This window comes from Arthrobacter sp. ISL-72, from assembly GCF_018613755.1.
Taxonomy (GTDB): domain Bacteria; phylum Actinomycetota; class Actinomycetes; order Actinomycetales; family Micrococcaceae; genus Arthrobacter.
In genome coordinates this window covers 1-113,552 of sequence record NZ_JAGGPP010000015.1, presented here as the reverse complement: position 1 = coordinate 113,552, position 113,552 = coordinate 1, and the positions used below count along the sequence as shown (strand labels likewise).

Below are 113,552 nucleotides of genomic sequence, written 5' to 3'. Positions count from 1 at the left end.
GCCTGCCGCGGCCGCTTGGCGAGGGCCGCATTGCCTACGTCGCCGACCACGACGGCGCGGAGGCGCTGTACATCAAGGAAATCGCGCCGAAGGTGGCCGGTTCACAACCGGTGCCGGCCCCGCGGCCCCGCCCCGCCGTCGAACCTGACGCCGGAACACCCCTGCCGAAGCCCGTGCCCGCGTCCGGGACGGGCGGCGCCGGACCGGCCTCCTCGCAAGCCTCCGGACAAGAGACTGCGCACGCCGCGGCCGGCGGCAGCGACATGGCGGGCGGCGGTGCGGTGGATACGGCTGTCCGGGCAGCCGGTGCCGGTACAGTACGCCAGCTGAAGATCGCCTTCCCCAAGCCGACGCGTGCAAGTGCCATGGAGGCCAGCCCGGACGGCAGCACCGTTGCAGTCGGGACCTCCTTTGGGGAGGTGTATCTGGCCGACACCCGGACCGGGTCGATCAAGCTCGTCACCAGCATCGGCGAGGGCACCATTGACGGCCTGTGCTGGTCCCCGGATTCGGCCTGGCTTGGCTGGTCTGAACCGGTCACTTCCTTTGGCTCACGCAGCAGGCTCCGCATTGTTAAGGTGGACGATCCGGACTTCCGCGTCGTCGAGGTTACGGACGGACGGTTCCGTGACGCCTCCCCGGCCTTTACTTCTGACGGAAAATTCATCGCGTTCCTGTCCAACCGGAGCTTCGACCCTGTCTACGACGGACACTCCTTCGACCTGTCCTTCCCCAGCCCCATCAAGCCGTACCTCGTGGCGCTGACTGCCGACACGCCGTCGCCGTTTGGCCCCGCAGCGGACCTCGTCGACGCACCCGACGGCGAAACCGGGAGCGCGTCCGAAACTCCGGGCACCACCGAAACCGCCGGCGTCCCCGCCACCGCTGCCGTCCGGGTCGACGCTGACGGACTGGCCCACCGGGTGATCGGAGTCCCGGTGCCGCAGGGCAACTACTCCGCCCTCGAGGCGATACCGGGGGCGTTGCTTTGGCTGGACAACGACCTTGCCGGCGTCACCGGCGACGGCCGGGCCAGCACCGACGACAAGGACGAGGCACCGAGACTGGTGCGGTTTGACATGGCCAAGCGCAAAACCGCCACGATCGTGGACGCCCTGGACAGCTATCGGGTGTCCGGTGACGGCAGGAAGGTGGTTTTCCTGCACGAGAAGCAGATCCGGGTTGCTCCCGCCGACGTCAAGGGCGACGAGGACTCCGGCCAGCTGGTGAAGGTGGATGTCAGCCGCATCCGGGTGCTCATGGATCCGGTGAGTGTGTGGGGCCAGGCGTTCGATGAAGCCTGGCGGCTCCAGCGTGATTTCTTCTGGACCGAGGACATGGCCGGGCAGGACTGGGACTCCGTACACCGCCGGTACCGTCCCCTCGTTGAGCGGCTGGGTTCGCATGATGACCTCGTGGACCTGCTGTGGGAGCTTCATGGCGAACTGGGGACATCCCACGCCTATGTTCGTCCGGCTCCGGTCACCGAAAACGGCAGCAACGGGCAGGGCCGGCTGGGCGCGGACCTGGCCTTCACCGGCACCGGCTGGGAAATCACCCGCATCCTGGCGGGGGAGTCATCGGACCCGCTCGCTACCTCACCGCTGACCAGGCCCGGAGCCGATGCCAAGGCCGGCGACATCCTCCTCGCCATCGACGGCGTGGAGCTGTCCGAAACCCTGACCCCGGCCATGCAGCTCGTCGGAGCGGCAGGAAAAGCAGTGGAGCTGACCCTGCGCAACGGCGCCGCGCACGGGGACGCCGCAGGCAGGCAGCGCCGCATCGCCGTCGTGCCGGTGAAAGACGAAGAGCGCCTCCGCTACCAGGAATGGGTGGCCGGCAACCGGCGCACCGTCCGTGAAGCCTCCGGCGGGACGTACGGCTACCTGCACATCCCGGACATGCTGGCGAACGGCTGGGCGCAGCTGCACCGCGACCTGGACACCGAAACCGCCCTGGACGGACTGATCGTGGACGTCCGGCGCAACAGGGGCGGGCACACGTCCCAGCTTGTTGCGGAGCTCATTGGCCGGAAGGTGACCGGGTGGAGCATGCCCCGCGGCGAAAAGCCGCGGACCTACCCCCACCATGCACCCCGCGGCCCTGTGGTGATCCTGACGGACGAGTTTGCCGGTTCCGACGGGGACATCATTACGCAGGTGTCCAAGCTGCGGGGGATCGGCCCCGTGATTGGGACCCGGACCTGGGGCGGCGTAGTGGGCATCGACAACCGCTTCTCCCTCGCGGACGGAACCGGAGTGACGCAACCGCGCTACGCCACCTGGTTCAGCGGCGGCGTGGGCTGGGACGTTGAGAACTACGGTGTAACCCCCGACATCGAAGTGACGTACCCGCCGCACGCGTATGCTGCCGGCAGGGACCCGCAGCTCGAGTACGGCATCGGTGCGCTCAAGGAAATGATCCAGGAACTGCCCACGGACCGGCCCCCGCTGCGGGAAGGCTACCGCCGGCTGCTGCCGGCTCCCTTGCCTGCCCGCACAAGCCCCGCCTCCACCGGCCCTGCCCTCACCGGCCCTGCGCTCACCGGCCCTGCCCCGACCAACCAGGGCTAAACCGGGCAAGTGCCCGGATATACAGAAGCCCCGGTCCTTCCCTGACACTCAGGGAAGGACCGGGGCTTTTGCGATGCTGGTGTGTAAACCGCTCAGGGCTAGGAAGCCGCGAGCGTGGCGTCCAGGGTGATGTCGATGCTGGCCAGGGCACCGGAAACAGGGCAGCCGACCTTGGCTTCCGCTGCGATCTTCTGGAATTCGTCCTCCGAGATGCCCGGGATGCGGGCGTTGACAGTCAAGTGGCTGCCGGTGATGCCGGTGCCGGGCTTGAAGGTGACATCGGCCTTGGTGTGCACCTCTTCGGGCGTGTGCCCGGCCTGGGCCAGCATGTTGCTGAAGGCCATGGAGAAGCAGGCCGAGTGCGCTGCGGCAATGAGCTCTTCGGGGCTGGTCTTGCCTTCCGAGGCCTCGGTGCGGGCCTTCCAGGTGACCTCGTACGTACCCAGTCCGGAGCTGTCCAGCGTGGTGTTGCCGGAGCCCTCCATCAGGTCGCCGTTCCATACCGTGTGCGCGGTGCGTGTTGCTGCCATATCCACTCCTCAGCTTGTGATTCGATCCGGTCCGGGCTTCCGCCCGGCCTTCCGGGATCAATCCTAGGGACTCAGGCGCCGTGGCGCACGGGCTGTCCGCTGTCAGAGGATTATGACCGTCCGCACCGGCGGCAGAAACTCAAAAGCCGCAGGAACCGAAAGACGCAGGAACCGTCAGCCGTCCAGGTTGTTTGTTCCTCCCGCGAGGGCGCCTTTTCGGTTGACGAACCACACCGCCAGGGCGAGTGCGACGATCATGGCTGCGCCGGACATGATGGCCGCCCACCGGCCAACCTGCCAGAACACTCCAGCGAGGGTGGAGCCGACTGCGCCGCCGATGAAATTGCCCACAACGAGCGCAGTGTTGAGGCGGCTGCGGGCGGCCGGGTCTATCGAGAGCATCTTCGTTTGAAGGAGTACCTGCGCGGACTGGATGCCGATGGAGAGCAGCGCGACGGCTGTTAGCACGGCGATGATCGAGGTTGCGCCCAGGCCCGAGACCGCGAGTGACACCATGCTGATGGCAAGTCCTACACCGATGGCGGGTACCGCCCAGCCGCGGTCATACACCCCGCCCGTGCGCTGGGCTGCAACGGCTCCGAAAACTCCCACCAGGCCCACCAAACCGATCTGCGAGGCGGTGAAGGAGAAAGGGGCCGCGGCCAGCAGGAACGTCAGGCCGGTCCAGAACGCCGTGAACACGCACATCAATGCCGCTCCAAGGACCAGGATGATCCGCACCGGGCGGTGCCGGGCCACTGCCGCCAGGACCGAATGCAGCAGCCGGCCGTAGGGAACGTGGTCCCGCGGGGCCAGATCCGGAAGCGCCCGGGCCAGGACGAGCGCGAGGAGAAGCATGACCGCTGACGCTGCAAAGTACACCATGCGCCAACCAAATAGCTCGGCCACGATCCCGCTCACCGTCCGGGATACCAGGATGCCCGTCAGGAGCCCGGACACCACCGTTCCGACGACGCGCCCCCGCTGCTCGTCCGAGGCCAGGTCACCCGCCAGTGGCGTCAGCAACTGCCCGGCAACGGTGGTGACACCCACCAGGGCCAGCGCGAGAAGCAGGACGGCGAAGGTCGGCGCAACAGCGCTGCCGGCCAGCGACACGGAGCACAGAACCATGATCGCGGGGATGATGCGTTTCCGGTTCAGTGTGTCGCCGAGCGGCACCACGAGGAACACCCCAAGCGCGTACCCGACCTGCGTGAGTGTCACAAGCAGCCCGGCCGTAGCGGGCGGGACTCCCAGCGCCGCGGCGATGTTTCCGAGGAGCGGCTGGGCCCAATACAGGTTTCCGACCGCAGCGCCGCCGGCAACGGCGAAGAGCAGGGTCAGTCCGGGGCTCATCCCGGCGGGCCGGTCGACCACGGATGGTGATTTAGTCATAATCCATGAAACAAGGTGATGGCCGAGCCGCGGGAGTTCCTGCTGTTGGTAGCACTGACAGTGCCTCCCTCAGGAGCCGACGGGCGCATAACGTTGATGCCATGGACAACCGGAATGACATTCGCGAGTTCCTGACGACCCGGCGCGCCAGGATCAGTCCCCAACAGGCCGGCCTGCCGGACTACGGTGGCCACCGCCGCGTTCCCGGGCTGCGCCGCGGCGAGGTCGCCATGCTCGCAGGTGTCAGCCCCGAGTACTACACGCGCCTGGAACAAGGAAAGCTCGCGGGCGTTTCCGAGAGCATCCTGCACTCCCTGGCGGAGGCCCTTCAACTCGACGACGCCGAGCAGTCGCATCTGTTCGACCTTGCCCGGACGGCAGGCTCCACGCCGCGGCCGCGCCGACGCCCGAAACAGCAGATTCCACCGAGCCTCCAGTACGCCCTCGACGCCATCACAGGAGTTCCGGCGTTCGTGCGCAACGGCCGCCTGGACATCCTCGCGACCAACGTGCTTGGGCAGGCCCTGTACTCGGCGATGTACACGGACGAAAGCCGCCCGGTTAACATCGCCCGTTTCGTTTTCCTGAACAGGCGCGCCGTTGACTTCTACCCGGACTGGATCCGGGCAGCCAGCGATACTGTTGCCGTCCTGCGCGCGGAATCGGGCCGGGATCCGTACAACAAAGAGCTCTCCGAGCTGGTCGGTGAACTGTCCACCAGGAGCGAGGAGTTCCGGACCCGGTGGGCGGCCCACAACGTACGCCGCCACACCACCGGCCACAAGCACTTCCACCACCCGGTCGTCGGGGACATCGAGCTCATGTTCAACGCGCTCGAGCACACGGCCGACCCCGGACTTACCCTGCTTCTCTATAGTGCCGAGCCCGGCTCCGCCGCGGAGGATGCGCTGCGTCTCCTCGGCAGCCTGGCCGCAACCCCGGACCAGGCCGGGCACCCGGAAACAGCGGACGCCACGGAATGAGCCACCCGCACGGCACCTCCGGGACGACGACGGCGACGCTCCCTGCCGGGATGCGTCGCCGTCGCTGGTCCTCCGGGTGCTACTGCCAGAGGGTTGCGATGGCAACATTCAGCAGTGCAAGGCCGCCCACGCTGTGCGCGAGACCCTTGCTGATGGGCTCGTCCTTCTTGTACTTGCGGCGGCCGATGAAGGCCAGCACCGCGACCACCAGGGCAATGGCGAACTTGATGCCCAGCTTGGCGTAGTTCGCGTCCATGTCCAGGGCCGGGATGAGACCCATCATGACGATCCCGGTGATGAGCTGCAGTGCGGCGCCGTCGAACTGGCGGGGGTGCACGGTGGGCTTTTTCATGTTGCCGATCCAGATGCCGACAATCATGGCGGCGCCGACGATGTGCAGGAAGACCATGACGTTGTAAACGATGTTCATGGGCCCAGTCTAGACGGACACTTCTACGCTTCGTAGCAAGCCCCGCGGGACGGGAAGGCGACGATTTGGTAACCAAAAAACGACGGCGGCACAGGACTTCCGGTGGTTGTCCACCGGTGCCTGCGCCGCCGTCGTCGTTTGAACTAAGGCTTACAGCCCCAGGTCCGCCTCGAAGGTACCTGCCTCAAGGCGGGCCTTGAGGGTCTGCAGGAAGCGTCCTGCGTCCGCGCCGTCCACCAGCCGGTGGTCGTACGTCAGGGAGAGGTACATCATGGAGCGCACGGCGATCGAGTCGTCGCCGTTTTCGTCGGTGACCACAACCGGGCGCTTGACGATCGCGCCGGTGCCCAGGATGCCCACCTGCGGCTGGTTGATGATCGGGGTGTCGAACAGGGCCCCGACGGAACCGATGTTGGTGATGCTGAACGTTCCGCCGGACAGCTCATCCGGGCCGATCTTGCCGTCGCGGGTGCGGCTTGCAACGTCGGCGATCTTGCCGGCCAGGCCGGCCAGGTTCAGGCTGCCGGCGTCGGAGATGACCGGAACCAGCAGGCCCTTGTCAGTGTCGACGGCGATCGCCAGGTGCTCGGCGTTGTGGTAGGTGATTTCCTGCTTGTCCTCGTCGTACGCAGCGTTGAGCTTCGGGTGCTGCTTGAGGGCCTCGGCCACAGCCTTGGCGATGAAGGGCAGGAAGGTGAGCTTGGTGCCGTTCTGGGCCTGGAACGAGTTCTTGGCCTTGAGGCGGAGTTTGGCCACCTTGGTCATGTCCACTTCGTGCACCTGCGTCAGCTGGGTGGACACATCCAGCGACTCACGCATGCGGCGGGCAATGACCTGGCGGATACGCGGTGCCTTCTGCACGGTGCCGCGCAGTGACGAAGCAGCTGCAGTCGGAGCAGCTGCCGGCGCTTCCTGCTTCGAAGCAGCCGGTGCGGCCGCAGCGGGGGCAGCCTTGGCCTCGGCGGCCGCGAGCACATCCTGCTTGCGGATGCGTCCGCCAACGCCCGTGCCGGTCAGCGCGGAGATGTCCACGCCCTGCTGGTTGGCGAGCTTGCGCACCAGAGGAGTGACGTAGCCGGACTCGGCCGGTGCAGCCGATTCCGCGCCAGGTGCTGCCGGTGCCGGAGCGGGCGCAGCCGGGGCTTCCTGCCGGGGAGCGGCCGGAGCTTCTGCGGCAGGTGCCGGTGCGGCGGCGGGAGCCTCCTGCTTCGGAGCTTCTGCGGCAGGCGCCTCCTGCCGGGGGGCCGCGGCTGCGGGTGCTGCGGCGGGAGCGGCGGCGCCCGAACCGATCACGGCGAGGACGGAACCAACTTGTGCCGTTTCGTCCTCGTTGACGCGGATCTCCTGGAGCGTGCCGGCAACCGGCGACGGAATCTCGGTATCCACCTTGTCGGTGGAGACCTCAAGGAGCGGCTCGTCAACCTCGACGGAGTCGCCGACGGCCTTGAGCCAGCGGGTGACGGTGCCTTCGGTGACGGATTCGCCAAGGGCAGGAAGGGTGACTTCGTGGCCTTCGCCGGAGGCCGCGGGGGCAGCTTCCGCTGCGGCGGCTTCATCGGGTGCGGGTGCTTCGGTGGAGGGGGCTTCTTCAGCCGCGGGAGCTTCTTCGGCGGGCGCCTGCTCTGCGGGAGCGGCCTCGGCAGCTGCTTCGCCGGCGCCGGCCGACGCCGAGCCGTCACCGATGCGGACGAGCGGCGCGCCCACTTCGGCGGTCTCATCTTCGGCGACCAGGATTTCCTCAATCACGCCAGCAATCGGAGAGGGGATTTCGGTGTCTACTTTGTCGGTGGAAACCTCGAGCAGCGGTTCGTCCACCTCTACCCGGTCACCTACCTGCTTAAGCCAGCGGGTGACGGTTCCTTCGGTGACACTCTCACCGAGGGCGGGCAAGTTAACGGATTCAGACATGTCGTCCCCGTTCTCCTTATTATCTTTAGTGCGGATGATTGCTGCCGTGTTCGAGCTTAGTGCACCCTGCGGATCATGCCGGGTGCACTAAGCACGGTGTTCTTGCGGTGGTGCGGGCGGGGATTTTAGCCGTGGAGGGCTTTGCCCGCGAGAGCCAGGTGGGCCTCGCCCAGGGCCTCGTTCTGGGTCGGGTGGGCGTGCAGCAGCTGCGCGACGTCCTCCGGGTAGGCCTCCCAGTTCACGATCAGCTGGGCTTCGCCGATCTGCTCGCCCATGCGTGAACCGATCATGTGGACGCCCACGACGGGGCCGTCCTTCTGGCGGACCAGCTTGACGATGCCGCCGGTGCCCAGGATGGAGCTCTTGCCGTTGCCGGCGAGGTTGTACTCCTGGGTTTCCACCTGGTCGTCGCCGAACTTTTCCTTGGCAGCCTTCTCGGTGTAGCCGACAGTGGCGATTTCAGGCTCGGAGTAGGTGACCTTGGGGATGTTGACGTCCTCAACGACGACCGGCTTCAGGCCTGCGATTTCCTCGGCCACGAAGATGCCCTGCTGGTAGCCGCGGTGCGCCAGCTGGACGCCCGGGACGATGTCGCCCAGGGCGTAGATGTTGCCGACGCCGGTGTGCAGGCGTTCGTTGGTGATGACGAAGCCGCGGTCGATGGTGATGCCGGCCTCTTCGTAGCCGAGGTTGGCGGTAACCGGTCCGCGGCCGACGGCCACGAGGAGCAGGTCAGCTTCGAACGTCTTGCCGTCCACCAGGGTGACCTTGACGCCGTCGCCGTTCTGCTCAACGCCCTGGAAGAAGACACCGGTGGAGAACTTGATGCCGCGCTTCTTGAACGCGCGCTCGAAGTTCTTCACGATCGCAGCGTCCTCGTTGGGGACCAGCGACGGCAGGCCTTCAACGATGGTGACGTCCACGCCGAAGGACTTCCAGACCGAGGCGAACTCGACGCCGATCACGCCGCCGCCCAGGATGATCACGCTCTTCGGGATGGAGTCCATGGTGAGTGCTTCGTCGGAGGTGATGACCTTGCCGCCGATTTCCAGGCCCGGCAGGGTGCGGGAGTAGGAACCCGTGGCGAGGACGATGTTCTTGCCCTTGTAGGCGGTGCCGTTCACAACGACAGTGTCGGTGCCCTGGAGTTTGCCTTCACCCTCGATGACGGTGATGCCCTTGGACTTGATCAGGCCCTGCAGGCCCTTGAACTTGCCGGCAACGATGCCGTCCTTGTAAGCGTTGACTGCGCTCATGTCGATGCTGTCCAGCGTGACATTGACGCCGTACTTGGCGGAATCGCGGGCGTGGTCGGCGAGCTCCGCCGAGTGCAGCAGCGCCTTGGTGGGGATGCAGCCGTTGTGCAGGCAGGTGCCGCCGAGTTTAGCCTTCTCCACGAGGCCCACAGTGAGGCCCAGCTGAACAGCGCGGAGGGCTGTGGCGTAACCGCCGCTGCCACCTCCGAGTACCAGGATGTCGAATTCTTGCGCAGTTGCCTGATCGGCCACTTAGACGCTCCCTCGCGTGAACGATGACACGAGAGTACGCATCATCTGGTCTTGGAACTTGCTCTGCCGTGATTATGCCAGCAGGCCTGTTCTCTTGCATTTGTGACTACCGCAGTTCACCTTAGCGAACCACTTATCCATGCTCCACCTTGTCAAGGCGTTTGTGGAGCGCTTGTGTCGAGTGTCACGCGGCTTTGTGGCGGACGGATCAGGGTCCGGTCACAAAGCCGCGTGCCTCACCGCCGTCGGGCAGATGCGGTTAGGTAAGGGCCTTTAAGCGGAAGCTGCCACTACGTCTTCCACATAGGCCACCAGGGTCCGGACCGTGCAGCCCGTTCCCTGCTTGGGGGTGTAGCCGTAGGGGCTGCCGTTGTTGAAGGACGGACCCGCGATGTCAATGTGCGCCCACGGAATCTGCTCGCCGTCCTTGCCCTTTCCGACGAATTCGCGCAGGAACACGGCAGCGGTCATCATGCCGCCGTGGCGCTCACCGATGTTGGCCAGGTCCGCTACCTCGGAGTCGAGGCTGGCTCGGAGCTCTTCCGGCAGGGGCATCGGCCACACCAGTTCGCCGGCCCGGTCCGCCGCGGCCTTCAGCGGTGCGGTCACGCTGTCCGAGCCCATGACGCCGGCGGTCCGGTTGCCGAGCGCGATCAGTTGCGCACCCGTGAGGGTGGCGACGTCGATGATGGCGTCCGGGTGCTCCTGGCTGGCCGCCACGATCCCGTCCGCCATTACCAGGCGGCCTTCGGCGTCCGTATTAAGGACTTCCACGGTCTTGCCGCCGAACATGGTCAGGACGTCAGCCGGTCGCTGAGCCGCGCCCGAGGGCATGTTCTCTGCAATGCACAGCCATGCGGTGGCCTTAACGGGAAGGCCAAGCCCGGCGATCGCCAGCACCGTGTTAAGTACGACGGCGGCGCCTGCCATATCGCTCTTCATGTCACCCATGCCGAGGGCGGGCTTGATGGAAATGCCGCCGGTGTCGAAGGTGATGCCCTTGCCGACGAGGGCGATCTTCGCGGCGGCCTTGGACGGTGCGTACTCCACCTTGACCAGGCGCGGCTGCCTGGCGGATCCCTTGCCAACGCCCAGGATTCCGCCGAAGCCCTCCTTTTCGAGGCGCTTTTCGTCCCACACGGTCACCTTGACCGGCAGGCCCTTGGAAAGTTCCTTGGCGGCGTCGGCAAAGGACTCGGGGAACAGGTGGCTGGGCGGCTGGTTCACCAGCGACCGGGTTGCGTTGACGGCCTTGCCGATCAGGGACGACCGGTTCAGGAGCGGCTGCAGATCCTTGTCCGCGGCAAACTCGGTGAAGATCACCACGTTCTTCACCGGATCCTTGCGACCATTTGCTTCGGACCGGTATTCGGTGAAGGAATACGACCCCATGGCTGCGCCTTCGGCGACGGCCGCGACGTCGGCGAGTGACGCCGTCGGAAGGGCGAGCGTCACGGTGCTGAGCCCGGCAAGCTGGCGGACAGCGGATCCTGCGGCGCGGCGCAAGGCTTCTTCCGTTAGTTTCCTGCCGGCAGCGGGCTTGCCGACTCCGGCCAGTACCAGCACGTCGGCTCCGGCTTCGGGAAGTCCTGGGAGCCTGTGGACCTGGTCAGCCGCGCCGGTGAGGCCAAGAACCTTCAGGGACTCCGCGATGGCTTCGGCTGATTTGGCCGTCAGCGGGTTGTCCAGCAGCACGGGACCGTCCGGGCCCTGCGCCACCCCAATGACCAGAGCGTCCGTCGGCGACTTCTTAACATCACGCGCGATGACGCTAAGTTTGATTTCAGTATTCTTGACCACGAGGATCAGTCCTCAATTCTCTGTGATTTTGGGCAGTAAGCGCATGTTGGGCGCCCTGCCAGGGAACGGGCCGTCGTCGGCTTAGGACGCAACCCGGTGTCTGCAAGGCCGCCCGCAGGGCCAGTTCCGATCGTAGTCTCTCCACGCTGGATCCCGTGAGACCTGCGGCACAGGGCGGGGTGGAATGCTTCGGGCAGCCGGGGCGTTGTACAAAATATCCGGCGGATCCGCGCGGATCCCCTTGGCAGGACTTCCTGGTGAACCTGCCCTGTGATCCCCGCGGACGGGTCTGCCCCAATGCGTTGCCGCACCCCGCCTCCGCCGCCACTTCGAAAGGAACACGCCGTGCTTGAACGGATTTCCGGCTCCCTGCTGGACCCCGATGCGCTCTATGTGAGCAACGCCGAGCTGTTCGACGACCCGTCGCTCCGCGGGCTCAACCTGGTGATGGGCTTCACGGGATTCGCCGACGCCGGTCACGTAGTCAAGCAGATTACTGCCGAACTGCTGGATACGCTCGATTCGGAAGTGGTCGCCGTCTTCGACGCCGACCAGCTGATGGACTACCGCTCGCGCCGTCCGCACGTCACGTTTGTGGAAGACCACCTCCAGGATTACCAGGCCCCCAACCTTGCCCTGTACCGGCTGGTCGACGGGCTCGGCAAACCGTTCCTTTTCCTGGCGGGCTTCGAGCCCGATCTGCAGTGGGAGCGGTTCGCCCGCGCCGTCGTCCGGATCGTGGAGCACCTGGACGTCAACCTGGTGACCTGGATCCACTCCATTCCCATGCCCGTGCCACATACACGGCCGGTGGGAGTCACCGTCCACGGCAACCGTCCTGAGCTCATTGAGGGCATCTCCGTCTGGAAGCCGACGGTGGAGGTGCCGGCAGCGGTTGGCCACATCCTTGAACTCCGCCTCACCGAAGCCGGCCGCAACATTGCCGGGTACGTCATGCACGTCCCTCACTACCTCGCTGAAGCCGAATACCCCAACGCCGCAGTGGCAGGGTTGGAGTACCTCGGGGCGGCCACCTCGCTGGTACTGCCGACGGACCGCCTTCGCGAGGCCAGCCGCGAGGTGGGGCGCCAGATTGCCGAACAGCTAGAGGCCTCGGAAGAAGTGCAGCAGGTGGTTTCCCGCCTGGAGACCCGCTATGACGAGAAGGCCGAGGGCACGGTGCGGCGCTCGCTCCTGGCCGATGAAAACGATGAGCTTCCCAACGCTGATGCGCTGGGTGCAGCGGTGGAGGCCTACCTGGCCAGTAAAGAGAGCGGCGATTAAATAGGACTTATGCCGGCGGCGGGCATAATGGAGAAGTGACTGCACCCCGCGCCTGGCTGATCTGGACCGTCGGGATTTTCGCGTACCTCGTCGCAGTCAGCCAGCGCACGTCGTTTGGCGTCGTGGGCCTTGAGGCGACCGAGCGCTTCCACGCTGCCGCGGCGGAAATCTCCTTCTTCACCGTGCTTCAGCTTTTGGTTTACGCGGGCCTGCAAATCCCGGTGGGAGTGCTCGTTGACCGCCTGGGGTCGCGGACCATGATCGCCGGGGGAGCGGTCCTGATGGGCCTCGGCCAGCTTCAGCTGGCCTTCGCGGACAACATTCCCGGCGGCGTGCTTGGCCGGGTACTGGTGGGCGCCGGAGACGCCATGACGTTCATTTCAGTGATCCGGCTGATACCGCTGTGGTTCGCGCCCGCGCGGGTGCCGCTCATCACGCAGCTGACCGGAATGTCGGGCCAGCTGGGGCAGCTCTTCAGCGTGGTGCCGTTTGCCCTGATCCTCCACTCGGCCGGCTGGACCCCCGCGTTCCTGACCCTGGCAGCGATGTCAGCGCTCGCCGCCGTGCTGGTGCTGGCCGTCCTGAAGGACCAGCCGCCCGGACATCCCCGCCCGGAACCGGGCCAGGGGCTTAGGGCCACCGGCATATCGCTGAGCGGCGCCTGGCGCCAGCCCGGCACGCGGCTGGGGCTGTGGAGTCACTTCACCATCCAGTTCAGCGGCACGGTGTTCGCCATGACCTGGGGGTACCCGTTCCTGATTTCCGCGCAGGGCCTCGACACCGGCACCGTGTCCGGGCTGATGGCCGTTTACGTTGCCGCGGCGATCGCCGCCGGTCCGCTGATCGGCAGGTTTGTTTCACGGCACCCGCTGCGCCGCTCCACGTTGGTGCTCCTGATCGCAGCCACCACGGCCGCCGCCTGGGCCGCGGTGCTGCTGATGCCGGGCCGCTCTCCGCTGTGGATGCTGGCAGGGCTCGTGGTGGTGCTGGCCATCGGCGGCCCCGGTTCGATGATCGGCTTCGATTTTGCCCGCACGTTCAACCCCGCCCACCGGATCGGCACCGCCACCGGAATCGTCAACGTCGGCGGATTTATCGCGGCACTGGTGGCCATCTACCTGATCGGCATTGTCCTCGACGTCCTCAACGCCACAGGCTACTCACGGGGTGAGCTGTACGGCCTCGATCCGTTCCGGATTGCCTTGAGCGTCCAGTTTGTACTCATCGGGATCGGTGCCGCGGCTATCCTCATCACCCGCCGCAAGGTCCGGCGCCAGATGGCTGCCCAGGGTGTTGTTGTTCCGCCGCTGCTCAAGGCGCTCGCCCGGCAGCGCAGGCGGAACCTGGAACGCCGCCGCGCGGACTAGGGTTTCCCGTTTTGTCCACATAAATGGGACGTGTCCACATAGGTAACAGCTGTCCACATAAAACAACTCCCGCCTGCCGCAGGGGCGGCTCCGGTTCCACTCTGGATGCATGACACCTCCAGAACGGCTCACCATCACCGGCCCCGAAGACATCCTCGGTTTCATTCCGCATTCCCTGGGCTACTGGCCGGCCAACAGCCTCGTGGCCATGACCATGCAGGGAAAACGGCTGGGTGCCACACTGCGGGTCGACCTGCCGGGCAGCGACACCGACTCCGGGCTGTTCCGGTTCGCCCGCACCGTCAGTGAATACCTTGAAGCAGACACGGAAGCGGACGGCTCCCTGCTCGTCGTCTTTTCGAACGCAGCCTGGACCCACGGTCCGGGCTGCGCGCCAGTAAGCGGAGGCAGGCCCACTGCGGCTAATGTCATGCGCAGACTGCTCACCGCGCTGGAGACGGAACTCGAACTGAGCGGCCGGCCGGTCCGCGACTCCTGGTACGTCGGTGATGCTTACTGGAGGAGCGCGCATTGCAGCGATCCGGCCTGCTGCCCGTTCCCCGGCCGTTCCGTCGACGAGATCAGGGACAGCCGGCTCAACGCCGAGATGGTGTTCCGGGGAAGCAGCGTGGGGGAGGACCCCGCTGCCGCAGGCAGGGCAGTGCCTGGCGAGTGCCGGTCCGACGCCGCGGTGACGGAAGCGGAACAGCGCTGGGCCGGGGAATTTGCCCCGCTTCGGGCCAGCCGCCAGCAGTTCGGGCAGCTGCTCGACACCTGGGCGCGTGTGCTGGCCGCTGAGCCGGGTGTCATTCTTTCAGCCGGGCTGGCCGGGTATCTTCGGGCTTCACTGCGCGTGCCCCACTGGCGGGATGCCGTGCTGGTGATGAGCGCGGCAGGCCGGAACGCTGCTGTGCAGGGAGCCGAGGACTTCGGGATCTTCGGGCCGGACGCAGGACAGCCTGCCGTATTGCCGCCGCCCGGGGAACTTCCGGCGGCAGCCCCGGAGGAAGATACGGACTGCCCGCCTCCCGGATACGGGGATGTCCTGCTGGGGTTGGCGCCCCTGGTTCCGTGCTGGGAGCGGATGCGGGCGCTGGAGCGCACATTTCAGCAGCTCGGCACCGCCGGCGGAGGCGAGGGAGGCGCTGCGTTGCTCACCGGACTGGGCTGGATTGAATGGTGCCGCGGCAGGGGTTCGTTTGCGCACGCCCTGCTGGAGCAAGCGGTGGTGGCGCATCCCGGATACCGCCTTGCGGAACTCCTGTCCGAACTGGTTAGCCGGGGGACGCTGTGCGGATGGGCCGGACGCCGTGACGCGGCCTGGCAGAAGTTCGAACCGGACGCGGCCTAGGGGCGGCCTGCATTCGGCGGAGGTCGGCCGCCTGGCGCCGGCCGACCGAAACATTCAACCCGGCGGACCGCACCGAGGCGCCGATTGCGAAAATCATGAGACAATGGATGCCGAGACCCGGTTGGGTCCGTGAATCAAGTGCATGTAGTGGCGCCCGGAAACGGGAACATTACGGCCGCTCCGGCAGTTCTACTTAATGGCTCTGCTGGCCGCGATCGCACCTGATGCGAATCACGGACTTGACAGGGTCATAGTGGTGTTGCCCGCATGGTGATTCCACAGACCGCCGCTAGAAAGGTTTTCTGTGACCCCGTCTTCCGCGAAGAAGGAACCCGCCGACCAGGCCGAACTGTCCCCTGAGGAGAAGAAGGCGGCGACGAGCGCAAAGCGTGCCGCCACGCGTGCAGCCAACAAGGCCGCTGTTACCGCCGACGGCGGCTCCCCGGCAAAACCCGAGCCCAAGAAGCGCGGACCGAAGCCCGGTGCCAAGGCCGCGGCCGAAGCTGCGGGCAAGTCCGGCGCGTCGGACGACGACGATGTCGAAGACCTTGAGCTGGATGAAGATCTCGACGACGTCACTCCCGACCCGTCCGAGCTGGCCGAGGAAGAAACCGCCAGTAAGCCCGGCGCCGCAGCAACCGGGTCCGGTTTCGTCTACTCCGACGCTGACGACGACGACGCCCCGGTCCAGCAGGTCATGTCGGCCGGCGCCACGGCCGACCCCGTCAAGGACTACCTGAAGCAGATCGGCAAGGTGGCCCTCCTCAACGCCGAACAGGAGGTTGACCTTGCGCTCCGCATCGAGGCCGGCCTGTTCGCCGAAGAAAAAATCGCCGCCGACGACGGCTCCATGGATCCGAAGTACAAGCGTGAGCTTGAATTCATCATCCATGACGGCAAGCGCGCCAAGAACCACCTGTTGGAGGCAAACCTCCGCCTGGTGGTCTCGCTGGCCAAGCGCTACACCGGCCGCGGCATGCTATTCCTTGACCTGATCCAGGAAGGTAACCTGGGCCTGATCCGTGCGGTCGAGAAATTCGACTACACCAAGGGCTTCAAGTTCTCCACGTACGCCACCTGGTGGATCCGTCAGGCCATCACCCGCGCCATGGCCGACCAGGCCCGCACCATCCGTATCCCGGTGCACATGGTGGAAGTCATCAACAAGCTGGCCCGTGTCCAGCGCCAGATGCTGCAGGACCTCGGCCGCGAACCTACGCCCGAAGAGCTGGCACTCGAACTGGACATGACCCCCGAAAAGGTTGTTGAAGTCCAGAAGTACGGCCGCGAGCCGATTTCGCTGCACACCCCCCTGGGTGAGGACGGCGACTCCGAGTTCGGCGACCTCATCGAGGACTCCGAGGCAGTGGTTCCCGCCGACGCAGTCAGCTTCACCCTGCTCCAGGAGCAGCTGCACTCGGTGCTGGACACCCTGTCGGAGCGCGAAGCCGGCGTCGTCGCCATGCGGTTCGGCCTCACCGACGGACAGCCGAAGACTTTAGACGAAATCGGCAAGGTCTACGGAGTGACGCGTGAGCGTATCCGCCAGATCGAATCGAAGACGATGTCCAAGCTGCGGCACCCGTCCCGGTCCCAGGTCCTGCGCGACTACCTGGACTAGGATTAACAGCAAAGGCCCCGCCACGGCGGGGCCTTTGTTGTGACTCGCACCTGGTGGCACGTAAGGGTAATCACGCAGGGCAAGCAAACAGGGCCCCTCCAAAGCGGAGGAGCCCTGTTTCAATCAGAGAGTTGCCTAGTCCACGGGAACCGGCGGCTTCTCGTGAAGCCGGTCCGTCTCATCGTGCCAGTCGGAGCTGAGCGGCTTGAGCGTCGCTTCAACTGCCCGCGCGTGGTGGCCGCAGAAGAGCAGCTCCCCGCCGGAGGACCCCAGAACAACCCGGACGTACGCCTGTGCACCGCAGCGGTCGCACCGGTCCAGTGCGTTGAGCGTGCGGTCCGCAACTGCTGTTGTCATATCGGCCTCCTTAGTAGATCAGTACATCTATATAACCAGCATTCGTAGCAAAACCATGGCAAGGATGGATCACTTTCGCTGTCCGCGTATCACTGTTCAGTAACGGGTGGGGGCGGGTGAAGCCTCTGCGGGGTGGTTGGCGGGCGTCCCGCTGCCGGCCGACTAACCTAGGAAGAGCGCAAAAAGCTTTTGCTGTCCCGTCACTGAAGGAGTTCACAACCCGTGGCACCAAGTTCTGAGTACACTGCCCGGCACCTGTCTGTACTGGAGGGCCTCGAGGCCGTCCGCAAGCGCCCGGGCATGTACATCGGTTCCACCGACTCCCGCGGCCTGATGCATTGCCTCTGGGAGATCATCGACAACTCCGTCGACGAGGCCCTGGCCGGTTTCGGCCACGACATCAGTATCATCCTGCACGCCGACAACTCCGTGGAAATACACGACGACGGCCGCGGCATCCCCGTGGACCTCGAACCCAAGACCGGACTGAGCGGCGTCGAGGTGGTCTTCACCAAGCTGCACGCCGGCGGAAAGTTCGGCGGCGGCTCCTACACGGCTTCCGGCGGCCTGCACGGCGTCGGCGCGTCCGTCGTCAACGCACTGTCCTCCAGGCTGGACGTGGAGGTGGACCGCGGCGGTAAGACGTACAAGATGTCGTTCCGCCGGGGCGAGCCCGGGCGATACAAGGACCCCGGGACCAGGTCCGATCCCGCGGCCCCGTTCGAACCGTTCGTCAACGACTCTGTCCTGGACGTCGTGGGCAAGGCCAAGCGCGGCGTCACCGGCACACGGATTCGCTACTGGGCCGACCGGCAGATCTTCACCCCGGACGCCAAATTCTCCTATGACGAACTGGCCGCACGAGCCCGGCAGACCTCCTTCCTGGTTCCAGGCCTGAAGCTCACCGTCCGCGATGAACGCAGGCTTCCCGGCACCCCGGGTGAACCCGGCGTCCATGAGGAAATCTTCCACCACGACGGCGGCATCTCCGAGTTCGTCGACTTCCTCGCCGCCGATCCCGCCGTCACCGACACATGGCGGCTTCACGGTTCGGGCAAGTTCAAGGAAACCGTTCCAGTGCTGGACGAACGGGGACACAGCCAGCTGGCCGAAGTGGAGCGCGACTGTGAAGTGGACGTGGCCCTCCGCTGGGGCATCGGCTACGACAGCACCGTACGCAGCTTCGTCAACATCATCTCCACCCCCAAGGGCGGCACCCACCAGTCCGGCTTTGAACAGGCCTTGGTCAAGACCTTCCGAAAGGCCGTCGAAGCCAATGCCCGCAAGCTCAAGGCCGGCAACGACAAGATTGAAAAGGACGACATCTTCGCCGGACTGACCGCGGTGCTCACGGTCCGCCTGGCCGAGCCGCAGTTCGAGGGCCAGACCAAGGAGATCCTGGGCACATCCGCCGTCCGGGCCATCGTGGCGCGGGTGGTGGAAAAAGAGATCAATGCCAAACTGAACTCCGCCAACCGCAACGACAAGGCGCAGTCCGCGCTGCTCCTGGAAAAAATCGTCAGCGAGATGAAGTCCCGCATTTCTGCGCGCGTCCACAAGGAAACGCAGCGGCGGAAGAACGCGCTTGAGACGTCCTCCATGCCCACCAAGCTGGCTGACTGCCGCACCGATGACGTGGTCCGCTCGGAACTGTTCATCGTGGAAGGTGATTCCGCGCTGGGAACGGCCAAGCTGGCGCGTTCTTCGGACTTCCAGGCGCTGCTGCCGATCCGCGGCAAGATCCTCAATGTCCAGAAGGCCTCCGTGGGGGACATGCTGTCCAATGCCGAGTGCGCCGCGCTCATCCAGGTGGTAGGCGCCGGGTCCGGGCGCAGCTTCGACATCGGTGCGGCACGGTACGGCAAGGTGATCCTGATGACGGACGCGGACGTGGACGGGGCCCACATCCGCACCCTGCTCCTGACGCTGTTTTTCCGCTACATGCGGCCCATGATCGACGAGGGCCGGGTTTTTGCCGCCGTGCCGCCGCTGCACCGCGTGGAGGTGATCAACGCCGGGCAGAAGGCCAACGAGATGATCTACACGTACTCAGAGGCCGAACTCCACGTTCTGCTGGCCCGGCTGGCAAAGGAAGGCAAGCGGTACAAGGAGCCCATCCAGCGTTACAAGGGCCTCGGTGAAATGGACGCCGAACAGCTTGCGGAGACTACTATGGATCCCCGCCACCGGACTCTGCGCAAGGTAGGAATCGACAACGCGAAGCATGCCGAGGAGACGTTTGACCTGCTGATGGGCTCCGACGTCGCGCCGCGCAAGGACTTCATCATCGCCGGTGCTGCGAGCCTGGACCGGGAGCGGATCGACGCCTGACCGGCGGACCCGGTAGACCCGGCGGCCCGGAAGGCCCGGAAGGCCCGGCAGGCCCGATAGACCCCGGCCGGCCCCGGAAGGTACCGTCAGCCCAGAAGGCCGGGAACCAGCAGCAGGGCAGTCGGCACGGCCAGCAACAGCAGGCAGCATGCCATCACGAGGACCCGCAGCGAGGCCGGCAACGGCTCCTGGGGGGACAGCAGCCTGCTGACCCGGGACATGGTGGTGCGGGCAGAACCGGCGCCGCCGGAGGCACCCTGGATGCCGGCGTCGACGATTCCGTCAGTGGCGCTGCCGCCTGCCGCATAAGGCAGGCGGGTCCCGTTGAACTCCTCCGGACTGCCGGGCGCGCCGGCCGGGCCGCTGGCAACGATGGCAATGGCCTTGATCAGCGTCGCTTTGCTTTCCGTCTTGAGGGCGACGTCGTCGGCCAGCATCTCGATCAGTGAGCTCACTGATTCCTGGGCGAGGCGGGTGGTGGGAAGCCATGGGAGGGCCTGCCGCCAGGCGGCGAAGGCCCAGAGCAGGAGATGGTGGCGCTGGCTCAGGTGGGCGTTTTCGTGGATGAGCACCGCCCGCAGTTCCGCCGGTTCCAGGGCGGCCATCAGGCCGTCGCTCAGGACTGTCACCGACCGCGCGCCGCCGGGCAGGCAGTACGCCACGGGGGAATCATGGTTGATGACCACCGTTCCCGGACCGCCGCTCGACGGCGATGCCAGCAGTGCCAGGAGTTCGCGGTGGCGCCGGCGCTGCCGCTCGATCCGGTAATAGGTCAGCAGGAGAGTAAAGACGAGGTGCGCCGTGAGCAAGGCCGCGGCCGACAGCGCGAAAAGATGCCAGAAGCCCAGCGCGGTGGTGGGAGCATTAAAAAGGACCATTCCGGCCAGCCCGCGCAGCCCGGCCAGGAGATTGTCGCCGATGGGTTCGAGTCCGTACACCAGCATGGCGCCAATCATTGACAGGCCGCCGGCGAGGGCGATTGCCTGCCACAGCAGCATGGCAGTGAAGGGTGACCGTGCCGGCCAGTGCGCGCGCGAGAGGAGGATAGGCACCGGCCACGCCAGGACTATCGCCAGGACCGCCAGAAAATATGAGGTCCAGAACATGCGCTGCTAGCTGTGGCCAAGCAGTTTGCGCAGCGTTTCGGCTTCACTTTCCGTAACTGAACCAATGAAGCGGGCGAGTACGGCTTCGCGGTCAGGCGCCGAGCCCAGAACCTCGTGCATGAGTTCGGCGGTGTGGTCCGCCCGGCTCGAAACAGCCTGGTAGCGGTGGGGGCGGGTGCCGCGTTCGCGTTCCACGAGCCCCTTCTTCTCCAGGCGTGAAAGCACCGTCAATACGGTGGTGACAGCAAGGTCCTTGCCCTCGTGGCCGGCGGTGCTGCCCTGTGCCTGGGTGCTCTGCGCCAGCAGGTCCCGCAGCGTGTTGGCGGTGGCCGCTTCCTGGCCTGCCCAGAGCAAGTCCATCACTGCACGTTCCAGTTCACCAAGACTTGCCATTCCATACATCCTTCTTAAGCTCCGATCCGCGGGGCCCGGGGGCCGTCGCGGAACGTAGTTCGAATACCTAGGCTCTCAATTTACCCCTTTTGGCGGTTTCATTCTACGTGAGGTAGAACGCACGGCGCGTCGCGCCCTTGCCTCAGACCCTGCCCGGTGGAACTGTTATTTACACTGCACGCCACAAGTGTTCTACACTTTGTAGAAGTTGAAGTTCTACGTTGCGTAGAAAACTGGGACTGTTGAGAGCCTAGCCAAAAGTAGGGACCGCCTTGGACGCTTTGGAAATCGCACGCTGGCAATTCGGTATCACCACTGTCTACCACTTCATGATGGTGCCCCTCACCATCGGGTTGGGCCTTGTAGTGGCAGTCATCCAGACGGTTTGGTACCGCACCGGCAAGCCGGAGTACCTCCGCATGACCAAGTTCTGGGGAAAGCTGTTCCTGATCAACTTCATCATGGGCGTGGCCACCGGCATCGTGCAGGAGTTCCAGTTCGGCATGGCCTGGAGCGAGTACAGCCGCTTCGTCGGCGATGTCTTCGGGGCGCCGCTTGCCCTTGAAGCACTCCTGGCCTTCTTCGTGGAGTCCACGTTCCTGGGCCTGTGGATCTTCGGCTGGAAGCAGCTCAAACAGGGCGTCCACCTCGCCTGCCTGTGGATTGCCGTGGTGGGCTCAGTGTTCTCGGCCTACTTCATCATCGTGGCCAACAGCTGGATGCAGCACCCCGTGGGCGTGGAAATGATCAACGGGCGGCCGGTCATGACCGACGCCTGGGCCGTCTTCACCAACAACACTGCCCTGGTTGCCGTCCCGCACACGCTCTTCGGCGCCCTGGCGGTGGCCGGAGGGTTCCTGCTGGGCATCGCCTGGTACCACCTGTGGCGCCGCCGCCATGACGGCATCGACACCATCGGCGCCGACGGCAAGGTGATCCCCGGCGAATCCCGCATTCCGGGCCGGGACAAGGCGGACTACCAAATCTGGATCCGCTCGCTCCGGATCGGCGCCGCCGTCGCCATGATTTCCTTCGCCGGTACCGCACTGACCGGTGACCTCCAGGGCAAGCTCATGTTTGACCAGCAGCCCATGAAAATGGCCGCCGCCGAGGCCGCTTGCCACGACGGCACCGGTTTCTCGGTCCTCAGCGTGGGCAACGTCGGTTCCAAGAACTGCGACGACGTCGTGGCAGTCATCGAGGTGCCGGGGATCCTGTCCTTCCTCGCCGAGGGGGACTTCACCACGGAAGTCCGGGGCGTCAACAGCCTGCAGGACCAGTACAAGGCCGACTACGGGACGCACCTGCCGGACAACCCCATCTACGGCGAGCGTGCCGGGCAGGAAATCGAATACGTTCCGGTGATGGAGGTGACCTACTGGGGCTTCCGGATGATGATCGGCTTCGGCGGACTGGCCGCCTTCGCCGCGCTGGTGGCCCTGTGGCTGACCCGCAAGGGCACCGTGCCGGCCTCCCGGGGCCTGATGCGGATCGCCGTCCTGGGGATCCTGGCTCCCTTCGGCGCCAACGCCACCGGCTGGATCTTCACCGAAATGGGCCGCCAGCCCTTCGTCGTGGCACCCAATCCCGACCCCAGCGGCATCGACCAGGTGTTCATGTTCACGGCCGCGGCGGTCTCACCCGGGGTCTCCGCGGGCGAACTCCTCACCTCCCTGGTGGTCCTGACGTCCGTGTATGCCGTGCTGCTGGTGGTGGAGGTGAAGCTGCTGGTGAAGTACATCCGCGGCGGCGTTGTTTCCGCCATGCCGGAACTGGCCCACGTCCCCGTGGACGAAAACGAAGACGCCACACCCGGCCCCGGTACCGGCAAACCCGGTGGTTCCGACGACGTCCTGGCATTCGCCTACTAAGAGCAGAGGAAATTCGGAATGGAACTGCTGCCCACCATCTGGTTCATCGCCATCGCGGTGTTGTGGACGGGATACCTCTTCCTCGAAGGCTTCGACCTCGGCGTCGGCATGCTGATGAAGCTCTTCGCCCGCAACAACACCGAACGCCGCGTCCTGCTGAACACCATCGGGCCTGTCTGGGACGGCAACGAAGTCTGGCTGCTGACCGCCGGCGGAGCCACCTTCGCTGCGTTCCCGCTGTGGTATGCCTCCCTGTTCTCCGCCCTGTACCTTCCCCTGCTGCTGGTCCTCGTGGCGCTCATCTTCCGGGCCGTGGCGTTCGAATACCGCGGCAAGGTGGACACGGACCGCTGGCGCGCGGTGTGGGACTGGGCCATCGCCGCGGGGTCCTTCGTGGCTGCCTTCGGCGTTGGCGCAGCTTTGGCCCTGACCACCACCGGGCTTCCCCTCAACGCCAACGGCGACCGCGAGGGCGGACCCTTCGCCTGGTTCAGCGGTTATGCCGTCCTGGGCGGACTGGCCGTTGTGTGCTTCTCGCTGGTGCATGCCCTGGCGTTCCTGGCACTGAAAACCGACGGCGATGTCCGGCACCGCGCGCGCCGCTGGTTTGTCCGGCTCCTGCCGGTGCTCCTGCTCCCGATCGCCGGGTGGGCCGTCAGCGTCCAGCTGCTGAGCGGCGAGGCGTGGACCATCGCCGCGGTCGCCGCCGCCGTCGTGGCTGCGGCGCTGGCCTGGCGCTTCGGCCGCAGCGGCCTGGAGGGGAAGGCGTTCCTGTCACTCGGGGCCTTCCTGCTCCTTGGCAGCGTCTCGATTTTCGGCGCAGCCTTCCCGGTGGTGCTGCCCTCCACGATCAGTCCGGACTTCAACCTGACCATTTCCAATGCGTCATCGTCCGACTACACCCTGGGCCTCATGAGCATCGTGGCCAGCGTGGGCCTGCCGCTGGTGCTGGCCTACCAGGCCTGGACATACTGGGTGTTCCGCCGCCGCGTCAGTGCCGCCCATATTCCGGAAGCCCACAGCTTCCTGCCTGCCATCGCCGCCAAGGCACTGGCACCCAAGGACTAGGACCACATGAGACCGCAGTTCCCGGCCGGCCCCGCGAACCGGCTCGCGCTTTATTGGCTGGGCTTCCTCGCGGCCCTCAAGGCCTTGTCGCTGGTGCTTATGGCACAGGCAGTGGCCTCTGTCCTGGCCGGACTGGTCGCACAGAGCCCGGCCTCGGCGGACCAGCTCGGCTGGGGACTCGCCGGCGTGGTGCTCCGTTCCTTGACCGTGTGGGCCCAGGGCGTGGCCTCGCGCCGGGCCGCGCTCGGGGTCAAGGAGGAACTGCGTGCGGCGCTGCTGGAACGCGCACTGCGGAACGGCACCCGTGCTGCAGGCCCCTCCGACGGCGGCCTGGCCATCTTGGCGACAAGGGGCCTGGACGCCTTGGACAGCTACTACACCCAGTTCCTGCCTGCCCTGGTGAACTGTGCGGCCGTCCCGCTCCTGCTCGGGGCCCGGATCCTGTTCGCGGACTGGGTCAGTGCGGTTGTGGTCGTGCTGACCGTGCCGCTGGTGCCGGTCTTTATGGTGCTGATCGGCCGCTACACCGAAGACCGGGTCCGGGCCGCGCAGTCGGCATTGGCCCGGCTGTCCGGCCACATGCTGGAACTGGCCAAGGGCTTGCCCGTTCTCGTGGGGCTGGGCCGGGCCACCGCACAGCGCAAGGCTCTTGAGGACATCTCGGAGCAGTACCGGTCCCGGACCATGGACACCCTCCGGACGGCGTTCCTCTCCGCCCTCGCCCTGGAACTCATCGCCACGATCTCAGTCGCCGTCGTCGCTGTCTTCATCGGCGTGCGCCTGGTGCACGGGGACATGGCACTGGAAGCCGGACTGCTTGCGCTGATCCTTGCACCGGACTGCTACCTGCCGCTGCGCGAACTTGGCACCGCCCACCATGCCAGCGACGACGGGCGTGCCGCACTCGCCGAGGTCACCGCGGTCATGGACGCGCCGGAGGCCGCTCCGTTGAAGCCGCATGGCCGCGTGCAGCCGGAGGACAGGGTGCAGCAGAAGGCGTCCGACGTCGGGGCGGTCCTTCCCGCGGTACATGTCCGCGGCCTGACGGTGGCGTACGGCGGGAGGCGGGAACCCGCCGTCGGGCCGCTCAGCTTTGACGCGCCCGCCGGGCGGATCACCGCGCTCGACGGCGCCAGCGGGTCAGGCAAGAGCACTGTCCTCGGCGTCCTGGCGGGAATCACGGGCACCGGCGGCAGCACCGTCGCCAGCGGCCGCATCGGCGGATTCGCGCCGTCGGACGTCGCGTGGGTGCCGCAGCATCCGGTGATGCTGGCGGACACCGCCCTGGCCGAAGTGCAGCTGTATCTGGGGGAGTCCTCTGCCGCGTCAGCCGCGCAGCGTTGCCTGGAAGCCGCCGGAGCCGGACACGTGGCCGGCAAACACCCGGCCGAGCTGAGCCCGGGGGAGCTGCGCAGGGTTGCCCTGGCGCGGGGCCTGGCCCGGATTGAGGCCGGGGCCACGCTGCTTCTGCTGGATGAACCGACTGCCCATCTGGACCGCGAATCCGCGAACGTGGTCAACGATTCCATCCGCGGGCTCCGGGGCCGGGCCACCGTGCTGCTGGTGGCCCACGACCGGCTGACCCGGGAACTCGCGGACCATGTGGTGGCGGTGGGTGCAGCCAAGGATGCCTCACCCGCAGCTGTGCGGCCGGACGCCGGCATGACCGCCGGCCCCGCCGGGGCTGCACACGCTGGCGCCGAGCGGTCCGTCGACGGTCCCGTTCCCGCGCGGACTGCAGCTGCCGCCCCGGCGGCGGACGGCGGCGTCGTACCACCGGCGGGAGGAAACACACCGGCCCGGATCTTCCGGCTCCTGCGGCCCCAGTCCCTCAAGTTCACCGCAGCCGGAGCGGTGGGAGTCCTCGCAGCCCTGTTTGCCGTGGCCCTGGCAGGACTGTCCGGCTGGCTGATCATCAGGGCCAGCGAGCAGCCCCCCATCCTCTACCTGCTCACGGCAATCGTCGGGGTGCGGTTCTTCGGCATCGGCCGCGCGGTGCTCAGATACACCGAACGGCTCCTGCTGCACGACGCCGTTTTCGCCTCCCTCACGCGACTGCGCGGCCGGCTGTGGGATTCGCTGAGCCGCCGCGCGCTGTCCGTGCGAAGGCTTCTCCAAGGCGGCAACGTTCTCGGCACAGTCATTGACGACGTGGACACGGTCAGGGACCTGCTTCCCCGGGTGGTGCTGCCCCCGGTCACCGCGGCGGCGGTGGGAATGTGCGCCGTGGCGGCCACCAGCCTGCTCCTGCCCCGGGCACTGCCCGCGGTCATCGCAGCGGCGCTGATGTCCCTGGTGGCCGCACCCGCGGCAGCCCTGCTTGCGGACCGGAGGTCGGCCCAGGCCGAGCAACGCTTACGTTCCGGGGTGTTGCGACAGGTTGCCGCGGCACTGGATGCACGCGCCGAACTGTACGCCAACGGTGTTGCGGCGCCGGTGCTGTCCACCATCGCCGACGCCGACAAGAAGGCGACGGCAGCCTCCCAGCGGTCTGCGTGGGCGGAAGGGCTGGGCCAGGCCCTGACGGTCCTCGGCTGCGGTGCCGCCGCGCTCGCCAGTGCGGTGCTGGCCGCACCGCAGGTGCTGGGCGGATCCGTCGAACCGGCCACGGCCGCCGTCGTGGTCCTCCTGCAGCTGGCGCTAGTGGAGCCTTACGCGGCCATGACGACGGCGGTCCGGCAGTACCCGGCGCTCCGGCAGGTCCTGGACCGGATCAGCGCGGCCGGGGTCCTGGATGCTTCCGACGCCCCGGACCTCGCTGAGGACGCCCCGGCGCAGGACTCCAGGCGGCCGACGGGCGGGAGCGGCGGCCTGGAGCCGGTGGCGCAGCGCCCCGGCGCCCGCCCCGGCATCGAGCTTGAGGCCTTGTCCGCCGCCTGGCCCGCCGGACCGGAAGTGTTCACGGGGGTTTCCGCCACCGCGGAACCCGGCGGCTGGCTTGCCGTGACAGGAGCCTCGGGGTCCGGCAAGTCCACCCTGCTGGCCGTGATGCTCGGATTCCTGCAGCCCCGCTCCGGACACATCGCGGTCAGCGGGCGCGCAGCGTGGTGTCCCCAGGAAGCACACTTGTTCGATTCCACCATCCGCGGCAACCTGATGCTCGGCCGGCCGGAGGGCAAAGCGGGCGACGTCGAGCAGGAAATCACTGCTGCCCTGGCCGCCGTCGGGCTGGAGCCCCTGCTGGGGAGGCTGGAAGAAGGCGCCGACACCCGGATCGGACCCGGGGGTGCCTTCCTGAGCGGCGGAGAGCGGCAGCGGCTTGCAGTCGCCAGGACGCTGATGACCGGTGCGGACGTGATCCTGCTGGACGAACCCACCGCGCACCTCGACGCTGAGGCAGGCAGGGCAATGCTGGCCGACCTGCGCAGGGGCCTCACCGGACGGACCGTGGTGCTGGTGACCCACAACCCGGACGACATTGACGCGGCCGACGCCAGGCTGGACCTCGACGCGGGATCGGCTGCCGGCGTTGGTCCCGGCTTCAGCGGCGTGCCGGCAGCCGGAGGCGGGCACGTTCTGGCGCGGGGCGGTGCCGGCAGCTAGCCTGTTGCCATGCTGAACGACGCCCCCTTGGTGCCCGGAGCCTGGCAAAAGTCCCTCGCTGACGCAGGCCTTGCCTGGCGCCCTGCAGCGGAGGCTGACCTTGAAGCGTGGGCTGCCCTGATTGCCCGGACGGCCGAGGTGGAGAAACCGGTGTGGTTTGAGCGCGCTGCCGACCTTGAACAGATCCTGCAGTCGAAGAAGAACCACCCGGCCGCCAACACCGTCCTGGTGCTGGACGGCCGCTCCGTTCTGCGCGCCTATGCCCGCATCACGAAAAACAAGGAGGGCGACAAGGCGTACGGCTTCGGCTGCGTCGACCCCGCCTGGCAGCGGCGGGGGATCGGGAGCGCGCTCCTGGAATGGCTCGGCGAGCGGACCATCCAGCGCTTCGCCGAGGACAGCGAACGCGAGGACAGCGGACGCGAGGACAGCGGACGCGAGGACAGCGGGCGCGAGGATGGCGGCCCCGCGGGGGAGTACACCGTGCCGCGGCTGCGGATCCAGATGGAGCAGCAGCACGAGCACCAGCAGCGGCTGCTCCAAAAGGCCGGCTTCCACGTGGTGCGCTATTTCAACGAGATGCACCGGCACCTGGCCGGCGGACCGCTCCCCGAAGTGCGGCTTGACGATGGGCTGGAGCTGGTGACCATGCGCCCGGAGCTCAGTGAAGACGTCCGCCTGGCCCACAACGCTGCCTTCCGGGACCACTGGGGAAGCGAGCCCCGTGACGAGGAGTCCTGGGGGTTCACCGTCAACGACCCTCAGGCCCGGCCGGACCTGAGCACGGTTGTCCTGGACCGCAGCTCCGGAGCCGTGGCGGGTTACCAGCTGGCCAGCCACGACCCGGACGGCGCGGTGTCACGGGGTTTCAGCGAAGGCTACACGGACCTGCTCGGAGTGCGCCGCGAGTATCGCGGCCGGGGCATCGCCCAGGCGCTCCTGGCTGACGCGATGCGGCGCTTCGCCGCAGCCGGGATGGACCGGGCCTCGCTGGATGTCGACTCCGAGAACCCCACGGGAGCGCTCGCACTCTACGAGAAGATGGGCTACGCCGCGGTCAACAGGAGCCTCGCGTGGGACAGGGAGGTTCCCCGGCTCGGCTGAACCAGCCCGCCGACCTTCGTCAGCGGCGCATCCTAGCCGTCGACGTCGTGCAGGTGGTGGACGACGTCGTGCAGGAAATACTGCGCGAGGGTCAGCACTGTGAACTCCGCACCGTTGCTCCGGAAGCCCTTGCGGCCCCACTCATCCTCGTGCACGGAGGCAAAGGACTCCGCGACCTGTTCGCCTTCGGCCGTCAGCTCCGCGCTGACCACCGCCGGGTCGGCGTTGGCGTAGTCCTTCTCCACCGCCGTCTTGTCCCCGTCCCAGTTCTCGAACCGGGCATTGTCCTCATTGAGCATCAGGTTCAGCCGCTGGTCGAAGATGCTGAAGACGTCCCGGACGTGCGATGCATACTCCAGCACCGACCAGGTGGAGTCGTCCGGGCGTTCCGCAACGTGCGGGCGCCGCAGCGCTGCGCGCCAGCGGGGGAGCATGTTGGAGACGCTTCCGGGAACTGTCGCCGGAGTGACCGTTGAGGCGTCGAAGCCGCATTCGGGACAGGGCCGGGTCAGCACCCAGGTCCAGTCCTTTTCGTCCGGGATGATAGGCATGCCAGTAGTCTAGGCCCACGTCATGCTCGGACCGATGACATCCACGGCCTGCGACAGCGGGATGCCGGAGCCGTCCCGGCGGCCATGCTCCTGCGGCAGCGACCGCGCCACGCCGCCGAGCGACGACGCCTTGGCCGGACCGTGCCCCGCCCACGCGACGAGGAGGGTATCTTCGCCCTTGAGGAACCTGTGGGCGCGCACTCCCGCGGTGGCCCGGCCCTTGGCGGGGTACTCGGCGAACGCCGTCACTTTTCCCGCACCCGGAGCCGTGCCCGGAAGGGCGCCTTCGGTGCCTGACACCGTCACCACGACGGCGGCATCGTCGCCGGGTGCCACGGTGCCGAAGAACAGCACCTGATCCCCGTCGGCCAACTTGATGCCGACCATGCCGCCCGCCGTCCTGCCCTGTGGCCGGACAGTCGCCGCGTTGAAGCGCAGCAGCTGTGCCTGCCGGGTCACAAACACGAGGTCGACGTCGTCGGCGCCCGCCGGTTCGACGCCCACCACGGTGTCCTTGTCCTTCAGGGCAATGACTTCCCAGTCCTCGCGGTTGAGCGGGTAGTCGGGCTGTACGCGCTTGACGACGCCCTGGGCAGTGCCGATGGCCAGCACCGTGTCCAGCGGCGCGAAGGCAACGAGTGATTCGCCCTTCAGCAGGGTGATGAAGTCCTTGGCCGGTACGCCGCCGGTGAGGTTGGGAAGCCCCGACATCGGCGGCAGCATGGGCATGTCCATGACCTGCAGGCGCAGCATCCGGCCCAGCGAGGTCACGGCAGCGATCTCTCCGCGGGCGGAGGTTTTCACCACGGACCGGAAGACGTCGTGCTTGGACCGCGGTCCCGACTCGGCCAGGGAATCCTGGTTGGCGGTCCGGGCGATCTGCCCGCTGGCGGTAAGGATGGCCCAGCAGGGGTCATCGGCGATCTCCAGTGCCAGCGGCGCCGCCTTGCCCTTGCCGTTGGGTGTTGCTGCCAGCGCAGCGACGGTGGGGGAGACCGCCTCGGATTCAAGAAGCACGGTGCGGCGGGGGGTGCCGTACTTTTCGGCGATCTCCGCCAGTTCGTCGGAGACCAGTTCGCGCAGGAGCTGGTCCGACCCCAGGATGGCTTCCAGCGCGGCAATCTCACGCTTCAGCTCCTCCTGCTCCTTTTCGAGCTCGATCCGCGAGTACTTGGTCAGCTGCCGGAGCCGGAGTTCCAGGATGTAGTTCGCCTGGATTTCGGTGAGGTCGTAGATGGACATCAGGCGTTCGCGGGCCGCCGCGACCTCGTCCGAGGACCGGATGATCTGGATGACCTCGTCGATGTCCACGATGGCGATCAGGAGGCCCTCCACCAGGTGGAGGCGGTCCTTCTTCTTCGCCAGGCGGAACGCCGTCCGCCGGCGCACCACGTTGATGCGGTGGTCAACATACACCGAAAGGAGCTGCACCAGGCCGAGCGTCTGCGGCTGCCCGTCCACCAGCGTGACGTTGTTGATGCCGAAGGAATCTTCCATGGGCGAGAAACGGTAGAGCTGCTGGAGCACGGCGTTCGGGTTGAAGCCGTTCTTCAGCTCGATCACCAGGCGCAGGCCGTGCTTGCGGTCGGTGAGGTCCACAATGTCGCTGATGCCGGTCAGTTTCTTGCCGTTGACGGCGTCCTTGATCTTTTCGATCACCTTTTCCGGGCCCACCATGTACGGCAGTTCGGTGACCACCAGGCCGGTGCGCCGGGCAGACAGCTGCTCCACCTCCACCTTGGCCCGGGTCTTGAACGAGCCGCGGCCGGTGGCGTACGCGTCCCGGATGCCGTCCAGGCCCACGATCCGGCCGCCGGTGGGCAGGTCCGGTCCGGGAACGAACCGCATGAGGTCCTCGAGGGTGGCCTCCGGGTTCGCGATCAGGTGCCGGGCGGCGGAAATGACCTCCACCAGGTTGTGCGGGGCCATGTTGGTGGCCATGCCGACGGCGATGCCGGTGGCACCGTTGACCAGCAGGTTGGGGAACGCGGCAGGGAGCACGTCCGGCTGGGTCAGCTGGTTGTCATAGTTGGGGACGAAATCCACCACGTTTTCGTCGAGGTGGTCCGTCAGCGTCAGGGCCGCCGCGGCGAGGCGGGCCTCGGTGTAGCGAGGGGCCGCCGGGCCGTCGTCGAGCGAGCCGAAGTTGCCGTGGCCGTCGATCAGCGGCAGCCGCAAGGAAAAGTCCTGTGCCATGCGGACCATGGCGTCGTAGATGGCGGTATCGCCGTGCGGGTGCAGCTTGCCCATGACCTCGCCCACCACACGGGCGCTTTTCACGTGGCCGCGGTCCGGGCGGAGGCCCATCTCACTCATCATGTAGAGGATGCGCCGCTGCACCGGCTTCAGGCCGTCGCGGGCGTCGGGGAGGGCCCGTGAATAGATGACCGAATAGGCGTACTCGAGGAACGAGCCTTCCATTTCCGACGTGACGTCGATATCAACAATGTTCTCGGTGTAGTCCTGGACGGCGTCCCCTGCCGGGGCGGTACTTTGGCGGCGGGCCATGAGGCTGGTGGATCCTTAACGGTTTACTGGGGGAGTTTTAGCTAGGCTAAGCCTATGGTGGATCAGCCCGGGGACGGCATATATCCGGAATATTGGGAAGCCGATGTCGTTCTGCGCGATGGCGGGACAGCTCATTTGCGTCCCATTCATCCCGCGGACGCCGATGCCGTGCAGGCCTTCCACTCCGGCCAGTCGCAGAACTCCATCTACATGCGGTTCTTCGCCTTCAAGGCGCGGCTCTCCAGCAAGGAGCTGAAGCGCTTCACGGAAGTGGACTACAAGGACCGGGTGGCGCTGGTGATCACCATTGGCGGTGAAATCCTGGGCATCGGCCGCTACGACCGGCTCGCCGATCCCGAAGAAGCCGAGGTTGCCTTCAATATAGCCGACGCCCACCAAGGCCGCGGCATCGGGTCCATCCTGCTGGAGCACCTGGCCGCCGCTGCCCGCGAAAACGGCATCCGCAAATTCAGCGCCGAAGTGCTGCCGGAGAACCGCAAGATGCTGATGGTTTTCTCCGACGCCGGCTACGACGTGAAGAGGCATTTTGACGACGGCGTGGTGAGCCTGGAGTTCAACATCGACCCCACCGAAAAATCCCGGGCCGTCATGGAGGCGCGTGAGCATCGGGCGGAGGCGCGCAGCATCCAGGAGCTGCTGGCGCCGTCGTCGGTTGCCGTGGTCGGTGCCAGCCGCAAATGGGGAACCATCGGCTACCAGCTGCTGGAACACATCATTGAAGGCGGCTTCACCGGGCCGGTCTACGCGATCAACCCCGAGGCCCTCGAACTCGCGGGCATGCTGTCCTTTGCCAGGCTCGCCGAAGTTCCGGACCCGGTCCGGCTGGCCATCATCGCGGTGCCCTACGAGGAAGTGTCCAAGGTCGTGGCGGAATGCGCGGCCGCCGGAGTGAAGGGCGTGGTGGTGGCCACAGCCGGCTACGCGGACGACGGCGAACGGGGCCTGGCGCGGCAGCGGGAGCTGGTCCGCCAGGCCAGGTCCAACGGCATGCGCGTGATCGGCCCGGCATCCCTGGGCATCGTCAATACCAACCCGTCGGTGTCCCTGAACGCATCCATGGCGCCGAGCCTGCCGCCCGGGGGCGGACTGGGTCTGTTCAGCCAGTCCGCTGCCATCGGAGTGGCCTTGTACGCCGCCTCCAGCCGGCGCCGCCTGGGGATCTCCACCTTCCTCTCCGCCGGCAACCGCGCGGATGTCTCCGGCAACGACATGATGCAGTTCTGGGAAGACGACGCCGACACCGCAGCGGTGGGGCTCTACCTCGAATCCATCGGCAACCCGCGCAAGTTTTCCCGCCTGGCGCGGCGCCTTGCCCGCACCAAACCCGTCATTGTCGCAAAGTCGGACAGCATGGGCCTCCAGCTTCCGCCGGGACATTCGGTCCGGACCACGCAGGCGCCCGCCGGGGCGCTGGACGCGATGATGCGCCAGTCCGGGGTGATCCGGGTCGAAACCATAGAACAGCTCATGGATGTGGCACAGATCGTCGCCGGCCAGCCGCTGCCGGCCGGGGCGGACATAGCAGTGTTCAGCAACTCCCGGGCGCTCGGCAAGGTGGTGGCCGACAGCGCAGCCGCGAATGGCCTCGGCGTTGACCGGATCGTCACCGATGTGGATCTCGACGCCGGCATGTCGCTGGCGCTTCCGGCCCTCCGCGAAAGCCTGGCCGGGACGCTCGCCTCGGACTCCGTGCACGCCGTCGTTGTGGCGCTGCTGCCGGCGCGGGGCCTCACCGTTGAGAAGATCGCCGGCGTGCTGGCGGAGTGCTCCGCGGCGGCCGGAAAGCCCGTGGTTGCCGCCTTCACCGGGATCCTGGATCCGTCCATCTATGTCGAGGGCATGGTGGGAGCAGAGCCCGCCCGCGGTTCAGTAGCCTGCTACTCCAACCCGGGCGCCGCCGTCGCAGCGCTCGCAGCCGTTGTGCGGTACGCCGAGTGGGTGGACCGTGACAAGGGCCTGTTCGTGGAGCCCGCCGGCTGCGACCCGGAGAGTGTCAGGGCCGAGCTGGAGGAACTGCTCCACGACGCACCCGGCGAGCAACTGGTGCAGCTCGCCCCGGCGAAGGCCGCAACCTTGCTGGCCCACTACGGCATCAACGTGGTGCCCTCCGAAGGCTTCGACACCCCTGAACAGGCCGTGGCGGCGGCCGAGCGGCTGGGCTGGCCGGTGGTGCTCAAGACCACCGACCCCGCCCTGCGCCACCGGCTGGACCTGGGCGGGGTGCGGCTGGATATTCCGGACGCCGATTCACTGCGCCGGAACATCATCCAGATGCACCGGGCCCTGGCGCCCTACGGATCGCCGTCCATGGAAGTACAGACCATGGCGCCGGTGGGACAGGCGTGCACGTTCCGGGCCATCGAAGATCCGCTGCTGGGTCCGGTGGTGTCCTTCGGGCTGGCCGGCGACGCCGTGAACCTGCTGGAGGACTGGTCACACCGGGTACCCCCGCTGTCCGACGCCGACGTCCACGATTTCATCCGCGCACCCCGGGCAGCCCGGAAGCTGTTCGGCTACCAGGGGCTGCCGGCGGTGGACGTGGCGGCGCTGGAGGACATCGCCGCGCGGCTGACCAGGCTCAAGGACAACCACCCTGAAATTGCGCTGATTGAGTTCAACCCCGTGCTGGCCGGTCCCCGGGGCGCATCGATCCTGGCCGCCGACGTCAGGATCGCGAACGCTGCCCGGCGGACCGACAGTGCCCGCCGCGCGATGCGGAGCTAGCGCCGCTTCATTCGGGGCGCCGCCGGGCACACAGTTAGCAAGTGCCCAGCCGATCTGTGAAAATGGGGTAATGACCCCCCAGCCTCCCGCGTCAAAGCCGCAAGCACCCCGTTCCGGCCACCAGGCCGCACAGAGCCACAGCGCCCATGACCACGGTGCCCAGGGCCAGAGCCTTGACGGGGCCCTCCAGCGCGCAGGCTTCTACCCGCGGCTGGTAGCCGATGTAGTGGATGACGCCCTGGACGGCCGCGACTGCATGGCACACCTTGTGCACCTTGAGACGCACTTTGACCGCGCCGAAGTCCGCCGGCACATCACCGTCCTGGTCCTGACGGACGACATGCTGGTCATCGCCCACGTTGACGACCAGCAGCTGGACGACGCCGGCGAGCAGATCGTCGCCCAGATTTCCACCGAATCCGTTCCCGTGGCGCAGATCCGTTCCGTGGTGCTGAGCTACATGTATGCCCAACCGCAGAACTACAAGCCGTCCGATCCCGTCCGCGAACTCACTCTTTCCATCGCCTGGTCCGGCGGCCAGCGGCTGGACATGGGCCCTGCCAGCTGCGGGGATCCGCAGTGCGAGGCGGACCACGGCTACAGCGGAACCATCGCCCAGGAAGACATTGTGCTGCGCATCAGCGCCGAAGCTGACGGCCTGCAGGCCGTCCAGGACGCCAAGCTGTTCGCCCGGGCCTTGCGCGCCGTCAACACGGGCTCGGCCGCGCCGGAGCCGCACGGCCCCGTGCCGGCGCCGCGTCCCCGCACCGGTGTTTTCGGCAACCGCCTGAGCCGCGGGCACCAGCGCTGAGATGACGCCCGAGAACAAATCCGAACCGTCTGTACTTGCCGTTTCCGAAGGCGCGCACCTCTCCGAAGGCACGCCCGTTCCTTCGCCGCTGCCCGCGGCACCTGCCTACGGCCAGCGCTCCATCGCGGAAGTCCTCACCAGCGCGGCAGCCAGCCTCGGGATTCCAGGCTTCGAGAACCGGCTGAACCTGCCTGCCGCCAAACGCGTGTGCGTAGTCCTGGCCGACGGCCTGGGCCGGAGCCTGCTGAAGCAAAAGTCGGCGCATACCCCTTTCCTTCGGTCGGTGATGCAGCAGGGCCAGGGAGCCGTCCCCGTGGCACTCGACTCCGCTTTTCCCTCCACCACGGCGTCCTCGCTTGCCAGCTTCGGGACCGGGCTCCCGGCCGGCCAGCACGGAATGGTGGGTTACGACGTCCTTGACCCGGACCAGGACAAAGTGGTCAACATGCTCGGCAACTGGGATGCCGGCGTGGACCCCGGCGAGTGGCAGCCGTTTCCCACGGTGTTTGAGCGCGCCTCCGCCCACACCGACGTCACAACCATCAGCCTTCCGCAGTTCGGCACCTCGCCCATGACGCAGGCTGCGCTGCGCGGCGGCCGGTTCATCGCCGCCGGAACTCCGCATGCCAGGACGGCTGCGGCGGCGGAGGCCATGCTGGGCGCCGAAAGCTCCCTGATGTACTTCTACGTCAACGACCTGGACAAGGCAGGGCACCGCTACGGCTGCCAGTCGGCGGAATGGGAACACCAGCTGGAGGAGCTCGACGCCACCGTACGCCGCCTCAACGAGACCCTCCCGCCGGGCACCACCGTCCTGCTGACGGCGGACCACGGCATGCTCGACGTTCCTGAATCGCAGCGCATCGACTACTCGGCAGAGCCGGCCCTTATCGCCGGTGTCCGCCACACCGCGGGGGAACCGCGCATGGTCCACCTTTATCTGGAGCCCGACGCCCGGGAGCAGCACAGTGCCCGGCTGATCGAATCCTGGCGGGCACGGTTCGGGGACAGGATCTGGGCGTTCACCAGGGAAGAGGCAGTGTCCGCCGGCCTGTTCGGCTCTGTGCGGGCTGAAGCGGGGCCGCGCATCGGGGACGTGATGATTGCCGCCCGGGACGCCCTGGCGTTCTATGACACCCGCCGGGTACGCCCCACAGCGCTGGAGGTGGTGGGCCAGCACGGTTCGCTGACCAAAGCTGAGCGTGAAGTTCCGCTCCTGTTTTTCCAGGCCCAGGGACGGAAGGGCGCGCGTGGCTGAGCTGGTCTTCTTCTCCGGCACCATGGACTGCGGAAAGTCCACGCTCGCCCTGCAGATGGACTACAACCACCGGGCCCGGGGCCGCGGCGGTGTCCGGTTCAGCCGCAACGACCGTGCCGGCGGAGCAAGGATATCCAGCCGCCTCGGCCTGGAGACGGATTGCGTCGAGGTCCTGGACACCACTGATTTCTGGGACGAGGTGATCGAACGCCGAACGCGCGGCCTGCGGGTGGACTACCTGATCTGTGACGAAGCCCAGTTCTACTCGCCATCCCAGGTGGAGCAGCTGGCCCGGATCGTGGACGAGATCGACGTCGACGTGTTTGCATTCGGCATCACCGCGGACTTCCGAACGCGGCTGTTCCCCGGGTCCCAGCGGCTGATCGAACTGGCGGACCGGGTCCAGGTGCTGCAGGTGGAAGCATTGTGCTGGTGCGGCCGCCGGGCCACCCACAACGCGCGCACCGTTGACGGCGTGATGGTCACCGAGGGTGCGCAGGTAGTCGTTGGCGACGTCGACATGGCCCTGGATCCGGCCTCCGCCGGCGCCGCGGACCACACCCCTGTGGTGGGTTACGAGACATTGTGCCGGCGGCATTTCATGCGCCGCGTGACGGCCCATGGAGCCAACGTCATGGCCCAGCAGGACCAGTTGCTGCCGTTCGAGGTGGACGCCTGCCTGTGGCATGGAGCCGGGGAGCCGCAGGACAAGCGCGGGACAAGTTAGGCCGGGACAGTTTGGCTTGGGCCGGGACAGTTCGGCCGGTCAGCTGGAGCATGAGAGCTGGCGGGACCTTTGTCAGTCGCCGCGGGCGCCGAAGACTATTTCATCCCAGCTGGGCACGCTGGAACGCTTGGGTTTCGAGGGCTGCCGTTCCGGCGGCTCTGCGTCGCTGTCGTTCCTCGGGCCGGCCGGGGCATCGTGACGGCTTCGCCCGGGGCCGCCGCCGCCAAGCAGTTCATCCAGGCCGGCGTTCGCTGTGGCATCACGGTTCCAGCCGGACTGCCCGACGGAGACAGCTTCCCTGGCGGGACCGGATTCCGTACTGGCCGCGGCATCGCCTTCGGCGGTGTCGGCTGCCAGCGCGTCGGCTGCCAGCGCGTCGCCCGTGGCGGTGTCGCCCGCCAGGCCCGGGGCCGCTGTCCCGTGTGCCGCTGTTCCTTGTGCTGCTCGGCCGTGTGCTGCTGTGCCGGCGTCGGGGCCGGCGTCCGCGTCCGCCGTCGCGCTGCCGGACCCGGTCCTGGACTCCTCGTTCGACGCTGGCACCATGCCCTCGGTAGCAGGCCGCCCGGTGACGGGGCTATTCGTGACGGGGCGCCGGGGCGAGGCCACGATGGTGATTTCCCGGGTCTCCGTGCTGACGCCGCCATGGAGTTTCAACCGGTCATCATGCTCAGTGTGCCGCGGAGCCAAACTCAGGCGGGAAAGCATGGAAGCCCGGCCTTCACGCTTGCGGGTGAAGGAATCTCCCTTGGCCGCAGGGGCCTTGGGTTCGTCGCTGGCCTCGGAACTGCCCTCTACGGCAGTCACGCTTTCGTCTTCCCCGGACTCCGCAACCACTTCGGCGGGCCTGGGGTGGGCCGCTGGAACACCGTTGGTGAGCAGCAGGGCCAGGGCGTCGTCGCCGTCCTCGTCCGTGCCCAGGCGCTGGCCGCGGCGGGACCGCAGCATGTCGAGCAGGCCGTCAGAATCCTTGCCGGGCTGGCCGGTAGCCGTCCGGGCAGCGGCCGCCTCGGCGTCGGTCTCAAAGTCGAAGGGGCGGTCGGAAACCGCTGTCAGCCGGCGGGCCGGCACGGGGCCGTCCAGCGGCTCCAGTTCGCTCAGCTGCTGCGCCCAGCGGTTGGCGTTCTGCAAGGATTTCCGGGCAGGGCTGAAGGTCCACATGGCCGGCGGCTCCTCGCCGATGCTGGCGTGCCCGCCGGGGTTGGTCTGGAAGCGGGCAACCACGGTCCACGTGCCGTCGGGGCGCCGCCAGGAGTCCCATTCGACCGAGGAGGATTCGATGCCGTGGGCGTTGAGCCGGTGGGCCACCATGTCACCGAGGGTGGCAGGGTTGTCGCCAAAGGCGGAGCGGTAGACGTCATGGCCGGGAGCGGGGGAAGCAACCTCGATTTTCCGGGCCTGCCGCGCCACGTAGTCGCGTTCCGCGAGCACGGGGCCTTCATAGCGCTGGACCTTCGCCAGGGGGATGCCGGACAGTTCCGACACCTCGGCGGCAGTGGCCCCGCTTCGGATGCGCGCCTGGATGTCCCTCGGGGACATGGCGACGGGCGAAGCAGCAGCGGCACCTTTCGCCGGAGAGCGGCTGGCCGCGAGCCGGAGGGCTTCGTCGATCGGCAGCCGGAACATCTCGCCGCCGGTGCCGTTCAACAGGAGATGCTCCCCGTCGTCGTGGACGCCTACAAGCCGTAGATCCTGCATACAAATCCTCCACCCTGGCATTACTGACATTCGAAACTCTGCCACCCGGCGGAGGCATTTCCGGGGAAGGCAGAGGGCGCGCCGCGATATTCCGGACATCATCCGGAAAAGAGTCTCGCTTTCGGGCCGTCCTTGGGGAAAAATGGGCGCCTAAGTCGGGCACAAAACACGCAAGCCAGCGTTGACATCGATGAACCGGACCGGGGGCCAGCCAAAGGCAGCATTCCCGAGGCCCAGTCACCGCGACCGGCGATCCAACTGAACAAACCGGAGTGTGAGCAGAAAACAATGGCGACAGATTATGATGCGCCGCGGAAATCAGAAGAGGAACTGAACGAAGATTCCATTGAGGAATTGAAAACCCGGCGTACTGAAAAGCCCACGACGGTGGTGGATGAGGACGAATCAGACCTCGCCGAAGGCTATGAGCTCCCGGGGGCGGACTTGTCCGGCGAGGAACTCCTGGTCCGTGTCCTGCCGGCCCAGCCTGATGAATTTACCTGCTCGTCATGCTTCCTTGTCCGTCACCGCTCCCAGATCGCCCGCGAAAAGGGCGGATTGCTCTTCTGCAAGGAATGCGAGGGCTGACAGACATCAGGCCTTCGTGAGTGCGGCCATCAGTTGCGCCGGCCGCCGCGTGGAGGTCAGCCAGTAGGGAGTGGGATCGGACGGATCAGTGATTTCGATCCTGACCACCGGGTCCACCCAGCCGCGGATGCAGAGGTAGGCCAGTCCGTTCAGGCGGGGCCCGCGTTCCGCCGTCGCCTCCTTGCCGCTGAACTGCGTTACCGCTCCGATGTAGTTCCGCTCGATGGTTGCCCGTCCCACCTGCAGGGTGTGACGGGTTACCGTGATTGAGGGCGTGGACAGGACCAGCAGCACAGTGATGATCGCGAACAGCACCAGGGCGGCGGTGATGCCCGCCGCGATGCTGATGGGGGCGAACACGAGGATGCCGGCGCCGGACAGTCCGGCCGCCACCAGCCAGATCCAGGGGCTGGGGTGGAGTTTCTCGCTGTACAGAACGGTGGCTCCGCGGGGTGTGCTGTTGGGGGCAGGCGCAGCTGCACTAGATTCCGGCATAGGCCCAGCTTTCCACTTTTCCCGGGGTATTTCACCTTGGCTCTGGCGCTGGCCGGGACCCGCAGCGGCTAGGCCCAGAGGCGGCACGGGCGTTAGAGTGAATGACTGTGACTGAAGAAACTGCAGCCGTGAGTACATTGCCGCCGAACTCCCCGGAAGGCACCGCCGCGGACTACGGATCGCCCACCCTGTCCGTCGAGCTGAAAATGCTCGACGCCGGCCTTGAGGCCCCGTCCTACGCCCACCCCGGGGATGCCGGAGCTGATCTCCGCGCCCGTGAGGATGTCGTCCTCGAACCGGGGGAGCGCCGGCTTGTGCCCACGGGCGTGTCGATTGCCCTGCCGAACGGCTACGTCGCCCTCATCCACCCGCGTTCCGGCCTGGCCACCAAGCACGGACTCACCGTTGTCAACGCTCCGGGAACGGTTGACGCCGGATACCGCGGCGAGATCGCCGTGACCCTGTTGAACACGGACCGTGAGAAGGCCATTGAGCTGAAGCGCGGCGATAGAATTGCACAGATGGTCATTCAACGCGTGGAGTACGCGCAGTTTGTGGCCGTTGCGGAACTGAGCGACTCCGTCCGCGGTGACGGCGGTTTCGGTTCCACCGGTGGATTCGGAGCGGCGGCCGGGGGGTTCGCACCGCCGCAGGCCTAGCCCGGCGCTGCCGGCCCGCGGGCCGCGCTGCATGACTTACCCCGCGGCCCGGACGGCACGCCGCGACAAGATCACAACTAAGGAGACAAACCCGATGGTTTTTGGGCGTGGCAAGAAGGCCAAGAAGGAGCAGGCGGCAGAGCCCGGGGAAACCCCGGAATCTGCAGACTCCGTTGCCGAGGAGAGCACCGGCCGAGAAGCCACGGGACCCTTTGACGTCTCGGAAATCGACAGCACCGACGGCTATGTGGACCTCGGCGCCCTCCTGATTTCACCCCGTGAAGGGCTCCAGCTTCGGCTGGAGATTGAGGAAGCCACGCAGCGGGTTGTGGCCGTCACCATGGACCTCGACGGTTCGAGCCTGCAGCTCCAGGCCTTCGCGGCTCCGCGCACGGAAGGCCTCTGGGACGAGATCCGCGAACAGATCGGACAGTCCGTCGGCAGTCAGGGCGGCCAGGTCGAGGAGGTCCCCGGAGCCTTCGGGACTGAGCTGGTGGCCAAGCTTCCGGCCGGAACAGCCGACGGTTCCGGCGGCTACCGCGTGGCCCGCTTCATCGGCGTCGACGGTCCCCGCTGGTTCCTCCGCGGCGTGCTGGGAGGCGAAGCGGCCATTAACCGCGAAGCGGCCGCAAACCTGGAATCCCTTTTCCGGCAGATCGTGGTGGTCCGGGGCGAGAGCCCCATGCCGCCCCGTGATCTCCTGCAGCTCCGGCTGCCGAAGGACTCCGCGCCGGCCCCCGCGCAGGGCGCACCCGAATTCGAGAAACCCGAGCGCGGACCGGAGATCACCCAGATTGGCTGACCCGGCCGCAGAGTTTCCGCAGCCCGAACTCTTCATCAGCGGATTGCCGGACCGTGGACGCGTGCTGTGCCGTGGCTTTATCGAATCCGTCACCTACGTGCCCGCCGCCCAGGTGGCCTCGTTCACCGCGATCGTAACCGATCACGACGTCCCCCGCAGCAAAGGCGGGCTTGCGCCGGTTGCCACGGTGCCGCCGTCGGCCAGGAGGCCCGGGGGACCGGACCGGCGGGACCGGCTGCGTGTGGTCTGGCTCGGCCGGCGGAGGGTGCCGGGTGTGGAGCCCGGCTGCGAACTTCGGCTCGAGGGCATGCTGACACTGCGCGACGGGCTTTCCACCATGTTCAATCCCCGCTACGAAATACTGTCCCGCCAGGAGAACGAATGACGCCGTCCGAGACCCCGGATCCCGCTGCTGGGCCTGCCGAGCCCCGGCCCACACCGGAATCCCCGTCCGTGGCCAACCTCGCGGAAGGCTACGCCGTCAAGGCCGGGCTGCACCGCTCCAAGGATGGCAGCATCGACGTGCTCAAGAGTGCGGGCGGCGTTCAGGGCATCGCCGAGAGCATCGTTCCAGGACTCGTGTTCCTCGTGGCGTTCACCGTCACCCGGGAGCTCACCTTGTCCCTGATCGGTGCGCTGGCAGCGGCCGCCGCGTTCACCGTGGCCCGGCTGGTCCAGCGGCGCCCGCTTACACAGGCACTCGCCGGGATCGCCGGCGTCGGAATCTCCGCGTGGCTGGCGAACACGACGGGCAAAGCCGAGGACTTCTATGTCCTCGGGTTCTTTACGAACGCTGCCTACATTACGGGGATGGTTATCTCCATAGCGCTGCGCTGGCCCATCGCCGGACTGCTGTTCGGCTTCATCCGGAACGAGGGTGTGGACTGGGCCCAGGACCCTGTCCGGGTCAAGGCCTACAGCCTTGGGACCTGGGTGATTGTTGCCGTCCTGGCGCTGCGGCTGGTGGTGCAGGTTCCGCTGTACCTCCTCGGCGAGCAAGGCCTGGCGGCGCTGGCCACTACCCGGCTCCTCATGGGTGCACCGCTGTACATCCTGGGTATCTGGGTTGCGTGGCTCATCACCCGGCCCGTTGCGCCGGCCGGGCCTGCACAGCCGGGCCCGGCTTCACAGTCCTAAACAGTCAGTATGGCCGGGGGGCTGGGACGCTCAGCCGTCGAAGCCGTCGTCCTCGGGTGCCTGCTGCTGCAGCTGCTGGGCGACTGCCAGCTCCTCTGGTCCGCGCAGCTCCGGTTCGTGCTCCTGCTGCTGTTCCGGGGACAGCAGCGCCCGCAGCCCGTCTTCGGCGGCAATCGTGGTGACGAAGAACAGTTCGTCGCCGCCGTCGAGCACGTCGTCGCGGCTGGGCGTGATGGGGGCCTGGTCCCGGAGGATGGCCACGAGCGTGGAGTCTTCGGGCCAGTCGATGTCTCCAACCGTGAGCCCGATGACGTGCGAGTCGTGGGGAACGGTGAACTCCACCAGGGAGGAAACCCCCGTCTGTAGGGTGAGCAGCCGGACAAGGTCACCGATTTCCACCGCTTCCTCGACGAGGGCGGTCATGAGTTGCGGGGTGTTGACTGCGACGTCGACTCCCCAGGAATCGTTGAACATCCAGTCGTTCTTGGGGTTGTTCACGCGCCCCACGGTGCGGCCCACGCCGAACTCCGTCTTCGCCAGCAGCGACACCACAAGGTTGACCTTGTCATCTCCGGTTGCTGACACCACCACTTCGGCGTCTTCGAGCTTGGCATCCTGCAGGGTGCTCAGTTCGCAGGCATCTCCGACCAGCCAATGCGCGCCCCGGAGCCCGCTGCGGCCAATCACTTCCGGCTTCAGGTCGATGAGCAGGATCTCGTGTTTGTGGGCGAGCAGCTCACGGGCGATCGAGGAACCGACGCTGCCTGCCCCGACAATGACGACTTTCACTTACTGCTCCTTGGGGGGTTCTTTGGCGAGAATGTGGCCCACCTCGGCGCTGCGGTCCACGCGCAGCATGGCGTGGACGGTGTCGCCTTCCTGGTAGGACGTTCCGGCCCCGGGCAGCATTCCTTCGCCGAACCTGGTGAGGTAGGCAACCCGGATTCCGGCCACCTTTTCGATTTCGGCAACAGTGCGCCCGATCCAGGCCGGATCGAGGTCGATCTCGGCGAGGACCAGGCGGCCGGACGGCTCACGGAAGTCCCCGGCCAGGTGCTGTTCGGGCAGGATCCGCCGCAGGACCTGGTCGGCGCTCCAACGCACTGCCGCGACCGTGGGGATGCCCAGGCGCTGGTAGATCTCGGCGCGGCCGGGGTCGTAGATCCGGGCCACCACGTGGGGGACATGAAACGTTTCGCGGGCAACCCGGGTGGCCAGGATGTTGGAGTTGTCACCGCTGGACACCGCGGCGAAGGCATAGGCCTCGGAGACGCCGGCCTGTTTCAGCGTCTCCCGGTCGAACCCGACGCCGGTCACCTTGCGGCCGGAAAAACCGGTGCGGAGCCGGCGGAAGGCGCGGTCGTCCTGGTCGATGATCGCCACCGAATGGCCTGCATCCTCGAGGGTGTGCGCGAGCGTCGCTCCCACGCGCCCACAACCCATGATCACGAAGTGCGCCACCCGTGCCTCCTCAACTTCTCGCCGACTGCTCCGTAAGACTCTACCGCCGGAATCCTGCCATGACATCGCGTGCGAATCAGACTAGCTTTGTGTGGTGCTGACAATTCTGAATGCCGTGAAGCGTGTGCTGGTGGGGAGGCCCTTCCGGAACGACCGGATGGCCCATACCCTCCTGCCGAAGAGGATCGCGCTGCCCATCTTCGCCTCGGACGCGCTGTCCTCCGTCGCCTACGCACCGGATGAGATCCTCCTCACGCTGGCTCTGGCCGGGGTGAGCGCGGTGGCAGTTTCCCCGCTCGTGGGCCTGGCAGTCATGGTGGTGCTGCTGACGGTCGTGGCGTCCTACCGGCAGAACGTGCACGCCTACCCGTCCGGCGGCGGCGACTACGAGATCGCCAACGTGAACCTGGGAAAGTACGCCGGGCTGACCGTGGCCTCCGCCCTGCTCGTTGACTACGTGCTGACGGTGGCCGTGTCGATGTCGTCAGCGGCGGCCTACCTCACGACGGCGGTTCCGTCGCTGCACGGACAGCAGGCCATGATCGCCACCATCGGCGTCGTGATCCTGGCGCTCGTCAACCTGCGGGGCATCAAGGAAGCGGGCAACGTTTTCGCGGTGCCGACGTATATCTTCATGGCATCCATCCTGGGTATGACCGCCGTCGGCATCTTCCAGGCGGCGACCGGCCAGCTCAGCCAGGCGCCGTCGGCCGCGTTCACCATTGTCCCCGAACCCGGCTTCGACGAGGGCCTGGTGGGGCTGGCCGGCGCCTTCCTTCTGCTGCGTGCCTTTTCGTCCGGCGCCGCCGCCCTCACCGGTGTGGAAGCCATCAGCAACGGCGTGCCGAACTTCCAGAAGCCGAAGAGCAAGAACGCTGCCACCACGCTGCTGCTGCTCGGGATCATCGCCTCGGCCATGCTGGCAGGGATCATCTACCTGGCCAACGCCACCAAGGTGCACATCGTGCTGGACCCGGCCAGGGAGTTTCTGCTCAACGGGGAGCCGCTGCCCGAGGGATACATCCAGAACCCGGCCATCAGCCAGATCGCGCAGACCATCTTCGGCCCCGGCTCCATTCCGTTCTATGTAGTGGTGGCCGCCACTGGCGTTATCCTCGTCTTCGCGTCCAACACCGCCTTCAACGGATTCCCCGTGCTGGGCTCCATCCTGGCCCAGGACGGCTACCTGCCCCGCCAGCTGCGGACACGCGGCGACAGGCTGGCCTTCAGCAACGGCGTGCTGGCCCTGGCCGCCGGAGCGCTGGTGCTCATCCTGTCGTTCAACGCGGACGTCACCAAGCTGATCCAGCTCTACATCGTCGGTGTCTTCATCTCCTTCACGGCCAGCCAGTTGGGCATGATCCGGCACTGGGGGCGCGAGCTGAAACTGGCCAAGGACAAAGCGCTGCGCCGCCGGATGATCAAGTCGCGCACCATCAACATGATCGGCTTCGGCATGACCGCCCTGGTGCTGGTGATCGTACTCATCACCAAGTTCGAGCAGGGCGCCTGGATCGCGCTGCTGTCGATGTTCGTGCTGTTCCTCATTATGTGGAGTATCCGCGCCCACTACGACAACGTGGCCAAGGAGCTGGCGGTGGATGAGGATTCCTCGCCCCGCGCCCTCCCCACCCGCGTCCACGCCGTGTTGCTGGTGTCCCATGTCCGCAAGCCCGTGCTCCGCGCCCTCGCCTACGCGCGGGCCTCCCGGCCGTCCCGGCTGGACGCCGTCACAGTGGACATCAACGCCGAGGAAACAGCCCACACCCTCGCCGACTGGGAGAAACTCGACATCCCGGTTCCGCTGACCATCCTCGCCAGCCCGTACCGCGAGACAGTGACCCCCATCATGGAGTACATCAAGAACATGCGGCGGGACTCTCCCCGGGACCTCATCGTGGTGTACATCCCCGAGTACGTGGTGGGTAAATGGTGGGAGCAGCTGGTCCACAACCAGACGGCCCTCCGCATCAAGACCCGGCTCCACTTTGAGCCGGGCGTCATGGTTGCCAGCGTGCCTTGGCAGCTCAAATCATCCGAAGAAGCGAAGAGACTGCAGGACATTCAATGAGCGCCGAGACCCAGACCCGCACGGATACCGAACTCGTGGTGGATGTGGGGCCCGTGGCCCACGGCGGACACTGCGTTGCCCGCCACGAAGGGCGCGTGGTGTTTGTCCGCCACGCCATCCCCGGGGAAAAGGTGAAAGTCCGGCTGACCGACGCAGGCGAAGGGTCTAAATTCTGGCGGGCTGACACGGTGGAAGTGCTCGAAGCCTCTCCTGAGCGGGTGCCGCATTTCTGGCAGGTGGCCGATTCCGGGCGGGCGTGGTCCCATGGCCACCCGCCGGTTGGCGGTGCAGAGCTGGGCCACGTCTCACTGGAACATCAGCGGCGCCTCAAGGCCCAAGTCCTGGCGGAACAGCTCAAGCGGCTCGCCGGCGTCGAACATCCCCCGGTTGCCGAGGGCACCGTGGAGGCCGTGGGCGGTGCCTTCGTGGGCGGTGAACAGAACCACGGTGAACAAAACGACGGCGAACAGAACGGGGCCGCGGGCCTCGGCTGGCGCACCCGGGCAAGCTTTGCCGTGACGCCCGGCGGGAAGCTGGGCATGCACGCGCACCGGTCCGACCAGGTCATTGCCATCCGCGAGATGCCGCTGGCGGTGCCCGGCATCAACGGGCTCAGGCTGTGGGACGTTGATCTGCAGGGTATTGAACGGGTGGAAGTGGCCGCCCCCGCCAACGGATCGCGGCCGCTTGTCCTGCTGGCTCCGGCCCCCGGCACCCGCGCGAAGCGCCTCAATGCCATCCTGGCCCAGCTGCCCGCCGACGTCTCCGTGGCGAGTTTCGATCCCGTCAAGGGGGAAGTGCTGCAGCTCCGCGGACGTACCTGGGTGCAGGAATCGGCGGCCGGGCACGAGTTCCGGGTCACCGGGGAAGGCTTCTGGCAGATTCACCGGGATGCGCCGGACACCCTCGTAGGTGCGGTCAAGGCATTCCTGCACGACGGCGGATACCTGGAGCCGGGTGCCGTGGTGACTGATCTGTATGCCGGGGCAGGACTGTTCACGGCCGCACTGGCCGACGCCGTGGGGGTCACCGGTTCCGTGCTGTCCGTTGAAGGTTCGCCGGGAACCAGCCGTGATGCCCGAAAGAACCTGCACGGGGCACCGCAGGTGGAGATTATCCAGGGCCGCGTCGAACGCGTACTGCGCCAGAAGCCCCGCAACTTTGACGCCCTGGTCCTGGATCCGCCCCGCGCCGGTGCAGGCAAGGCAGTGGTCAGCCAGCTGATGGCGGCGGGCCCCAGGGCCATCGCCTATGTCTCCTGTGATCCGGCGTCCTTCGCCCGGGACCTGGGCTATTTCCAGCAGGGCGGCTGGTCGCTCGCGGGGCTGCGCGCGTTCGACCTCTATCCCCATACCCACCACATGGAGACAGTGGCGTTGCTGACGCCCCGCCGCTGATGTGACTAGGATGGGCGTAGTAGTCCCACGTCGCGCCCCGGATTCCCGGCTGACCCCATGCTCTTTTGTATGACCTTGTACTAATTAGGATGACCTAACTAGCAAGCGGTCTACCGCGCGACAAAGATGAAACTGTTGCGAGAGGAGTCCTGCGATGAGCATTGTGGACAGCTTCGGTTCAAAAGGCAAACTTAATGTAGCCGGTACCGAATACGAAATTTTCCGGTTGAACTCCGTTGAAGGTGCAGAAAACCTTCCGTTCAGCCTCAAGGTATTGCTTGAAAACCTGTTGAGGACCGAGGACGGCGCGAACATCACGGCCGATCACGTCCGAGCATTGGCCGGCTGGGATCCCAACGCCCAGCCCGACACTGAAATCCAGTTCACGCCGGCGCGCGTGATCATGCAGGACTTCACTGGCGTGCCCTGTGTTGTAGACCTCGCCACCATGCGTGAGGCAGTCAAGGAGCTCGGCGGTGACCCCAAGCGGGTGAACCCGCTGGCACCCGCAGAGATGGTGATCGACCACTCGGTGCAGATCGACGCCTTCGGTAACTCCGGCGCACTGGAGCGCAACATGGAGATCGAATACCAGCGCAATGGTGAGCGCTACCAGTTCCTGCGCTGGGGCCAGACCGCGTTTGACGACTTCAAGGTCGTCCCGCCGGGAACGGGCATCGTGCACCAGGTCAACATAGAGTATTTGGCCCGCACGGTCATGACCCGCGAAGTGGACGGAGCGCTGCGCGCCTACCCGGACACCTGCGTCGGCACCGACTCCCACACCACCATGGTCAACGGCCTGGGTGTCCTGGGCTGGGGCGTTGGCGGCATCGAAGCCGAGGCGGCCATGCTGGGCCAGCCCGTTTCCATGCTGATCCCGCGCGTTGTCGGCTTCAAGCTGACCGGCTCCATCCCGGCCGGCGCCACCGCCACCGACGTCGTCCTGACCATCACCGAGCAGCTGCGCAAGCACGGCGTTGTGGGCAAGTTCGTGGAGTTCTACGGCGAAGGTGTGGCGGCAGTGCCGCTGGCCAACCGCGCCACCATCGGCAACATGAGCCCCGAATTCGGTTCCACCGCCGCAATGTTCCCGATCGACGACGTCACACTGGAGTACCTGCGCCTGACCGGCCGCTCGGACGAGAACGTCGCCCTGGTGGAGTCCTACGCGAAGGAACAGGGCCTCTGGCACGATCCCTCCCACGAGATCAAGTTCTCCGAGTACCTCGAGCTGGACCTGTCGACGGTTGTTCCCTCCATCTCCGGCCCGAAGCGTCCCCAGGACCGCATTGTGCTCACCGAGGCCAAGGACGAATTCCGCCACGACCTTAAGAACTACGTCTCCCACGACGCGAACGCCGGGACCCTGGACGAGTCCCTGGAAGAGACCTTCCCGGCCTCCGATCCGCCCTCCTTTACGCAGGCCGACACGCACGTGACGGACACGGACCGCGTGCCCCCCATCTACTCTGCGGCGCACGGCGCAGCCGGCCGGATCTCCAACGCCGTCGCGGTGAAGACCGAAGACGGCCGCCAGTTCGAACTTGACCACGGCGCAGTTGCCATCGCGTCGATCACGTCTTGCACCAACACGTCCAACCCCTCCGTGATGTTGGCCGCCGCCCTGCTGGCCCGCAACGCCGTTGACAAGGGCCTGACCTCGAAGCCGTGGGTCAAGACCTCCGTTGCTCCCGGTTCGAAGGTAGTCACCGACTACTACGAGAAGTCCGGCCTCACCCCGTACCTGGAGAAGCTCGGCTTCTACATCGTGGGTTACGGCTGCGCCACCTGCATCGGCAACTCCGGTCCGCTGGACGCCGAAATTTCCGAAGCCATCCAGGCCAACGACCTTTCCGTCACGGCTGTCCTGTCCGGTAACCGCAACTTCGAAGGCCGCATCAACCCGGACGTGAAGATGAACTACCTGGCGTCCCCGCCGCTGGTCATCGCCTACGCCCTGGCCGGTACCATGGACTTCGACTTCGAGACCGACCCGCTGGGCAAGGACGACGCCGGCAACGACGTCTTCCTGAAGGACATCTGGCCCAACCCGGTCGAGGTCCAGCAGGTCATCGATTCCTCGATCGACAAGGAAATGTTCGCCCGCGGCTACGAGGGCGTCTTCGATGGCGACGAGCGCTGGAAGGCACTCGACACGCCGGCCGGCGACACGTTCGCCTGGGATGAGAAGTCCACGTACGTCCGGAAGCCCCCGTACTTCGAGGGCATGCAGGCCCAGCCGGAGCCCGTCAAGGACATCACCGGCGCCCGCGTGCTGCTCAAGCTCGGCGATTCGGTCACCACCGACCACATCTCCCCGGCGGGCTCTTTCAAGTCGGACACCCCGGCCGGCCAGTACCTGCTGGCCAACGGCGTGGACCGCAAGGACTTCAACTCCTACGGCTCACGCCGTGGCAACCACGAAGTCATGATCCGCGGTACGTTCGCGAACATCCGGATCAAGAACCAGCTGCTGGACGGCGTCGAGGGTGGCTTCACCCGCGATTTCACCCAGGCGGACGGCCCGCAGGCCTACGTCTACGACGCAGCCCAGAACTACCAGGCTGCCGGCACCCCGCTGGTGGTTCTGGCAGGCAAGGAGTACGGCTCCGGCTCGTCCCGTGACTGGGCAGCCAAGGGCACCGCGCTCCTGGGCGTCAAGGCAGTCATCGCCGAAAGCTACGAGCGCATCCACCGCTCCAACCTGATCGGCATGGGCGTCCTGCCGCTGCAGTTCCCGGCCGGCGAGTCCGCTGCCACCCTGGGACTGACCGGCACGGAAACGTTCGCAGTTGAGGGCGTCACCGCCCTGAACGAGGGAACCACGCCGAAGACGCTCAAGGTGACGGCCACGGCAGAAGACGGCTCGGCCAAGTCCTTCGACGCGGTCCTGCGCATCGATACCCCGGGTGAAGCCGACTACTACCGCAACGGCGGCATCCTGCAGTACGTGCTTCGGCAAATTAGCGGTTCTTGAGCTGATTGGCTCGGATACCAGAGAATCTGGTCGCTGACTCGCTTTCACCGGCGGTCACACTAGAGTCTCGCACAAGTGCCCCGTCAGGCTTCGGCCTGGCGGGGCACTTGCTGTTCACGGTGATGGAGTAGTGGCCGGTACGTGTCCGACTCATGTTGATCCGTCCTGTGTCCTGAGCTGCCTGGTAAGGCTCGCCGCCACACGAGGCTAGAAGTTGGCTGCCTCCTGCGGAAGGTTTGATGGCGTCGCAGGAGGCCTGCGCGATCGTGAAGGGTTCATGCTTCTTCTCGTTCTACTTTCGTGGATTTGCCCAGTGCGACGGGAGGATTGAGCCGGCGGGACAGCGGATCGACTTCTCGCGCGCCCGGCGCATGCCGTGCGGCGTGTGCGGTCATGGTTGGCGCGTCTATCTGGACTGGCTCGATCGATAGGAGCAGGCGATGGAGACGTGCGAGGAGCGAACGATGACAGGCCTGCCGCCAGATGGTCGAGTTCGGATCGCTGACTTGCCAGCAGTCGCGTCTGGGCCTGGCGTGCTGAACTTTGGGCGTCCTCTACTCGGATCCCGAGGCCCTTCCCGACGGCGGAGTCTGGGCAGAAGCTCTCGTAGTCTTCAAAGACCGAGCCTGGACTCATCGCGTAGGTGCAGAACGGATGGATCGTCTTGCCCGTGAGACGGTTCGTCCGTTCGAGGAAGCGGGGGCCGGCCCGCGCGCGCCTGGGGGATACCCCTCGCATGATCAGCGGTACTCGGGTGTTCCAGATCGGGCTGCTCAGCAGCTCGGTGCTGTACCGCGGCTGATCCCGATATTCGGCTCAAAGTGGAACCTATCGGGGATGCACGGCGAGTAATACGATGTTCACTCGGGGGTGATCTGTGATGGCAATCGACGTCCTTTTGGATGGAAAGGCCGTCCCGGTCGACGAGGCGGTGTTCAGGACGCTTCTCGACAATTCGGTGGCGGGAACCTACAAGGGCTATGAGAAGGCGCTCGATTCGCACCGAATCAAGTTCGCCGACCTCGTTTGGCTTGCCGATAAAGGCGACATCCCATATTCCCTGTTTTTCGCTCCGTTTGCTCTGGTTCAGGAGCAAGTAAAGAAGAAGACCGAGAAGTTGCTCGCGGGACTGAGCAAAGACACGTTCTCGCTAGGGTCGCGCTCCAAGGTGGAGCTGCGGGATGTCGAACTGATCGTCAAGGACCTGATCCGAAAGCAGCAGCTCATCCGGAAGCACGATGAGTCGCTCCAGCGGAACAAAATTGTGGGCGTGCTCCGTGATGACGGCACATCGATCGAGGCTGACGCAGCACGGCTTATGGCGGCCATAGGCCTTTCTCACGAGGCAGTCCGTGCTTGCAAAAGCAAGGAGAAGGCGCTCGATCTCATGATCGACCGTCTCGAAGCCAGCCAAGTCTTGGTGTCGCGAAGTGTCCAGCACTACATGCCGCAGCGCTTGACGCACGTCAAGTTCAGTGGCATGACGATCCGAGACAACAAGGTCCCGTTTATCTTTCTGGCAGGAGGAGACCACGGGGACGACCAGGAGCCTGACGGTCGGACCCTCTTTACTCTTGCGCTGATGACGGTGCTGGTAGCTCGAAGAATATTTGCTCCAATGACTTGGGACGGCGGCAGCGCTGAGACGGATCCCGGGCGGGAGTACGATATCGCTGGTGCAATGCTGATGCCCCGCGAGCGGTTTGAGGCGATTGGACCCAGGTCGCCCGACGACATGAGGATCGCGTCGGACGAGTTCAAGGTCACTCCCAGCGCCGTCGCGGTACGCGCGATGAGGCTGGGAACGATCAGTGCTGAGACCGCGACCGGCTACCTTGCGCAGTTGCGAGAGGAGTTTCGGAGCCTCCCCAAGGGCGGTCCTCGAAATCGGATTCTCCCTGAGAACGCTGTTCGCAAGTACAACGGGAAGGAGCTCAGTCTGCGAATGCTGCACGCGCTCGATAATCAGAGCATCTCACCAGGTGAGTTCTGCCGTGCAGTTTGCTTGAACCACCTCAAGCCATCCCAGATCGACGACCTCAGGCGGGCTCTCGGATGAGCGATTTCGGGCGACGGTACGTTGTCGACACGCGCTCTCAGCCAGCTTGGGAGGCAGCGACGAGCGAGCGAGTATTTTCTGGAGAGTGCCGTCATACCAGAGGCTGTACTGCGCGAGGCTAATGGTTTTCCAGACATCAAATCTCTGCGAGACAACGTCCATCCGACGACGCCAAGGGTGCTTCAACTGCTGGTCGAAGTCATGGCCACGGTGCCGGACACCGACACGCGGCTGGTCAACCTTTATGCCAACCTCGGCAACGCCGACCCGCTGGTCATCGCATGCGCCCTGGAGGGCCAAGAACACGACAGCCAGTACCTATTGGCACCGGAGTGGTTTGTCGTCACGGGCGATGAGGCAGTTCGAGACAAAGCGGAGGAGTTCGGGCTGAAGGTGCTCAGTAACTCCCAGTTCGCTGCGCTCATCGACGGAGCCGGGTCAGAACAGCTAGGATCGCGCGGAAGTATGTGAGCGATGTCCGCCGAGCCCAGTCGCCTTCAGCTGTTCCTCCGGGACATCCGCCTCGTGTTCCTGGGTCGCAGCCGCGAGGTTCCAGGAGAGCCGGGCAGCCTGCTGGAGGGGATGGTGCTGGGGGACCGGTCCCGCAACTTGCCACTGTTCAGCTCGGTCATGACCACCACCTCCCTGACACACCTGACAGCCGTCTCCGGCAAGAAAATCTGGAAATTACATGGGTTCAAATCGGGGCAATTTCGCGCATTTCCGCAGATCAAAGCCATTTGTCCTACCCATCTCGGGCAAATAGTTTGTGACCACCAATGTTCAATTTTGGGTATTCGATGCGCCGTCGAGACTTCAACCGGCCCGCGAACTTCTGCTGACCGGCATCGGGCCGCGGCCCTTGAGAGTCGCACCTTGGGGAGAGGAGCCCACCGTCGGCGCATACTGCTGTTCCACGAACCTGCAGTTGCTCAGCGGCTGACATCACGGTCGGACCAAGGCTCCCTTGAAGCTCCCTGGGGCAGAGAAAATCCCCAAGTGGGCATCGTTGCCTCTATGACGCGCGCAAGCGTCTGCTCATTCCAGAGCACGGACTGCGTCTGTTGGTAATCGAGAAGTCCGCGTTCGTCATCAGGTCGAAGCGGATCGTACGCGACCGGCAGTACCACTCCTGAGGAAGCGGCCGCCAGCTAGAGAAGAATTCAAAGGCGATGACCGGCGGATTCAAGTCCGGCTGTCCTCCAACCGGAGGCGACGACGCCAGGGCAGACGCGATAGCGCCGCACCGGCAAAGCATTAGCATGCTGGCTACCCCACCCGCCTGAACGCCCTTCATGACAACAGCAGGGTGAATGTAGGGCTGGCTCTTTTGTGCGCCAGATTACAGACCAACATCTTGAGCGCGCCTAGGTTGAAACGACAGGCGTGCAGTTGCACGTTCCCGCTTCGATGAGGAGGCTTCCATGCAGTTCAATAGCTCCACGACAGCCCTTGTTTTGACTGATCCGCAGAATGATTTCCTCAGCCCCGAGGGCGTGACCTGGGAGCTGGTGGGGAAGAGCGTTGAGAAGAACAACACGGTCGAACATATCGAGCAGTTGCTTGTCAGCGCCAAGTCAGGTGGCTATGAGGTGTTTGTATCTCCCCACTATTACTTCCGCACGACCACCAGTGGGAATTTGGCGGAACGCTGGGAAAGAAGATGCATGAGATCGGGATGTTTGACCGTCCCGGTCCCTTGGACTTGGAGGGTTTCAAGGATTCAGGTGCTGACTGGCTCGACCGATTCAAGCCCTATCTGCAGGATGGAAGGACCGTTGTATGCAGCCCTCACGAGGTTTACGGCCCTGAGCAGAACGACCTTGTCCTTCAGCTGCGTAAACGCGGGATCAGCCAAGTTATCCTGGCAGGAATGTCCGCCAACCTTTGCGTTGAAAGCCACCTCCGCGAACTGCTCGAACAGGGCTTTGAAGTAGCTGTCGTGGCCGACGCTACGGCCGCCGCGCAGCACCCTGAGCTGGGCGACGGATATGAAGCTGCCCTCGTTAATTTCAACTACATTGCCGGGGCGGTGCTGTCCACAGAAGATGCAGTCCGCGAACTGGCTATTTGACTCGAGGCGTGTCCGGCGGGTGCCTTGCACCTTGCTGATCCTGACCGAGTCAGTAAGGGTGTGATGATGACCAGTAGACCCATAGCAGACTACGGACTGCTCTCTGACTGCCGCTCAGCGGCCTTGGTAAGTGCTGCAGGGTCTGTGGACTGGCTGTGCCTGCCACGCTTTGACAGTCCCTCGGTTTTTGGTCGCCTGTTAGGTGATGAAGCAGGTTTCTGGTTCATCCGTCCCGTTGCGGAATTCACATCAACACGGCGGTATTCCGGTCCCACGATGGTCCTCGAGACATCTTTTCGCACGGCCGAGGGGTCCGTTACCGTGACCGACGCGCTGGCTCTCGGGGACGGGAACAGGGAGCATGACCTTGGTGCAGGATCACCGGGCGCATTATTACGGCGGGTCTCCTGCGCCCAGGGAACCGTCGAGCTTGACGTCGTCTTTGCCCCGCGACCGGAATATGGTCTGATCCGGCCGTTCGTCCGCACAGGACCAGACGGGATTCTCGTCAGGGGCGGTGCCGACGTTCTGTTCTTTTCTACCTCCGTCCCATTCACCGTCGACGGCGACGTCGCACATGCCCGCATGGCCCTGCGTGAGGGTGATGTCCTGGGATTTGCCCTCCATCACTCACACAGCTGGGAGGACGCACCATCATTCTGGACGCAGGAGGAAATCTCCCGACGGCTTGCTGACACCGTGCAGGGCTGGACAAGCTGGTCCAAGGTGCACCAGAACTACACCGGCCCCTGGCAGGACCTGGTCGCTCTGAGCGGAAGGGTGCTGCAGGCTCTGACGTTCCACCCCACCGGGGCGATCGTGGCCGCCCCCACCACGTCTCTGCCAGAGGTCACCGGGGGCCAGCGCAACTGGGACTACCGCTATACATGGGTTCGGGACGCAAGCATGACGCTGCAGGCGCTATGGGTTTCCGCCTGCCCGGACGAGGCCGGGAAGTTTTTCCGTTTTCTGGCGACGGCTGGCTCCGGGCAGCTGGGGGAGGGTGAAGAGCTGCAGATCATGTACGGGGTCGGTGGTGAACGTGACCTGTCAGAACGTGAACTGCCCCACCTTCCGGGGTGGCGTTCAAGTGCGCCGGTCCGGGTAGGGAACGCTGCCTGGCGGCAGCGCCAGCTCGACGTCTATGGGGAACTGCTCGACGCCGCCGCGACGCTCCCTGAGTATCTCGCCGACATGGACCCGGACACCCGCAGGTTCCTTGCCGATGTCGCCGACGCTGCCGCGTCACGATGGCAATCCCCAGACCAGGGGATCTGGGAGGTCCGGGACGAGCCACGCCACTACCTCTACTCCAAGCTCATGTGCTGGGTCGCCGTGGACCGCGCCATTGCCATTGCAGACCTCCTCGACGCCAGGGACCGGGTTCCGCACTGGCAGGATGCCCGGAAACGGATTGCCTCGGCGATACAAGCCGAAGGCTGGAGTGAGACTGCCAACGCCTACACCCAGGCGTTCGGCTCCGATGAGCTTGATGCTTCGGCACTGATGCTCTCCATCGTGGGATTCCTGCCTGCTGATGACCCCAGGATGCTGGCAACCATTGACGCGATCGAGCGGCATCTGACCGACGGGCGAGGCCTAGTGTACCGCTACGCCGGTGAAGACGGTCTCCCCGGAAGCGAAGGCACTTTCCTGATATGTACATTCTGGCTCGCCCATGCCCTCGCCCTTGCCGGGTCGGTTCAGCGGGCCCGGGCGGTCTTTGAATGCGCTGCGGGCTTCGCTACGGGGCTGGGCTTACTGTCTGAAGAGGTCGCTGCCGACAGCAGCGAGCTACTGGGAAATTTCCCACAGGCGTACAGCCACATCGGACTGGTCAACGCAGCCTGGGCAATCAGCCGGGCCGAGGACAAGGACCGCCAGTCCGGGAAGTCCGGCGTCAGCGGAGCACGCGGCTAAGGCGTGGGGGACGTCACAAGGGAACAACGGCGGGCCATATATCGCTTTGCGGCGCTGGTAATCTTCATCGCGGTTGCGGCCGCCGCTGCCTGGTTGTTCCCGCTCCCGTCCCTCGGAGAACTGCAGGGCTATTTCTCGAACACCCGATGGGGTCCAGTCCTCTTTGTCCTTGGGTACGCCGTGCTGACCCTCTCGCCCGTACCCAAGAATGTCCTGTCCATAGGCGCCGGGGCGGTCTTTGGCTTCGCTGCCGGAATTGGAGTGGTCATTGCTGCTGCCTTGCTCGGATCCACCGCAGCCTTTTGGCTCGGTCGCTAGTTGGGGCGGGAAGTCATGGAAAAATTCACCGGAGTCAAGGTGCAGAAACTGGACGAAGTGCTCCGCCGGCGGGGATTCGCCGCGGTGGTCGGTGTCCGGCTCGTACCGGTGCTGCCGTTCACAGCGATCAACTATATGGCCGGTCTCACCTCAGTTACATGGCGGCCTTACTTCTTCGGCACCGCCATCGGCATCCTCCCCGGCACGGTCAGCTTCGTGACGCTGGGCGCCTTCGGCCTGCAGCTCGGATGGCAGGTCCAGGCCGCTGCGGCGGCACTGGGACTGCTGACTCTTGTCGGGCTGATAACAGCTGTCCGCCGGCGACGGAAGGATGCTCGAAATGTTTGATGCTGCGCTGCGGCCCCGGATAGCCCCCGTTCTGGACCGGATGGCGCCTGCCATGGATCGCCCATGGATCACCCCGGACCGGCTTACAGGGCTGAACCTGGTGATGGGCCTGGCCAGTGCCGGGCTGGCCGCAACGCAGTGGTGGCTTCCGGCGCTGGCTGCGTGGCTGTTATGCCGGCTGGCTGACGGCCTGGACGGGCCGCTTGCCCGGCTCAGGCGCCGACGGTCAGGTAAGGAAGATCCTGGTCAGGGCGGGTTCTGGGACATCAGCGCGGACTTCGTCGTCTACGGCTCCACCGTCGTCGGGGTGGGCATAGGCGCCACGTCGGCCTTCGGCTCGCCGTGGCTGCCGTTCCTGCTGGTCCTCTTCGCCTACTACATCAACGGAGCAGTTTTCCTTGCGTTCTCCTCAATCGCCGAGAAGACCGGACGCCAGCTCGACGATGGCCGCTCACTGTCCTTTCTGGGCGGACTGGCTGAGGGGGCTGAGACCGTGGTGGTGCACAGCCTGTGGCTGATCTTCCCGGAGTTCGCCTGGGTGATCGCCGCCGTCTGGGCCCTTCTGGTTGGGGTCAGTGCTGCCCACCGGATCCTGGCAGGGTACCGGGCTTTGGGCTGATCCGGCGGCCGTCGATGGCCAGCCGCCGGATCCTGCTCAACACCTTTATGGCAGTGCCCGTGAGCGGGGAAGCCAGGCGTTCCCGGACATCCAAAACGGCGGCGTTCCACACACCGTCGGAGTAGGTGGGGTAGGCGTGGGTGGCACCGGCGATGTCTGAGGTCCGCAGCTTCTTGTGTACGGCCAGGGACAGCTCGGCAAGGGATTCCCCTGCCCGGGGGCCCACGATCGTACCTCCGATGACACGGCCGCCGCGCCCCACCAAAAGGCGTGTGAAACCGTCGGTCCTGTCCTCGGTGATGGCCCGGTCCAGATGTGAATGCCACACGGTCCGGGATACTTCTGACTGCCCCTCCTCGGATGCGGTGCTTGTCACGGCGGCGATTTCGGGTGAGGTGTAGGTGACCCGTGGGACCGCGGTGCTGATCCGTCGTCGGAGGCCGAGCACCGCATTGGATGCTGCCACGCTGGCGTGGACGCCGGCCAGATGCGTGAACTGCGGGTGTGTGGTGACATCTCCTGCCGCCCAGATCAGGGGATTAGAGGTCCGCATGTGTGAATCAGTGATCACATGCCCGCGGTCATCGAGGCTGACGCCCACGCGTTCGAGCCTAAGGTTAACGGTCCGCGGGGTGCGGCCCGTTGCCAGCAGCACGGTGGAAACATCCAAAGCAGTTCCGTCCGCCAGCTGCAGCCGCACACCGTCCCCGAGGCTGGTTGCCTTGGTGAAGGTCGTGTTTTCCAGGATCTTCACGCCGTCGGCCTTCAGGCTTTCCCGCACAATGTCCACCGCCTCCGGGATCTCTTTGGCCAGGATCCGGGAGCGGACGATCATGGTGACATCAGATCCCAGCCGGGCGAAGGCCTGGCCCAGTTCACAGGCACTCGGTCCGCCGCCGAGGATGGCAAGCCGGTCCGGCAGCGCGGCGAGGTCCCAGACCGTTTCGGAGGTGACGGTCAGGGCAGGGTCTAATCCGGGAATGCCTGGCCGGGCGGGCTCCCCGCCGGTTGCTATCAGGGCCTGCCGGAACCGGAGGGGGCGTCCGTCCAGGTCGGCGGTCCCGGGACCGGTGAAGGTCACCCGCCCCGAGAGGACTTCGACGCCGGCTTGTTCCAGAGCCTCCGGTGTATCCACGGGCTCGATGGTCCGGATTGCCGTGGCGATGCGTTCCCGCACTGCGGGGAAATCCGGTTCCTGGCCGGCCTGCATCCGCAAGGTCCTCGCCGGCGCCGCAGCGGAGAGGAGCGTCTTGGAAGGGACGCAGCCGGTCCACAGGCAGTCACCGCCCGTGCGCTCCTGCTCCACCAGGACGGTGCGGGCACCGAAACCGGCTGCGGTCTTGGCCCCGACGATTCCCGCTGTGCCTCCGCCGAGGACCAGGAAGTCAATAATTCGGTCAGTGGGTGCCATGATGAAGATCCTTACGGTCGTTGCCGCCTGCTGCCATGGAGGACTCCCGGCATGCCCGGTGTATTCCCTTGATCCAAGGAGCGAGTCATCCCCGACAAGTACACAGCATTCGCGCCGTTTTACGATGCCCTCTCCGGCGAATATCCCGTTTACCGTGCCGGAAGGGTCCGCGGAATCGGCGCGCTGACGCCACAGCCAGGGGAGCAGGTCCTGGACCTGGGCTGCGGAACCGGGCTCAATTTTCCGTTGCTCCAGGACCGGGTAGGTCCTTTGGGAACGATAGTAGGAATCGACCGCAGCGCCCGGATGCTGGAGCAGGCCCGCCGACGCGCCATCAAGGCTGGATGGGACAACGTCATCCTCATCCAAGCCGACGCCCTTCTCCTGGATCCGGCAGCCGTCCGCGCCACGATCCAAGGGCAGGGAGGATCCGGGACCTCCGATGCAGCCCTGGCCACCTATTCGCTCTCGCTGATGCCGGAATGGCGGAAAGCCTGGGCCAATCTGAGAGAGCTGCTGCGCGATGATGCCAGGGTGGCCGTGGTGGACATGCAGGAGCCGGTGGGATGGGCCCGGCTGCTCACTCCCTTGGCACGGGCAGCCTGTGCCCTGGGCGGCGCGGACATAGCAGCACACCCCTGGCAGGCCGTCGAGGAGGACTGCACCGGCCTCATTCGGGACTCAGCCCGGGCAGGACATCTGCAGATCCGCGCGGGCACGCTCCGGGGGGCCCTTTCCTGAACACTTGCGAAGGAGCGCGCCCTGTGTGCCCCAGATTACTTAACCGTGCTGCGGCGGGGCCGTAGGGTTGCCGGTATCACCGCGGCATCACAGCAGCGAGACGAAAGGCAGGCCATGACTCCGGAAGCCACCGTCCCGCACCATGTGCCCAAGCCCTGGCTGAGCCGCCGTGCCGGCAGGGGAGTGCGGCGTGGAACAGCAGCTGCGGGGAAGATCGCCGCGCTGCTTCGCAGCCTTGAACTGGGGACCAGACCTGTCCATCCGGAGAGCCGTGCCGCGCTGGACCGGCGCTGGTCCGAGCTGCCCGAGCACGTAAAAACCCCTGCCCAGCTGCTGGGCAGGACAGCGGTGGGATGCGAAGGAACCCATGGCGTCTTTCCCAAATGCAACCTGACCTGCACCCCGTGTTACCACTCAGCAGATGCGAACAAAGTGCCGATCGACGGCGGCCACACCGTGCGGGGAGTGAAGGAACAGCTGGCGTTCCTCCGCCGTCTGCGCGGACCCCGCGGCCACGCCCAGCTGATCGGCGGCGAAGTAAGTCTGCTGCCCGCCGGGGACCATGCAGCTGCCCTGCTTGCCATGCGTGCCGCCGGACGGGAACCGATGTCCATGACGCACGGAGACTTCGATTACCAGTACCTGCTGGATGTTGCGCTGGAGCCGACCGGCAGGGCGCGGTTTCGGAAGGTATCGTTTGCCGCCCATTTTGATTCCCTGATGCGTGGCCGCAGGGGAGTGCCCCGTCCGCTGACCGAGGCTGAGCTAAACCCGTTCCGCGAACGGTTCGCCGCGATGTTCACGGACCTTAAAAGGGACCACGGGATCAGCTCCTACATCGCCCACAACATGACCGTCACCCCGGCCAACATTGACCTTGTGGCCGGGGTAACAACCGCCGTGCTCGACATGCCTTTCGACATGCTGTCCTTCCAGCCAGCCGCCTACATCGGCGATGACAGGAGATGGGGGAAGGGCTTCACCGACGTCACCATCGACGCCGTCTGGGACCGGATCGAGGAGGGCGCCGGGCAGCGGATTCCCTGGCAGGGCACCCAGTTCGGCGATGTGCGCTGCAACCGGACCGCCGTGGTTTTACGGGCCGGGGAAAACCAGGCCCCGCTGCTGGATCCGGCCGACCACAAGGACCTCGACGCACGGGACCGGCTGCTGGCCCACTTCGGCGGAATGTATTTCGGCGGGACGCCACACTGGATCGTCGCCGTAAAAGTCATCAGGGCCTTGCTGGCCCACCCCCGCGACGTCCCCGTGATTCTTGGTCTCGGTCAGCGTCTGGCCAGCCGCGCCGGCGGCCTGCGCCGAATCCTCGCTGCTGCCCGGGCAGGCCGGTTGGCCTTCAGAACATTCGTCGTCCATAACTTCATGGACGCAGCCGACGTCGCGCCCGCCTGGGACCTGATGGGCAAGGGCGTGGCCAGTGAAGACCCAAAAATCCGTGAAGTCCAGGAACGGCTGGGCGCCTGCATGTACACCATGAGCCATCCCGAAACCGGCCAGCTCGTCCCTGCCTGCGTCCAGCATTCGGTGCTGGACCCGGCCGAAAACGCAGGCCTGCGCAAACTGCTCCCCCTCACCCCCAAAGTCAGGACAGAACCTTGAAGCCAGCCCTCCTCGTTCGCCACCGGACCCTGCTCGCGGCGGCTGCAGCTGGACTGCTGCTCCTGAGCAGTTGCGCGGCGGTACCCGCAGAACAATCGGAACCCGAGAACTGGGACGAGGTCGCCTCCGCCGCGAAGGGACAAACAGTCAAGCTGTGGATGTACGGCGGTGACACACAAGGCAATTCCTACGTGGACGAGCACCTCATCCCTGCTGCCGCCGATGAAGGCATCACGCTGGAACGCGTCCCGGTAGCTGACACCAAGGACGCCCTGAACCGTGTCCTGACCGAGATCCAGTCCGGCACCACCGACGGCGAGGTGGACCTCGTCTGGGTCAACGGAAACAACTTCGGCACCGGCAAGGAGGCCGGGGCGTGGGACTGCGGCTGGACCTCGCTGCTGCCCAACATGGAACTCACCAACCCGGCGGATCCGCTGCTCTCGGAGGACTTTGGGACTCCGGTGGACGGCTGCGAAGCCCCCTGGAGCAAAGCGCAATTTACCATCGTGTACAACTCCGCGGCCGTCCCCGAGCCACCGACCACCCTCGCCGGCCTGCTTGAGTAGGTCAGGGCGAACCCGGGACGCTTCACATACCCGGCGCCGCCGGACTTCACTGGCTCCGTCTTTACGCGGGAAGTGCTCTATAGCGTATCCGGTGGCTACGCCAAGGTGCCGCTGGCCTTTGACCAGGACGCATTTGACAGGCTCAGTCCCGCCCTCCTGAACGAACTTGAAGACCTGAAACCATCCCTCTGGCGGCAGGGATCCACCTACCCGAAGTCTTCCGGTGAGCTTGATGCGCTTTATGCAGGGGGACAGGTGGATTCCACCATGACGTACGGGCCGGCGACGCTGACCAAGCTGGTGGCGGATGGAACATACCCGGCTACGACCAAAGTGCTCACCCTGGACGAGGGAACCGTCGGCAATGCAAGCTTTCTGGCCATTCCTTCAACCTCGGGCCAGCGCTCCGGAGCCATGGTAGTGGCCAATATCGCCTTGTCAGAGGAGCAGCAGGCCACAAAGGCGGACCCCAGGATCTGGGGACAGTTCCCCGTCCTTGATTCCGACGCACTCAGCCCTGAGGGCCGTGCCCTGTTCGAACAGCTCCCGACATCACCCGTGGTGCCGGGCTATGAAGTGCTGTCAAAGAACGCGAACCCGGAGCTTGCCGCTGAGTGGGTGCCTGCTCTGGATGAGGCCTGGCGGAGGCAGATCCTTGCCGGCGGCTGAGGTCCTGACAGCCCGGACCCGGCCCCGGCCGCGGACGGCGGCCGGTCACGGGACTAAGGCCCGCGTCCAGGGGCTGCTCCTTGCGGTCCCCGCTGTCCTGCTTGTCGCCTTCGTGGTGGTTGGCGGGTCAGCCATGGTCGCGGCCCAGAGTCTGGGGCTGATGCCGCTGGTTGGCAGGCCGGAACTTTCGACGGCGGCCTACACGGCCCATGGCGGTGACCTCCTGGTTGGAGTGGGGCTCTCGCTGGCCATCGCTGGAGCGTCCACTGTCCTGGCGTGCCTGATCGGGTTCGCGGCAGCCCTGATCATGATGCAGGGCAGGTGGTGCGGAAAGCTCGTGGCGGCCATGAGCTCACTGTCCATCCCCGTTCCCCACATTGTGGGGGCAGCCACGGCAGGTTTGCTGCTGGCCGATTCCGGGCTGCTGGCCAGGGTTTTTGGTGCAGCAGAGCGTTGGCCCGACGTCGTGGGAGGTCAGTGGTGGCTGGCCGTCATTTTTGAGTACGCATGGAAGGAGTCAGCGTTCGTGGGACTCGTCGTGGCCGGCACGCTGGCAACCCGGTCCGTGGATTACGAGGAAACCGCCGCCCTCTTGGGCGCCGGGCGGCTCGGTCGCTTGCGCCACGTGCTGCTGCCTTTGAGCCTGCCCGCCCTGATTATTTCCGGGACGATCGCGTTCATCTACAGTTTCGGTTCCTATGAAGTTGCCTGGCTTCTGGGCCGGCCCTATCCCGAGCCGCTGCCCGTCATGGCCCTGCGCCTGTACAACTCGGTGACTCTCACTGCCCGGCCTGAGGCGGCCGCCGTCGCCGTCGTTACGGCTGTGGTGTCCCTGGGCGCAGCACTCGTGGCACTCGCTTGCCTTCGAAAGATCCCGCTATGGCGATAACGCTGCCGCCGGGGCTCAACCAGCAGACCCTGCCGAAAGACGCGGCGCAGAGCGGGCTGACGCGTTCCCGTGCCGGCGGCCGGATCCTGCGGTCGGCAACTGCCGGGGCCCTTGCGGTGTGGTTTGTGCTGCCGCTGGTACCGTTGGGTCTCTGGGTCTTCGCGGACCGCTGGTCCTACCCCGCGCCGCTGCCCCAGGACTGGGGACTGCAGAACGTTGACTCCGCCCTGTCCCGAGGTGCGGCCACGGCGTTTGCCGGCTCACTGGGCCTGGGTCTGGTGGTCAGCGCCGTTGCCACACCGCTTGGTGTCCTGGCCGCCCGGAGCCTGGCGTTCCACCCTTCCCGGTGGTCGGCGCCGGTCAGTGCCCTGTTGTTCGCCCCGCTGGCACTGCCGGCATTCGTCGCGGTCTTCGGGCTGAATGTCCTGCTGGTCCGCCTGCAGGTTCCCTCCTACGCCGGCGTCGTCCTTGTCCTGACGGTCTATGCCCTGCCCTACACGACGTACGTCATGCGACTGGCGTATGCAGCCCATGACATCGGTTTCGACGAAGAGGCCTGCACCCTAGGAGCCACCCAGGGCCAGGTGTTCCTTCGGGTCCAATTCCCCCTGATCGCACCGGCCCTGGCCCGAGCGGCTTTCCTGGCCTTCTTGGTTGGATGGAGCGACTACCTGGTCACCCTTCTGATCGGCGGCGGTTCGCTGGTGACCGTGCCGTTGCTGGTGGCATCCGCCGCGTCGGGGGCCGGCAACGACGGTATCGTGGCGGTGCTGTCCGTGATGGCGCTGGTGCCCCCGCTGGGACTGTTGCTGGGTCTGACAGGACGACGACGGCGGGGAGGCTGGTCATGAGGCAGGGTCTAGATCTGCAGGGGCTTTCAAAGTCGTTCAAGGGATCGCCTGTGCCCGCACTCGAGGAGTTCAGCCTTTCGCTGGCGCCCGGTTCCTGCACCGCGGTACTGGGGCCGTCCGGGTCCGGTAAGAGCACGCTCCTGCGGACGGTGGCGGGCCTGGAGATTCCGGACCGCGGCAGTGTTCTGCTGGACGGCCAGGATCTTGCAGCGGTCCGACCCGAACGCCGGGGGATGGCGATGGTTTTCCAGCGGCCGCTGCTTTTCCCGCACCTGAACGTTCTTGACAATGTGGCTTTCGCCGCGACAATCCGTGGTGTTCCGCGGCGGCGGGCCCGCGCGGATGCGGAAGCTTTTCTCGACCTGGTCCAGATGGAAGGGACGGGCAAGCGGGTAGTTTCTGACTTGTCCGGAGGCCAGCAGCAGCGGGTGGCTATTGCCCGCGGCCTGGCCGCCCGCCCCGAGGTGCTGCTTCTGGATGAACCCTTTAGCGCCCTGGACCCCGAACTGCGCTCAGCCATGCACGAACTGCTGGCACAGGTGCGGGAGAAACTGAACCCCACGATCCTGATGGTCACCCACGACCGGGACGAGGCTGCGGCAGTGGCCGACCATCTCGCCGTGATCAGTGAAGGCAAGCTGCTCCAGCACAGCACTGTCCAAGAGATGTACACCCGGCCCGCCTCACTCCAGGTCAGCCGCCTCATGGGCGGGACCAACGAGATACCAGGAACAGTACGTGATGGCGTGCACTACTCCGCACTGGGCGCCCACGCGCTGCCCGGAAACCACCAATGGCCGGAGGGACCCGCCACGATGGTCATCCGCCAGGAACGCATCATCCTCCTGGACGAACACAGCCCGGGCCTGCCAGCGGTGGTCACCGGCATCCGCAACCGCGGGCCCCGGAAGCTGGTCACTATGGAAGCCGCCGGAGTGAACCTGCATGCAGAAGCAACCGCCAGCCCCGCCCTCGCCACAGGGGATGCCGTCCGTATCCAACTTCCCACGCCCGAATTGGCAGTAGTCGGCGGGACGTCAGAACACCGAAGTGCGCCCTTGACTTCCCCTGACTGGAAGGTTTTAGCGTGAAAGTATCAGCAACCATAAACGAAGTGAAGGAGATGGCCATGGCCCTGCAAGAAGGAGAGGTCTACCGCTGCCCGGATACCGCCTGCGGGTGTGAAATAACGGTCACCAAAGGGGCAGCCCCGGGTCACGGCGGAGACCAGGACCCGGTCTGCTGCTGCGGACACAGCATGGAAAAAGTGGACTGAACCCGGAGGGAGCAGCCCGGCGCCCAAGTGGCGGGAGAAGCAGAACCGGCGCACGTTATGTGTCCGCGTTCACAGAACAAGGAGCGACCAGAGGCCTACCTTTCTAGGGTAAGCAGTTCTGTTTCAACGAAAGGCAGCACGACGATGTCCGCTACATCTCCCGTGGCACACCAGCCACACGCCTTCACTCATCATCTCGCCCGGCGCATCGCCGCGGGTGCCATCGGCGGTATTGCAGGTGGCCTGGTCTTCGGCGTTCTTATGACCATGATGGGCATGCTGCCCATGATTGCCTCGATGGTCGGTTCAGATTCTGCCGTGGTGGGTTTTGGAATCCACCTCGTGATCTCAATCCTGATCGGCTGGGGCCTGACCGTGCCCTTCGCCGGTCTCCTGACCTCCTATGGCCGGGCTGCGCTGATCGGCCTTGCATACGGGGCACTCTGGTGGGTACTGGGCCCCCTGCTGATCATGCCCATGATGCTGGGCATGCCCCTGTTCATGATTGATGCGGCCGCAGGACTGTCCCTCATGGGCCACCTGATCTACGGCGTCATCCTGGCCCCGGTGGCCTTCCGCATCCTGAAGTCCGCTCATGAGCGATAACTGGGAAAAAGGGCTGGAAGCCGCCGTGGGCGGCCTCCAGCCTTGGTCTCCGGCCCAACGCGAACCGTATCCCCTCACGTCAGGGCCGGAGGACCCCTTCACCTGCCTGAACGAAGTTGACCTTTTCGCTGACCTTTCCGCTGAAGAGATGCATGCGATGGACATGATGGCCCCGGCGCGGATGTTCCGTCGTGGGGAGCTCGTCTTTAGTCAGTCCCAGCCCGTCACGGCGCTCTTTATCCTCAAATCAGGCAGGATACGGGTATTCCGGGTAGCCGAGGACGGTAAAGCCCTCACGATGGCCATCCTGGAGCCGGGAGCCGTCTTCGGGGAAATGATGCTGGTGGGCCAGCGCATGTATGACAACTATGCAGAGGCCATCGAGGACTCCGCCATCTGCCAGCTGGGGGTCGAGGACGTCGAGACGTACCTGATCTCCGACCCTCGGATCGCGATCCGCATCTCACGGCTGCTGGGGGAGCAAGTGGGCCGACTCGAGGAACGCCTGACGGACCTGGCATTGCGTCCGCTCTCGGCCCGCACCGCGTCAATCCTGATCAGCCTCGATGCTGCTGCGCCCAGTGGCAGGTTCGGGCAAAGCCGGGCCATCCGGCTCACCCACGAACAGATCGCCGGACTTCTAGGCGCAACCCGGGAAGCCACCAGTAAAGCCCTGGCCGACTTCGCAGCCAAAGGAATCATCCGTCAAGGCCGCGGCCGCATCACCATCCAGAACCCGGCGGCTTTGCGGGCAGCGGCTGGCAGTACCGTCGTGTGACCGGGAATCAACCCGGAGGCCGGGCAGGTTGCATGAGCAGGGGACCCCGCCCAGACCGAAAGCCTTCAGCGATCTGACACATGAAACGAAAACCAAGGAGCCACCATGCCCCGCATCCCTGCCCACACCCTCGACAGCGCTCCCCACGGATCCAAGGACATAGCCACCCATCTGCAACGGCGAATGGGAAAGTTCCTGAACATCCATGCCGGCATGGCCCACTCACCGGCCGTGATCGGCGCCTACGGCGGCATCTCGACGGCCATCGCAGACCACGGGTCCTTCGACGCCCGGACCAAGGAAGCCATTGCCCTTGCCGTGGGCAACCAGAACGGCTGTGACTATTGCCAGGCCGCGCACACAGTCTCGGCACGCAAATCAGGGCTCACCGACGACCAGATCCTCGCAATACGCGCAGGCGAGGTGGACTTTGATCCGAAGCTGGCCGCCATCACCGAAGCGGCCCGAGAGGCCGCGGCACGGACCGGGAACGTCTCCGACCCTGTCTGGCAGGCAGCACTCGACACCGGCTGGACCGACGAAGAGCTCACCGAAGCCTTCGCACACATTGCCGCGAACCTCTTCACGAACTACTTCAACCACTACGCAAGGACAGAGCTGGACGTCCCGGCCGCACCGGCCCTGAGCACTTAGCCCCCGGAGAGGTGCCCCCGATGACCGGTTCCGTCCGGTCTCAGGGCGCCTCTCCGGGCAAGGTGCACGCTTGACCCCTGACGCGTTCAGGGCCAGTGTCAAAGGACACGTTCAGCCCCATCAAGGAGGAATGCAATGACGTCAACACCATCAGGCACGGCCGGAGAACCGGGAGCAAACCTGGGCGAGATTCCGCAAGCGGCGGCAACTGCCGGGGTCCGTGCAGGTTTCAATTCGGCGCAGACGGCATTGCTGGTGATCGATCCGGTGAACGATTTTCTCTCTGAAGGCGGAGCAGCGTGGGAGATGACCAAATCCACCGTGAAGAAGAACAATGTGGTTGGCCAGCTGCAACGCCTGATTGCTGGTTCCCGCGCCGCCGGGGTGCCGGTGCTGTTCGCACCCATGGCGTACACCGAGGAAGATTATGCGCAGGACGGTCTTCAGAAGCGCAGTGGCATTAATCGCCTGATGTTCGAAAACAAGATGTTCCTGGCAGGCTCGTGGGGCGCAGATTTTCACCCGGACCTGCAACCCGAGGCCGGCGATGTGATCCTGGAGCCGCACAAGGGAACAGACGTATTCGAAACAGATCTCCCGTCCCACTTGGAACGGCTGGGGACGCAGCAGCTGGTGATCGCGGGCATGACCGCTAACCTGTGCTGCGAGTCGACGGGGCGGCATGCGACTGAACACGGTTACCCGGTCACCTACCTCTCCGACGCTATCGGTGCTGAAAGCCTCCCTGCTTACGAAGCCTCCATCCACGTGAACTATCCGCTGGTCGGGAATGCAGTCATGGAAGTGGATGAGTTCCTTGCGGGGATCCAGCCGGCCGCGGCGAACGTGGGTGAGTTCCAGATCGGGGATCAGGTCATCGGATCGGACCGTGGGGAGATCGGTAAGGTCGAAGAAGTCGTAGCCGCAGGTACGGGTACACCCGGTTACCTGCTGGTCAAGCGCGGACTGGTCTTTGACAAGGACACGTACATACCTCTTGACGCTGTTTCCCACCGGATCGATGGACGGGTGTATGTCAATGTTCCCAAGCTGGTGATCGGAAAACTTCCCTGGACTGAGCCTTCCGGGCAAGGTACGCAGCAGGAAAAGTACGGCGAGGCCAAGTCCCAGGTGTCCGCCCTGTACGGAAGCTTCAATCCCACCGGCCCGCGGTGATGCATTAGCCCAACCAGTCCCTTACGGGTGATCGGGATTCCGATACAGCCCGAAGTGTTCGCCTTTTTTCCAGAGCTCGGGCAGGTTGCCCCAGGCCGGGATGCCTCCGGCCTGTCTGAGGATCCGGGCCATGTGGAGCAGGTTCCAGGTCACAAACGTGGTGTTGCGGTTGGTGAAGTCGTTCTCGGGTCCGCCTGAGCCTTCGTCGAGGTAGCTGGGGCCCGGTCCGACTTCCCCAATCCAACCTGCATCGGCTGCCGGTGGGATGGTGAGGCCGATGTGCTGCAGGCTATAGGGAATGTTCATCGCGCAGTGCTTGACGCCGTCCTCATTGCCGGTCACGAGAGCTCCGCCGACCTTGCCGTAGTACACGTACTGGCCGCGCTCATTGAGGGTGTCAGACATCGCATACAGGCGCTCTATGACTTGTTTCGTCACTGAACTGTTGTCGCCCAGCCAGATGGGGCCCGCCAGAACGAGGATATCGGCCTTCTTGACCTTCTTGAACAGGTCCGGCCACGCGTCCTCAGCCCATCCGTGCTGGGTCATATCTGCATACACTCCGGTGGCCAGGGGGTGATCAACCGGGCGGATGATCTCCACTGTTACTCCATGGCGTCTCATCAGACCTGCGCTGAGTTCCGCCAGTCCGGCCGTATGGCTTAGTTCAGGGCTGCGTTTCAGCGTGCAATTGAAGAAAACCGCATTCAATCCGCTGAAATCCAGGTCCCGGCCTTGGGTGTCCTCAGATGCCGCCATGTCAGTTTCCACCTCTGCCACTATCCTGCCGGCCGGGCTGGGAAGGATATCCGGCTTCTGATACTTCGACAACGCGCACGCCCTTCCAGAAAGCCACGTGATCGCGAATGTTCCCAGCTGCCCGGCTCGGCTGGGCGTAGTACCAGGCGGCGTCCTTGTTGACTTTTCCGTTGACCGTAATGGTGTAATAGTTCGCCGAGCCTTTCCAGTAACACTGGGAGGTAGTGGGAGAAGCGCTAAAAAACTCAGTATGCAGTGACTCCCGCCTGCAGTAATGATGCCCTTCCACAATTTCTGTGTGATCGGACTCGGCGAGTACAGCGTCGTTCCAGATGGCCCGGTACATGGCGTCCCTTCCCGTTGTTTTAGTCCCACGGTAGGCGGGCGGAGGCCCGCCTACCGCAATCTGGAACACACACCGTCTGCATCGCCCCTTGAGCCTTGCTGCATCTTTATCCAGAAGCCACCCGGTCCTTTGGACGGGCTGTGCTGATCGGCCTGGCATTTGGGGCGATCTGGTGGTGCTCGGGCCGCTGCTCATTATGCCCATGATGCTTGGCATGCCCCTGTTCATGATCGATGCGACCGCCAGTTGGTCCCTCTACGGGGTCATCCTGGCTGTTGTCGCCGTCCGCGTCCTTAAGGGTGCACATGAGCGATAACCGGGAGAAGCGACTGGAGGCTGCTGCGCCGGCGCCCTCCAGCTTGGGTCTGGCGACAGAAGCGGCATCCGGTGACAGGGAATCCCGGCAAATACTGGTCGGTCCTGTTTCGAACTTCGGGCTATCGGCTGTGATCGGGCGCTGCCGGATTGCCCTCGACGTTGGTGGTCCGTTCGTCGTAGAAGGCGATTAGGCCTGTGATCTGTGTTGCGTCCTTGAGAGGCTGTTCGTAGCTCCATGCGATGTTCTCGCCCCGGGTACCGGCGCCGGTGAGGGTCCAGTACGACGCCGTGCCTTTGTAGGGGCAGACCGTGCTGTGTGAGGTGCGCTCCAGCAGCCCGAAGTCGACGTCCTCGCGCGGCAGGTAGGTCCGCACGGGCAGCATCGTTTCGTAAACGAAGACCGGCCGTGTGCTTTTGGCCACGACCGTCGCCCCGAAGCGCACACCGACGCGCCGTGATGAGGCGCGCGCATCCACCCGGTGGAACGGGTCCCGGGGATGGCCTTCTATCACCTCGTCTTCTTAACGCCACTGGTCAAAGGCCCCGAAGTCCAGCAGCACTCGGCCGGCCAGGTCCGGGTCAGAAAGCCGGAAGGCGGCCGCCGGCAGTTCCAGCCCGCCGCTCCTCACGGTCGGTTCCTGACCCTCGGTTGTGTGGTTGGCGAAGTGCGAACGGGTGCCCCCGCCCGCCCTGCCCGGGGATGAGGGGAGGAGATCTGCGGCGATGTCCGCTTCCGGTACCGCGAACACCGGGGTCAGCTTCCGTGGCTCGAAAACAAGGAATGCGTCCTGTGAATCGACAACCGTCCTCCCCCGGCGTCCGCTCTGGTCCTGCGCGGCGTTGGCTCGTAGCGCAGGCGGTGCGCCAGCGCCCGCATTTCCGGGCTCAATCGAACAGCCATACCTGACCTCAGCTTCCTCCGGCCACGGCCGGGATCAGATCAGGAAGGGCGGAGACAGCTGATCCAGCGCCTGGAAATAGTTTGGATATGGGCCCCGGCGCGGTTGATCCAGGCGGTGGCAAGGCCGGCGCGGGATGCGCCGTGGATATCCCAGGGGTGAACGGCGACCAGGAGCATCTGCTCGGGCGTGGTCCCGAAGGCAGCTGCCGCGTACTCGTAGGAGGCTTTGTCGGGTTTCCAGGCCGGGGCGTCCTCCACGGAGAGCAGCAGGTCGAAGTTGTCGCGGATGCCCGCATCGGTGAACAGCTTCTCAGCGACCTGAGTGGAGCCGTTCGTCAAGGTGGCGAGCCGGTATCCGGCAGCGTGCAGGGCCTTAACGCCGGGGACGACATCCGGGTGCAGGCCAAGACCGGACAGGCCGGCCATGACGTGCTGGACGGCGGGCTCGATGTCCCGGTTCAGCTCCATGCCGGTGAACAGGCCGCGTAAAGCTTCGGCGCCGATTTCGGCGAAGGTGCCGTTATCTCCCGCTGCGGTGAGGGCGAAGCCGTCCCGCAGCAGGGTCGCGAACCAGAGCTTTGCCAAGTATGCGGATGCGCCGACCTCGACGAACCGTTGTCCCATGGGGGACATGTCCGACAGGGTCTCGTTGACGTCGAAAACAATGGTTGAGGGTTTCATACACGCTTCTCCTTTCGTTCGTTCTTACCGGGGATGGCCTGCCCGTCCGAAGGTTCCGGATGGGCAGGCCCTGTCTACTGTGGTGTGTCGCCTGCCCCGAAGGCATCTTTGACCTTTTCGATCATCTGTTCGGCCATGGCCGGGGCGATCACGGCCTCATCAGGATCGGCGGCGCCACCGGCAGCGGGCGTGAACAGGAGCCGCTCGGCATAGGGCGCGTCCCGGCCCATCACATAGGCGGCGGCCGTCTGGGCGTAAAGGTCCCTGGCATCTTCGACGCTTCGTGTTCCTTCAATGATCTCCACCGCAAGGTTCAGCGTAAGGGTGTTGAACGCTTCATGGTCGCAGCGGGAACCCAACTGCCCGGCAGTCCGGTCCACGATGACACTGCCGTCGAAGGCTGCCAGGTCGCTGGCCCTGTGAGGGGGCACCTGGTAGCTGACGAACTGTGTGAAGTAATCCACGTGCGGAGTGGGAAAGTTGTGCAGCACGTGGTCCGCCGTTAGTTCCATCTTGGCCCAGGGGCCTGTTGCGTACCAGAAGAGTTTGCTCGGTGTGGCTTCGTGTGGGGGGCCGTAGTGCTCCAAAAGCTGGGCTGCCGTCATTTTCGGTGCCGCGGGCCAGTGATCGACGATGGACTGGGCGGTCTCCAGCGGCACGCGCTGTTGCTGGCCGTAGGCAGCTGTCGATGTGCCTGCGGATTTCAGTTTTTCCGCGGCGGCTTTGACTGTCGCCAGTGAGTTCATCCGTTCCATGGTCGGTGTTTGCAGATTGTCATCTTTGGATCCCATCGGATTTTCCCTTCCGTGTTGGTTGGATTGTGGTGCAGGATTTCCTGCACCGGTTGTGCCTGCTGTGTGGACGCAGGCAGTCAGTGCAGGTATTCCGCGAATTCCTTCTCGAGGTATTGCTTGGGCCGGGCACCGACCACGGCGGATTTCAGGGCGCCGTCTTTGAACAGGTAGATGGCGGGGATAGAGGTGATGCCAAATTCCGCCGCTACCCGGGGGTTTTCATCGATGTTGACCTTAACTACGTCCACTTTTCCGGCGTGCTCGGCCGCGAGCTGGTCCAGGACGGGGGAGACCATCCTGCAGGGCCCGCACCATTCCGCCCAAAAATCGACGATCACCGGCTTGTTTGATCGCAGGACCTCCTGTTCAAACGTGCTGTCGGTGACATCCCTTGCGCTGGTCATAACAATTCCTTTCGGTATTTGAGGTTATCGAGGGCCATTTGGAAGGCCTCGCTGTAGCTGGGGAACTGGGCGACCTGGTCGTGCAGGACCGCCATGGGGATCCGGGCCCGGATCGCGAGGGAGGCCTGGTGGATCCATTCCCCGGCCATTGGGGATACGGCCCATGCCCCGATGAGAGTGCCTTTGTCGGTGTCGGTCAGCAGCCCGAGGTGTCCGCGGGGTTTCTGTTCGTAGGTCCAGGGGCGGGTGAGCGATTCGGCCAGGTCCAGTTCGGCGAAAGCGGTTGACAGGCCCTGCTCATCGGCCTGGGCCTGGGTGATCCCCGCGGCCGCGATCTGAGGGTCCCCGAAGACCACCCTGGGGATGCCGCCATAGGTGGCCGGCCTTGCGCGGCCAAGGATGGCGTCTGCCACGATACGGCCCTGGTACTTGGCCACATGGGTGAAGGGCATGACCGCTGTGATATCCCCGATCGCCCACACGTTGTTACCGGCCCGGCACTGCTCGTCGATCACCACCCCGCCCTTGGGGTCAAGCTTCACACCTGCTGCCTCAAAGCCCAGATCCTTGCTCCGGGGCCTGCGTCCCGTTGCGAAAATGACGACGTCGGTGCTCATTGATGTGCCGTCGTCGAGCTCCAGCGAACTGCTGTTCCCCTCACGCCTGGCACGCACGGCGTTGGACGCCAGCCGCACCTTCACGCCGGCCTCTTCGAGATAGAGCCGCGTCAGTTCGCCGACGCGGGGCTCCTCGCGTTCCATCAGGCTCTTACCGCGGTGCACCAGGGTGACATCCACGCCGAAGCGGGCCAGGAACGTGGCGGTTTCGGTGCCCACCGCGCTGCCTCCGATGACCACCGCACGCCGCGGCAAGGCGGTGGCCGTGAACGTATCCCTGTTGGTCCAGATGGTGACGTTTTCTGCCCCTTCCAGCTCGGGGACGACGGCCTCGGAGCCGGTGGCGATGATGATGTGATCTGCGTGGATGGTGGTACCTTCTGCCTGCAGCGTGCCCGGCCCGGTGATTCTGGCCTCGGCCTTGATCACGGTGGCGCCCTGCCCGTTATAGCCATCGACCTGCGCTTTGTCGTCGAGGTGTCGGATCATGTAGTCCCGGTAGTCGCTGGCCGCGGCCCAGTCCAGTTCGGCTCCGGTGACGCCGGCCACCCTGGTTGCCGCGGTCCTGGCTTCCGGTGGCCGCAGGAGTGTTTTGGAGGGCACGCATGCCCAGTATGCGCATTCGCCGCCGATCAGTTCACGTTCGATCACGGCGACCTTTTTGCCGGCCTTCAGCAGCCGGCTCGCCGCCACCTCGCCCCCCGGTCCCATGCCGAGAACGGCGACATCAAAGTGTTCCTCCATCAGTTCCTCCCTTTCCTAGTGAGTAGGCATCCCTGAGGCGTGGTCAGGTTGCGCAGCAGGAGAGCCGGGAGATATCGGTGGTGTAGGACTGGGCGGCGATTTTGATGCCCTCGGCCATCGTCAGGTAGGGGCTCCACAGGTTAGCGACCTGCTCGACAGTCATGCCTGCCTCCAGGATGTACACCCCTGCCGCGGCAATGTCGCCGGCTTCTCTGCCGACGGCGGTGAGCCCGAGGATCCTGCCGGTCCCGTTCTCGGCCACGAGCTTGATGAAGCCCCGCGTATCCCTGTTCACCAGAGCGCGCGGAACGTACTCCAGCGGTAGAACACGGCATTCGCAGCTGATGCCCCCGCCGTTTGCCTCCTGGTCGGTCAGGCCGACGGCGGCCATCGCAGGGCTGGTGAACGCCACCCGTGGCAGGTGCCGGTAGTCGACTTCGCGGCCGGCGTTGTTGAAGGCGTTTTCGACGGCGAGGGCGCCGTGGGCGGATGCGACGTAAACGAATTCCCTGTGCCCGGTCACATCGCCGGCGGCCCAGATCCTGGGGTTGGTGCTGGCAAGCGTGTTCTGCACCAGGACCTCGCCCCGGTCCCCGGTTTTCACCCCGACCGTGTCCAGGTTCAGTCCTTCGGTAACGGCGCGCCGCCCGGTGGCCATCAGCAGCCGTGCGGCCCGGAACTTCTCCTGACCGCCGGCGATGTCCGCGACAGCCTTCACGCCACCGGTGTCCTCATCTTTCCCGACCGAGGCCAGGGTGGCCCGGCGGATGACGCGGATGCCTTCATCGGCGAAGACGCTCATCAGTGCCAACGAGACTTCGGGTTCTTCCGCCGAGGCGAGGCGGGACCGGACCAGCATGGTCACTTTGGATCCCAGGCGCGCAAACAACTGGGCCTGCTCCAGGGCCACGTAGCCGCCGCCGACCACCAGCAGGGATTCCGGGACCTCTTCCAGTTCCATCGCGGTGGTGGAGGTCAGATAATCCGTTTCCCGAAGTCCCGGGACCGGGGGAGTCCAGGGCGCCGAGCCGGTGGCCACCAGGTAGCGGGCCGCAGTCACCGACTCCCGCACGCCGTCGGACGAGGTGATTTCCAGCACCGGGTCCTCCGGTGTCCCGGCGAACGCCGCATCCCCGTGCTTGAAGTCCCATCCGTAATCAGCGATCAGGTCAACGTACTTCTCCGAGCGCATCCCCTCCACCAGGGCCCGCTTCCCGCCGATCAGGCCAGGCATGTCCACGGGCCCTGCGGCTGCAGTGATGCCGGGGAACCTGTCGCCGGCATCCAAGGCCACGTGGCGGGCCTCGGCTGCTGCGAGCAACGCTTTGGAGGGCACGCATCCGGTGTTCACGCAGGTCCCGCCAACTGTCGAGCGCTCGACCATCAGGACACTTTTGCCCAGGTTGGTTGCCCGGATGGCCGCAGCGAAGGCGCCCCCGCCTGAACCGATGATCGCCAGATCAAAGTCAAACTCCTGTGTTACAGCCACGAAACCTCCGCCAGTAGAAGGGAACCTGTCCCTGGGTCGAACGGCGGCTCCCCGATGGACCCGCATGACGTTCTTCCTCCCCAGCCTGCACCTTCCCCCGTGGGGGAAGGTCAAGGGAATGCAATCCCCCGGCATTCATTGGTGTGTCAGGACTCCTTGGGGAACCTTTACCTATACTGGAACCTGCAGGTCACCGGGGACCGCCGGAAACTCCCGCGGCCTAAGGTGCTGGAAGTGAGGTCAGTGATGCTTATCGGTGAAGTTGCCAAAGCTGCAGGGATGACGCCGAAGACCCTTCGGTTCTACGAAGAGCAAGGACTGCTTCCACCTGCTCAGCGGGGCCTCAATGGATATCGGCAGTACGGCGATGACAGCGTAGCCCGGCTTGACTTTATTGCCCGGGGCCGGGCCGCGGGACTGTCCGTGAGCCAGATCCGGAACATCCTTGCCGTCAGGGAGCCCGGCAACGCTCCCTGTGCACATGTGCAGGACATCCTGGCGGGCCAACTGGCCGAGCTCGACCAGAAAATCGCGGAACTGACCGCCCTGCGGGCAGGTGTGGCCGCCTCGTATGAGGCCGTTGCAGCAGGCAACCCGGCAACCTGTGATCAGTCCAGGGTCTGCAGCTACCTCTGACCATCCCTACGCACCCCACGGTTCATGCTTCAATCGTCACTCCCCGCCAGAAAGCGATGCGGTCACTGATCGGCGCAGCCCGCTTTTTGGGTTCACTGTAGAACCACGCCGCGTCCACGTTGACCTGGCCATCAACGTCAAGGGTGTGATAGCCGGCCTGCCCCTTCCACGGGCAGACGGAATACATGTCGCTGTCCCTGAGGTACTGAGGATTCACCGCCTCACGGGGAAAATAATGGTTGCCCTCAACCATCACCGTGTCCTCGGACTCGGCAATGACTTTCCCGTTCCAGATAGCCCTGACCATATTCTTTACCTTTCACCGTTTCTGATTGACCCGGACGCGGCGAGTACAACGTCCATATCACCCGGTAGATCGGATCCCATTGCGTTGGTGGAACGGATTCCCGATGCACCGAAATGATGCTTGTTCTGTAGCCATCACGATAGGGCGACAGCTGCCGGGCTTCTGCGATCTCGAACACACAATGCCTGCCCCGGCTGGTGAAGTTCCTGCATCCCGGGTAAGGTCACGCCGACGGTCTTAAGGCCGCGATTCGCAGAGAATCGTGTTCCGCCACCGCCCCGATCCTTCCGCTGCGCCCAGGGTTGCCGGAGAAGGCGACCCACGACTACAAGGGCAAGCGGACCACCGCGCTGTCTGCCGCGCTCAAGGTCGCCACTGGGAAAGTGACTGACCCGTGCTACGAGCGCCACGGCAAGGCCGAGTTCCTCGACTTTCTCAAGAAGGTCGCCAAGGCCTACCGGCGCCGCGAGCTGCACGTGGCGCTGGACAACGACCACACCCGCAAGCGCGACGACATCAACGCCTGGCTGGCCAAGAACCCCCAAGTGAGCTTGCACTTCACACCCACGTCCCGGTCCTGACTCAACCTCGTAGAGGTGTTCGTCGGCATCATCACCCGCCAAGCGATCTGGACTGGAACGAACGCTGCCACCCCTTCACCTCGACCGAGACGGCCGACGAGATCCTGCCCGACGCCACCCGTAAACGAGATTCAGTCGCGCGACGCTAGCGGCGCGTCAGGCGGTGATGGCAGTATTAACCCGTGCCCCTCCAACTCGACGTGGACCGCACCGCCCTGGTGCTGCTCGACCTTCAGAACTACACCGTCCATCCCGACGGCTACTGGATGTCACAAATGCCCGAGGCTGTCCAGCGGCTCGCACCGTCGCTTACGCGCACGGCGGAAGCTCTTAAGGCGGCGCGGGAGGCGCCGATCGCGATCGTGCACGTCGGCAATGCCTGGCGAGGCGGCCACCCCGATATCAATCCCCACGCGCCGTGGATGGTCGCCGCCAAGGGAGCCGGGCGCTCAACCGAGGGCACCTGGGGGGTTGAGTTCTACGAGCCGGTCGCCCCACATCCTGAGGAACTAGTGGTGCGAAAGCGGGCTGTGAGCGCATTCGCAGGCACCGAGCTCGAGCGACTACTGCGGGTCCGGGACGTTTCGACCGTCGCATTGGCCGGCAGCATCACGAACTTCGCGGTGGAAGGCACGGCGCGCGAGGCCTCCGACCGCGGCTACCGGGTAGTCATCCTCTCGGACTGCTGCGAGAGCGTGTCGGACGAGTGGCAGGCGTTCTCGATGACGCAGATCCTCCCGATGATCGCCGAGGTGGTCACGTCCGCGACGTTCATCGACGCGCTCAGCGGCAACCACAGCTAATGGGACAGGGCTGGTACGACAAAAACATGCTCGTAGTGCTCAACGGTCGGAATCGGGGAGTAAAAATGATGCAGCAGCCTGCGCCATTCCTGGTACTCCTCGGATCCCCTGAAGCCCTCGGTATGGTCCTCCAGCCGTTCCCACTCCACCAAGAGCAGGTAGGTTTCTGCGTTTTCCATGCAGCGTGAGAGGGTGAGGCCGTGAAATCCGCGCATGGAGGAAATGATCGATTTTGCCTTGTTGAAGGCGATCTCGAACTCGGCGTCCGTGCCCGGCCGGACTGAGAGCAATGCATGTTCAGTGATCACCCGACAATCATTGCCCATCGTCGGCCTTTCCGCGGGACGTTGGGACGGAGACCAGGGAGGAAGGATGCGGCAGGTGGCGCCGGGTCAGATCCCTGTCACGTGCAGGGAATTACGAAGGCGTCGGTCTTGAACCTTAGACGGTGCTACAAGATTCAACCCCGGGGAATGCTACCCCCCTCGCCGTGTGTCGCCAACTCGGCGACGACGAACTGAACGATCTTTTCGCAGCGTCGTGGCACGACTATGAGACGAGATCGTTCGCTCCGGTACTCGGGCGTTCCTGTGGGTGGGTGGGTGAGCAGGAACGGGGCCAGCTCGTCGGGTTCGTCAACGTCGCAGGCGACGGCGGCGTGCACGCGGTCATCCTCGATACGACGGCGCGCCCCGAGGCCCGCCGGATAGGCCTCGGCATCGAGCTGGTCAAGGCGGCCGCACTCGAAACCAGGGGCCGCGGAGCGAGATGGCTCCATGTCGACTGCGAGCCCCACCTCGCCGGCTTCTACGTCCGATCTGATTCCGACCCGACGACTGCCGGCCTCGTGGCGCTCTGATCCGGCAAAAAGTCGAGCGCCGGGTCACGGCACCTGCCCATGGCTGATCGACCAGCAGGGCGGCGGCCCTCATTCAGCCCTTCTCTGCATCTCGCGCCAGCCTCAGGCGACGGTGGCTGGTGGGGTCCAATCTCGCCACCGGCAGTCCCCCGGAACAGTGTCCGGGCTGGTGTCCGCGGCGCGCTCAGGCCATGTCGATGGTCGGTCGTGATTGAGTGGGCTCATGCCGACAAATGTTGAGATCAAAGCGCGTGTGGACAGTCTCGAAACCGTGCTGCCGGTTGTCGCGGCGCTGGCAGACGCGGGACCAGAGGCCGTTGTGCAGGACGACACGTTCTCTCCTGCCCGGGCGGCCGGCTCAAGCTCCGGGCTCTCCGTGATGACCGCGGCGTGCTGATCTACTACCGCAGGGCTGATGAACTCGGCCCGAAGACGTCGTTCTACGTCCATTCGGAGACCTCCGACCCTGACGGGCTGCGACCGGTCCTGGCGCTGGCCTACAGCGGGTGCGGTCGCGTACGGAAGCGCCGCACGGTGTTCCGGATCGGCCAGGCCCGGGTCCACCTTGACCGCGTTAATGGCCCGTGTGGCGTCCTCGCCCCGGCAGAAGGATGAGCCTTCCTCTGGTCTGCCGCCGGGAGCAGATGCGCCGCTGGCTGTCTTGCCCGTTTGTCCAGCGCCTCCTTATGCAGGCCTACAGGAGGATGTAGATGTTCTCGCCGCACTGTCTTGTTGAAGTTGATCACGTCCTTGACGTTGAGTCGGATGCCCTCCTCTGCCCCTGCTGGTACCTTTCCCAGAGCGCATTCGACGGTCAGGGTCGCAGGCAGATGCACGTTCGGGGCAGCGTCTGGCGTGGCAACAATCGAGAGCATCAGCTTTCCGCCAAAGAACGAGGCGGGCAGTCCCTGCGGGGTTGCATCCCCGTAGGACTGGAAACTGACGAGCCCGGTCGTGGTGAATGTCCCTGTGATGGTCTGTCCCGTGGCGGCGACGTGGTGGGCGAATGTTCCGCCTCCCGTGGCTGTTCGCTTGATGGTGTCAAAGGTGCCTGTTGCGACGATGGTGACGATGTCGCCGTTTTGGGCTATGGCCTGCTTGCCGACCGGGCCTCCGAAGTCCTGGATGAGGGCATCGCCCACGTGATATTCGAAGGAACCCTTTGCGGCGGCGGCGCCGGCCGGTCCAGCGGCGAACACGAGGAGCGGTATGGCAATCAAAAGGGAAAGGAGTTTGCGCATGGTTTCCTGGCAAATTCTCCAGTCTGATTGAAAGGTGAGCCCGCTTGGCGCCAAGCCCGGCCCGAGGGGCGGACCGCGGTCCCAGAGTGCTGGCTGCAGGCCGTGGAGCCCTCCGCCGCCGAAATCCGGCGGCGCAGAGCGTCGTCCCGCCCAAGCATGCTGCTCTTCCGGGACGAACAGGACCCCCAGCCATATCCGGCGCATCTATACGTACCGCGGCGCTCAGTTGCGTGCGCAGTCTAGGAACATTGGGCGCTTCGTGGGCCGTCCTGTCAAGAGTGGGCGGCAGGACCCCGCGCAGGGCGGATCTCCGCATTCGAGGGTGCCTCGGCCAGGTGTCACACCACTCTTCGGGCCGGGCCGCCTTTGCCGCGTCGGGGGTCAGAGGTAGCTGCAGATCTCCTCGGGGTCGCACCCGGCGGGGTGCCGGCGGCGGTGCCGTGCATCTGGCAATGGCGAGCACCAACCCGTGGGCCAGGTGTAAAGCTGCACGTTTCATTAGGGCATGAGGGGCAGGGTTGGGAGGGCCGGGGAACATCTCCTAGGAGTCGCTTGGTCCCAGTTTCTCCGTCTCGTCGCCTGCAGGCCGCGCGGATTCCTTGAGCTCAACGAAGAACGTGTGGGTATTTGTTTCTCCAATGTTTTTTCCGGAATGGTGCTGCGCCGGCAACCACCGGGCGACTCCGGCGGGTAGCTCCACATCCACGAGCTTTTCGTTGGAGGAAATACGGCGACGGAAGGCACTCACCGTAATCATTACGCTGTCGGAGTGGCTATGCTCCGTGGTCGTGTGCCCGGGCGCGTCGTTGTACTCAAGCACACGGACGCGTTCGTTTTCAAAGGCCACTCGGTAGTTTTCCGGATTCGTCGCAGCGGGATCGTTCTCCATGGACGGAATATACGCCTACACAGGCACAAGGACCAGAGGATTCGAAGTCCCTGATAAACGCACGGGCGCTGACACTGAACCCCAAGACTAGAGAACCAGGGCCGCCGCCGGGCCAAATACAATACCTCAAGAGCTCCGCAGCGGCCCCTCACAGCGCGGTCGTGGGGGGCTTCTGGAAGAGGGTGCCTTGGAGGATGCTTCCGTGGAAGGTCCGGGCGGCGACGATGGCCCAGGCGGCGACGAGGAGTGCGTAGCTGGCGACGGCCATACCTTCGAACACGGCCAGGTGTGTGTGGGCGGCGAGCCCGCTCAGGCTGGTGACGCAGGTTCCGATGGGGAAGGTGAAGGACCACCACGTCAGGGAGAAGGGCAGGCCCTGGCGGGCGGTGCGGATGGTGATGGCGGTTGCAATGACGGCCCACATGAGGGCGAAGCCCAGGACCGGAACCCCGTAGAGGACACCGAAGGCTTCCATCGCCTGGGCCAGGGCTCCGGAGGTGGCGAGGTGGGCGTTTCCGCCCAGGAGGTTGGCTGCGGTGATGGATTGTCCCAGGGGTCCCAGGACGATCCATAGGGTGGGTACGGCCGCGGCGGCGCCGGTTTTGTGTGCGGCGAGCCGGTTCCAGATCAGGGTGGTGATGATGATGGAGGGCAGCAGGCTCAGTCCGAACATCGCGTAGCAGGCCATCAGCAGGGTCAGCCGCGGCTGACCGGCGGGGACGTAGGGCAGCAGCAGGGCCCCGGTGGAAGCCGAGACCATCGGGGGGACGACGGGCATCAGCCAGCCGCCGAACGCGCTGTCCTGTGTGACTTGGTGCCGGGTGAACTGCAGGTACGGGACGGCGGCCGCGCTGGCCAGGCCCAGCACGGTACCGGCGATCCACAGCACCGCATCGATGCCGACGGCGAGCTGTTCGCCCAGGATGTCCTGGCCCAGCAGGAGGGTTCCGGCGCCGACGGTGAGCAGGGCCATGGGCGGTGCGCCGTAGAAATGCGCCGTTACTGGGTGGCTGTGGTGGCTTCTGGCGGTGACCGGGTGCCGGATCCAGTGCACCCCGGTGGCAGCGATCAGCAGGACCAGCAGCGTGGAGGCCAATGCCCACACGATTGTGGCTCCGGTGCGCAGACCGGGGAACTGCAAGGGAAGTGTCGCGGCCGCCGTGGCGACGATACCGGTGCCCATGATGGAAGCGAACCAGTTAGGGGCCAGGTTGGCGAACACGTCTGCGGGCTTGTCCAGACGGCGCAGTATCCGCCGGTTCCCGGCGCCGCGGTCACGGGCCTGTGCCGGTGGTGTGGTGTGTGGTTCGTCAGTGATCGGCAGCAGTGTTCCCCCTACCTTCCATGCTGGTTACGCCCCGCCAAGTGGTGGATTTTCCCGACACCGTGCAGGGTGAGTTATCTGATTATGCTGCAGCGGGTTCGGGGGGAACAAAATCGCCTCCTCTACCGGTTCGGGTGCGGCCATGTCCATGGCTGCTCGATGACCCTGCCGACCCGGGCGGGCGGCTCCTGTGGACGGCGCGGGGCTGAACGTTAGCGGAGTCGACCAGGGATGAATCGGACACACTTCGGGGTTGTTTGATCATTCGCAGAAAATACGCGTTCCTAAGAGGGCGTCCACCACCGCCGGCCGCAGCTGTTTGGGTGTCGGCGGCCGCTTGCCCCTACTATGAGGCATGCCCATTCTTCCGGTTGTGTTCGCAGGAGGCCACGAGGGCGCCTGGCGCGTGCGTGGTACCTCCGCAGTGCAGGGGGCGCCTCTTCCGACGGTCGAGCGTGTCGCGGTCCTCGAGGGCGGGCGGGCCGCTCCTGAGGCAGCTGCCTGGGCGCTGCGCGGCGTGGTCAGTCACGAGAGGTACGTCACGAAGCGGGAGCACGACGAACTGGTGTCCCGTTCGCCGCGCCTCGGGCGGCGAGAGGCGACCCGCGCCGCCCTCATCCCGATCAAGAAATCGCAGGCGTGGTGGGCGCTTTCACAAGACGAGCGGCGGGCGATCGTCGAGGAACACTCCCAGCACATTGCCATCGGCTTGAAGTACCTGCCGGCCGTGGCACGCCGGCTCCACCACAGCAGGGACCTCGGTGAGCCGTTCGATTTCCTGACGTGGTTCGAGTTCGCCCCTGCCGAGGAAGCTGGGTTCGACGAACTGGTCACCATGCTCCGAGCGACCGAGGAATGGACTTTCGTCGAGCGCGAGGTCGACATCCGCCTCGAGCAGTAGCTACTACGGCCGGCGGGACCAGCGTGATCGGCGCACCGCACCCTTTGGGGCTGGTGGCCCTGACGGTGTCCGCGTTCGTGGCGAACTCGGCATCACCCGACAAACCCTCTACAGGCATGTCTCGCCTGCAGGCGAACCCGCCCGGACGGCCAAAAGCTAATATCACGGTAGATGCCCGGTGTGCTGTCGATGCTGGAAAGCCCTTATGGAACTCAGTTCCAGGAATCTGGAACTGAGTTGGATTCGACATCGGCAGACCTCTCCATCCCATGAAGGGTACTTTTGGAGCTCGGCGCGTGACCGGTTAGATAGGCGAGTCGACGCAGGAGGACGATGCTTGTGTCCCTTGACACCCTCCTCGTTGGAGGAGAGAGTGGCGGGGCCGGTATTCAAAGGGAGACCAAGATGCGCATGACACGTCATTGGTCGGGTCGACAGCGATGGCTCTGGGCCTGAGTGGATGCAGCTCGAACACTCCAGTTGATCCCTCGGCTCGGGTGATCGAACTACCGGAAGCAGGCAGTAGCGTGGATTTCGACGACGTGGTGTACTCCCCGGAGCTGGGCCAGGTCCTCGTTCCCGCCCGAGGCGAAGGGCTCTACCGCGTTGACCCCGCCGCTGCGAAAGCCACACGCGTGCAGTACGACGGCAGCGCTGATTCGGTGGACGCCGGAGCCGGAGCGCTCTTCGTGCTGGATCGGTCCGGACCTCGAATCCAGGTCCTCGATCCTGGCGGCCAGGTAAAGTCTTCGGTCACGCCTTCCGCTCGACCGGACTACCTCCGCTACGTCGCGGCCACCAGGGAGCTGTGGGTCAGCGAACCCGCCGAGGAACGTATCGAGATCTTCGCTGTGGGTGAGACCCTCGATGACGCACCCCACCGGACCGACTTCATCCCCGTCCCCGGCGGAGCCGAGGGACTCACCCTCACCGTGGACGGGTCCACGGCCTACACGCATGCCGGCGACGAGGTGGCCAAGATCGACACCGCAACGCGGACGGTGACCGCACGTTGGCCCAGCGGGTGCAACGGGACCCACGGATTCCCGCGCGTCGATGAACGCGACGGCCTCGTGCTGGCCAGCTGCGCAAAGGACGGTAAGGTGACGCTGCTGGACACCTCCGACGGGCACCTGATCGATGAGTACGCGCTCGGTGGCGGGGAATCCCTGCCGGCGTACTCATCTGAGCGCAACCACTTCTACGTCCGCAGCGACCCGGGCACCACGATCGCCGTCCTCGAGGCCACACGGCAGGGCTTGAAAGAAGTCCGGAAAGTTCGGGTACCCGAGGTTGGCCACTGCCTCGGCGCCGAAGGCCCCTACTACTGGACCTGTGATGCCAAGGGCGGGCGCGTGCTGCTTTTCAAGGACGAGTGAGCGGCCTGGAGCGTGTAGGTAGAAGAGGGCTCGTGGCCGATCGAAGCCGTAGCGGCAGCGTTGTAACTTTGGTGCATGGCGCTGGTGATGTCCCTGCGCGGGGAGTGGGACCAGCGGGCGTTGAGGAAGAACCAGTGTAACGGGACTGTGACGGCGGCCATGATCCCGGCGAGCACAAGGTAGGTCCCACGCCAGCCGAGCTGTTCGTTGAGGTGGCGGTCGGCGGCGCGAACACCGTGGCGGCGAAGCCTGCCACCAAGGTCGGGGCGGTCAGCGGACGGACCGGCGACCAGCCAGGCGGCGATGAACCAGGGCAGGGCCGGGGCGGTGCCGACCAGGACGAGGGCCGCGGTGCCGAGCACGGCGCCGGCGGTCATGACCAGGCGCGGGCCGTGGCGGTCCAGGATCCGCCCGACCCGGATTCCGGCCAGGGCCGAGACGATCAGCCCGGCGGAAAACGCTGCCGTGATGGCGGTGTCGGACCAGCCGGTGTCGTCGGTGATCGGGCGGATGGAGACGGGAAGTGAGTAGTACAGCAGCCCCCAGCTGGTGGTCTGTGCGATGCACAGGGCGGCCAGGCCGCCGCGGGGCCGGTCGCTCATTGGGTGCCGGTGAGCGCGCTGCGCCGTTCCAGGAGCAGCGTGTCCTGCCAGTGCCCGGCGTTCGGGCCGTGGCCCATGCGGGCAATCTTCTCCCGGACGCCGACGACGCGGAACCCGAGCCGCTCGTGCAGGAACAGGCTGGCGGTGTTTTCGGGCAAGATGCTGGACTGGATGGTCCAGATCCCGCCGGCCTCGGTCGAGTCGATCAGTGCCCCGAGCAGGATCCGCCCTACGCCGCGTCCGCGGGCCTGGGGTGCGATGTAGATGGAGTGCTCCACGACGCCCCGGCACACCTCCCGGGCGGAAACCGGGGAGACCGCGGCCCAGCCCAGAACCAGGCCCAGGTCTTCGGCGACGAGCCGGTGGCCGCAGAGCCGGCCGGCGTCGAAGGCCTCCCCTGTTGGCGGTTCGCTTTCGAAGGTCGCCTGTCCGGTGGCGATACCGGCAGCGTAGATGGAGCGGATGGCCTCCCAATCCTCGGCGCGCATGGGCGGGACAGCAACTGGCGTGCCGGGTGCGGCTGCCCCCTGCGGGGCCGGGGCGGTCACAGGCCGGTGAGGAGTCCGGCGGCCCGCTCCAGCGCGCCCGGGACGAGGGAGTAGTAGGCCCAGGTGCCGCGTTTTTGGCGGTGCAGCAGGCCTGCGTCGACCAGGATCTTCAAATGGTGTGAGACGGTGGGCTGGCCAAGATCGAGCGGTTCTGTCAGGTCGCACACGCAGGACTCACCGGATTCATCTGCCTTGACGAAGGAGAGCAGCCGCAAACGGTTCGGATCGGATAGTGCCTTGAAGACGAGGGCTTTCTGCCGCGCGTCCTCCGCGCTCAACGCGGCTGCCGGCGGCGGGCAGCAGGAGGCATCCAGCTCCGGTGCTACTGCCTGCGATGAGTTCATGTCCCCATTATGCCTCCACATTGACCTTCATCAATATACGAGGTGGAGCGGGGGCGGGCGCGCCAGCTTCTTCAGAGCTGGCTGGCGAGTTCCTGGACGGCGGCGTCGATCTGGTCCCGCAGCGGCCGGACGCCGTCAATGTCCCAGCCCAGCGGGTCCGGGAAGGACCAGCCGACCAGCCGTCCGGCCGGCGTGGCCGGGAGTCTGAGTCCGGGCTTCATTGTCACGACGAGGTCGGCCTCGCGCAGGTCGGCTTCGGTGACGCGCCGCGGGATGCGGCCGCTGATGTCGATGCCGAGTTCGCCCAGTGAGGCGGCCACGGCTTCGCTGACCTGTTCGGACGGGTCGGTGCCGGCGGAGCGGACCTCGAACCGGTCGTTGGTCCGGTGTGCCATGAGGGCTGAGGCGAGCTGGGAGCGGCCCGCGTTGTGCTCACACAGGAACAGGATGACTTGTTTGCCCACGGAGCCGCCGGTCATGAGCCGGACTTTTCGGCGTGATGGGGAATGACAACATCGTCGGCGGAGCGGCCCGCGGACGGGAACAGGAGAAGCAGCAGACCCATTCCCGCGGCCGCGCCGATCAGCTGTGCGAGGACGAAGCCCGGCACGGAGCCCGGTGCGATGCCGGCGAAGGTGTCGCTGAACATGCGGCCAACGGTCACGGCCGGGTTCGCGAACGAGGTCGAGGACGTGAACCAGTAGGCGGCTCCGATGTAGGCACCGACAGCCGGGGCCGCGAGGACGCCGCGGGAGGTGCGGGCCAGGGCCAAGATCAGAAGGATCAGCCCGGCGGTGGCGACGACCTCGCCGAGAAGATGCCCGCCGGTCACGCGCTCCTTGCTGGACATGGAGGTTCCCACGTCGAACATGGCGTTAGCGAGCACGCTGCCGCTGACCGCGCCGACGGTCTGGGCGGCCACGTACGTGCCGAGCTCCGGCAGGGTCAGCCCCGCGCCGCTGCGCCGACCGAGGATCCAGTCGGCCAGTGAGACCACGGGGTTGAAGTGGGCGCCGCTGACCGGTCCGAGCACCAGAATCAGCACGGTCAGGCCGAATACGGTGGCGGTGCTGTTTTCGAGCAGCTGCAGGCCGACGTCGCCCGGAGAGAGCTGTTCGGCGGCGATCCCGGAGCCGACGACGATGGTCACGAGAAGGCTGGTGCCGAGCAGTTCGGCGATGGCACGGCGCCACAGCGGCGGCTGGGAGGAATTCATGGAACCAGCTTGACGCAAAGGATTACCTCAGTCAAACTTGAGGCAATGGATACTGAGCGGATGGACCAGTTCGGGGCGCGGGTCGCCAAGCATGCTGCCCTGTCTGACGCAGCACGCCTGCGCATCGTGGACCTGCTGACTCTGGGGGACCTGTCCCCGACGGAGCTTCAGGCCGAGCTGGGAATGGCGTCGAACCTGCTCTCCCACCATCTGCGCACCCTGGAGGACGCGCAGCTGGTGACCCGGCACCGCTCGGAGGCGGACAGGCGCCGAAGCTACATCCGGCTCGCCGTCGGCGCCCTGGACGGGCTGGTCCCGGGGGCTGAATACGGCACCCGCCGCATTGTTTTCGTCTGCACCCGAAACAGCGCCCGGTCCCAGCTGGCTGCCGCGCTCTGGCAGCAGGTCAGTGAAATCCCCTCCGCCTCCGCGGGAACACATCCCGCGGACCGGATCGCCCCGGGCGCCATCGGTGTCGCCAGCCGCCACGGCCTCAACCTGCCGGACGCGGCACCTCGCCGCCTCGACCAGGTCTTGGGGGAAGGGGACTTCATCGTGACCGTGTGCGACAACGCCCACGAGGAACTGACCGGCCTCGGCGGCGTGCATTGGTCCGTCCCCGATCCCGTCCGGCTGGGAACCCCGGAAGCCTTCGAGCACGCCTACGAGGACATCTCCCACCGCATCGATGACCTCGTGCCGCGCCTTACCGCGGCCTGACCTCCGCTCACCCCCAGGCGAAGCGGCTTGAAACCAAATATTGACATCCATCAATGTCGCGGTGATACTCCATATATCGACCATCATCAATATATTCGATGGTCGACGGCGAGCACGGAGACATCAACGAGGCCAGTACTACCCGACCGTTATCAACATCAACATCAGGAGAATCCCCGTGAGTACCGAAACCGCCAAGAAGCCCTCCGTCCTGTTCGTCTGCGTCCACAACGCCGGCCGCTCCCAGATGGCCGCCGCCTTTCTGACCACCCTGGGCAAGGGTGAGATCGAGGTCCGCTCCGCCGGTTCCCAGCCCGCCGACAAGATCAACCCGGCCGCGGTCGAGGCCATGGCAGAGCTGGGCATCGACATGTCCGCCGAGGTCCCGAAGGTCCTCACCACCGAGGCCGTCAAGGAATCCGATGTCGTGATCACGATGGGCTGCGGCGACGAATGCCCCTACTTCCCCGGCAAGCGCTACGAGGACTGGGTCCTGGAGGATCCGGCCGGCAAGGGCGTGGAGTCCGTTCGACCGATCCGCGACGAGATCAAGACCCGCATCGAGGGCCTGATCGACTCCCTGGCCCCCGCCGCCAAGTAAAACGCCCCTCCCGACTCCCAGGAGCACCACGTGAGCACCAAAGACAGCGCCAAGAGCCCCAAGGCAGTCAACACCGAACAGCTGATCATCATCGGCTCGGGCCCGGCCGGCTACACTGCGGCGACCTACGCCGCCCGCGCCGGCCTGAAGCCCCTGGTCCTTGCCGGCTCGGTCACTGCCGGTGGAGCGCTGATGAACACCACGGAAGTGGAGAACTTCCCCGGGTTCCCGGAGGGCATCCAAGGCCCGGAGCTCATGGACGGCCTGCAGCAGCAGGCGGAGAAGTTCGGCGCGCAGGTGGTGTTCGACGACGCCACCGAGGTCCAGCTGAAGGGTCACCTCAAGCGCGTGGTCACCGGCGGCGGCGAGACCTACGAGGCCCCGGCCGTCATCCTGGCCACCGGCTCCGCGTACAAGGAACTCGGCCTGGCTGAGGAGAAGAAGTTCAGCGGCCACGGGGTCTCCTGGTGTGCCACGTGCGACGGCTTTTTCTTCCGCGACCAGGACATCATCGTCGTCGGCGGCGGCGACTCCGCCATGGAGGAAGCCACCTTCCTGACGCGCTTCGGCAAGACCGTCACCGTCGTGGTCCGCAAGGGCGAGCTGCGGGCCTCCCGCATCATGGCGCAGCGGGCCAAGGACAACCCGAAGATCAGCTTCGCCTGGCACTCGGCCGTCAGCGCCATCCACGGTGACGGCAAGGTCAGCGGCGTGACGCTGAAGGACACCCGCACCGGCGAAACACGGGAACAGGCCGCCACCGGGCTCTTCGTGGCGATCGGGCACATGCCCCGCACCGAACTGGTGGCAGGGCAGGTGGAGCTCGACTCGGACGGCTACATCAAGGTCGACTCGCCCACCACCTGCACCAACCTGACCGGCGTGTTTGCCTGTGGGGATGCCGTGGACCACCGCTACCGCCAGGCCATCACCGCCGCCGGCACCGGCTGCGCCGCCGCCCTGGACGCCGAACGTTACCTCGCCGCGTTAGAGGACGCGGACAGCATCGCCACCGCCCTGGTGGAGGAACCCACCCACGCCTAAACCCCCGGGCAGGGGCGGAGGTGAGCTCAATGACGACAGGCTGCTGCAGCGACTCAGGCTGCTGCGACGACGATCAGGACTGCTGCTGACCCCCGCTGCCTGCCGGCCCCAACCGGGCCGACAGGTCACCCCACCCACAAGAACCAGGAGAGAGAAGAGGACAGCATGGAATCAGCCACAAGCCTTCCCGTTGCAGTGATCGGAGCAGGCCCCGTCGGGTTGGCCGCCGCGGCCCACCTGCTCGAACGCGGCCTGGAGCCCCTGGTCTTTGAGGCAGGCCCGAGCGCGGGCGCAGCGATCGAGCAGTGGCGCCACATCCGGCTGTTCTCACCCTGGCGGTTCAATACCGACGCCGCCGCAGTCCGGCTCCTCGAAGCCACTGGCTGGGAAACGCCCCGGCCCACCGCACTTCCGTACGGCGGGGAACTCATCGACAACTACCTCGCGCCTTTGGCCGCGCTGCCCCAGATCGCGTCGCGCCTGGAGACCGGCGCACGGGTCGTGGCCGTGACCCGGCAGGGCCTGGACAAGACCCACGTCAAGGACCGAGACACTACACCCTTCACCGTCCGGGTGCTGCATGCGAACGGCGAGACCCGCGACCACACCGTCGCCGCGGTCATCGACGCCTCCGGCACCTGGTCCACCCGCAACCCGCTCGGCACCTCCGGACTGCCTGCCATCGGCGAAGACACCGCCGGCTCCCGGATTTCCGCACCACTTCCTGACGTCACCGGCCGCGACCGCGCAGCCTTCGCCGGACGCCGCGTCCTGGTCGTTGGCGCAGGCCACTCCGCCGCCAACACCCTGATCAACCTCGCCGACCTGGCCAAGGAGGAACCGGACACCCGAATCCTCTGGGCAGTCCGAGGCCCGTCAGCGGAGAAGGTCTACGGCGGCGGCGACGCCGACGGCCTGCCCGCCCGCGGCCAGCTCGGCTCCCGACTCCGCCGACTCGTGGAGGCCGGAAAAATCGAACTGCACACCGGCTTCGGCATCAACTCCTTCAAAGCGCTGGACTCTTCGGTCACCATCAGTGCTGTGGACGGCCGCACCGTCGAAGCCGACGTCGTCGTACCCTGCACAGGCTTCCGGCCAGACTTGGACATCCTGCGCGAACTCCGGCTCAACCTCGACCCCGCCGTCGAGGCGCCGCTGGAACTCGGCCCCCTGATCGACCCCGAATTCCACTCCTGCGGCACCGTCCCGCCCCACGGCGCAAAGCTCCTCGCCCACCCGGACAAGGACTTCTACATCGTGGGGATGAAGTCCTACGGCCGGGCACCGACCTTCCTGCTGGCCACCGGCTACGAACAGGTCCGCTCCGTCACGGCCGCCCTCGCCGGTGACCGCGAGGCCGCCGACACCGTCCACCTCGAGCTCCCCGAAACCGGTGTCTGCTCCACCGACGCCGGCACCAGCTGCGACGTCCCGGCACCTTCCGGGAAAGCAGCCGAAGCGTCCACGGAGAGCGGATGCTGCGCAGCACCCGAACCGGTCCTGATCGGCTTCCCCACAGGCCTGGCCCACGGCCGCTCCGGCAACAACTGACCCGAAACCGCCAGCAAGACACGACCATTGGAGTGCTCATGACTGAAAACCGTGAAACAGGCCTGGGACTGCAGGACAACACCGAACTCCTGCACCGCATCAGCAACCGCCTCGCGGACCGGTTCACCGGGATCTTCGCGACCGAAACCGTCGAACGCTACGTCTTCGAGTCCTACACCGCACTGGCCCGGACCGCCAAGATCACCGCCTACCTCCCTGCCACGACCGAACACTTCGCGAACGACCGGCTGGCCGCCCTGGCCAAGTCCAAGGGCGCCACCGCCAGCAAAGCGCCCGAAGTGCTGTTCGTCTGCGTACAAAACGCCGGATGGTCCCAGATGGCCGCCGCCCTGCTCACCGTCGAAGCCAAGGGCAGGATCCATGTCCGCTCCGCCGGGTCCCTGCCGGCGGCCGAACTCGACCCCGCCGTCCTGACCGTGATGTCCGAAATGGGGCTGGACCTCACCAAGGACTACCCGAAGCCGCTGACCGACGACGTCGTGCGCGCCTCCGACGTGGTGATCACGATGGGATGCGGTGATTCCTGCCCGATCTACCCGGGCAAACGCTACGAAGACTGGGACCTGACGGACCCCGCCGGCCAACCCCTCGACACGATCCGCGACATCCGGGACCAGATCCACGACCGGGTCAAAACCCTGGTCACCTCCCTGCTCACAAAGGAAACAGAACTCCCATGACCGACGACAACACCAGCGCAGCCAAGACACCTGCCGTGCTCTTCGTGTGCAGCAAGAACGGCGGGAAGTCCCAGCTCGCCGCCGGGCTGATGAACCAGCTCGCCCACGGCGATGTCACCGTGTACTCCGCTGGCACCAAGCCGGGCAACTCCCTCAATCCCCAAGCCGTCGAGTCCCTGACCGAACTCGGCATCGACATCACAGGCGAACACCCCAAACCCGTCACCGACGAGGTACTGGAGGCCGCGGACGCCGTCATCATCCTCGGCACCGAAGCCAAACTCGAACCCCACGAAGGCACACGCTTCGAAATCTGGGAAACGGACGAGCCCTCCGAACGCGGCATCGAAGGCATGGAACGCATGCGCCTGGTCCGGGACGACATCAAGAACCGCGTCCAGAAGCTCTACACGGAACTCACCGGGAACTAGCCGGTCCCATGTTCGATGAGCGAGGTCTGGACGGGCCAATCCTGGTCGGCGTCGGTTGGGACTTTCCAGAGCACCTGGTACGGACCGCAGCGGACCTCGGGGCCAATCTGGGACAGCATCTAATTTGTGCCTTCGTGGACCCCGCCGGCTACCTCATTGAATGGGAACCGGACGGCTCACGGACAGCCCGTTCACTCGATCCGGCCGTCAACGAAGAGGCCGAATATCCCGCCGACGAACTCCTGCGCCGCCTGGAATCCATTCTCGGGCAACCCGGAGAACAATGGTCCTTCCGCGTGCTCAACGGCGACGTTTCCAAGGCACTCAGCCGCCTGGCCGAAAACACAGAAGCTTCCTTGCTCATCGTGGGGGCTGACCGACCAGGATCCCTGGCAAGGATGGACAGACTCCTTGAAGGATCCGTATCGGCATCCCTCACCCACGGTCAGCAGCATCCAATCCTCATAGTCCCCGACAACAAATAATGGCGATTTTCTGCGGGCAGATGGAACCGTCCCACCACTGCCCAGGACAGGCCTCCAGCCTTGTAGGTGCTCCTGAACACGATCCAGTAACCGTGAGATTGAGGGTTTCGGGTGGTCGCGGCTTGGCGAACAATTTGGGGTGCCCGGCTGCCGGTGACGCTCAGGTCCGTGACCCCGGACCCTGGAGCAGGATCCCCCCGGCACGGGTGCGCTGGGGAGAGTTATGTATGTTCTTCAGGGCGTTGTCCACGTTGGGCGATGGCATCGAAGATTTGGTTTTTCGTCGGAGCCTGTTGGCGTTGAGCCATGTCGATCGCGAACTGCAAGGCATCGCTTCGCTGGCCCTGTCGCACTTCTGCTGCAATGGTCGTCCGTCCAAGCTGCTTGGCCGCTTCGACGCGGTGGTACCCGTCGGCGAGGAGCAAGGCGCCATCAATATCGAAAACGACCACCGGGGTGGAGTCATCCAGATGGTCCACGTAATACGACACCCGCTCAGGGTCCAGATAGGGCCGGCTGCGGTCGATGGGATCCTGGGCGAGCTCGGCAATCGAAAGACTAACGACGGGCATGAAGCCAGTGTGGGACAGGGGCCGCCCTGTGACCAGCAGGGCGTTTTAGCTATCAGACAGGGTGGCGATGGGCTGAATGGGTTTCTGATCTTCCAAAGGGTGGTTCTGTGCCTAGAATATGGGAAGGCGATGGATCCCGCCTGAACCGGTTGATCCGGTTCCAACAGCCTCCCGGCTTATGGCTCCTGTCCGATGTTGCGGCAGGCAGGAGCGGCCAAATGAACATTTCCCATTACAGGCGGACCCGGTCCGCCTGGCAACACCCCGGCCCTGGACCTGTTGATGGCAGGAGGGGTGCGTCATGACTTTTCTTAGCGTCCTTTACGACTCCGAAAACCCGCCCGGTGACTCTCCTCTGCCCGGGACCCTGTCTGACCTGCAGCTTGAACAGATCATCGAGGCTGTCACTGCCGGTTATCAGGAATACGGGCTGAAGCCGGTCTTCCACGCTCCGCAAGTGGATGAGGGCACAGTCGCTTATCGGCAATGGATCTGCAGGGATCTGGAGACCAGCGCGGTGCGGGAGGCTGTGGAGGAGTTTTCCGTTGCCATGCGCGGGGTCCGGGAGACCCTCGCTTCGGCGGGAAGCCTGCATTACCGGTACCAGAAGATGGAAGTTTTCCTCACTGCCGTCGAGCAGTATTTGGCTGCCGTCTCCTCGCTCGCTGCCGGCCTGTCCGAGGCTGGGCCCAGGTCATCGGGTCTCCGCGCTGTCAGGGACTATCTGGGCAGTTACCTCTCGTCCGAAGCGGTCCTTGGCCTGGAGGAAGAAGTCCGAAAGCTGCGCGACGACTTGGCCGGCATCTCCTATATGGTGCACATCGACGGCGGCAACATCTCGGTGGGCCGGAGGGGTAACGAACCCGATTACACGGCAGAAGTCGAAGCGACGTTCCGCAGGTTCCGGCAAGGCAATCCGAAGGATTACCGGTCCGCGCTCCGAAGTTCGCACGAGATGAACCATGTCGAGGCGATGATCCTTGACCGGGTAGCGGTACTGTTCTCCGGGACTTTCACCGACCTTGCCGCGTTTTGTGACCGGCATGCCGGCTTCCAGGACCCTGTCATCGTTCGTTTTGACCGGGAAGTCCAGTTCTATCTCTCGTATCTTCGCCACATCGGCCAGCTGAGCCGCGCCGGGCTGGTCTTCACCTACCCGATCGTTTCAGCAACGTCGAAGGACATCTCGGGCACGGACGTTTTTGATCTGGCCCTGGCAGGCACGCTCGTGGCTGAGGGCAGGACTGTAGTTCTAAATGACTTTGAGCTGAGCGGGCCGGAGAGTATCCTTGTCGTTTCGGGCCCGAACCAGGGCGGGAAGACGACGTTCGCCCGCACCATCGGCCAGCTCCATTACCTGGCCGCCCTCGGTCTGCCGGTGCCCGCCTCCCGTGCGATGCTGTATCTGCCGGACCGGATCTTCACCCATTTTGAACGGGAAGAGAACCAGGCGGACCTGCGCGGCAAGCTGCACGATGAACTGGTCAGGGTCCACGACATCCTCGGCGGGGCAACGCCGCGGAGCGTGATTATCCTGAACGAAATTTTCACCTCGACCACCCTGCAGGATGCCGTCTTCCTCAGCGGCAAAATCCTGCAGCACATCATCGACCTGAACCTGATCTGCGTGTGCGTCACCTTCATCGATGAGCTCTCCAGGCTCAGCCGCACCACCGTGAGCATGGTCAGCACCGTAGACCCTGCTAACCCGGCCGTGCGGACCTTCAAGATCCTGCGCCAACCGGCCAACGGGCTCGCCTACGCGAAGATCCTGGCCGCCAACCAGGGCCTGACCTACCCGGAACTGAAGGAGAGGATCACCTCATGAAGGCCTTCCTTCTTGCCCCCGCCGGATCACCCACACCGGAACTGCCGGCCAACGCCGCCGACCTGGTCCGGGACCTGGCCTTGCGCCCGGTCCTGGAAGCCATGGCCAAGGGCGACGAGTTCCTCCTCACCACGGCCACCGATACCCTGGCCCGGAGCCTGACCGACCCCGAAAGTATCCACTACCGCCAACAGATCCTTCTCGATTGCCTGGAAAACCCCGCCACGGTCCGCCGGCTGTATGCACTGACGGTGGAGGCCATCGAGGGCGAGAAGAAGATCTACCGCGGAATTTTCAACAACTACCCCGGTGCGATACTGCGCCGCGCCATCGAATCCCTGACCTTCCTGATGCCCCTGCTGCGGCGCCTGCACGAGCTGGCCACGGATGAGGCCGGGACGTTTCACTCGCCCGGCTTCACCCGTTTTTTCGCCATGATCACCGATGAACTCGGACCCGTCTACCTCCAGAGCGTCACTGCGCACCTGAAACAACTGAAATTCCGCTCCGGCGTGCTCCTCAGCGCAAGCCTCGGGCCCGGGAACCAGGCCACCGGATACACCCTGCGCCGGCCCCCGCACCGGACACGCTGGCAGGCCCTGTGTAACTTCTTCACCGATTTCTTCACCAGCGACCGGTCCGTCCTGTCCTTCCACATCAGCGACCGCGATGAAAGCGGCTACCGGGCCCTGTCGGACCTGCGGGACCGGGGCATGAATCTTGCCGCCAACGCCCTGGCACAGTCCGATGACCACATCCTGGATTTCTTCGCACTGCTCCGCGCCGAACTCGGTTTCTACGTCTCCTGCCTGAACCTCCACGACCGGCTTACCACGACCGGGACGGAAATCTGCCTGCCCAAACCCGAACCCGAGCCCGTGAACAGCGAACCGGTTCTGTCCGCCCGGGGGCTCTATGAGCCTTCGCTGGCCCTGGCAGGGCACCGGCCCGCCGTGGGCAACGATCTGGGTGCGGACGGCATGAGCCTGGTCATGATCACCGGCGCGAACGAAGGCGGCAAATCAACCTTCCTGCGCGCTACAGGTGCCGCGCAGCTGATGATGCAGGCCGGGATGTTCGTCTGCGCCGAATACTTCAGCGCCAGCACCTGCAACGGCCTTTACACCCACTTCAAACGGGAAGAGGACGCCGCACTGCGCAGCGGAAAACTCGACGAGGAGCTGTCCCGGATGAACAGCATCGCCGGGCACCTCATGCCCGGGTCCATGGTGCTGTTCAACGAATCCTTCGCAGCCACAAACGAACGTGAGGGCTCCAGCATCAGCTACGACATCATCCGGTCCCTGACCGAGGCCGGGGTACGCGTCCTCATCGTCACCCACCTGTACGACCTGGCGCATTCCCTCTTCGCCCAGGCGCCGCCGGACGCGTTGTTCCTTCAGGCAGAACGCCAGGCCGACGGGCGCCGGACCTTCAAACTGCACCCGGGCGAACCCACCCGCACCAGCTACGGCGACGACCTCTACACCCGCGTCTTCGGCCAGGCAGTCCCGGACGCGTCCCCTGAACCGCAGGCCCACCAGGAGGCACGCCATGGCAGCATCTGGCAGGCCCCGGCACCGTCGCCGACGGCAGCGGCCAGGGGATCGAGTGCTGGCTGACGGACCTGGACGGTGTACTGGTCCGCGACAACCAGGCGATCCCCGGAGCCCGGGAACTGATCCGTCACTGGGCGGCGACCTCCACGGCTTTCATGATCGTCACGAACAACTCCATCTACACACCCCGGGACCTGGCAGCAATGCTTGGTGATACGGGTTTGGAGGTCCCGGAGGAAAATATCTGGACCTCCGCGCTGGCCACTGCCCAGTTCCTCACAGACCAGACCCACGGTCTGGAATCCGGAAACCTTGCCTACGCCATCGGTGAAGCCGGGCTCACGACGGCGCTGCACGAGGCAGGCTTCATCCTCACCGACCAGGACCCGGACTTTGTGGTCCTCGGCGGGACCTGCACGTACTCCTTCGAGGCGATCAGCGCGGCGATCCGGCTGATCCTGGCCGGCGCCCGCTTCATCGCCACCAATCCGGACGCCACCGGCCCCTCCAGGCGCCGGACGGGTGCCCGGCACCGGCGCCGTAGCGGCACTGATCACCACAGCCACCGGACGAAAACCCTACATCGTGGGCGAACCGAACCCCATGATGTGCCGCTCCGCGATGAACCGGATCAAAGCCCACGCACGCACCACGGCGATCATCGGGGACCGGATGGACACCGACATCATCGCCGGCATCGAAGCCGGACTACACACCGTGCTGGTCCTCAGCGGCGTCACCCACAAGGACGACCTCGCCATCTACCCCTACCGCCCGGACCAGATCCTGAACTCCGTCGCTGACCCCCCGGACCTGATCCAGGACCGCCCTCCAAAGACCGCTGCATCCGGTACCGGCTCGGGCTCCGCGCCGTCGTAGCGGCACTTCTGGTGTTCCGGCTCATCGGCCCACCTGGAAACCGTGAGGGCAGTTCAGCGGCCCGGAACCCTTACCGGGAACTCATTCGCTGCGCTGTTTCCTTGCCAGCAGGTGCCGCGATGTGGTTCATTACAGGGGAACGGTGATGGATCTCGCCGGGGCGGGCCACACCGTCCGAACCGCCGCCCCGGCTGATAGTTCCTGTTCAGTGCCACGCACAGACGGAGAACTATGCAAAATCCCGGCGCCACCCCACACCAGCGACATGAGCGCACCAGCGCGCAGACCCCAAAAAATCCTGCCCGCCCCGGTGCTGGAGATGCCGAACGGGGAACGCGGTCATGACCGACTACAACGCGCTCCTTGGATGCGGGGACTACCTCAACGGTCTGGTCGTCGGCGTCATTGCCATCCCGATGGGCTCCAGCCACAAGATCGAATGGGACCGCACCACCGGCCTCTTCCACCTGGACCGCGTCGATCTGGGGATCTTCGCCAAACCCGTGAATTACGGCTTCCTTCCCCAAACCCTGGATGAAGACGGCGACGAACTGGACATCCTGTGCGTGACCCGCGAACCGCTGCCCATCGGGCTGGTCGTCCACGCCCGGATACTGGGCGTCCTGAACTTCCGCGACGGGGATACTATAAGATCATCGCCGTCCCGGCAGATGACCGCGAGGCCGGGAACCGGATCAGCACGCTCGAAGACCTCGGCACCAGGTGGCAGGAACAGATCACCCACCACTTCAACCACTACAAAGACCTCCAGCCCGGAACACACACCCGCGTCCTTGGGCGGGGGACGCCGGAGGAAGCGGCCACAATTGTTGGCGAATGCAGCCAACGCTGGCAGGACCAAAAGACCGGCGCGCACCCATGAACACCCCTCCTGTCACGAACGCAGACCCACGCTCCCTTTCACAACATCGGCAGGAGGCGACATAATCGGCATGCTCACCATCGCCATCGGCGCCCTGGCAGGATCATTGCTCCGCGTCCTCCTTCAGCGCGCACTTGCCGGAGCCACCGGTCCCCGAACGGAATGGGTCGCCGAGTCCGCGCTGGCCCTTGTCCTGGGCCTGATCACCGGAGTCGTCCTGGCCACCGGGTCAGGCCCGTCCTCCGCGCCTCTGGCAATGGGCGCGGCCGCCGGGCTAACCACGTATGCCGGAACAGCCTTCGCCATGTCCTGGCTGAGGCAGGAAAGACCCGATCGCGCACCCGTCGTCCCGGCTGCGCATCTCCTCTTGTCCCTCGCCTTCTCGCTCGCCGGGGCAGGGGCCGGCGCTGCCGCCTGGCTGGCATGAACCGGGGTCCCGCGTGCCCGGCCGGGGACCTGTGCCGAGGCCGCGGTGGCTGACGAAGCAAACATCCCCGCGCCGGATCACGTTCCGGAACCGCAGGCGGTCCCCGGGCAGGACACGCCAGGGGAGGATGAGGAAGCGTGGCTGAACAAGGGGATCCTCGGGGTCGGCACCGCCTCGTTTTTCAGCGATGCCGGCCACGAACTGGTGACCTCCCTGCTTCCGTCCTTCCTGACATCGACCCTGCACGCGGGCCCGGCCGCCCTCGGTGCCATCGAAGGAGTCTCAGATGCGTTGGTGGGCCTGAGCAAGCTTGCCGGCGGCCCCCTCGCCGCTGAACCTTCCCGCAGGGCCAGGATCGCTTCGGGCGGCTACCTTCTCACGGCCGCCGCGACGGCGCTGATAGGCGCGGCCTCGATGGTGTGGCAGGTCGCGGTGCTTCGCGCCCTCGCCTGGGCAGCCCGCGGAATCCGTTCACCCGCCCGGGACACCCTGCTGGTCTCCATCACGCCACGTGCGGCTTACGGGCGGGCAGCGGGCATTGAACGCGCCGGGGACAACGCCGGCGCGATCGCCGGGCCGCTGCTGGCCGGACTGCTCGTCGGACTGATCGGCGTGCGCGAAGCCATCCTGCTTTCCTTCATCCCCAGCATCCTGGCCGCCGCCGCTATCACCCTGGCCGCCCGTCAGGCCCGCCACGTCCTGACCACCCCTGCCGGGCGCACCAAGCTCAGCTTCAACCTCGGGGAACTGCGCCGCAGCGGAGCCGCCCGGGCACTGATCCCGGTGTCCTTTTTCGAACTGGGCAACCTGGCAACGACAATGCTGATCCTGCACGCCACGGATCTGCTCACCGGAGAAGGCCGGGACCCTGCCGCCGCGACAGCCCTGGCCATCTTCTTCTACGCAGCCCACAATGGCGCAGCGACCGTCGCTTCCCTCATCGGAGGTCACCTCGTGGACCGGACAGGGCCACGTCCGGTCTTCGCCGCCGGCGGGACGGTCTATGTCGGCGCCTACCTGCTCTTCGCGTTCAGCCCCCACACCTGGGGACCGGTGCTGGCAGGATTCCTTCTCGCCGGGATCGGCATCGGCTTCGCAGAGACAGCCGAATCGACCGCCGTCGCTCTGGCACTTCCGGACAGACTGCGCGGCAACGGATTCGGTGTCCTTGGCCTCGTCCAGTCCGCCGGCGACATCGGCGCCACCGTCACCGCAGGGATCCTGTGGGCCGTCTTCTCACCCGCCGTTGCATTCACCTACGCTGCCGCCTGGATGCTTGCCTCCGTCCTCTTCTCCCGCGCACTCGCCCCGGACAAGGCACAGGCAGGCTCCTAAAACGCCAGGGCACAGACACCGGGCGAGCAGCCAACAGTCCGGACGCCCCGGCTCGCTACCTGCCTTACACCGCTCCTGCCAGGGCCAGGCCCGCCGCCGTGGCAGCTACCGCCGTGACCGCTGTGCCGATCCCGTTCAGGAGGGCCAGCCCGGTACGGCGGGACTGGATGAGCCGGACGGTCTCGAAGCTGGCCGTGCTGAACGTGGTGTATCCACCCAAGAACCCGGTTCCCGCGATGGCCTGCAGCTGGGCAGGTGCGGCGTGGACGATCACGGCCCCTGCCACCAGTCCAAGGAGGAAGGAGCCGGTGATGTTGATGACCATGGTGCCCACAGGCAGGGCGATACGGACTTTGGAGCGGACCAGCCCATCGACGACGAACCGTGTCCCGGCACCGAGCCCGCCGGCCAGCCCAAGTAAAAGAACGGTCAACGCGTTCACGGGAGATCCCCCTTCCGGTCGGGGCGAAGGGTCGCCTCGTGGCGCCTTGCGCTCATCCTGGAGTGGTGCCCGGAGGCCACCCGGATCCCGGTCACTGTTGCCGCGGCGCCGCCGATCACCGTGGCGGCAAGGTAGATCAAAGCGTCCGTGCTCCGTCCTGCTCCGATCAGGGTGTTCGTTTCCAGGGCCAGGGCGCTGTAGGTCGTGAAAGCGCCCATGAAGCCGGTCCCGGCGAGCAGCCGAATGAACCTCAGCCGCCCGGCGTCCGGGCCGCGCCGGACCAGGGCTTCCAGCAGGGCCCCGAGCAGCAGCGCTCCGGTGAGGTTGATGACCAGGGTCGGCAGCGGCCACCCGCCCGGTGACGGCAGCGCCCCGCTGAGCCCATACCGGGCCAACGCCCCGAACACGCCTCCCATGATGACGACGAGCACGAACCCCGGGTGCAGATGAACCGGCCTGTGGGCGCGCGCCTGCCCGAGCGTCCCGGCATCGTCCTCGTCTTCGTTTATCTCTGCCGGGTCACTGTCGATGGGCAGCTGCCTGTCACCGGTGGCGTCCATCCTTTCGTCCGGGCGGTCCGGTGCTGTGGTCTCAGGGGGAATCGGCTCCATCAGTGGCCCTCCTGCCGGTGATGCTTCGTGTGGGGGGCGAGCGGGACGACCAGGACGGGCCGGTGCTGGCGGTGGGTGAGGTGGACCGCGACGGAGCCGACGAGCAGCTCCTCGAACCGGGCCCCGAGGCCACGTTCCCTGATGCCCACCACAATGACCGATGCGTCCACCGACTCGGCCAGCCGTCCCATGGCCCGGGCGGGGTCCCCGGCGAGCATCACGAAGGACCAGTCAATTCCGGTGCTGTCCAGCGCGTCCTGCAGGCGTTCCCTGATGCTCTCGCTGATCCCTTCGATGTCATCATCAATTCCGTCCGGATCAATCGGCAGGGCTTCGACGCGGCCGTCCGGTTCCTTGACGAGGTAGCTGGTGACATCCACATAGGCGCAGATCAGGTTCACCTTCAGGCTGTAGGCCAGTTCCGCGGCGCGGTGTGCGACCGCCAGGGGCTGGCCGGGCACGACGCCCATCAGCACCGGCCCGGTGATCCGACGCGGCACATAAGCTGTCGGCCCGGTGGCGGGCCGGGTCTCGTTGGCTGGCTCATTCATGGGCGCTCCTGTTCGGGGTCGGCGTCGTTGAGGTACGTTCCAGTAGGCCCGTAGGGCAGGGACGGGTCCTCATCGGTGATTTCCAGGAGGCGGTTGTATTTGGCAACGCGCTCCCCGCGGGCCGGCGCCCCGGATTTCAGCTGCCCGCAGCCGGACCCGACCACAAGATCAGCCACGAACGTATCATCGGTTTCCCCGGACCGATGCGAAACCATCGCCCCGAAGCCACCCTGGGAGGCGGCGGTGAGGGTTTCGAAGGTTTCGCTCACGGTCCCGGCCTGGTTCGGTTTGATCAGCACTGCTGTCGCGGAGCGGTCGCGGATGCCGTCCCGGACCCGGTCCGCGGAGGTGACGAACAGGTCATCCCCGACGACCTGAACCCGGTCCCCGAGCGATGCCGTCAGAGCCGTCCAACCCTCGGTGTCTTCTTCGGCCAGTGGATCCTCCAGGCTGCAGATCGGGTAATCGGTGATGAGCCGCTCGTAGTAGGAGATCATCTTCTCCGGTGTGTAGGACTGGCCTGCGACGGTGTAGGTCCCGTCGGTGTAGAAGGAGTTCGCGGCAGGGTCCAGGGCGATCGCGACCCCGTGCCTGCCCGGGGTATAGCCGGCGTCTTCGATGGCGGCGACAATCAGATCCAGTGCCTCCTCGGGGCGGGCGATGTCCGGGGCATACCCGCCTTCATCACCCAAACCGGTCGCCAGACCCTGCCGGCGCAGGCGCCGGGACAGGGCATGGTAGACGTCGGACCCCCAACGCAAGGCATCGGCGAAGGACGGCGCACCGGCCGGAGCGATCATGAATTCCTGGAATTCCAGCGGGTTCGCGGCGTGCTGGCCGCCGTTGAGGACATTGAAGTGCGGAACCGGCAGCCGCCCGCCCCGGCCCAGCGCCTGGGCGATCCAGACATGAAGAGGCGTCCCGGCGGCCGTCGCGAAAGCCCGGGCAGCGGCCATCGACACCGCGACGATCGCGTTGGCCCCGAGCCGGGACCGGCCAGGGGTTCCGTCGAGCCCGACCAGGGCCTGGTCCAGGTCCGCCAGGGTCTGCCAGCTCCGGGACGCGAGCAACTCGGCCATTTCCGTCCTGACATTGGTGACGGCTTTCTGCACGCCCCGGCCGGAGTACTTCTGGCCGCCGTCGCGCAGCTCGACCGCCTCATGCGCGCCGGTGGATGCCCCGGACGGCGCCGACGCAACCGACACCGTGCCGTCCGATGTCGTGAGCCAGACTTTCACCGTGGGGTAGCCCCGGGAGTCCAGGATCTGCAGGGCGCGCACCCCGGTGATCTGAAGGTCATTCATCATGATGTTCTCCGTTCCTTGTCTCAGGTCCCGCCGGCGGCAGCGACCAGGGCGGCGGCGGTCCGCGCCGCCAGCGGGTTCAGATACTCCCCGCCCCGCACCGCCGGCACCAGGCCAGGGGTGAAGCGATAGGCCAGCGGGTGCCCGGTGGGGATGTTCAGGGCCTCGACCTCGGCATGGGAGAGCCCGTCCAGGACAAGGCACAGCGCCCGCAGCGAATTGCCGTGCCCGTTCACCAGCACATCCTCTCCCGCGCGGATCCTGGGGCGAAGGTGCTGGTGCCAGAAGATCCGGACACGTTTGACCACCCCGCACAGCGATTCCGTGGGCAGGACCGCTTCGGGAGGCAACCCCGCGAACGCCCGGGTGCGCCGGATCGCGCCCAGCTCGGCGCGTGACATCGGAGGCGGCGCCCCGTAGTAGGAGCGCCGCCAGAAACGAAAGACATCCGGCCCGAGCTCGCTGAGCAGTTCGCTCCTGGCCCTGCCCGTCAGGGAGCCGTAACTGCGCTCGTTCAGTTCCCAGGCCGCAAAGACCGGCACGTCAAGGGCGCCCAGGACATCAAGGACGATGCGGGCGGTGGCCCGGGTGCGCGTCAGCGTGGAGGTGTAGACCGTGCCGGGGGAAAAGGATGATGAGGCCAGCAGGGCTCCGGAGCAGGCCGCTTCGTTTTCCCCGAGCGGGGTCAGGGGCGGGTCGAGCAGGCCGGTGAACCGGTCCTGGGCGTTCAGGACGCTCTGGCCATGGCGGAGGAGGACGAGCGCGCCGCGTGCGGGCATGAGTCACCTACCTTCGGATCAGCAAAGGTAGGAACCATTAGCCAGGAGGCGGTTCGAACGCCCCGCACCTTGCGTGCGGGCTGTTCCGGCGGGATCCATCACCGTGAACAGAGACTACAGGGACAGCCGCGGTGGCCGCCACACTATGACGCGGTCAATCTCCCTGTTCGGCATCCTGGCTGTCCGGTCCGGGCCAGGCCTCCTCCGGGTCGGTCGCCAGGTACAGGGGCAGACCCCAGCCCGCGAAAAAGCCTATGGCCTCGATCCAGGACGTGTTCTCCATGGCGCCCACCGGGGCCCCGTAGTCCGTCATGGACTCGGTCAGGTGCCTCATCCGTGCCCGGATCTCCCGCAGCCGTGCAGCCACGGCGTGCCGCAGCTGCTCCGGCAGCGGTCGCCGGGCCGCCAGGTGGAAACAGCACAACAACACCGGGTCGCCGGCCCCCTCCGGGGTACCGGGATGACAGTCCGGGCACACCCTGTCCCGCCAGAGGCCCACCGTCTCAAGGCACCAGGTTGTGGTGTGGACCATGGCGTTCGCTTCAAGGGTCAGTGCTTCGGTGTTGGAGTTCGCGTAGCCCATCCGCAAACCCGGCAGGTCCGGGGCTGCCATATCCTGGCAGATCCGGCACGGTCCGATAGGGAGAAGCACCTCGTCCGGATGCCGGTGCACCAGTGAACTCTTCCGGTCAAGCCCGTCGGCGACGTGTTCAAGGAGATCCTCATACAGGATCGTGACATCAAAAGGCTGGTGCCCTCCGCGGGCGCCCGCGCCGGCCTGCCACAGCTCGACCTCCACTACCGCGTACGCCCAGGCATGCCGGGGACACAACCCCAGCGAGGCGCGCAGCAACCGGCGCATACTCCCGTCCATGATGTCCCCATGGATGAAAGACCACAGTTGGCGCGCTTCCTCCGCAGACAATTCCAGCGGGCCGATGGGCACCAAAACGCCGGTGAGCATATCCCGTTCCCGCGTTTCCGTGCCGCGGGGCCTGCTTCGATTTCCTGCCATAACGAATCTCCTGCCCTTCACAGTCGGGGCAGGAACCATCAGCCAAATTGGCAGTGCGGACCGGGCGTCAGCCGGTCCCGGTGGGATCCATCACCGTGATACCAAGGGTAGACCTGCCCGACCGGCCGCGGCAGTCCTCTCAGGGGCATTTTGGCGGTCCTGGCCGAAGTGCCCGGCCGCCGAACGAGGAGGTGGTTCGTGGCAATAGCTGCGGGGTCATTGTTGCGTCCGGTGACGATCGTTTCTTCCGTTCGGTACCTCGCGGTGCTGCTCGGGAGAGCGGCCGTCGTCCTCGGCTTCAACGGTGCCGCCGGAACCGGTGTTTTCCGTCATGACTGCGGACCGGGGGCGGGATCTCAGGGCCAGGAAGAGGCCGAAGCCGGTAAGGAACAGCAGGCCGGATACCCAGGTGTTTATGCGCAATCCCATGATTGTGTTGGCATAGTCGGAGCGCATCAGCTCGAAGGCAAAGCGGCCGGCGGTGTAGGCTACGATGTAGAGGGCGAACACGGAGCCGGCCCCGGGCCTGTACCGGCGGTCCAGGAACATCAGTAGGAAGGTCGCTGCGGCCAGGCACCATAGTGACTCATAGAGGAACGTCGGCTGGAAATATCCGAGGATCTCCGGGGTGCCATCGGCCGCGGTCACAGCCTGGCCGGTGACGGAGTTCATGTTGTGGATCTGAAGTTTCCATGGCAGGTCCGTCGGCTCCCCGTACAGCTCATTATTGAACCAGTTGCCCCAGCGGCCCAGTCCTTGGGCCAGGAGCAGACCAGGCGCGGCGGCGTCGGCAAATGTTGCCAAGCGGACACCGGTACGCTTGGCCCCGATCGCCGCACCGACAAGACCGAGGGCGACGGCGCCCCAGATCCCGAGGCCACCTTCCCAGATCCGCAACGCCCCCCAGAGGTCCTTGCCGGGCCCGAAATACAGCTGGTTGTCCGTGATGACGTGATAGAGCCTGCCTCCGATGATGCCGAACGGAACCGCCCACATGATGATGTCCAAGGCCTGCGCCGTCGTGCCGCCCCGGGCCCGGAGGCGGCGGGCCGCCAGCCAGGCGCCTATGACGATTCCTGCCAGAATGCAGAGCGCATAGAACCGTATCGTCAGCGGCCCGATTTCGAACGCGCTGACCGTCGGGGACGGAATAAAGAAATCCGGTAGTACTGAAGTTTGCATGGGAGCCTGTCCCTTGTTTAGGAGAAGAGGGCCATCACGCCCTTCTAGATCGTAATCGCAAAGGCAGCGGATGCTTGATCGGTACACAATGATCTGTGTTGACCGGACCGGTGTCTCAGGACCGCGGGCCTCATTGGGAGGACTCCGACGGGAGAAGCTGCAACGCGCCCCTCTGGCCAGGCTGGCTGGGTCCCGTCGATGTTGCAGCCTCTGCCTGGTTCGTGCGGCGCTGCTTCCTTAGATGGCTGGTTTGTGGTCCCTGCCGCGCATTCGGACAGCGACGAGGATTCCGGATGCTGCCGTGAGGGCGGCGACGAAGGTGACGGCCGCGGGGATGCCGTAGGCGTCGGCGAGGAGTCCGGAGAGCAGTGCGCCGATGGCGAATCCGCCGTCGCGCCACAGCCGGTAAATTCCTACAGACCGGGCCCGCCAGCGCGGGTGCGCGACATCGCCGACCGCGGCCAGCAGCGCCGGGTAGACCATCGCGGTCCCGGCCCCGAGCATTACCGCGGCGACCAGCCAGGTCCCGAAACCGGTGCCGACGGCGACCATCGCCAGCGCAACTGCCTGGACCAGCATGCCGGCGACGATCAGCGGCTTACGCCCGTATCTGTCGGACAGGGTCCCGGTCACCAGCTGCCCGACACCCCACACAGCCGGGTAGACCGCGGCGAGGATGCCGATCTTCTCGATCGTCAGGCCGCCCGAGGCGAAGAGGATGGGGAACAGGCCCCAGGCCAGCCCGTCGTTGAGGTTGTTGACCATGCCGGCCTGGCTGATCGAGGACAGGGATCTGTCCCGGAAGCTGGTCAGGGTGAAAATCTGCCGGTTGCCCAGCTCAGCGTAGGCGTCAGTCCGCGCGTTGGTGTGGCTGGCGGCTTCCAGCGTGGCGTGGTGACGGGTTTCCTTCACGGCCAGCACGGACAGTCCCAGGCCGACCGAGATGAAGGCGGCGCCCATCAGGAACGGCCCCGGCCGGAGACCGTAGGTGGCGGCGATGTATCCGGTGGCCACGGCGGTGCCGGCCACACCGAGGTAGCCGGCGGCCTCGTTCAGGCCCATGGCCATTCCGCGCCGTGACGGGCCGACGAGGTCCATCTTCATGATCACTGTGGTGGACCAGGTCAGGCCCTGGCTGATGCCCAGGACGACGTTCGCTGCCACGATCCAGCCCCACGACGATCCCAGGATCAGCATCACCGGTATGGGCAGGGCGATCAGCCAGCCGGCGACCAGCACGGGTTTGCGGCCATACCGGTCCGAGAGGGCCCCGGCAAAGTAGTTGGTGGCGGCCTTGGCGAGGCCGAAGGCCATGATGTAGGTCAGGGCGCTGGTGTAAAGGTCAAGGTGGTACACCTGTGCTGCCAGTAACGGCAGCACCGTCCGTTCCTGGCCGAGAGTTCCACCCACCAGTGCGTTGACGGCCACGAGCAGCACGAATTGAGCGAGGTTCTGCCGAAGGCCCAGGACGATCTTGCCGTCGGGGCCTTTGCTGTGGGCTGGCGGGCTTGGCTGGCGGGTCATCGTCCCCTTTCCAGGGAGCGGTTGGCCGCGTGCGCCCAGTCCGTAACACCCCCATCCAGCACAGCAACGTCGGTGCGGCCGGCGCGCTCAAGGATGCTTGCTGCCGTCATGGCCCGCTCTCCGTGCCGGCACATCAGGACAATGGGGCCGGCCGGTAACTCGGAAAGGTGTTGCACGAGTCCCCCCAGTTCGATATGGCGGGCGTTGGAGATGTGACCTGCCCTGAATTCTGCCGCCTGGCGTACATCGACGACGGACGAGGAGACTTGGGAGCCCGTAACGAGGCGCCCGGCCCCCATCAAAGACGACGTCATTGTTCTGCTGGCATCACCCCAGGCAGGAAGGCCGACGTCGAGCTCTCCGGCGAGCGTGTCTAAGCCCACCTTGGCTGCCGCCCAGGCGATGTCCTCGGGATCCTGGTCTGGACTGCGCACGATTACCACCGGCTGCCGGGGATCGAGCAGCCAGCCGAGCCAGGTGGCAAACACTGGGCGGAGTGCGATCGACAGGGAGCCGGGAATATGGCCGGAAGCGAAGTCCGCTGGCCGGCGGGTGTCCACGATCTGGGCGCCCTGGTCCTGGAGCTCGAGTACTTGCTCAAGGGAGAGCGGGGTCAGAGCCGGGGCGTCTGCCAGCGCGGCGGGTCCGTGTAGATTTACTTCCGCCAGCCGAAGGAAGTAGTCCGGGAAGGTGCCAAGCGAGCTGAGCAGGGCCTCGACGAATGCGTCCCCGCCGGTGACCTGCAGGAGCGGATTCGTGGCACGTTCCCGGCCGATCGTCGTCGTCCGTTCCGCCCGTGAGCCGGCGGAGCAGAAGGACCCGGCACCGTGTGTGGGCCACACCGGGGTTTCGTCGGGCAGTTCCATCAGCAGCTGCAGGGAACGGTACTGGGCACGGGCCAGTGGCACAGTCAGGTCCGGGCTGACCAGGTCTGTCCGCCCCGCGGTTCCTACCATCAGGGACCCGCCGGTGAAGACACCGGCCAGCTCGTCGCCGTCGAGCAACAAGTATGAGAGGTGCTCGGGCGAATGGCCCGGTGTCGCGAGTGCTTGCAGGGTATACGCCCCCAGGTGGATCTGGTCCCCGTCCGTCAACCCGGTGGGGGCGAACCCGCGGGGGCCGGCTTCCGGCGCAAGAACCGTGGCTCCTTCGGTTTCTGCCAGTTCACGTACCCCCGAGATGAAATCGGCGTGCAGGTGTGTTTCGGCGGCGAACGCTATGGTCAGTCCGAGCCGGCGCGCCTCCGCCCGTATTTGGCGCACGTCCCGCTCCGGATCGACCGCCAGCGCCAGTCCCGCGCCTAAGTCCAGGAGGTAGGTGGAATTGCCCAGCCCCTCATCAACAATGGGGATCAGATGCAGGTTCACGGTGATACTCCTCTGTATTTGGGTCTGTTGAGGTGTGCGCCGGTGCCACCGCCGTCAGTTCGCGTTGAACTCGATCGTCAGCGGGATGGACCGGCCGAGGGAGTCACCGACAGGAGAGGAGCGCTCGATGCGCTCGCGCAGTAAGCGGATCTGTTCGTCACTGGCACCCGGAGCATTAAGAATGATTTTGTAGGAGATCCCGGTGTAACCCGACCCCGGTGCCTCAAGGCCCAGATACGCCCGGACGTTGAAGTGACCAGTGGCTTCGACGCGCAGGTCCTTGACCTCGAGCCCGAGCAGTGCAGCGTGCAGTGCGATAAGGTCGACGTCGCACGCGGCCAGTGCCGCAAGAAGCGCCTGCATGGCATTGAAGTCCTCATTGCCGCCGATGTGCATGGTCTTTCCTTCAAATTCCACCCGCGACCGTGATCCGCCGACCCAGCGCGCTGTGACGGCAGGCCGCCTGTCGGCCACCGAGGCGTCCTTTCGTACCTCGTCGCGAAAAGCTTCCCACCCCGCGACGCTGATGCCGTTAACCCGCGACTTCGTCCTGTTTCCCATCTGACTCAACTTCTTTCTTCTGCTGTAACTCGTACGGCGGTCAGTAACTGAAAGTGGTGGCGCCGTCGTCGCCGATCCAGTTCCACATGGCAAAGGTGCGTCCCGGTTCAGCGTTGGACAACAGGTTTCCCTTGTCGATCTTGTGTGCGTCGAAACAGATGGGGTACATCAGGAAACGGCCACCGGCCTGCTCAAACCGCCCCATGAGATCGTCCAGGGTAGGGCAACCGTCGCATGCGATGGCATGCCAGAAGCCCGGGCCTGCGATCCGGACCGCCTCCTTGGTGAGGAACATCAGGGTAGGGTGGCCGCTTTGGCCGCTCCCGCCGTGACCAAAACGCAACCGTCACCTTCTCGGAATCTTCAAGTCCCGTGGTCAGGCTGATAACTGCTTTGTTGCCCATCTTGATCCTCCTGGTAGGCAGATTGCGAGAGCACCGTGCTATTCAATGGTTTTCTTGAATAGACACCCTGGAGGAGTGTATTGTCAAGAGAAAACTTGAATATAATGATCGTGGAGGTGATGGCATGTCAGATCATGCGGCTAAGGAGTTGCTCTACGACGCACTCGCCCAGGCGGCGAAGGCGCTGTCGAACGGAAGGCGCGCCGAGCTGGTGGACGTCCTCGCCCAAGGCGAACGGCCTGTCGAGGAACTCGCAACCGAGATCGGCCAGACCGTGGCCAATACCTCCCAGCATCTGCAACGGCTGCTGCGCTCCGGGTTGGTCAAGACCCGCCGCGAGGGAACGAGTGTCTACTATTCGCTTTCCGGCCCTGTGGTGCACGAGCTGTGGCGAGCCATGCGCCAGTCCGCGGAAGAGCACGTGGCAGGACTACAGCAGATCGTCGACGACTATGTGGGGGACCGGAGCCAGCTCCGCACCATCACGCGGGACACTCTCCAAGCCCGGCTCCGTGACGGCAATGTGGTGGTGCTCGACGTGCGGCCCGGCCCTGAGTACGCTGCCGGCCACATCCGCGGCGCCATCAGCATCCCCGTAAGCGACCTGACGTCACGCCTGGGCGAAATTCCCGAAGATGCAGAGGTGGTGGCCTACTGCCGCGGTCCCTACTGCGTGTACGCCGACGACGCGGTCCGGATCATGACCGGCAACGGCCTTGAAGCCGCACGCCTCGAAGACGGCTTCCCGGAATGGGCCGCCGCGCACCTCCCCACAGAGGGACGCAGCCCCTAAATGCGCAAAAGGGTTTCCCGGCTGACGGTAGGGCAGGGGCAACCCAGCGGGTCCAGCGTTCCGGTTCCTGCGCTGCCCGCCCTGGCGGCTTCGACGAGGGCACGAAGAGCACCTCCCTTTCTGGCGGTTTCCCACTTGCACCTACTATTCAAGAGTTCTCTTGACAAGCCTCCCGTCCCGGGTGTCTTATTCAAGTACCTACTTGAATAAGAAAGGGGGTGGTGGCTATGTCCACCATCCAAACTCCCCAAGGACAGCAGTCCCGCCTCCGGACGGGAGCTGCTCTCATGACGCTGGCCGGTCTGGCTTTCGTGGCGTACGCCGCGATCTTCCTCATCCTCAATTTCACGGACACCTTCCTCGAACTGGGCATCGGCCCCGATCAAGTCGATAAGGGGAAGGCGGAGATCGAGGCGTTCAGCCCCCAGCTTTATCACTACATCAGCCATCTGCACATCGCGGTCAGCGGCTTCATCGCTGCGACCGGGCTGGCCGTCGCAGGCCTGTCCTGGTACGGGGTGCGCCGGGGAGAACGCTGGGCTTTCGCCACGGCCGTCATCGTCCCGGTCGTCGGGCTCGCCGTGGCCCTCCCCGCGCACTACCCATGGGGTCTGGCGACGCTTGGACACCTCGGCCTGATCTACCTCGCCGTCCTCATTTTCCTCGTCGGAGTCGTGACAGCCTACAGCGGAATGCGAAGCCCCACGACGACAGACCACTGACATTCGACTCGACGGCCTAAAGCACAGCCCCAATGTCCTCGTAGCACGAGAAACAGCGGAGCCGGAAGTCTTCCGTCGGCTCCGCGGCTGTCTGGCCAGGTGACGGGGGCGGGAAGCTCGGATACTGCGCGGTCCGTACTCCCTCTGCGGACGAGCTTGGCGCCGCCGGACGCGTTGTTCCTACAAGCAGAACGGCAGGCGGACCTTCAGGCTGCGCCCGGGCGAGCCCCCCGCACCAGCTACGGGGTCTTTGCCGGACCCGAAATACAGCTGGTTGTCTGTGATGACGTGATAGATGTCCAGGGCCTGCGGCGTCGTGCCGCCCGGGGCCCGGAGGCGGCGGGCCGCCAGCCAGGTACCCACGACGATTCCTGCCACGATGCAGAGCGCATAGAACCGTATCGTCAGCGGACCAAGCTCGAACGCGCTGACAGTGGGCGATCGTATAAAAGACGGCAGTACTGAAGCTCGCATGGGAACCGGGCCCTTCTTCAGGAGAAGAGGGCCTTCGTGCCCTTCTGGATGGTGATCGCCACGGCAGCTGCTGGCAACAACACCAGTTTCGCAGTGCACCGGGCCTAACCCAACTCATGATTTGCTGGTCGCCCGAGCGTTCCGTTTCCCCTATGGCACCGATAGTTCGACACCAGGCGCGTCTGAACCATTACCCTCATGCCCGGCCTGGACCGCGTCAGGAGTGAGGCACAATGCTGGTCCGTTCCAGTGTGCCGGGCTAGGCTGGTCAAAAGTGCCGTCCGTGAGGAAGAGGCAATGGGCCGGCCGTATTCGCGTTTACAGGGGAGGCTTCGCAGGCGCAAGCCACCGCGAAGCGTCTTGTCGTGGTTTCTTTTGGCGGTTCTCGTGGTGGGAGCGGCCTCGTATGTCCAGGGAGCCCGGTATGGCCTGGCTACGGCACAGGCAAAGCCTGCTGTGCTGGATTACCTGACAGCCCCCGGCACATCCCTGCCAGCGGAGACCGGCGTCAGGGCTGACCGGACCAGCACGGCTGAAGAATCCTTCTCAGCCCCGGCAGCGGCAGTTCCCGTAGCGTCACCAGCCCGGGACTACACAAGGGAGCATGACTGCTGCGGGCCTCGTCCCGCCCCCAGGAGCGAACCGGCTCCGCTGCGCACCGTGGCCCCGGCCCCTCCGGCGGGTGCTCCCACGTCCTCCCCGGGCGGGGACGGTCTTTTCGCTGTCACGCCACAGGACCCGGACCTGCCGGTCCTGACGGTCATCCAACTCTCCATCAGCCGGACGTAAACCGTCCGCGTGTTGGACGCATGCACTCCCCGGCTCCAGCTTGGCCACGGCCAGAGATCCTGATACATCCGGCACGGAAAGCCCCCCGCCCTGCCTCCCGTATGCCCGACCGCCGGCGGCAGGGGCATGTTCCAATACCGCGTGAACCATCCCGGTCCGCCCTCGGGCGGGACTGACCCGGAAACTTGTTCATTCACCCAAGAAATTCGAAGAGAGAGAACAATGACACACGTACAGTCCATGCTGGACACCTATCCGAAGGACCTTGGCAGCGTCGACAAGGCCAAACTCGCCGAATGTATCCAGGCGTGCTTCGAGTGCGCCTGGTTGGGCCCCGGTTAGCAGTCCA

110 protein-coding genes, 6 pseudogenes and 3 riboswitches (1 of these 119 running past the window's edge) are annotated in these 113,552 nt (G+C 65.6%); of the genes and pseudogenes, 69 read left to right on the top strand and 47 right to left on the bottom strand.

Annotated features, from left to right (window positions below):
• Positions 1-2,573, top strand: the 3' portion of a protein-coding gene (locus tag J7I92_RS14895) for a S41 family peptidase (protein WP_214841680.1). Its footprint begins 997 nt before the window's first position; only the last 2,573 of its 3,570 coding nucleotides appear in the window; its start codon lies off the left edge, out of view; its stop codon occupies positions 2,571-2,573.
• A gap of 98 nt (positions 2,574-2,671) precedes the next feature.
• Here the strand turns inward: J7I92_RS14895 and J7I92_RS14890 are convergent, their stop codons facing one another.
• Both J7I92_RS14890 and J7I92_RS14885 read right to left on the bottom strand, forming a co-directional pair.
• Positions 2,672-3,103, bottom strand: a complete 432-nt coding sequence (locus J7I92_RS14890) for an OsmC family protein (RefSeq protein WP_214841678.1) — start codon at positions 3,101-3,103, stop codon at positions 2,672-2,674.
• Positions 3,104-3,277: 174 nt separating this feature from the next.
• Positions 3,278-4,498 (bottom strand): MFS transporter, encoded by a 1,221-nt coding sequence (locus J7I92_RS14885; protein ID WP_251039954.1) that lies wholly within the window; start codon positions 4,496-4,498, stop codon positions 3,278-3,280.
• Positions 4,499-4,599: 101 nt separating this feature from the next.
• Here J7I92_RS14885 and J7I92_RS14880 point away from each other — a divergent pair, with 101 nt between their 5' ends.
• Positions 4,600-5,481 carry a helix-turn-helix transcriptional regulator gene (locus tag J7I92_RS14880; RefSeq protein ID WP_214841676.1) on the top strand — a complete coding sequence of 294 codons (882 nt, stop codon included), beginning with the start codon at positions 4,600-4,602 and terminating at the stop codon, positions 5,479-5,481.
• Positions 5,482-5,560: 79 nt separating this feature from the next.
• Here the strand turns inward: J7I92_RS14880 and J7I92_RS14875 are convergent, their stop codons facing one another.
• From J7I92_RS14875 to J7I92_RS14860, 4 genes are all read right to left on the bottom strand, one after another.
• On the bottom strand, positions 5,561-5,911 hold the full coding sequence (locus tag J7I92_RS14875; protein ID WP_214841674.1) for a hypothetical protein: 351 nt from the start codon (positions 5,909-5,911) through the stop codon (positions 5,561-5,563).
• A gap of 150 nt (positions 5,912-6,061) precedes the next feature.
• Positions 6,062-7,819 carry a 2-oxoglutarate dehydrogenase, E2 component, dihydrolipoamide succinyltransferase gene (gene sucB, locus J7I92_RS14870; RefSeq protein ID WP_214841672.1) on the bottom strand — a complete coding sequence of 586 codons (1,758 nt, stop codon included), beginning with the start codon at positions 7,817-7,819 and terminating at the stop codon, positions 6,062-6,064.
• 125 nt (positions 7,820-7,944) lie between these two features.
• Positions 7,945-9,327, bottom strand: coding sequence for a dihydrolipoyl dehydrogenase (gene lpdA, locus J7I92_RS14865; protein ID WP_214841670.1), 1,383 nt, complete (start codon positions 9,325-9,327; stop codon positions 7,945-7,947).
• A 273-nt stretch (positions 9,328-9,600) separates the two neighbouring features.
• A complete protein-coding gene (locus J7I92_RS14860) occupies positions 9,601-11,127 on the bottom strand; it encodes a leucyl aminopeptidase (protein ID WP_214841668.1) in 1,527 nt (508 codons plus the stop codon).
• Positions 11,128-11,472: 345 nt separating this feature from the next.
• Here J7I92_RS14860 and J7I92_RS14855 point away from each other — a divergent pair, with 345 nt between their 5' ends.
• From J7I92_RS14855 to J7I92_RS14840, 4 genes are all read left to right on the top strand, one after another.
• Positions 11,473-12,411: a proteasome assembly chaperone family protein gene (locus J7I92_RS14855; RefSeq protein WP_214841667.1), complete on the top strand. Its 939-nt coding sequence runs from the start codon at positions 11,473-11,475 to the stop codon at positions 12,409-12,411.
• Positions 12,412-12,446: 35 nt separating this feature from the next.
• On the top strand, positions 12,447-13,778 hold the full coding sequence (locus J7I92_RS14850) for a nitrate/nitrite transporter (protein WP_214841666.1): 1,332 nt from the start codon (positions 12,447-12,449) through the stop codon (positions 13,776-13,778).
• 109 nt (positions 13,779-13,887) lie between these two features.
• On the top strand, positions 13,888-15,129 hold the full coding sequence (locus tag J7I92_RS14845) for a DUF4192 family protein (RefSeq protein WP_214841665.1): 1,242 nt from the start codon (positions 13,888-13,890) through the stop codon (positions 15,127-15,129).
• 304 nt (positions 15,130-15,433) lie between these two features.
• Complete coding sequence (locus tag J7I92_RS14840) at positions 15,434-16,750, top strand: RNA polymerase sigma factor (protein WP_214841664.1); 1,317 nt, start codon at positions 15,434-15,436, stop codon at positions 16,748-16,750.
• Positions 16,751-16,885: 135 nt separating this feature from the next.
• On the opposite strand, the gene J7I92_RS14835 is transcribed toward J7I92_RS14840, so the two are convergent.
• Positions 16,886-17,107 (bottom strand): hypothetical protein, encoded by a 222-nt coding sequence (locus tag J7I92_RS14835; protein WP_214841663.1) that lies wholly within the window; start codon positions 17,105-17,107, stop codon positions 16,886-16,888.
• 222 nt (positions 17,108-17,329) lie between these two features.
• On the opposite strand from J7I92_RS14835, the gene J7I92_RS14830 reads away from it, so the two are divergent.
• The gene (locus J7I92_RS14830) at positions 17,330-19,438 is read left to right on the top strand and encodes a type IIA DNA topoisomerase subunit B (RefSeq protein WP_214841661.1); all 2,109 of its coding nucleotides are present in this window, start codon (positions 17,330-17,332) and stop codon (positions 19,436-19,438) included.
• Between the two features lie 86 nt (positions 19,439-19,524).
• Here J7I92_RS14830 and J7I92_RS14825 read toward each other — a convergent pair whose 3' ends face one another.
• A complete protein-coding gene (locus J7I92_RS14825; RefSeq protein WP_214841659.1) occupies positions 19,525-20,544 on the bottom strand; it encodes a M56 family metallopeptidase in 1,020 nt (339 codons plus the stop codon).
• Between the two features lie 6 nt (positions 20,545-20,550).
• Complete coding sequence (locus J7I92_RS14820; RefSeq protein ID WP_214841657.1) at positions 20,551-20,937, bottom strand: BlaI/MecI/CopY family transcriptional regulator; 387 nt, start codon at positions 20,935-20,937, stop codon at positions 20,551-20,553.
• Positions 20,938-21,209: 272 nt separating this feature from the next.
• Between J7I92_RS14820 and J7I92_RS14815 the strand changes: the two genes are divergently transcribed.
• From J7I92_RS14815 to J7I92_RS14800, 4 genes are read left to right on the top strand one after another with little or no spacing between them, the layout of a single operon-like run.
• The gene (locus J7I92_RS14815) at positions 21,210-22,808 is read left to right on the top strand and encodes a cytochrome ubiquinol oxidase subunit I (protein WP_214841655.1); all 1,599 of its coding nucleotides are present in this window, start codon (positions 21,210-21,212) and stop codon (positions 22,806-22,808) included.
• Positions 22,809-22,826: 18 nt separating this feature from the next.
• Entirely contained in the window at positions 22,827-23,876 is a 1,050-nt protein-coding gene (cydB, locus tag J7I92_RS14810; protein ID WP_214841653.1) for a cytochrome d ubiquinol oxidase subunit II, read from the top strand.
• 6 nt (positions 23,877-23,882) lie between these two features.
• Entirely contained in the window at positions 23,883-27,419 is a 3,537-nt protein-coding gene (gene cydD, locus J7I92_RS14805) for a thiol reductant ABC exporter subunit CydD (protein WP_214841651.1), read from the top strand.
• Between the two features lie 9 nt (positions 27,420-27,428).
• Complete coding sequence (locus tag J7I92_RS14800; RefSeq protein ID WP_214841649.1) at positions 27,429-28,523, top strand: GNAT family N-acetyltransferase; 1,095 nt, start codon at positions 27,429-27,431, stop codon at positions 28,521-28,523.
• 32 nt (positions 28,524-28,555) lie between these two features.
• On the opposite strand, the gene J7I92_RS14795 is transcribed toward J7I92_RS14800, so the two are convergent.
• Positions 28,556-29,074 (bottom strand): DinB family protein, encoded by a 519-nt coding sequence (locus J7I92_RS14795; RefSeq protein WP_214841647.1) that lies wholly within the window; start codon positions 29,072-29,074, stop codon positions 28,556-28,558.
• Positions 29,075-29,083: 9 nt separating this feature from the next.
• Entirely contained in the window at positions 29,084-31,582 is a 2,499-nt protein-coding gene (locus J7I92_RS14790; protein ID WP_214841645.1) for a DNA topoisomerase (ATP-hydrolyzing) subunit A, read from the bottom strand.
• A 54-nt stretch (positions 31,583-31,636) separates the two neighbouring features.
• On the opposite strand from J7I92_RS14790, the gene J7I92_RS14785 reads away from it, so the two are divergent.
• From J7I92_RS14785 to J7I92_RS14770, 4 genes are all read left to right on the top strand, one after another.
• Entirely contained in the window at positions 31,637-34,327 is a 2,691-nt protein-coding gene (locus J7I92_RS14785) for a GNAT family N-acetyltransferase (protein ID WP_214841643.1), read from the top strand.
• A gap of 70 nt (positions 34,328-34,397) precedes the next feature.
• Positions 34,398-35,138, top strand: coding sequence for a DUF5998 family protein (locus J7I92_RS14780; RefSeq protein WP_214841641.1), 741 nt, complete (start codon positions 34,398-34,400; stop codon positions 35,136-35,138).
• 1 nt (position 35,139) lies between these two features.
• Positions 35,140-36,396 carry an alkaline phosphatase family protein gene (locus J7I92_RS14775; RefSeq protein WP_214841639.1) on the top strand — a complete coding sequence of 419 codons (1,257 nt, stop codon included), beginning with the start codon at positions 35,140-35,142 and terminating at the stop codon, positions 36,394-36,396.
• Complete coding sequence (locus J7I92_RS14770; protein WP_214841637.1) at positions 36,389-37,123, top strand: thymidine kinase; 735 nt, start codon at positions 36,389-36,391, stop codon at positions 37,121-37,123. Before J7I92_RS14775 ends, J7I92_RS14770 begins: the two co-directional genes overlap by 8 nt.
• A gap of 72 nt (positions 37,124-37,195) precedes the next feature.
• Here the strand turns inward: J7I92_RS14770 and sepH are convergent, their stop codons facing one another.
• On the bottom strand, positions 37,196-38,818 hold the full coding sequence (sepH, locus tag J7I92_RS14765; protein ID WP_214841635.1) for a septation protein SepH: 1,623 nt from the start codon (positions 38,816-38,818) through the stop codon (positions 37,196-37,198).
• 288 nt (positions 38,819-39,106) lie between these two features.
• Here sepH and J7I92_RS14760 point away from each other — a divergent pair, with 288 nt between their 5' ends.
• Entirely contained in the window at positions 39,107-39,406 is a 300-nt protein-coding gene (locus J7I92_RS14760) for a DUF4193 domain-containing protein (protein ID WP_214841633.1), read from the top strand.
• A 6-nt stretch (positions 39,407-39,412) separates the two neighbouring features.
• Here the strand turns inward: J7I92_RS14760 and J7I92_RS14755 are convergent, their stop codons facing one another.
• A complete protein-coding gene (locus J7I92_RS14755; RefSeq protein WP_214841631.1) occupies positions 39,413-39,901 on the bottom strand; it encodes a DUF3093 domain-containing protein in 489 nt (162 codons plus the stop codon).
• 107 nt (positions 39,902-40,008) lie between these two features.
• Here J7I92_RS14755 and dut point away from each other — a divergent pair, with 107 nt between their 5' ends.
• The 4 genes from dut (at position 40,009) to J7I92_RS14735 (ending at position 42,499) form a co-directional block, all read left to right on the top strand.
• Positions 40,009-40,560, top strand: a complete 552-nt coding sequence (gene dut / locus J7I92_RS14750; protein ID WP_214841629.1) for a dUTP diphosphatase — start codon at positions 40,009-40,011, stop codon at positions 40,558-40,560.
• A gap of 94 nt (positions 40,561-40,654) precedes the next feature.
• Positions 40,655-41,362 (top strand): DUF3710 domain-containing protein, encoded by a 708-nt coding sequence (locus J7I92_RS14745; RefSeq protein ID WP_214841627.1) that lies wholly within the window; start codon positions 40,655-40,657, stop codon positions 41,360-41,362.
• Complete coding sequence (locus J7I92_RS14740; protein WP_214841625.1) at positions 41,355-41,747, top strand: hypothetical protein; 393 nt, start codon at positions 41,355-41,357, stop codon at positions 41,745-41,747. The genes J7I92_RS14745 and J7I92_RS14740 overlap by 8 nt, the downstream gene beginning before the upstream one ends.
• On the top strand, positions 41,744-42,499 hold the full coding sequence (locus tag J7I92_RS14735) for a DUF3159 domain-containing protein (RefSeq protein WP_214841623.1): 756 nt from the start codon (positions 41,744-41,746) through the stop codon (positions 42,497-42,499). Before J7I92_RS14740 ends, J7I92_RS14735 begins: the two co-directional genes overlap by 4 nt.
• 30 nt (positions 42,500-42,529) lie before the next feature.
• Here J7I92_RS14735 and J7I92_RS14730 read toward each other — a convergent pair whose 3' ends face one another.
• Positions 42,530-43,288: a TrkA family potassium uptake protein gene (locus J7I92_RS14730; RefSeq protein WP_214841621.1), complete on the bottom strand. Its 759-nt coding sequence runs from the start codon at positions 43,286-43,288 to the stop codon at positions 42,530-42,532.
• Positions 43,289-43,960, bottom strand: coding sequence for a TrkA family potassium uptake protein (locus J7I92_RS14725; RefSeq protein ID WP_214841619.1), 672 nt, complete (start codon positions 43,958-43,960; stop codon positions 43,289-43,291).
• Between the two features lie 94 nt (positions 43,961-44,054).
• Here J7I92_RS14725 and J7I92_RS14720 point away from each other — a divergent pair, with 94 nt between their 5' ends.
• The 10 genes from J7I92_RS14720 to J7I92_RS14670 all read left to right on the top strand — a co-directional run bounded on the left by J7I92_RS14720 (position 44,055) and on the right by J7I92_RS14670 (position 57,746).
• Positions 44,055-46,031, top strand: coding sequence for an APC family permease (locus J7I92_RS14720; RefSeq protein WP_311380375.1), 1,977 nt, complete (start codon positions 44,055-44,057; stop codon positions 46,029-46,031).
• Positions 46,028-47,428, top strand: coding sequence for a class I SAM-dependent RNA methyltransferase (locus J7I92_RS14715; protein ID WP_214841617.1), 1,401 nt, complete (start codon positions 46,028-46,030; stop codon positions 47,426-47,428). Before J7I92_RS14720 ends, J7I92_RS14715 begins: the two co-directional genes overlap by 4 nt.
• Positions 47,429-47,582: 154 nt before the next feature.
• Entirely contained in the window at positions 47,583-50,408 is a 2,826-nt protein-coding gene (locus J7I92_RS14710) for an aconitate hydratase (protein ID WP_214841615.1), read from the top strand.
• An 880-nt stretch (positions 50,409-51,288) separates the two neighbouring features.
• On the top strand, positions 51,289-52,467 hold the full coding sequence (locus tag J7I92_RS14705) for an ImmA/IrrE family metallo-endopeptidase (RefSeq protein WP_214841613.1): 1,179 nt from the start codon (positions 51,289-51,291) through the stop codon (positions 52,465-52,467).
• A 177-nt stretch (positions 52,468-52,644) separates the two neighbouring features.
• Positions 52,645-52,938, top strand: coding sequence for a hypothetical protein (locus J7I92_RS14700; protein WP_214841611.1), 294 nt, complete (start codon positions 52,645-52,647; stop codon positions 52,936-52,938).
• A 1,192-nt stretch (positions 52,939-54,130) separates the two neighbouring features.
• Entirely contained in the window at positions 54,131-54,541 is a 411-nt protein-coding gene (locus J7I92_RS14690) for an isochorismatase family protein (RefSeq protein WP_214841609.1), read from the top strand.
• Between the two features lie 63 nt (positions 54,542-54,604).
• Positions 54,605-56,461, top strand: a complete 1,857-nt coding sequence (locus tag J7I92_RS14685; RefSeq protein WP_311380374.1) for a glycoside hydrolase family 15 protein — start codon at positions 54,605-54,607, stop codon at positions 56,459-56,461.
• Between the two features lie 3 nt (positions 56,462-56,464).
• Positions 56,465-56,779: a hypothetical protein gene (locus tag J7I92_RS14680; RefSeq protein ID WP_214841604.1), complete on the top strand. Its 315-nt coding sequence runs from the start codon at positions 56,465-56,467 to the stop codon at positions 56,777-56,779.
• Positions 56,780-56,794: 15 nt separating this feature from the next.
• Entirely contained in the window at positions 56,795-57,127 is a 333-nt protein-coding gene (locus J7I92_RS14675) for a TVP38/TMEM64 family protein (RefSeq protein ID WP_214841602.1), read from the top strand.
• Positions 57,120-57,746 (top strand): CDP-alcohol phosphatidyltransferase family protein, encoded by a 627-nt coding sequence (locus J7I92_RS14670; RefSeq protein ID WP_214841600.1) that lies wholly within the window; start codon positions 57,120-57,122, stop codon positions 57,744-57,746. Before J7I92_RS14675 ends, J7I92_RS14670 begins: the two co-directional genes overlap by 8 nt.
• On the opposite strand, the gene J7I92_RS14665 is transcribed toward J7I92_RS14670, so the two are convergent.
• Positions 57,700-59,157 (bottom strand): NAD(P)/FAD-dependent oxidoreductase, encoded by a 1,458-nt coding sequence (locus J7I92_RS14665; RefSeq protein WP_214841598.1) that lies wholly within the window; start codon positions 59,155-59,157, stop codon positions 57,700-57,702. The genes J7I92_RS14670 and J7I92_RS14665 overlap by 47 nt on opposite strands.
• An 87-nt stretch (positions 59,158-59,244) precedes the next feature.
• Here J7I92_RS14665 and J7I92_RS14660 point away from each other — a divergent pair, with 87 nt between their 5' ends.
• The 12 genes and pseudogenes from J7I92_RS14660 to J7I92_RS14605 all read left to right on the top strand — a co-directional run bounded on the left by J7I92_RS14660 (position 59,245) and on the right by J7I92_RS14605 (position 68,986).
• Positions 59,245-59,898: a methyltransferase domain-containing protein gene (locus J7I92_RS14660; protein WP_214841700.1), complete on the top strand. Its 654-nt coding sequence runs from the start codon at positions 59,245-59,247 to the stop codon at positions 59,896-59,898.
• Positions 59,899-60,012: 114 nt separating this feature from the next.
• Entirely contained in the window at positions 60,013-61,518 is a 1,506-nt protein-coding gene (locus J7I92_RS14655) for a hypothetical protein (RefSeq protein ID WP_214841596.1), read from the top strand.
• On the top strand, positions 61,515-62,087 hold the full coding sequence (locus tag J7I92_RS14650; protein ID WP_214841595.1) for an extracellular solute-binding protein: 573 nt from the start codon (positions 61,515-61,517) through the stop codon (positions 62,085-62,087). The genes J7I92_RS14655 and J7I92_RS14650 overlap by 4 nt, the downstream gene beginning before the upstream one ends.
• 12 nt (positions 62,088-62,099) lie before the next feature.
• A pseudogene (locus J7I92_RS14645) lies at positions 62,100-62,756 on the top strand (ABC transporter substrate-binding protein); the annotation flags it as partial.
• Positions 62,743-63,645: an ABC transporter permease gene (locus J7I92_RS14640; RefSeq protein ID WP_251039950.1), complete on the top strand. Its 903-nt coding sequence runs from the start codon at positions 62,743-62,745 to the stop codon at positions 63,643-63,645. The pseudogene J7I92_RS14645 and the gene J7I92_RS14640, both read left to right, overlap by 14 nt.
• Entirely contained in the window at positions 63,636-64,496 is an 861-nt protein-coding gene (locus J7I92_RS14635) for an ABC transporter permease (protein ID WP_214841593.1), read from the top strand. The genes J7I92_RS14640 and J7I92_RS14635 overlap by 10 nt, the downstream gene beginning before the upstream one ends.
• 50 nt (positions 64,497-64,546) lie before the next feature.
• Positions 64,547-65,587, top strand: a complete 1,041-nt coding sequence (locus J7I92_RS14630) for an ABC transporter ATP-binding protein (RefSeq protein WP_214841592.1) — start codon at positions 64,547-64,549, stop codon at positions 65,585-65,587.
• Between the two features lie 38 nt (positions 65,588-65,625).
• Positions 65,626-65,772 carry a hypothetical protein gene (locus tag J7I92_RS14625; RefSeq protein ID WP_214841591.1) on the top strand — a complete coding sequence of 49 codons (147 nt, stop codon included), beginning with the start codon at positions 65,626-65,628 and terminating at the stop codon, positions 65,770-65,772.
• 144 nt (positions 65,773-65,916) lie between these two features.
• Entirely contained in the window at positions 65,917-66,378 is a 462-nt protein-coding gene (locus J7I92_RS14620) for a hypothetical protein (protein WP_251039948.1), read from the top strand.
• Entirely contained in the window at positions 66,368-67,156 is a 789-nt protein-coding gene (locus J7I92_RS14615) for a Crp/Fnr family transcriptional regulator (protein ID WP_214841590.1), read from the top strand. The genes J7I92_RS14620 and J7I92_RS14615 overlap by 11 nt, the downstream gene beginning before the upstream one ends.
• A gap of 105 nt (positions 67,157-67,261) precedes the next feature.
• Positions 67,262-67,810 carry a carboxymuconolactone decarboxylase family protein gene (locus J7I92_RS14610; RefSeq protein WP_214841589.1) on the top strand — a complete coding sequence of 183 codons (549 nt, stop codon included), beginning with the start codon at positions 67,262-67,264 and terminating at the stop codon, positions 67,808-67,810.
• Positions 67,811-67,945: 135 nt separating this feature from the next.
• Positions 67,946-68,986 (top strand): isochorismatase family protein, encoded by a 1,041-nt coding sequence (locus J7I92_RS14605; RefSeq protein ID WP_214841588.1) that lies wholly within the window; start codon positions 67,946-67,948, stop codon positions 68,984-68,986.
• Between the two features lie 21 nt (positions 68,987-69,007).
• On the opposite strand, the gene J7I92_RS14600 is transcribed toward J7I92_RS14605, so the two are convergent.
• From J7I92_RS14600 to merA, 9 genes are all read right to left on the bottom strand, one after another.
• Positions 69,008-69,745, bottom strand: a complete 738-nt coding sequence (locus J7I92_RS14600; RefSeq protein WP_214841696.1) for a flavodoxin family protein — start codon at positions 69,743-69,745, stop codon at positions 69,008-69,010.
• Between the two features lies 1 nt (position 69,746).
• Entirely contained in the window at positions 69,747-70,091 is a 345-nt protein-coding gene (locus J7I92_RS14595; RefSeq protein ID WP_214841587.1) for a DUF427 domain-containing protein, read from the bottom strand.
• A gap of 437 nt (positions 70,092-70,528) precedes the next feature.
• Positions 70,529-70,921, bottom strand: coding sequence for a DUF427 domain-containing protein (locus tag J7I92_RS14590; protein WP_214841586.1), 393 nt, complete (start codon positions 70,919-70,921; stop codon positions 70,529-70,531).
• 9 nt (positions 70,922-70,930) lie between these two features.
• Complete coding sequence (locus J7I92_RS14585; protein WP_214841585.1) at positions 70,931-71,158, bottom strand: hypothetical protein; 228 nt, start codon at positions 71,156-71,158, stop codon at positions 70,931-70,933.
• 191 nt (positions 71,159-71,349) lie between these two features.
• Positions 71,350-71,991 carry a haloacid dehalogenase type II gene (locus J7I92_RS14580; protein ID WP_214841583.1) on the bottom strand — a complete coding sequence of 214 codons (642 nt, stop codon included), beginning with the start codon at positions 71,989-71,991 and terminating at the stop codon, positions 71,350-71,352.
• Positions 71,992-72,065: 74 nt separating this feature from the next.
• Positions 72,066-72,746: a hypothetical protein gene (locus tag J7I92_RS14575; protein WP_214841581.1), complete on the bottom strand. Its 681-nt coding sequence runs from the start codon at positions 72,744-72,746 to the stop codon at positions 72,066-72,068.
• Positions 72,747-72,862: 116 nt separating this feature from the next.
• Complete coding sequence (gene trxA / locus J7I92_RS14570; protein WP_214841579.1) at positions 72,863-73,189, bottom strand: thioredoxin; 327 nt, start codon at positions 73,187-73,189, stop codon at positions 72,863-72,865.
• Complete coding sequence (locus J7I92_RS14565) at positions 73,186-74,550, bottom strand: NAD(P)/FAD-dependent oxidoreductase (RefSeq protein ID WP_214841577.1); 1,365 nt, start codon at positions 74,548-74,550, stop codon at positions 73,186-73,188. The genes trxA and J7I92_RS14565 overlap by 4 nt, the downstream gene beginning before the upstream one ends.
• Before the next feature lie 43 nt (positions 74,551-74,593).
• Positions 74,594-76,039, bottom strand: a complete 1,446-nt coding sequence (merA, locus tag J7I92_RS14560; RefSeq protein WP_311380367.1) for a mercury(II) reductase — start codon at positions 76,037-76,039, stop codon at positions 74,594-74,596.
• A gap of 246 nt (positions 76,040-76,285) precedes the next feature.
• Here merA and J7I92_RS14555 point away from each other — a divergent pair, with 246 nt between their 5' ends.
• Positions 76,286-76,675 (top strand): heavy metal-responsive transcriptional regulator, encoded by a 390-nt coding sequence (locus J7I92_RS14555; protein WP_214841694.1) that lies wholly within the window; start codon positions 76,286-76,288, stop codon positions 76,673-76,675.
• A gap of 22 nt (positions 76,676-76,697) precedes the next feature.
• Here the strand turns inward: J7I92_RS14555 and J7I92_RS14550 are convergent, their stop codons facing one another.
• Positions 76,698-76,982 carry a DUF427 domain-containing protein gene (locus J7I92_RS14550; protein WP_214841575.1) on the bottom strand — a complete coding sequence of 95 codons (285 nt, stop codon included), beginning with the start codon at positions 76,980-76,982 and terminating at the stop codon, positions 76,698-76,700.
• 257 nt (positions 76,983-77,239) lie between these two features.
• On the opposite strand from J7I92_RS14550, the pseudogene J7I92_RS14545 reads away from it, so the two are divergent.
• Both J7I92_RS14545 and J7I92_RS14540 read left to right on the top strand, forming a co-directional pair.
• Positions 77,240-77,712 (top strand): annotated as a pseudogene (locus J7I92_RS14545) (transposase); the annotation flags it as partial.
• 33 nt (positions 77,713-77,745) lie between these two features.
• Complete coding sequence (locus J7I92_RS14540; RefSeq protein ID WP_214841573.1) at positions 77,746-78,366, top strand: cysteine hydrolase family protein; 621 nt, start codon at positions 77,746-77,748, stop codon at positions 78,364-78,366.
• Here the strand turns inward: J7I92_RS14540 and J7I92_RS14535 are convergent.
• Positions 78,363-78,674: an antibiotic biosynthesis monooxygenase gene (locus J7I92_RS14535; protein WP_214841571.1), complete on the bottom strand. Its 312-nt coding sequence runs from the start codon at positions 78,672-78,674 to the stop codon at positions 78,363-78,365. The genes J7I92_RS14540 and J7I92_RS14535 overlap by 4 nt on opposite strands.
• Before the next feature lie 182 nt (positions 78,675-78,856).
• Here J7I92_RS14535 and J7I92_RS14530 point away from each other — a divergent pair, with 182 nt between their 5' ends.
• The 4 genes from J7I92_RS14530 (at position 78,857) to J7I92_RS24650 (ending at position 80,493) form a co-directional block, all read left to right on the top strand.
• On the top strand, positions 78,857-79,225 hold the full coding sequence (locus J7I92_RS14530; protein WP_311380365.1) for a GNAT family N-acetyltransferase: 369 nt from the start codon (positions 78,857-78,859) through the stop codon (positions 79,223-79,225).
• Between the two features lie 223 nt (positions 79,226-79,448).
• Positions 79,449-79,622 (top strand): hypothetical protein, encoded by a 174-nt coding sequence (locus J7I92_RS14525; protein WP_214841567.1) that lies wholly within the window; start codon positions 79,449-79,451, stop codon positions 79,620-79,622.
• The gene (locus tag J7I92_RS24655) at positions 79,616-79,840 is read left to right on the top strand and encodes a hypothetical protein (protein WP_396020394.1); all 225 of its coding nucleotides are present in this window, start codon (positions 79,616-79,618) and stop codon (positions 79,838-79,840) included. Before J7I92_RS14525 ends, J7I92_RS24655 begins: the two co-directional genes overlap by 7 nt.
• Before the next feature lie 95 nt (positions 79,841-79,935).
• Positions 79,936-80,493 carry a hypothetical protein gene (locus J7I92_RS24650; RefSeq protein WP_396020393.1) on the top strand — a complete coding sequence of 186 codons (558 nt, stop codon included), beginning with the start codon at positions 79,936-79,938 and terminating at the stop codon, positions 80,491-80,493.
• 514 nt (positions 80,494-81,007) lie between these two features.
• On the opposite strand, the gene J7I92_RS14515 is transcribed toward J7I92_RS24650, so the two are convergent.
• Both J7I92_RS14515 and J7I92_RS14510 read right to left on the bottom strand, forming a co-directional pair.
• Positions 81,008-81,355: a cytoplasmic protein gene (locus tag J7I92_RS14515; RefSeq protein WP_214841564.1), complete on the bottom strand. Its 348-nt coding sequence runs from the start codon at positions 81,353-81,355 to the stop codon at positions 81,008-81,010.
• A 148-nt stretch (positions 81,356-81,503) separates the two neighbouring features.
• Entirely contained in the window at positions 81,504-82,577 is a 1,074-nt protein-coding gene (locus J7I92_RS14510; RefSeq protein WP_311380364.1) for a TDT family transporter, read from the bottom strand.
• Positions 82,578-83,034: 457 nt separating this feature from the next.
• On the opposite strand from J7I92_RS14510, the gene J7I92_RS14505 reads away from it, so the two are divergent.
• The 3 genes and pseudogenes from J7I92_RS14505 to J7I92_RS14500 all read left to right on the top strand — a co-directional run bounded on the left by J7I92_RS14505 (position 83,035) and on the right by J7I92_RS14500 (position 84,959).
• Entirely contained in the window at positions 83,035-83,580 is a 546-nt protein-coding gene (locus J7I92_RS14505) for a chlorite dismutase family protein (protein WP_214841563.1), read from the top strand.
• Positions 83,581-83,662: 82 nt separating this feature from the next.
• A pseudogene (locus tag J7I92_RS24645) lies at positions 83,663-83,751 on the top strand (recombinase family protein); the annotation flags it as partial.
• Between the two features lie 356 nt (positions 83,752-84,107).
• Positions 84,108-84,959 (top strand): YncE family protein, encoded by an 852-nt coding sequence (locus J7I92_RS14500; protein ID WP_214841562.1) that lies wholly within the window; start codon positions 84,108-84,110, stop codon positions 84,957-84,959.
• Here the strand turns inward: J7I92_RS14500 and J7I92_RS14495 are convergent.
• The 5 genes from J7I92_RS14495 to J7I92_RS14475 all read right to left on the bottom strand — a co-directional run bounded on the left by J7I92_RS14495 (position 84,905) and on the right by J7I92_RS14475 (position 87,669).
• On the bottom strand, positions 84,905-85,561 hold the full coding sequence (locus J7I92_RS14495) for an MFS transporter (RefSeq protein WP_214841561.1): 657 nt from the start codon (positions 85,559-85,561) through the stop codon (positions 84,905-84,907). The two genes, J7I92_RS14500 and J7I92_RS14495, sit on opposite strands and share 55 nt — an antisense overlap.
• Entirely contained in the window at positions 85,558-86,049 is a 492-nt protein-coding gene (locus tag J7I92_RS14490; RefSeq protein ID WP_214841560.1) for a GNAT family N-acetyltransferase, read from the bottom strand. Before J7I92_RS14490 ends, J7I92_RS14495 begins: the two co-directional genes overlap by 4 nt.
• Before the next feature lie 56 nt (positions 86,050-86,105).
• On the bottom strand, positions 86,106-86,453 hold the full coding sequence (locus J7I92_RS14485) for a helix-turn-helix transcriptional regulator (RefSeq protein ID WP_214841559.1): 348 nt from the start codon (positions 86,451-86,453) through the stop codon (positions 86,106-86,108).
• Positions 86,454-86,524: 71 nt separating this feature from the next.
• Entirely contained in the window at positions 86,525-86,932 is a 408-nt protein-coding gene (locus J7I92_RS14480) for a low molecular weight phosphatase family protein (protein ID WP_214841557.1), read from the bottom strand.
• A complete protein-coding gene (locus J7I92_RS14475) occupies positions 86,929-87,669 on the bottom strand; it encodes an aquaporin (protein ID WP_214841556.1) in 741 nt (246 codons plus the stop codon). The genes J7I92_RS14480 and J7I92_RS14475 overlap by 4 nt, the downstream gene beginning before the upstream one ends.
• A gap of 45 nt (positions 87,670-87,714) precedes the next feature.
• Between J7I92_RS14475 and J7I92_RS14470 the strand changes: the two genes are divergently transcribed.
• The 7 genes from J7I92_RS14470 (at position 87,715) to J7I92_RS14440 (ending at position 93,202) form a co-directional block, all read left to right on the top strand.
• Positions 87,715-88,389 carry an ArsR family transcriptional regulator gene (locus J7I92_RS14470; protein ID WP_214841553.1) on the top strand — a complete coding sequence of 225 codons (675 nt, stop codon included), beginning with the start codon at positions 87,715-87,717 and terminating at the stop codon, positions 88,387-88,389.
• Positions 88,390-88,567: 178 nt separating this feature from the next.
• Positions 88,568-88,990: an arsenate reductase ArsC gene (locus J7I92_RS14465; RefSeq protein ID WP_214841551.1), complete on the top strand. Its 423-nt coding sequence runs from the start codon at positions 88,568-88,570 to the stop codon at positions 88,988-88,990.
• Between the two features lie 30 nt (positions 88,991-89,020).
• Positions 89,021-90,034: a thioredoxin-disulfide reductase gene (gene trxB / locus J7I92_RS14460; RefSeq protein ID WP_214841550.1), complete on the top strand. Its 1,014-nt coding sequence runs from the start codon at positions 89,021-89,023 to the stop codon at positions 90,032-90,034.
• A 165-nt stretch (positions 90,035-90,199) separates the two neighbouring features.
• A complete protein-coding gene (locus J7I92_RS14455) occupies positions 90,200-91,585 on the top strand; it encodes an FAD-dependent oxidoreductase (RefSeq protein ID WP_214841547.1) in 1,386 nt (461 codons plus the stop codon).
• A gap of 38 nt (positions 91,586-91,623) precedes the next feature.
• On the top strand, positions 91,624-92,286 hold the full coding sequence (locus J7I92_RS14450; protein WP_214841545.1) for an arsenate reductase ArsC: 663 nt from the start codon (positions 91,624-91,626) through the stop codon (positions 92,284-92,286).
• The gene (locus J7I92_RS14445) at positions 92,283-92,717 is read left to right on the top strand and encodes a low molecular weight phosphatase family protein (protein ID WP_214841543.1); all 435 of its coding nucleotides are present in this window, start codon (positions 92,283-92,285) and stop codon (positions 92,715-92,717) included. The genes J7I92_RS14450 and J7I92_RS14445 overlap by 4 nt, the downstream gene beginning before the upstream one ends.
• Positions 92,718-92,725: 8 nt before the next feature.
• A complete protein-coding gene (locus J7I92_RS14440; RefSeq protein WP_214841541.1) occupies positions 92,726-93,202 on the top strand; it encodes a universal stress protein in 477 nt (158 codons plus the stop codon).
• A gap of 221 nt (positions 93,203-93,423) precedes the next feature.
• On the opposite strand, the gene J7I92_RS14435 is transcribed toward J7I92_RS14440, so the two are convergent.
• Entirely contained in the window at positions 93,424-93,774 is a 351-nt protein-coding gene (locus J7I92_RS14435; protein ID WP_214841539.1) for a ParB/RepB/Spo0J family partition protein, read from the bottom strand.
• Between the two features lie 301 nt (positions 93,775-94,075).
• Between J7I92_RS14435 and J7I92_RS14430 the strand changes: the two genes are divergently transcribed.
• The 6 genes and pseudogenes from J7I92_RS14430 to J7I92_RS14410 all read left to right on the top strand — a co-directional run bounded on the left by J7I92_RS14430 (position 94,076) and on the right by J7I92_RS14410 (position 100,685).
• A complete protein-coding gene (locus tag J7I92_RS14430; RefSeq protein WP_214841537.1) occupies positions 94,076-95,602 on the top strand; it encodes a MutS-related protein in 1,527 nt (508 codons plus the stop codon).
• Complete coding sequence (locus J7I92_RS14425) at positions 95,599-97,224, top strand: MutS-related protein (RefSeq protein ID WP_214841535.1); 1,626 nt, start codon at positions 95,599-95,601, stop codon at positions 97,222-97,224. Before J7I92_RS14430 ends, J7I92_RS14425 begins: the two co-directional genes overlap by 4 nt.
• Positions 97,167-98,040 (top strand): annotated as a pseudogene (locus J7I92_RS14420) (HAD-IIA family hydrolase). Before J7I92_RS14425 ends, J7I92_RS14420 begins: the two are co-directional and overlap by 58 nt.
• A gap of 132 nt (positions 98,041-98,172) precedes the next feature.
• Positions 98,173-98,251: riboswitch (Fluoride riboswitch) on the top strand.
• A 130-nt stretch (positions 98,252-98,381) separates the two neighbouring features.
• Positions 98,382-98,672 (top strand): annotated as a pseudogene (locus J7I92_RS24640) (inorganic diphosphatase); the annotation flags it as partial.
• Entirely contained in the window at positions 98,603-98,923 is a 321-nt protein-coding gene (locus J7I92_RS24635; RefSeq protein ID WP_396020395.1) for an inorganic diphosphatase, read from the top strand. The pseudogene J7I92_RS24640 and the gene J7I92_RS24635, both read left to right, overlap by 70 nt.
• Before the next feature lie 472 nt (positions 98,924-99,395).
• Entirely contained in the window at positions 99,396-100,685 is a 1,290-nt protein-coding gene (locus tag J7I92_RS14410; RefSeq protein ID WP_214841531.1) for an MFS transporter, read from the top strand.
• Between the two features lie 64 nt (positions 100,686-100,749).
• Here the strand turns inward: J7I92_RS14410 and crcB are convergent, their stop codons facing one another.
• The 11 genes from crcB to J7I92_RS14355 all read right to left on the bottom strand — a co-directional run bounded on the left by crcB (position 100,750) and on the right by J7I92_RS14355 (position 110,316).
• On the bottom strand, positions 100,750-101,118 hold the full coding sequence (crcB, locus tag J7I92_RS14405; protein WP_214841690.1) for a fluoride efflux transporter CrcB: 369 nt from the start codon (positions 101,116-101,118) through the stop codon (positions 100,750-100,752).
• Between the two features lie 5 nt (positions 101,119-101,123).
• Positions 101,124-101,738: a CrcB family protein gene (locus J7I92_RS14400; RefSeq protein WP_311380363.1), complete on the bottom strand. Its 615-nt coding sequence runs from the start codon at positions 101,736-101,738 to the stop codon at positions 101,124-101,126.
• On the bottom strand, positions 101,738-102,289 hold the full coding sequence (locus J7I92_RS14395; RefSeq protein ID WP_214841529.1) for a universal stress protein: 552 nt from the start codon (positions 102,287-102,289) through the stop codon (positions 101,738-101,740). The genes J7I92_RS14400 and J7I92_RS14395 overlap by 1 nt, the downstream gene beginning before the upstream one ends.
• Complete coding sequence (gene eno, locus J7I92_RS14390) at positions 102,286-103,596, bottom strand: phosphopyruvate hydratase (RefSeq protein ID WP_251039947.1); 1,311 nt, start codon at positions 103,594-103,596, stop codon at positions 102,286-102,288. The genes J7I92_RS14395 and eno overlap by 4 nt, the downstream gene beginning before the upstream one ends.
• Before the next feature lie 20 nt (positions 103,597-103,616).
• A complete protein-coding gene (locus tag J7I92_RS14385; RefSeq protein WP_214841526.1) occupies positions 103,617-104,372 on the bottom strand; it encodes a 2,3-diphosphoglycerate-dependent phosphoglycerate mutase in 756 nt (251 codons plus the stop codon).
• A gap of 21 nt (positions 104,373-104,393) precedes the next feature.
• Positions 104,394-104,484: riboswitch (Fluoride riboswitch) on the bottom strand.
• Positions 104,485-104,526: 42 nt separating this feature from the next.
• On the bottom strand, positions 104,527-105,387 hold the full coding sequence (locus tag J7I92_RS14380; RefSeq protein WP_214841524.1) for a hypothetical protein: 861 nt from the start codon (positions 105,385-105,387) through the stop codon (positions 104,527-104,529).
• 22 nt (positions 105,388-105,409) lie between these two features.
• A riboswitch (Fluoride riboswitch) is annotated at positions 105,410-105,491 on the bottom strand.
• Between the two features lie 112 nt (positions 105,492-105,603).
• The gene (lgt, locus tag J7I92_RS14375; RefSeq protein WP_214841522.1) at positions 105,604-106,569 is read right to left on the bottom strand and encodes a prolipoprotein diacylglyceryl transferase; all 966 of its coding nucleotides are present in this window, start codon (positions 106,567-106,569) and stop codon (positions 105,604-105,606) included.
• Positions 106,570-106,806: 237 nt separating this feature from the next.
• Entirely contained in the window at positions 106,807-108,093 is a 1,287-nt protein-coding gene (locus J7I92_RS14370; protein ID WP_214841520.1) for an MFS transporter, read from the bottom strand.
• Positions 108,090-109,460 (bottom strand): rhodanese-like domain-containing protein, encoded by a 1,371-nt coding sequence (locus J7I92_RS14365; RefSeq protein ID WP_214841518.1) that lies wholly within the window; start codon positions 109,458-109,460, stop codon positions 108,090-108,092. The genes J7I92_RS14370 and J7I92_RS14365 overlap by 4 nt, the downstream gene beginning before the upstream one ends.
• Before the next feature lie 54 nt (positions 109,461-109,514).
• A complete protein-coding gene (locus J7I92_RS14360; protein WP_214841516.1) occupies positions 109,515-110,021 on the bottom strand; it encodes an OsmC family protein in 507 nt (168 codons plus the stop codon).
• Between the two features lie 40 nt (positions 110,022-110,061).
• Positions 110,062-110,316 (bottom strand): peroxiredoxin, encoded by a 255-nt coding sequence (locus tag J7I92_RS14355; protein ID WP_251039946.1) that lies wholly within the window; start codon positions 110,314-110,316, stop codon positions 110,062-110,064.
• Positions 110,317-110,549: 233 nt separating this feature from the next.
• On the opposite strand from J7I92_RS14355, the gene J7I92_RS14350 reads away from it, so the two are divergent.
• Complete coding sequence (locus tag J7I92_RS14350) at positions 110,550-111,218, top strand: metalloregulator ArsR/SmtB family transcription factor (RefSeq protein ID WP_214841514.1); 669 nt, start codon at positions 110,550-110,552, stop codon at positions 111,216-111,218.
• A 227-nt stretch (positions 111,219-111,445) separates the two neighbouring features.
• Entirely contained in the window at positions 111,446-111,940 is a 495-nt protein-coding gene (locus J7I92_RS14345) for a hypothetical protein (protein WP_251039945.1), read from the top strand.
• 180 nt (positions 111,941-112,120) lie between these two features.
• Here the strand turns inward: J7I92_RS14345 and J7I92_RS14340 are convergent, their stop codons facing one another.
• The gene (locus tag J7I92_RS14340) at positions 112,121-112,414 is read right to left on the bottom strand and encodes a prolipoprotein diacylglyceryl transferase family protein (RefSeq protein ID WP_251039944.1); all 294 of its coding nucleotides are present in this window, start codon (positions 112,412-112,414) and stop codon (positions 112,121-112,123) included.
• A 360-nt stretch (positions 112,415-112,774) separates the two neighbouring features.
• On the opposite strand from J7I92_RS14340, the gene J7I92_RS14335 reads away from it, so the two are divergent.
• Positions 112,775-113,203, top strand: a complete 429-nt coding sequence (locus J7I92_RS14335; protein WP_214841512.1) for a hypothetical protein — start codon at positions 112,775-112,777, stop codon at positions 113,201-113,203.
• 222 nt (positions 113,204-113,425) lie between these two features.
• A pseudogene (locus J7I92_RS14330) lies at positions 113,426-113,527 on the top strand (four-helix bundle copper-binding protein); the annotation flags it as partial.
• Positions 113,528-113,552 lie beyond the last annotated feature (25 nt).

What these genes read in the sequence shown, in the direction of transcription:
- sucB (WP_214841672.1), bottom strand. Translation starts at nt 7,819, where the DNA reads ATGTCTGAATCCGTTAACTTGCCCGCCCTCGGTGAGAGTGTCACCGAA.
- J7I92_RS14835 (WP_214841663.1), bottom strand. Translation starts at nt 17,107, where the DNA reads ATGACAACAGCAGTTGCGGACCGCACGCTCAACGCACTGGACCGGTGC.
- trxA (WP_214841579.1), bottom strand. Translation starts at nt 73,189, where the DNA reads ATGACCAGCGCAAGGGATGTCACCGACAGCACGTTTGAACAGGAGGTC.
- J7I92_RS14555 (WP_214841694.1), top strand. Translation starts at nt 76,286, where the DNA reads ATGCTTATCGGTGAAGTTGCCAAAGCTGCAGGGATGACGCCGAAGACC.
- J7I92_RS14755 (WP_214841631.1), bottom strand. Translation starts at nt 39,901, where the DNA reads ATGCCGGAATCTAGTGCAGCTGCGCCTGCCCCCAACAGCACACCCCGC.
- J7I92_RS14825 (WP_214841659.1), bottom strand. Translation starts at nt 20,544, where the DNA reads ATGTTCTGGACCTCATATTTTCTGGCGGTCCTGGCGATAGTCCTGGCG.
- J7I92_RS14385 (WP_214841526.1), bottom strand. Translation starts at nt 104,372, where the DNA reads ATGCCCGCACGCGGCGCGCTCGTCCTCCTCCGCCATGGCCAGAGCGTC.
- J7I92_RS14615 (WP_214841590.1), top strand. Translation starts at nt 66,368, where the DNA reads ATGAGCGATAACTGGGAAAAAGGGCTGGAAGCCGCCGTGGGCGGCCTC.
- J7I92_RS14350 (WP_214841514.1), top strand. Translation starts at nt 110,550, where the DNA reads ATGTCAGATCATGCGGCTAAGGAGTTGCTCTACGACGCACTCGCCCAG.
- J7I92_RS14430 (WP_214841537.1), top strand. Translation starts at nt 94,076, where the DNA reads ATGACTTTTCTTAGCGTCCTTTACGACTCCGAAAACCCGCCCGGTGAC.
- J7I92_RS14400 (WP_311380363.1), bottom strand. Translation starts at nt 101,738, where the DNA reads ATGGAGCCGATTCCCCCTGAGACCACAGCACCGGACCGCCCGGACGAA.
- J7I92_RS14355 (WP_251039946.1), bottom strand. Translation starts at nt 110,316, where the DNA reads ATGTTCCTCACCAAGGAGGCGGTCCGGATCGCAGGCCCGGGCTTCTGG.
- J7I92_RS14435 (WP_214841539.1), bottom strand. Translation starts at nt 93,774, where the DNA reads ATGCCCGTCGTTAGTCTTTCGATTGCCGAGCTCGCCCAGGATCCCATC.
- J7I92_RS14565 (WP_214841577.1), bottom strand. Translation starts at nt 74,550, where the DNA reads ATGGAGGAACACTTTGATGTCGCCGTTCTCGGCATGGGACCGGGGGGC.
- lgt (WP_214841522.1), bottom strand. Translation starts at nt 106,569, where the DNA reads ATGCAAACTTCAGTACTACCGGATTTCTTTATTCCGTCCCCGACGGTC.
- J7I92_RS14820 (WP_214841657.1), bottom strand. Translation starts at nt 20,937, where the DNA reads ATGGCAAGTCTTGGTGAACTGGAACGTGCAGTGATGGACTTGCTCTGG.
- J7I92_RS14710 (WP_214841615.1), top strand. Translation starts at nt 47,583, where the DNA reads ATGAGCATTGTGGACAGCTTCGGTTCAAAAGGCAAACTTAATGTAGCC.
- J7I92_RS14340 (WP_251039944.1), bottom strand. Translation starts at nt 112,414, where the DNA reads ATGCGAGCTTCAGTACTGCCGTCTTTTATACGATCGCCCACTGTCAGC.
- J7I92_RS14490 (WP_214841560.1), bottom strand. Translation starts at nt 86,049, where the DNA reads ATGCGCGCCGAGGATTGGGAGGCCATCCGCTCCATCTACGCTGCCGGT.
- J7I92_RS14685 (WP_311380374.1), top strand. Translation starts at nt 54,605, where the DNA reads ATGATGACCAGTAGACCCATAGCAGACTACGGACTGCTCTCTGACTGC.
- J7I92_RS14515 (WP_214841564.1), bottom strand. Translation starts at nt 81,355, where the DNA reads ATGGAGAACGATCCCGCTGCGACGAATCCGGAAAACTACCGAGTGGCC.
- J7I92_RS24650 (WP_396020393.1), top strand. Translation starts at nt 79,936, where the DNA reads ATGTTCTCGCCGCACTGTCTTGTTGAAGTTGATCACGTCCTTGACGTT.
- J7I92_RS14370 (WP_214841520.1), bottom strand. Translation starts at nt 108,093, where the DNA reads ATGACCCGCCAGCCAAGCCCGCCAGCCCACAGCAAAGGCCCCGACGGC.
- J7I92_RS14795 (WP_214841647.1), bottom strand. Translation starts at nt 29,074, where the DNA reads ATGCCTATCATCCCGGACGAAAAGGACTGGACCTGGGTGCTGACCCGG.
- J7I92_RS14595 (WP_214841587.1), bottom strand. Translation starts at nt 70,091, where the DNA reads ATGTACCGGGCCATCTGGAACGACGCTGTACTCGCCGAGTCCGATCAC.
- J7I92_RS14745 (WP_214841627.1), top strand. Translation starts at nt 40,655, where the DNA reads ATGGTTTTTGGGCGTGGCAAGAAGGCCAAGAAGGAGCAGGCGGCAGAG.
- J7I92_RS14605 (WP_214841588.1), top strand. Translation starts at nt 67,946, where the DNA reads ATGACGTCAACACCATCAGGCACGGCCGGAGAACCGGGAGCAAACCTG.
- J7I92_RS14670 (WP_214841600.1), top strand. Translation starts at nt 57,120, where the DNA reads ATGTTTGATGCTGCGCTGCGGCCCCGGATAGCCCCCGTTCTGGACCGG.
- J7I92_RS14715 (WP_214841617.1), top strand. Translation starts at nt 46,028, where the DNA reads ATGAGCGCCGAGACCCAGACCCGCACGGATACCGAACTCGTGGTGGAT.
- J7I92_RS14450 (WP_214841545.1), top strand. Translation starts at nt 91,624, where the DNA reads ATGACTGAAAACCGTGAAACAGGCCTGGGACTGCAGGACAACACCGAA.
- J7I92_RS14575 (WP_214841581.1), bottom strand. Translation starts at nt 72,746, where the DNA reads ATGGAACGGATGAACTCACTGGCGACAGTCAAAGCCGCCGCGGAAAAA.
- J7I92_RS14780 (WP_214841641.1), top strand. Translation starts at nt 34,398, where the DNA reads ATGACCCCCCAGCCTCCCGCGTCAAAGCCGCAAGCACCCCGTTCCGGC.
- J7I92_RS14395 (WP_214841529.1), bottom strand. Translation starts at nt 102,289, where the DNA reads ATGAATGAGCCAGCCAACGAGACCCGGCCCGCCACCGGGCCGACAGCT.
- J7I92_RS14655 (WP_214841596.1), top strand. Translation starts at nt 60,013, where the DNA reads ATGACTCCGGAAGCCACCGTCCCGCACCATGTGCCCAAGCCCTGGCTG.
- J7I92_RS14625 (WP_214841591.1), top strand. Translation starts at nt 65,626, where the DNA reads ATGGCCCTGCAAGAAGGAGAGGTCTACCGCTGCCCGGATACCGCCTGC.
- J7I92_RS14445 (WP_214841543.1), top strand. Translation starts at nt 92,283, where the DNA reads ATGACCGACGACAACACCAGCGCAGCCAAGACACCTGCCGTGCTCTTC.
- J7I92_RS14455 (WP_214841547.1), top strand. Translation starts at nt 90,200, where the DNA reads ATGGAATCAGCCACAAGCCTTCCCGTTGCAGTGATCGGAGCAGGCCCC.
- J7I92_RS14485 (WP_214841559.1), bottom strand. Translation starts at nt 86,453, where the DNA reads ATGAACTCATCGCAGGCAGTAGCACCGGAGCTGGATGCCTCCTGCTGC.
- J7I92_RS14470 (WP_214841553.1), top strand. Translation starts at nt 87,715, where the DNA reads ATGGATACTGAGCGGATGGACCAGTTCGGGGCGCGGGTCGCCAAGCAT.
- J7I92_RS14495 (WP_214841561.1), bottom strand. Translation starts at nt 85,561, where the DNA reads ATGAGCGACCGGCCCCGCGGCGGCCTGGCCGCCCTGTGCATCGCACAG.
- eno (WP_251039947.1), bottom strand. Translation starts at nt 103,596, where the DNA reads ATGATGAATGACCTTCAGATCACCGGGGTGCGCGCCCTGCAGATCCTG.
- J7I92_RS14620 (WP_251039948.1), top strand. Translation starts at nt 65,917, where the DNA reads ATGTCCGCTACATCTCCCGTGGCACACCAGCCACACGCCTTCACTCAT.
- J7I92_RS14635 (WP_214841593.1), top strand. Translation starts at nt 63,636, where the DNA reads ATGGCGATAACGCTGCCGCCGGGGCTCAACCAGCAGACCCTGCCGAAA.
- J7I92_RS14610 (WP_214841589.1), top strand. Translation starts at nt 67,262, where the DNA reads ATGCCCCGCATCCCTGCCCACACCCTCGACAGCGCTCCCCACGGATCC.
- J7I92_RS14505 (WP_214841563.1), top strand. Translation starts at nt 83,035, where the DNA reads ATGCCCATTCTTCCGGTTGTGTTCGCAGGAGGCCACGAGGGCGCCTGG.
- J7I92_RS14480 (WP_214841557.1), bottom strand. Translation starts at nt 86,932, where the DNA reads ATGACCGGCGGCTCCGTGGGCAAACAAGTCATCCTGTTCCTGTGTGAG.
- J7I92_RS14705 (WP_214841613.1), top strand. Translation starts at nt 51,289, where the DNA reads ATGGCAATCGACGTCCTTTTGGATGGAAAGGCCGTCCCGGTCGACGAG.
- J7I92_RS14425 (WP_214841535.1), top strand. Translation starts at nt 95,599, where the DNA reads ATGAAGGCCTTCCTTCTTGCCCCCGCCGGATCACCCACACCGGAACTG.
- J7I92_RS14735 (WP_214841623.1), top strand. Translation starts at nt 41,744, where the DNA reads ATGACGCCGTCCGAGACCCCGGATCCCGCTGCTGGGCCTGCCGAGCCC.
- J7I92_RS14775 (WP_214841639.1), top strand. Translation starts at nt 35,140, where the DNA reads ATGACGCCCGAGAACAAATCCGAACCGTCTGTACTTGCCGTTTCCGAA.
- sepH (WP_214841635.1), bottom strand. Translation starts at nt 38,818, where the DNA reads ATGCAGGATCTACGGCTTGTAGGCGTCCACGACGACGGGGAGCATCTC.
- J7I92_RS14790 (WP_214841645.1), bottom strand. Translation starts at nt 31,582, where the DNA reads ATGGCCCGCCGCCAAAGTACCGCCCCGGCAGGGGACGCCGTCCAGGAC.
- J7I92_RS14600 (WP_214841696.1), bottom strand. Translation starts at nt 69,745, where the DNA reads ATGGCGGCATCTGAGGACACCCAAGGCCGGGACCTGGATTTCAGCGGA.
- J7I92_RS14380 (WP_214841524.1), bottom strand. Translation starts at nt 105,387, where the DNA reads ATGGCAGGAAATCGAAGCAGGCCCCGCGGCACGGAAACGCGGGAACGG.
- J7I92_RS14360 (WP_214841516.1), bottom strand. Translation starts at nt 110,021, where the DNA reads ATGGGAAACAGGACGAAGTCGCGGGTTAACGGCATCAGCGTCGCGGGG.
- J7I92_RS14785 (WP_214841643.1), top strand. Translation starts at nt 31,637, where the DNA reads ATGGTGGATCAGCCCGGGGACGGCATATATCCGGAATATTGGGAAGCC.
- J7I92_RS14550 (WP_214841575.1), bottom strand. Translation starts at nt 76,982, where the DNA reads ATGGTCAGGGCTATCTGGAACGGGAAAGTCATTGCCGAGTCCGAGGAC.
- cydD (WP_214841651.1), top strand. Translation starts at nt 23,883, where the DNA reads ATGAGACCGCAGTTCCCGGCCGGCCCCGCGAACCGGCTCGCGCTTTAT.
- J7I92_RS14440 (WP_214841541.1), top strand. Translation starts at nt 92,726, where the DNA reads ATGTTCGATGAGCGAGGTCTGGACGGGCCAATCCTGGTCGGCGTCGGT.
- J7I92_RS14845 (WP_214841665.1), top strand. Translation starts at nt 13,888, where the DNA reads ATGACACCTCCAGAACGGCTCACCATCACCGGCCCCGAAGACATCCTC.
- J7I92_RS14675 (WP_214841602.1), top strand. Translation starts at nt 56,795, where the DNA reads ATGGAAAAATTCACCGGAGTCAAGGTGCAGAAACTGGACGAAGTGCTC.
- J7I92_RS14890 (WP_214841678.1), bottom strand. Translation starts at nt 3,103, where the DNA reads ATGGCAGCAACACGCACCGCGCACACGGTATGGAACGGCGACCTGATG.
- J7I92_RS14345 (WP_251039945.1), top strand. Translation starts at nt 111,446, where the DNA reads ATGTCCACCATCCAAACTCCCCAAGGACAGCAGTCCCGCCTCCGGACG.
- cydB (WP_214841653.1), top strand. Translation starts at nt 22,827, where the DNA reads ATGGAACTGCTGCCCACCATCTGGTTCATCGCCATCGCGGTGTTGTGG.
- J7I92_RS14690 (WP_214841609.1), top strand. Translation starts at nt 54,131, where the DNA reads ATGCATGAGATCGGGATGTTTGACCGTCCCGGTCCCTTGGACTTGGAG.
- J7I92_RS14525 (WP_214841567.1), top strand. Translation starts at nt 79,449, where the DNA reads ATGCCGACAAATGTTGAGATCAAAGCGCGTGTGGACAGTCTCGAAACC.
- J7I92_RS14880 (WP_214841676.1), top strand. Translation starts at nt 4,600, where the DNA reads ATGGACAACCGGAATGACATTCGCGAGTTCCTGACGACCCGGCGCGCC.
- J7I92_RS14665 (WP_214841598.1), bottom strand. Translation starts at nt 59,157, where the DNA reads ATGGCACCCACTGACCGAATTATTGACTTCCTGGTCCTCGGCGGAGGC.
- J7I92_RS14800 (WP_214841649.1), top strand. Translation starts at nt 27,429, where the DNA reads ATGCTGAACGACGCCCCCTTGGTGCCCGGAGCCTGGCAAAAGTCCCTC.
- J7I92_RS14580 (WP_214841583.1), bottom strand. Translation starts at nt 71,991, where the DNA reads ATGAAACCCTCAACCATTGTTTTCGACGTCAACGAGACCCTGTCGGAC.
- J7I92_RS14760 (WP_214841633.1), top strand. Translation starts at nt 39,107, where the DNA reads ATGGCGACAGATTATGATGCGCCGCGGAAATCAGAAGAGGAACTGAAC.
- J7I92_RS14885 (WP_251039954.1), bottom strand. Translation starts at nt 4,498, where the DNA reads ATGACTAAATCACCATCCGTGGTCGACCGGCCCGCCGGGATGAGCCCC.
- J7I92_RS14475 (WP_214841556.1), bottom strand. Translation starts at nt 87,669, where the DNA reads ATGAATTCCTCCCAGCCGCCGCTGTGGCGCCGTGCCATCGCCGAACTG.
- J7I92_RS14875 (WP_214841674.1), bottom strand. Translation starts at nt 5,911, where the DNA reads ATGAACATCGTTTACAACGTCATGGTCTTCCTGCACATCGTCGGCGCC.